Below are 115,343 nucleotides of genomic sequence, written 5' to 3'. Positions count from 1 at the left end.
TCCTCACCGCTTCGGTAGGTAGAGGTAGGCACGTAGCCCTCGGCATCGTTCACCGTGAAGCGGCACAGCGTGTCGCCCTTCTGCCCGAAGGTGCAGAGTCGCGAGCTGAAAGGTTCGGTCATCAGCCAGCCGCCAGCCGTGACGGCAAAGGCATTGCCCTGCGTCCTGCCGATGGGCAGCTTGCTGGGCAGGTGGTCGGGTGTCCACGGTTCGGCGGCTTCTGCAAGCACATCCCAGGGCAGGGTGGCGACTGCATATTCATAGCGGAGACGGTCGTCCGCTTCAGTCTCCTGACCGGCATAGAGTCCGCGAAGCTGGCGAGTGGAAGAGTCGTAGCCCACCTGGCTAAGACGCCGTTTGCTGCGTATGCCATATCCGATGCCGTCGCCCATCTTCATTTCGCTGATTTCCACTTCATTCTTGAAAAGCACCTTGCGCAGCTTCATGTCCTTGTCGAGCAGGCAGATACCTTCGTAGTCCGTCAGCAGCCAGCCGTCGTCCACGGGGTTCAACTCCGCACCGAGGCCGTATCCCTCGTAACCGGTAGGATGGAAGGTAAGGGTGCCAAGCTCATTGGGCTTCAACACACGTACATTCTTCAGGGCAGCAGGTACGTCGAGCACCTTGCCACCCGTACGGATCATGGTCGGCTGATACTTGATACCCGCGGGTGGGCAATAATCGGCAGCAAAGGTATCCAGAGTGGCAGCAGCCTGTTGGCGACGGGTTTCCTGTTCGGCAGCCTGTGTCTCCAGTTCCGCCACCGCCTCCTCCCGGCTCATACCCGGACGGCGTTGCCTGCACGAGATTCCTATAGCCAGCAGAAGTAAGGCCAGTAAAGGTAAAGAAAGTCTGTTCATCACGATATACAATGGATTTACAAAGAAAACAGGGCAATATCTGTGCCAAACCTTCAAACTGCTATTCACCAGCCGCTTATCATCGGATAGAGAGATAAAAAACGTCCGAATCCGTACACCAATCGCACGCTACCGTACGGCGTTTATTGAAAAAGAATACGTATCTTTGTACTCACCATGAAAAAAGGAAAGATACTCATCGTAGACGACAACGAAGATATTCTCTTCACACTGAAAATGCTGCTGCGCCCGCTGGCCGAACAGGTGACTACCCTCGACGACCCGCGCGAGATGCTGCCCCTGCTGTCACGCGTCAGGCACGACGTCATCCTGCTGGACATGAATTTCCGCCGCGACGCCGTCAGCGGGCGCGAAGGGTTTGCCTGGCTGGAGGAGATATTGAAACTCGACCCGCAGGCGGTGGTCATCTTCATCACCGCCTACAGCGACACAGAGAAGGCGGTACAGGCCATCAAGCAGGGAGCCACGGACTTCATCCCCAAGCCCTGGCAGAACGACAAACTGCTGGCTACCGTATCCGCCGCCCTGCAACTGAGTTTCAGCCGACACGAAGTAAAGGTGCTGAAAGAACAAAAGAAGACCCTTGAACAACGTGCCGAAGCGTTGGCCACGCCAGCCGAACCGACACACATCATCGGCGAGTCGGCCGCCATGCAGGCCCTGCTGCAAACCGTGCGCAAGTGTTCGGACACCGATGCCAATCTTCTACTCTTGGGCGAAAACGGCACGGGCAAGGACCTGCTGGCCCGCTACATCTACGAGCAGTCGCCCCGCCGCACGAGACCCTACATAGACATCGATCTGGGCAGCATCCCCGAATCACTGTTCGAAAGCGAACTGTTCGGCTACGAGAAAGGTGCCTTCACCGATGCCCGCCGCCCCAAGCCGGGACGTATGGAGGCAGCCACGGGCGGCACACTCTTCCTGAACGAGATAGGCAACCTCAGCCTGCCCATGCAGGCCAAACTGCTCTCCGTCATCGAGCAGCGGCGTGCCTCGCGTCTGGGCTCCACTGCCGCCTATCCCGTGGATGTACGGCTGATCTGTGCCACCAACACCGACCTCTATACCGCCATCGACCGCCGCGAGTTCCGTCAGGACCTGCTCTATCGTATCAATACCATCGAACTGCGTCTGCCTCCCCTGCGCGAACGGGGCGACGACCTCTTCTTGCTGGCCGACTTTTTCGTGCAACGCTATGCCCGCAAATATCACAAGGAGATAAAAGGTATCGGCCGCGAAGCACGCCGTCAGCTACAGCAATACCGCTGGCCGGGCAATGTGCGCGAGCTGGAACATGCCGTGGAACGGGCGGTCATCCTCACCTCGGGCCCGATGCTTGCCGCCCGCGACTTCCACCTGCAAAGCCGACTGACGCACGAACCGCTGGACGAGAAGGAACGCTACAACCTGGAGCGCATCGAACGCGAAAGCATCGACGAAGTGCTCCGCCTGTGCAACGGCAACATCACCCTGGCCGCCGAGATGTTGGGTATCACGCGGACGTCGCTGTATCGGAGAATTGAGAAGTATAAATTATAATGAATATGTCCTCTGTGGTGAACAAAAAATTCTGTCAGATGAAAACAACCTCTACCCTCTGGACCCGTATCCCCCTGCTGCTTACCGCCGCCCTACTGGCCTCGTGCCTCCTCACGGCCTGGATGGCGGTACACGGCTTCTATATCAACACGTGCCTGTCCGCCCTGCTGACGCTGGGCATTGCCTGGTCCGTCTGCCGGTATATAAAGCGTACATCACGCCTCATGGAGCAATTTATTCAGTCGGTGCGCTACTCTGAATTTCCCGAAGCCTTCGGCAGCAACCATACAGGTGGCCATCGCGGCCTGCCGCCTGAACTACTGGACAGCATGCAGGAGGCGCTGGAGCACTACCGTACCAACCTGCAACGCAAGGAAGGACGCCTGCTCTACTTCCAGGCCCTGGCCAACCACATCGACACCGCCGTACTGGTCTATACGCCACAAGGCAACATCGAATGGAAGAACGAGGCCGCTACCCGCCTGCTGGCTTCCGCCGTGGACGAACAGCAGGAAGACACCTGGGTACTGAAGGCTCCGAAGACCGTGGAAGACCTCCGCCTCTTCCATCCCGACCTGCCGCAGCTACTGCGTGATCTGCATCCCGGTTCACTCCACGTAATACAGGTACACCGGCAGGAAGAAGGCACGCAACTGGCCTTGTCAGGCCTGGAATTCATCCTGCAAGGACGAAAACTGATCATCGCCAGCCTGAAGAACATCCATTCGGCACTCGACACCCAGGAGACACTGGCTTGGCAGAAACTGATACGGGTGCTGACCCATGAAATCATGAATTCCGTCACCCCTATTGTCTCCTTAGCCGAATTGTTGGGCAAGCAAGTAGACGGACTGGAAGGTAATGAACAGGAGAAGGAAGACATGCGGCAGATGCTTGCCACCATTGCCCGACGAGGGAATGCGTTGACCCGCTTCGTAGGCAGTTACCGGGAGGTGTCGCACCTGCCCCCACCCCTGCTGCAACCTCTCGACGCTACAGCCCTGCTGGAAGATGTCGTCCGCTTCATGCAGACCGAAGACAACGACCTGCACCTTACACCGCCCCCTGCCCCGCTCCGACTATTGGCCGACAAAGGACAGGTGGAACAGGTGCTCATCAACCTGATCAAGAACGCTCGCGAGAACGAAGCCCGTTGTATCACCCTCTCTGCAGGTGTCACTCCCACCGGACGTATCTTCCTCCGCGTGACAGACGATGGCACCGGCATCGAGCCCGAAGTGCAGGAACGTATCTTCGTCCCCTTCTTCACCACCAAGCCCGGAGGTTCGGGTATTGGCCTCACGCTGGCCCGCCAGATTATGCACCAGCACGGCGGCACCATCGACGTGCGTTCCTGTCCCGGCGAGGGAAGTGTATTTACGTTGCTGTTTCCGTACAACCATTAATCGGAAGCCATTCTTTCACAGACTATATTATACAGAGAGAAGTTATCTTACCCTGTCATTAGTATTGTCCACGAGATATAAGATTGTGAATATTAATCTGATATCCCTATAATTCTGTAAACAACAAAGGCTTACTGTTAATACCTACAGCTTTGATGTCAAATTCAATACCATAACTTCAACATCTAGGAGTTTAGGAACTACCCCCTTTGGGAAACATTTCCTGATTCATAGACTAAATTACCAGCTACTTGGTTACATATGTTCAGAGATTTTCCGAATATTAGAGTTTATACAGAATAAGGGATAGAGCTATTGGCTATCAATACCCTAAAACCTTATTCTATATAACGTCTATTGTATATAAGTTATGCATACTATATTTGTTTATAAAAGTTTAGACATCTTTAATTTATTAAGTTTCAATGATATGCGCAACTTCCTATTCACCAATCTTTTATCAATTTAACTCCGTCAACACGTTAGCAATATAAATGTTATGAGAAAATTGCAATAGAAAACTATAAAATAAGTTCTAGAACAAAATTAATTGCTTTTCTATATCTATGCCTAAATTTAGCATAAGTACTTATGCAATTTTGTGGCATAAAACAAAATGATATGGAAAAAACATTGATACAGTTGATTAAGGCAGTAGCCTCAAAGCTTCATGAGAGTAAACTTAAACGATTGGGTGGTAAAGAAATGCTATTGTCTCTGAATTGTCTTAAAGAACTTTTAGGTTTAGACAATAAAGAAGAAGTAATTATTTTTACAGCTTTATTCGATCGTAGCTGCAGTGGAAGAAGTTGTGATATTGATGATATTGCATCATACTTTGATTGTACTCAGTTGGATATCATGGAGTATGTCCCGGTTATTAAATCATTATTGAAAAAAGGTTTTATAGTTCAGACAAATCTAAGTGAATGCCGTATAGCACGCCAGGATTATATGGTTACCAATTATGTTATAAATTGCATATTGGAGAATATCAAGCCGGAATGCCGTAAAGCACGAATGCTTGACAAAGAGTTTGACAGGTATGATTTCTGTAAGCTTGTAGATTCACAGATTCAGGATAGTGATGTGACTGCTGAAGCATTGTTTCAGTTTATTGAAACACTAGAGCAGGATAACCATGAAATGCAAATCGTTAAAGATTTGAAGAATACTATAACTGACATCCAGTCCCGTACCCTTTTCTATGAAGTATGTTTTGATTTTTTCAATCAAGATGGAGACGGACGTTCTTCATTAAACAGAACTCTTTCTGATATGTATGAAGTGTTTGGATTGCAATTTCGCGAACGTAAGCTTCTTGTTGAAGGTACCCATCCATTGATAAAAGCAGATTTGATTGAACTGTCAGGAGACAATAGTGATATCTTTCTTACAAACTGTGGTAAACACTTGTTCTTAGGAGATGATTATGGTGCATTTGGTCAACAGTATTCAGAACTCAATCCATATTCTTTTGCGCGTAAGGTTAAAGATTATATCTATAGTCGTGAACATGACATAGAAAAGAAACAGGCTCTTTCAAAATTAGCCATAAGGATAAAAAATATGGAGAACTATAATTCCAATCTTACATGTATCAGGAAGATAAAAGAACTGGTATCTGAAGAAGATTATCGTGCATTGTTTTATATGCTCTGTGATGCCTGTGCCAATAGCGATATAATTAATATAAGCCGTGAATTAGCCAGACTTTATCCTATTAAGGAAAGGAATGAGAATATAAAACTTTTCAAGGAAGAGAAACATAAATTACAGCGTCTTGATCTTGTGGAAATGGTTACCATGAGTAGTCTGTTCGGAGAATACACGGTTCTACAATTGACTGATAAAGGCAAGCTCCTTTATTTTGAAGATGATGCAGAACTTTTTATTGAAAAAGTTGACAGGAAAGATCTTATTTTATCTTCTGAGATAAAAGAAAAGAAACTCTTCTTCTCGGGTAGAGAAAGTGAACAACTCTCATTAGTTGGCGAAACCCTTTCAGAAGTCAATTATAAATCACTGGTTGACAGACTTGAATTAAAAGGATTACCTAAAGGAGTTTCCATACTGCTATATGGAAATCCTGGAACAGGAAAAACTGAATCTGTTATGCAATGGGCACGGGAGACCGGTCGTGACATTATTCATGTAGATATAAGTGCTTCCAAAAGTGTGTGGTATGGCGAAAGTGAAAAAATAGTAAAAGACATATTCAACCGATACAGAAGATTATGTAAACGCTCCAAGCTGAAGCCAATATTACTTTTCAATGAAGCCGATGCTATTTTTTCAAAACGTCGTGACATATCCTCGGGTAACAGCGTGGATCAGACAGAAAATACCATCCAGAACATCCTTCTTGAAGAAATGGAAAAACTTGAAGGGATCCTTATAGCCACTACTAATCTTTCTGATAATCTTGATAAAGCCTTTGAAAGAAGATTCCTTTTTAAGATACATTTCAGTAAACCGTCCGTAGAAGTGAAGTGCAATATCTGGCTCAATAAAATGCCGACTCTGAATTATAATGATGCGATACAGTTAGCTTCGCTTTATGATTTCAGTGGTGGTGAGATCGATAATGTTGTACGTAAATATACTATGATGGAGATTATTAATGGTAAAACACCTTCTTTTGATACTATTCAAAAGCTTTGTAAAGAAGAAATAATAAATCTGCCTTATAACAGAATCGGTTTTACCCAATATTAAAATAATTCAGTCTATATTTGTGAATTTCAGATAGAATACATGTCTTTTAAAAAGATAAAACAAAAATCATGGCAGCAAATAAATTTGGACGGTATGTATGGCTTGTGGACTTAATCAGATGTCATCCATATATAACATTTAAAGAAATAAGTGACAAATGGGAAGACTGTGGATTGGGTGATGGCAAACCATTACCATGGAAAACATTCATGAATCATAAAGATACTGTACAGACAATCTTTGATATAATCATATCATGCGATGCCAAACGTGGATATGGATACTATATAGAAGATGCTGATTTATTAGAAGGGAATTCCTTTCGTTCATGGCTGATAGATTCGTATGCTACACTGAACCAGCTTCAGGCAGACAGAAAGTTGGAGAAACGCATCTCATTCGAAAAGATTCCTTCAGGGAATAAATATTTACAAACCATACTTCAGGCTATGCATCAGAACTCTGTAGTGGAGATAACCCATCAAGGCTTTGGCAGGTCTCATGCAAGCACGTTTCAAGTAGAACCATATCATCTTAAGGTCTATAATCGCCGTTGGTATCTTATAGGATGGTCTGTATATTCAGAGGAAATAAGGACATACGCACTTGACAGGATTCTCAATGTCAAAGTTACGGATATAACATTTAAACTTCCGGAGTCATTTGATATAAATGAATATTTTGAAGGATGCGTAGGCATTATAGCTGACGGAGATATTGATATTGAGCGTGTGGTAATTAAGGCATACGGATGGGCAAGAAAATACCTAGCTACTTTACCTATACATGATTCTCAGCATGAAATTGCATCTGATGATGAATCTACTACATTCGAAATGACAGTCCGGCCTACATACGATTTCCTTCAAACATTGCTCCAACAGACAGACCATATAGAAGTTATCGAGCCACAATGGGTAAAGGATGAAATATGCAGGTTTGCAGAGAATATATTGTCTTACTATAAAAAAACAAATAATGACTGATAAATCAGATATAAATTTCATAGCAATAGACTTTGAAACGGCTACCTCCAAACGTGCCTCAATATGTGAGGTGGGAATCTGTGTAATAAGACACGGAGAAATAGCAGAGACCCGTTCATGGTTGGTACGCCCGGAAGACAACCGTTATCAATATTGGAACATAAAAGTACACGGTATCCGACCGCATGATACAGAAGATGCTCCTGATTTCCGTCAAGTATGGGAAGAAATAGAACGGACTTATCTGGATGAGTTCGATACTTTTGTAGCTCATAACGTACCTTTCGACAGAAGCTGTTTGCATCATTCTGCAGAACTCTACCGAATTCATCTGCCTGAACTGAAATGGATATGCTCTTTGCAGATGGCCCGAAGGATTTATTCCTTTGGATGTAATTCGCTGGATTATCTTTGTGAACAGTTGGGAATAGAGCAAGGTACACACCACCGTGCCGGTGATGATGCGGAAATGTGTGCGAGGCTGTATTTGAGAGAAATAAATGATAAGAATTAATATATTTAGTATGGAAAAGACAATTCAAACCTTACTTGGTAAAATAGGAGAATTACAGAAAAAACAAATATTCAGACAAACTGAGGTAAGTAAAAGAGGAGAAAATTTTAATGTATTCAATGTACTTGGCCTTTGGAGTGAAGAAGTGCGTTTACATTCAGCCATGCTTGCCGAATTGCTAAATCCGGAAGGAAGCCATGGATGTGGCGATGCTTTCCTTGCTGCATTTTTAAGGGTAGTTTTGTATAATGACGAAAAGATACATGACCTTAGCAAAGCTATCATTACAACAGAATATAATATAGGATGTATCAGTGAAGATGGCATGAGTGGAGGACGTATTGATATACTTATTGAAATGCCTAATGAATCAAGGCTTCCTACTCTTATAATTGAGAATAAAATTTATGCTGGAGATCAAGCAAATCAATTACGCAGATACTATAACTGGGGACTTGGGCACTTTTATTCTCCTGATAAATTCAAAATATTATATTTAACCCTTGACGGCAGCAATCCATCGTCAGACTCTATAGGGAAAGGTAAGGATTTCAATTATGAAACAATATCGTATGCGAATAATATAAGAATGTGGTTAAAGAAATGTGCATCAATAGCATACGATAAACCCAAAGTAAGAGAAACTATCATTCAGTACAATCATCTTTTAGACCAAATAACAACATCTAATATGGAAGATAAAAATTTACTTGTAGAAGAAATCGCTTCTAACAATGATTATTTAAAAAATGCAGTTTTACTTTGTTCACTTCAGAATGAAATAATTAAAAAAGCCATTATGGGACCCATCAGACAGGCTTTGGAGAACATTCAGAAAATCGCACAAGATAGAATTAGTCCTTTGACTGTAGAATTTGAATATAGTAGCTTTAATGAAAATGGAGGCAAACTTGATTGGGGATTTAATTATATCATAAAAGAAGCAGATAAAATAGTTCAATTAGCATATGTTTTTGAAGCAGGATTGAAAACTATATACTATGGTATACCTAACCAGGGAACTAGTCATGATTTCCTTGTAAAGCAACCGGTTTTTAGAAATAAAAATGAGATTTGGGTTTTAGGATGGGAATTGATGCCTGACAAATACCAGAACTGGAATGGGGGCAATTTATATAACATATTAGAGGAACTAACAAGTGGTGCATTTGAATCTTCTGAGTTTTATAAAACTATAATAAACAGTATAGAAAAGACATCTGAACTATTTAAGATATAATCCGACTGAATATAAATGCAATATCTTGACTTATCATATAAGGACGATTTTGTAGTAGTATGTGGCGACATTCATGGCGAGTTTGAAACGCTCGCCTTCAATGTCGCGCGAAAAGGAATAGAGAATGCAATTGTCATTGTAGCCGGGGATTGCGGATTCGGATTCAATAAATTGGCATACTATGATAATCTGTATAAACAAAAACTGCATAGGAAGTTGGAAAAGCAAAATGTTCTTTTGCTCATGGTACGTGGCAATCATGACGCCCCTTTGTTCTTTGATAAAGAGCTGATTGACTATCCGTATATGAAAACCTTGCTAGATTATACCATCGTACACACAAAAGGTCACAATATCCTGTGCGTGGGCGGTGCCGTTTCCATTGACAGGCAGTTCAGACTTTCTCAGATGGACTATAATCAGATTCTCGGTAAAAAACGGTTGCCTTTGTATTGGAAAAATGAGTCTTTCAAGTATGATGAGGAACAGTTGCGGATTCTTGATATAGAAAATATAAAGATTGACACGGTAATCACACATTCAGCTCCAGATTTCTGTCCTCCGTTTGTCAAGAGGGATATGGAGCATTTTTGTGCTAATGATGATAGCCTTGCTTCCGACCTGGATAAGGAGAGGAAAGATTTACCCGGTTGTATGAATGGCTCATAGAAAACGGGCATCCTCTTTCCAACTGGTTTTACGGGCATTTCCATGCTTCCGCCAAGAGTTTGGATAAAACTACCGGAACAAGATTCTGTCTGCTTAATATCCAGGAACTGGCAATGTTGAAATAATCACAAAGGATGAAGTTTGGGTAAATCGGCCGGTAAATCGGCTTCATCCTTTTGATTATCATTTTGGGACAGATTGAATAATCTTTTGTTTATATCCATAGATTCCTACTAGTAATCGATAAATAACTGCATACCCTCTCTGATACGTTCACGTTTTTCTTTCAATGTCATATTCTACTGCATATATATTCTTGGTCCCTAAATATTTTTAGCAAACTGCACAGCATACATGGTTCCGCTTTCAGGTGAGGATTGTGCTACAATTACTTTTTGTGAAAGACCAATCTGTAATCTGCACCGTTCTACCAATCTTGTAGGATTTGCTTTAATGCCAAACGGATATTCTGTGATAATTGCTCCTCTATTGTTTACCATTTCTTCTTGTAGGATCTTATTATTGCATTTAGGATGAGTGATATTCAAACCGGAAGCTACAACTACTATTGTCTTACCACCTGCCTGTAAACAACCTTTATGGGCTGCAGTATCACAACCCAATGCCAGTCCACTTACAATAACCATCATTTCCAAGTATATCCAGTAAACATTTAGGATATAGTTCACAGTGAAATGGAATAGTTGTTATTCCTTCTTTATTTTGTTGCTCTAATATAAGTTTGCATCTTTCCCTAGTATAATCTTGCATTTGAAGGCAAAGCAAATCTTCAACTGAAAATCGCAAACCTCTTTTACTGGTATTGCTATTTATGTTCATATCCATACAATTACACTGATGCAAAATAACATTACCAATTATGCTATATTGGGGAATAATAAATAAAAAAAATATTTATGCTTTAATTGGGCATACCGCTTTTAATAGATTTGCAATAAATAAAAGATATATTTATGAATTTCAAAAATTTACTTGAACAATACAGTTTTGAGGATATATTCCCAAATTTCATGAAGTTGTGGAAAATAAATGTTCCAGAATGAACTGTTAGATAATGATGGGGGGAAGAAAATATATTATGGCATCCAATCATTAAACGTGAAACCTTCAGATTATTATATACTGTTGGTTTGCCGATGGGAAAGATGTAGTCCTATGATTGATATGAACTGTTCGGTTTATTCAAAAACAGACTGTCAACTTGTTTGCCCTATGGCAGAATATCCTTCATGGGAAGGAATTATAGGTATGGAAATAGTCATTGATGAAGATGTTTCTATAACATCCAAAGAACTTACAGCGGGGTTGTTATGGGAAATCACATATTATGGCGGTACTGAAGAAATGTCAAATGAGAATCGGAAGCAGATATTTAATAGAAATTGAGATTAATGTAGATAATATTATTTTTTTTGTTACTATTCCTCAAATTGGCATATTGGTACCTATATATTTGTCTGTATAAAAATAATGAATAAGATATATAACTTTTAAACTTTATGTATTATGTCAAAAGTATTTAGAGTAATTCCAAAGAGAGTAAAGAAAACAAATGGAACAGTTTTGACTCCGGAAATGGAAGTAACCGTTACTACACAACAGCACACTACCGATCCGTTCTATAACGGTGCCAAGGAAATTAAGGAAACATACATGCGCCTGTATGGATTTGATTATCAGAAAGCATGTTGCAGTAAAAACGATTTTGAATTTAAGAAATTGGATTAGTTCAGATGAAGATTTCCCTGACATCATTGTTTAAAAAGAATAAAGTAAATTCTGCAAGTCAGATATTACATGAAATTTCTTTCAATAAAAATTTCATGAAAACGGCTCTTTTAGTTATTTCATTAAAGAATAAGGTTATAGATGAAGCGCTTAAAGGCCCTATATCTGATGCTTTGAAAAGGGTTGGGAAAAAGGTCGAAAAACAGTATCCTTTTTTACATGTAGATTTTCATGGTTTTTCATACTTTGAAAATTCATATCAGATAAGGCATTTCCGTTATCGGATAAGTAATAAGAAAAGGGTTCTATGGCTTACATACGAATTTAATAATAAAGGTGACTTTGCAATTTATTATGATTTTCTCGAAGAATTTTATGACATTCACCCATGTACAGGTAAAGAATGGATTTGGGGGACAGATTGGCTACCAAAGAAATATAGAGACTGGAATGAAGGAACCCCTTGTCAAATTATGGAAGAACTATCAAATAATAATGTTGATGATTCGTGTTTCTGTAATCTGATTTTTGATAATCTCATGATGGCAGCAGTTGGATTTATAAACACGGAGGACAGGGTGTTTGAAATAATTCCGAAACGGATTAAAAGGACAAGTGATGCAGTGTTGACTCCTGAAATGAAAGTAATCGTTACTACAAATATTCATACATCCGATCCGTTCTATAATGGTGCTGAGGAAATAAAGGAAGCATATATGCGTTTGTATGGATTTGATTATAAAAAAGCATGTTGCAGTATGGATGACTTTGAATTTAAAAAATTGGATTAGAATTTATGGAGAAAGTAAATGAAGTATTTTGGGAAAAGGAACTGACTTCAACTTCTGCATCCAAATAGGCCGATTTTACGCAGTGGACAATCCTGGTAATGAAGCAAACTTAAGCCAAATATTTAATTCCGAGTTCTGTAATATTAATGGTTAAAATAGCACACAAATGAAGAAGATAGCTGATTGGTATCAACAAATTATGATTAATGTAATGAAACGTTTGACTACAAAAGACATATTAATAATATTAGTCATCACAATAGTCCTTTTAATTATTGCAAAACTTACCGGCGAAATGTCATCGGAAAGATGGTTGAAAATTTAATCGGTATAATCATGAAAATAGTAGGGAAACTAAATGTCACCTATCTGATTTATAAAAGTGAAAATAAATGAATACAGGCTATTCTAGTTTCAGATTCTAATTTGTTGTATACTTGTAAGACTATGAAAAGATTTTATAAGCACAATATTGGGTGTAAGTATAGATAACCCTACTATTTTCTGCCTTAACATGCACTATCCTCCGAGATACTTGACTTGATTTGTTACTTGACAAGATGTTAGGATAATAGACTAGGGCTGATTGAAAACCTTAACTATTTCTAGTTTAACGGTAATGCCGATTTACGGAAAGTAATTTTCCGTCTGTGGGAGATAAGTGAAGAGGTGCCACTTGACTCTAGTAAGGTTATGCTTTCAGCCGGTACTACTGACAAACAAGTAAAACGCAGGTTGCCAAGGTCTTTTAAAGAAAAAGAGACTGTTCAAGCAGAAAAAGTTCTTTTTAAATGGTTTTATGTAATCAACAATGATATAATTACAACATTTTTAGTAGTAAATCAGTAGATAATGAGATTTTTACGCAGTATATTAGCGCATCCGGATATTTCTGGATTTTCAGTATTTCAACGTGCTGTTGTTTATGTATTAGCATTTCTGACGTTTCTGTTACTGCCTGTTTATTATATTTTAAAGAATAGAAAACATTAAAGAAATATGTATATGGAGGATAATGATTGGGAATAGCCATTTGATTTTCGATTAAACAAAACGTTCGTTTCGATAATTGGTATTGATGGTGGAGCTGGCAGAATAGTAAACCAAATGCAGGCTTATGGGTTACCCGATACAGAATTAAGTGTGTTTGGTATGAACAGTAAAGAGATGGAGAAGCTATCATTACCACATAAATACCTGATAGGAGCTGACGGACCAGGCAGTGGGAAGAATAGAGACATTGCAGAATATGAGTACCAGAAAATATTGCCATGTCTGGAGAAAATTCTTATCGGTAAAATCCTATCTTGTTTTATTGTATGTCTTGGAGGATGTACAGGAAATAGCTGTATAAAAACTTTCCTACAGAAAGCTGTTGATATGAAAATAAAGATAAAATTACTAGTTGTCACATTACCTCACCTATCCGAGGGAATGGAGAAGAGAGAAAAAGCTTTACGGATTATTGATAAAACAAAAAAATTAACTGATGGGATTTTTGTTGTGGACAATGATGTTTTACCTTGCAACAATATTTCAAATTTACATGGTGAAGCTGACAGAAAAGTGATTAGTATTATAACGTGAGTTCGACATAAAATCAAAAGATAGCAAGTTGTCCGTCATTGACAAAATTTACGTCAATGGCGGGCTTCTTTTCGAAAAAACAGTATGCCGCGATAGCCGACAAGGAGTTGGCTATAAAGTTATTGAATGAACGATGCCTTGAGTATTCAATCTGTGCTATGTTCTTCGGCACTATAAAATATTTTGTGTAAATGGAAATACGGGATTCAGAAATGAGTCTCGTATTTTTTATTTTATACATTTGCAAAATGAAGAAGATAATGAAAGAAAAGAATCAAGTAGTGCTTGGTGAGGTATTAAGTAAAGAGTATATTAGTCAGTTTAAGGCAGAAACCGATGTAAGCAAGTGTCTGAAACAATTATATGCCTAGGTATTAGAGAAAATGCTTGAAAGTGAAATGGAAAGATAACCAAGATGATCTAACTATTTTCTTATAGTTCCCATTGAAAACCAGAACGGGAAAGTCAGAAAGTGCACGAAATCGACACTGTCCAAAATTCTGTGTAAATGGAAACAGGATTCAGCTGTAAGTTTGTCCTTATATCTGGATTCTGTTTTCAAAAATAAGCATAAATTGATTCATAATCAAACCCCAGTTATGAATAGGCTGTGTCCTTTTCTTCTCAATCTCCATAAGTGAAAGATATACGGTCTTTTTTACAGCATCATCCGAAGGGAATGAAAGCTTTGATTTTGTGTACTTTCTGATTTTTCCGTTCAGGTTTTCAATGAGATTTGTAGTATAGATTATTTTTCTGATTTCCTGCGGAAACTGGAAGAAAAGAGTCAAATCATCCCAGTTGTTTCTCCATGAAAGTATAGCATAAGGATACTTTCCTCCCCATTTCTTTTCCAGATTGTCAAGTTCTGTGGCTGCAACCTCTTTGTTGGGTGCATTATAGATATTCTTCATATCCGCCGTAAACTCTTTCTTGTCCTTATGAACGACATATTTACAGGAGTTTCTGATCTGATGCACCACACAGATTTGGGTGGATGACTGAGGGAATACAGTACGGATGGTATCCGTAAATCCATTCAGGTTGTCGGTACAGGTAATCAGTATATCCTGCACCCCACGGGCCTTTAAATCGGTCAGGACACCCATCCAGAAAGAAGAACTTTCCGATTAGCCAACCCACATGCCAAGGACTTCCTTCAGGCCGTTCTGTTTCAGTCCGACACAAAGGTAAACGGTCTTGTTTATGATCTTGCCGTTATCCCGTACCTTGAAGACGATACCGTCCATCCATGCTATCAGATAAACAGGATCCAAAGGATGGCTCTGCCACTCCTGGGCAGCCTGGTTTACCTTGTTTGTAATGATAGAAATAGCCGACGTAGAGAGCTCTATTTCATAAATCTCACGCATCTCTTCTTCTATATCAGAAACACTCATTCCTTTGGCATATAGGGAGATAACAAGCTTTTCTATCGAAAGTCCACGACTTTCATGTTTGGGCACGGCTATTGGATCAAATTGGCCGTTACGATCACGGGGTATAGAGATGACAGCTTCTCCATGTTCGGTCTGGATTTTCTTTGGATAACTGCCATTTCTGGAGTTACCTGTGTTATTTCCTGCCACAGAATTCTTTTCATACCCCAAATGGGCATCCATTTCGCCTTCAAGCATCTTTTCCAATACTTGGGCATGCAACTGCTTCAGGAACTTGCTTACATCGGCTTCTGTCTTGAACTGGCTAAGGAATTCTTTGCTTAATACTTCATCGGGCACTACTTGGTTCTTTTCTTTCATAATCTTCTTCATTTTGCAAATGTATAAAATAAAAAATACGAGACTCATTTCTGAATCCCGTATTTCCATTTACACAAAATATTTTATAGTGCCTGTAAGTTTGTTCTTTTGGACAGTATCAAAAATTGATACTGTAATAACTCATTCAGCTCCAGATTTTTGTTCTTCACTTACAAAAGGAATACTCCGAATCCCTGCATCGGCATCTGTACACCATTATTCAATGTTACATAATCCATCGTTTATTTTCATTTATCAATTTGACTTTCAGTAAACGGATCGGCACGATGCCCCATCAGATCAATTTGGGCATATTCCTTATCGAATTCCTCCATTTCCCAAGCCGACAGACGAATGATTCCTGCACCAAGAAAGTCATCCAAATGATCGGGATGGGTCGTGCCTGGTATCGGAACAATCCATGCCTTGCGCGAAAGCATCCATACAAGTGCAAACTGGGCAGGCGTCAACCCTTTTCGTTGCGCCCATTTACGGACAAGTTCCACAAGTGGCATATTATGTTTCAAAGCCTCGGGAGTAAACCGTGGTAAATTCCAACGTCGGTCACCCTGTTTGAAACGACTGTTTTCATCAATCACACCAGTAAGAAATGCACGTCCCAACGGACAATAGGGAACAAAACCGATGCCTAATTCTTCGAGCGTCGGAAATATCTTCGTTTCCGGTTCGCGCCACCAAATAGCATATTCACTCTGTACAGCCGAAACAGGACAGATTGCATGAGCACGACGGATAGAAGAAGCACTCGCTTCTGATAGTCCCCAATGCAGAACTTTTCCTTCTTGTATCAAAGCTTTTACCACATCTGCAACTTCTTCCATCGGCACATCCGGATCGACACGATGCTGATACAAGAGATCGATATGGTCAGTACGCAAACGTTTTAACGATCCTTCCACTGCACGGCGGACATGATCGGGACGACTGTTCAGAGCAGTCGGCTGCTTTTCTTCAACACCGAATCCGAACTTTGTAGCTATTTTCACTTTCTCCCGAAATGGAGCAAGTGCCTCACCAACCCACTCTTCACTGGTATAAGGCCCATACACTTCTGCCGTATCGAAAAACGTGACCCCTTTGTCATATGCACGACGTATCAAGGCTATCATATCACGTTTTTCATACCTCCCGCCATAATAGCCGACCATTGGCAGGCAGCCAAGCCCAATAGCGGAAACATTCAAACTCCTCAACTTTCTATATTCTATACTGTTACCCAACGGATGCCCACCGTCTGAATGTCCGTTTATAGACTTTGACGAAGATTGTGCAAAGGCATTGGACAGTCCCATCCATTCTCCAGCAGCCAACAGAGCCGACATGGATGTCATTCTCAGAAAATCTCTTCTTTCCATAATTATACATCACTATTTATGACACAAAAATAGAAAGCACTTACAAGACCAAAGTGACGATAAGTGGGATGTTTGTATTCATTTTACTGATATAAATCAATTTATACTCCTCTTCTAACTGGAAATTCTTATCTTTGTAATTGAACATCAAATTTGTATAGACTTCATGAGCAAAATATTGAAAGTAAAAAATGTAAGTGATTACAGCTGCTATGTCGGAGCTACAGACTTTCATCCATGGGTCAACGTTATCGATTTTGCGGAAGTATCGCCTGTACGCCATTGTCTGAACAACTATGGAGTTTATGGCATATTCTTGCACGACGAATCAGAAATAGACTTGGCATACGGCCGCGGAAAATACGATTATCATAAAGGAACACTCATTTGTGTGGCCCCTGGTCAAATTGGAGGCAAAGAAGACAACGGAGAAGAGGTTTATCTGACAGGATGGGCATTACTATTTCATCCTGATCTGTTACACGGAACTCATTTGGAAAAGGAAATCAAAGAATATTCGTTTTTCGACTATCGCATCAACGAGGCTCTGCACATGACTGACGAAGAGCGAAATTTATTCATTTCGCTGATGCGGCAAACCCGTAAGGAAATCGAGCGCAAGCATGATGCCGTTCAAAATGCGATTATTGTGGAATACATAGGCCTGATGCTAAATTTCTGCCAACGGTTCTATAACCGTCAGTTTATGACCCGTGAACCGGAAAACTCTGATGTACTCATGAAATTTAATAACTTATTGCGGAATTATTTCGATGAGAACCAACAACTATCACTCGGTTTGCCCACTGTCCAGTATTTCGCAGACAAGCTTTGCATGTCGTCCAACTATTTCGGTGATCTCATAAAAAAGACAACCGGAGATACAGCAAGCAATTATATCCGTCAGTACATTGTTCAAGAAGCCAAGAACCAACTCGCCAGTGGAACAGGTGTTGCCCAAGTAGCATACAGCTTGGGATTTGAATATTCCCAGCACTTGAGCCGCATGTTCAAGAAGCAAACAGGAATGACACCGTCGGAATATTGCTTGAGTATCCAAAACAAAAAGTAAGCCTATGAAAACGAAGAAAAAAAACATCTTTCGCGTGCTCATCGCTTTGGCAGTAGTGATAGTTGTTGTTTATGCCTCCCTGCCCTACTACGCCCGTCAGGCGCTCATCCACTGGATGCCTGTCATTGATGATCTGGAAACCTTCCACCGTCACACGGTACACCACAATCCCGATGATGTATGGCACTGGCCCCTCGCTGCCGACTATAACCGCTATCAACTGACAGAGAATGATGCACACTATCTGGACAGCCTGCACACCGTGTCCTTTCTCGTCATCCATCGTGACAGCATCGTCTTCGAAAGTTATCGCGACGGATGGAACGACACGCTGACCTCGAACATCTACTCTGCCACGAAAACTATCGTAGGACTACTGGCAGGCATTGCACTTGATGAAGGAAAGATACACAGTTTGGACGATCCCGTATCACGCTACATACCGTCCTATACCCAAGGAATGCAGGCCGATGTCACCCTGCGCCACCTGCTCACCATGAGCGGCGGCATGGCGTGGGATGAGGCGTATGCTTCGCTCTTCTCCGTCACCACACACGGTTATTACGGTAACGACCTTTACGATCTGGTAACCGGTTTGGATGTAGTTGACCAGCCCGGCATACAATATTCCTACCGCAGCGGCGAAACGCAACTGCTGGCTTTCATCATCGAAGCCGCCACTGGGCAGACGCTAAGCGAATATGCTGAAGAGAAATTATGGAAACCCATGCAGGCCGAACGCGATGCCTACTGGCTGTTGGACAAAAAAGACGGTGACGAGAAGGCCTTCTGCTGCTTCCACACCACTGCACGCGACGTGGCCCGCTTTGCCCACCTTCTGCTTCACCGCGGCAACTGGCACGGACGCCAACTGATATCCGAAGCCTATATGGACGAACTGATGCGCCCTGCCTCGTACTTGAAAGACCAATGGGGTAAAGATACGCTCAGCTATTATGGTTTCCAGACGTGGATCATGGATTATCACGGTATGCGCTGCCCTTACCTGCGCGGCATGTTGGGACAGTACATCATCGCCATCCCCGAGATGAATGCCATCGTCGTACGTCTGGGACGCAAACGCTGTGATGTTTATAACCGCGAAATAACGACCGACATCACACGGTATATGAATATCGCAATGAAGATACTTAAAAATCAAGAGGCAATCTGACGAACCGGATTCTCGGTTTGCTCTATCTGCAACTCTCCGTAGCGGATAACTGTCCAGTTACCGTCTTCATCTTCAGCCAAAGCCGACATTGTCTCCACCCAGTCGCCCGAGTTGAGGTAATGGATGTCATTGTACCACGTATCGGCCGGATGATGGATATGACCACATATCACGCCGTCGCACTTGCGGGCACGGGCAAACTTCACCAATTCCTGTTCAAAGTCGGAAATATAGGAAACTGCTGTTTTTACCTTCTGCTTGATAGCCTGCGAGAGTGAATAGTAAGGCAAGCCGTGGCGCATACGGTAGTTGTTGTAGATTTTGTTGAGCCAAAGCAGGAAGGTGTAACCCCAATCGCCTAGCTGCGCCAACCACTTCATGTTCGTGGTCACTGTATCGAAAATGTCACCGTGGGTCACGTAGTAGCGCTTGCCGTGGGTCTCGTGAATAAAGTCCTTCACAATGCGAATATTGTAAAAGGTAAAGGGCACCAGACTGTCCAAAAAATCATCGTGATTGCCCCGCACGTAAATGACCTCCGTACCCTGTTTCTCCATCATCTTCATGAGAACCTTGAAGAAGTCTGTGTGACGGGCCTGCCACTTGCGGGTACCTCCCTTACGCAAAGCCCATCCGTCGATAATGTCTCCGTCTAATATCAGGCGACGGCAGTTCACCGATTTCAGGAAATTGGTCACTTCGGTTGTCTTGGAATGTGATGTCCCCAGATGGATGTCGGACAGCACAATGGTAGAATAGAATGTACGTAGACGCATCATTGTTCAGTGTGTTGTTTTTCTGTCACAAAGATGCACACTGTGTATGTCAAACGTATGTAGTTGAGGTTACAATCGTGTAAATAAACGGAAAACAAAAAAGAGGGTAATCCACGCTGGAACACCCTCTTCTCTCTATACTAGTTTACCGGATTACTTTATCGCAATCTGTCGGCAGCTTTCACTTTCACTTCATCACTAAAAATAGCACGGAAAGCCAGATAATTCAAAATAATGCAGACTGCAGGCAGACACAATGCCCATCCCAGCTGAAAGCTGTCAACACCTAATTTGCCCTTCAGCATGTACCAGAACACAGCTGCGACAATGTAATAACCGATCAGCAGCAAACTGTTGAATATGGTCATACGTACCTGCAACATACGATTACGGAACAGAAAAATAGTTCCCAATGCTACAATGGCACACAGCAACAAAATGCCGAACATACCCCATGTAGACTGAAAACTTCCGTCAGCCAAAGTCACTCCCAGCGGCTTGAATACCGATGCGTTCACTCCATCTGCTGCAATGAACGAACCTACCGGCTGACACATGGTGACAACCAGCAAGATGGTGACTACCAACAGATAAACAGATTGAATACGCTGTATCATTACTGCAGTTTTTCTTTTTCTTTTGCCGGATTGCGGTAGTATACCTTGCCTTCGATATATTCCTGAGTAGCAATCAACGTCGGTTTCGGCAGTTTCTCATAATAGCGTGAAATCTCTATCTGCTCACGATTTTCAAATACTTCTTCCAAGTTGTCATTATAGGATGCGAACTCGGCCAGTTTCTTGGACAAATCATTTTTGATTTCCACACTGATTTGATTGGAACGCTTTCCGATAATGGCCACTGTTTCATAAATGTTGCCGGTATCTTCACACAGTTCCATCAAGTCGCGTGTCACGGTAGTTACCGGAGCATTGGTTTTTCTGTAATCCATAATTTTTACCTTATATTATAAATTAAGTTTTTCGGTTATTCAGTTACTTCTTCTTCAGTGCTTCCTTCACCCAATTCTGCCTGAGACTTGCTAAAAATCCGTTCGGCTTCCTTCAGGTACTTGCTTTCAGGAAATTCATTTTTGAAGGCGTAATATTCGTCCACAGCCTCACGATAGCGCTCTTGCTTTCTTTCTTCCACGCTGTATACAGCCAGTTCGTATTTGGCTCTCAGAATCAGGATCGACAAGTCTTCACGCAAATTAGTATAAGGATAATCTTTCAGGGCATTTTGTGCCGTGATGACACATGACTGGTAGTTATTGCCCATATAATTGCCCAAGTTGTAATACAATTTGGCCGACAAGTATTCTTTCATAACCAGCTTGTCCTGCAACTCGAAAATCATTTGCTGGGCTTCCTGATGCTTGGCGCTTTGCGGATAGTATTCCATAAACATCTGAAGCTCGTCAATTGCTTTGTAAGTGCTCGACTGATCCAGACGGGGTTCCGGAGTATCCAGGAAGAGGGCCTTACCTGCATGGAAACGGGAGAGTTCGGTATATGTACCTCGCGGATAAACCTGATAATACTGAATAAAGGTTTGTGCGGCAGTCTGATAATCCTGCTCATTATAATAGCACATACCCAGCATATAAAGCGATTCTTCCGCCTTATCCGTTCCCTTCAGAATGGCAATCAACTCATTCAGCAAAGTGGCGGCACGGTTATATTGTCCTTTGGCAAAATAGGACTTGGCAGCTTCATATTTGTACTCATAATCCGTACTTTTCAGCAGTTTATTATACTCACCACACGATGTCAATCCCAGCGCTGCTGCCAGCAAAGCTACAATAAAGATATTCTTTTTCATTCGGTTATTCGCAAATATTGCGCAAAGATAGAGCTTCGCACTGAATAAAACAACGATACGAAGCTTAATTTTTCAAAAACATAAAGGCAGAAACGGCCAGCGGTAGGCAATCATCCCCGAGGGATGCTATCCCCCACCGCCAACCGTCAATCGCCAATGGATCAAAGTTTATACAAATCGTTTGCTGCCAGCAGCTCTACACGACGCTCTTTCAGCACACGCAGGCAGTTCTCCATGTCGCTGGGACGTATTACCACATTGGCATGATCTCCGTTGGCAAACGAATACATATATTCGATGAACACTCCTTCGTCCGACAGATACTGGAGCACTTTGGCCAATGCTCCCGGAATGTTAGGACAAGAAATACCTACCACGTCATTCACATTTACGGCAAAATGGTTTTCCTTCAACAGCTGATAAGCTTTCTCCGGCTCAGAAACCACTCCTCTCAGAATACCGAAATCGGCCGTTTCTGCGATACACAGGGCGGAGAGGTTGATACCACCTTCAGCCAATACCCGGGTCACCTCCGTAAGGCGTCCCGACTTATTCTCCAAAAAAATTGATAATTGTTTTGCAATCATAGCGATATAATTTATCTTTCAAATTTTCTCTTGTCTACTACACGTTTTGCCTTACCCGTACTACGCTCGATACTGCGCGGTTCCACCAGCTTCACGTCTACACTCAAGCCCAATACACTTTGCAGACGGGCTGTCAGACGCTTCTTCATATCCATCATCTTCTTGATTTCGTCCGAATAGAATTCCGGTCTTACCTCCACTTGCAGCTCCATCGTATCCGTATTATTTACACGGTCTACAATCAGCTGATAATGCGGTTCGAATTCCGGCATCTCCAGCATGACAGACTCGATCTGTGTCGGGAATACGTTCACACCACGGATAATCAGCATGTCGTCGCTGCGTCCCAGGATGCGGTCCATGCGCACCAGTGTACGTCCGCAAGCACATTTTTCATAATGCAGAGCCGTCAGGTCTTTCGTCCGGTAGCGCAACAGAGGCATTCCTTCCTTTGTCAGATGCGTAAACACCAGTTCGCCCGTTTCACCGGGTGCCACAGGTTCCAGTGTTTTCGGATCTACGATTTCCGGGAAATAATGGTCTTCATTCAGGTGCGTACCGTGCTGGCATTCACATTCATAGCCTACGCCCGGACCAGCCACTTCGCTCAGCCCATAGATGTCATAAGCCTTGATACCCAGCTTGGCTTCGATATCATGACGCATCTGTTCCGTCCACGGCTCCGCACCGAAAGCTCCTGCTCTCAGCTTAAACTCTTCACGGGGCAATCCCGAATCACGGATGGCATCCGCCAGATACAGTGCATACGACGGTGTACAACACAGCATCGTAGCGCCAAAATCATGCATCAGCGTAATCTGTTTTTCCGTATTTCCACTGGACATCGGTATCACAGATGCCCCGATATTCTCGGCACCGGCATGAGCGCCCAGCCCGCCCGTAAAAAGTCCATATCCATAAGATATCTGGAAGACGTCCGAACAGTCTGCGCCATAAGCCGTAAAAGCTCGCGACAGACATTCGGCCCACACCGACAAATCTTTGCGCGTGTAGCCCACCACCGTCGGTTTACCTGTAGTGCCCGACGAGGCGTGGATGCGTACAATCTGACTCATAGGCACGGCACAAAGTCCGAAAGGATAATTATCCCTCAGATCATATTTCGTGGTGAAGGGCAGCTTCACGATGTCGTCTATACTGTTGATGTCGTCGGGAGTGATGTCCAGTTCCTGCATTTTCTTGCGGTAGAAAGGCGTGTCGTGGTACACCCGCTCTACCGTTTTCTTCAGCCGAATCCCCTGCAATCTCCGCATGCTCTCCCGATCCATGCATTCGATGCTTTCATTCCAAATTTTGTTGTTTTTCATAATGTCTTTCACGTTGTTTAGTGCATTTCCCGCAAAATAAATAAAATGTTTCCTATTCCACAAGTTTTCTGTCAAAAAGAAAAAGGGCACCCCTCTGTTTTCATGGATCATCCGAACTGCATAGCCCCAAACGGGATGTCTGTGTTCATCAAGCTGACAGTTAGACTCATCAAATTAAGGTCTGGACACGTAATTGTCCATGTTAGAAAAGCAATAGTAGAAAACAAAAAAATCAGAGACTTACATCACGTAAACCTCTGATTATCAATATGAGCGGCAAGCGGGACTCGAACCCGTGACCCTCAGCTTGGGAAGCTGATGCTCTACCAACTGAGCTACTGCCGCCTGTCGAAGTATTTTTGTCTTTACAAACAGAACTTTTCGCAAAGCGGGGACAAAGATAAATACTTTTTTGAGAAATACAACTATGAAATCAGCAAAATCTTGTATTTTTGTTTCCCGTTAGAAAAATAAAACCTATGAAACGGATTATATTAATCACAGGAGGAGCACGTTCCGGCAAAAGCAGCTATGCGGAAAAAAGAGCCTTAACCCTCTCTCCCAACCCGGTTTACATGGCGACAGCACGCATCTGGGACGAAGAGTTCAGACAACGTGTCCTGCGCCATCAGGAACGAAGAGGCCCTGAATGGACCAACATCGAAGAGGAAAAGGTACTGAGCCAACACCAACTGGACGGACGGGTAGTCCTGATAGACTGTGTGACCTTATGGTGTACCAACTTCTTTTTCGACCTGAATGCAGACGTAGACCAAACGTTGAAAGCCGTCCGCGAGGAATTCGACCGCTTTACACACCAGGATGCCATCTTTCTGTTTGTCACCAACGAAATAGGCTGTGGAGCAACCTCCGAAAACGAAATACAACGCAAGTTTACTGATCTTCAGGGGTGGGTGAACCAGTATATCGCCTCACAGGCCGACGAAGTCATCCTTATGGTGGCAGGCATACCCATGAAAGTAAAATAACAAAAACAGAGATAAAAGCATGAAAACATTTCATATTGAAAAACCGGACGAAAACCTGCGTCCATCCATTATAGACAAGATTAACAACCTGACCAAACCGAAAGGCTCGCTGGGAAGGCTGGAAGAAATAGCCCTGCAAATTTCCCTGATTCAACAAACCTTGACTCCGGCACTGCACAAGCCGCAGAACATCATCTTTGCCGCCGACCACGGAATTGTAGACGAAGGTGTAAGTCTGTCACCGAAAGAAGTGACCTGGCAACAACTGAGCAATTTCCTCCATGGAGGAGCCGGCGTCAACTTCCTCTGCCGCCAACATGGTTTCGAACTGAAAATCGTAGACGCCGGCGTGGACTATGACCTGCCCTACGAGAAAGGCATCATCGACATGAAAGTACGCCGTGGTACCCGCAACTATCTGTACGAAGCTGCCATGACGCAGGAAGAGATGGAACTCTGCATCGAACGCGGTGCCGAAGTGGTACGCCGATGCCACGAAGAAGGAAGCAACGTGCTGAGCTTCGGAGAAATGGGAATAGGAAACACTTCGTCCTCGTCACTGTGGATGACCTATTTCACGGGAATTCCCCTGGAGCAGTGTGTAGGTGCTGGTAGCGGACTGAACCAGCAAGGCATCCGCCATAAATACGAAGTACTGAAAAGAAGCATGGAAAACTACAACGGAGACGGATCGGCCACCGACATCATCCGCTACTTCGGTGGACTGGAAATGGTGATGGCTGTAGGAGCCATGCTCCAGGCTGCCGAACTGAAAATGCTGATACTGGTAGACGGATTTATCATGACCAACTGCATGCTGGCTGCCATGCAGCTCTGTCCGGCTGTGAAAGATTATGCCATCTTCGGACATTGCGGCGACGAAAGCGGACATAAACTGATACTGGAGTACATGCAAGCCAAACCGCTGATAAACCTAGGATTGAGGCTTGGAGAGGGAACCGGTGCCATTTGTGCCTATCCCTTGGTCGACTCAGCCGTACGAATGATTAACGAGATGGATAACTTTGCGCATGCTTCCATTACCAAATACTTTTAAGCGATGAATTTTCTGGCTGCTCTTATATTCTTTACGAGGCTTCCCTTCTGGAAAATCAGGGAAGTACCCGCCGAATGCTTCAAGCATGTAGTACCTTACTGGCCGCTTGTGGGCTGGCTGACGGGGGGCATCATGGCCGGAGTACTTTGGCTCGCCGCTCAAGTACTTCCCTTGCCTGTGGCCTGGCTGCTGGCCATTCTGTCGCGCTTGCTCGTGACGGGATGCCTGCACGAGGACGGACTGGCCGACTTCTTCGACGGCTTCGGCGGAGGAACAACCCGCGAACGCATCCTGGCCATCATGAAGGATTCGCACATCGGGACGTATGGTATCGTGGGTCTGATCTTCTACTTCCTGCTGTTCTGGCAGCTTCCAAGCCGGTTGCCGCTTTCCGTACTGTGCGCACTGGCACTTTGCTGCGACTGCTGGAGCAAGTTCTGTGCCTCGCAAATCATCAACTACCTGCCCTATGCCCGTCCCGAAGCTGAAAGCAAGGCCAAAGTCGTGTATAGCGGCATGAACCGGGGCGAGCTGATTACAGCCTTCGTCAGCGGCATCCTGCCTCTGCTGTTCCTGCTGCCGCTACGCTTGTGGCCGGCTACCGTCGTCCCCATGTTCGTCTGCCTGCTGCTCTGCCGCTTCTTAAAGAAAAAGCTTCAAGGCTACACGGGCGACTGCTGCGGAGCAATGTTTCTGTTATGTGAAATCTCATTTTATCTTTGCGCTGTCATCTTATGGAAATTACTTTAATACGACATACCTCGGTAGACGTACCGCCGGGAGTCTGCTACGGACAGACAGACGTCCCCCTGAAAGACAGTTTCGAACAGGAAGCTGCCATCACCCTGTCTCGCCTGAAGGCTTCCTTACCCGAAGAAGAAAACTTCGATCACGCGTTCACCAGTCCGTTGACCCGTTGCGTACGACTGGCCGATTATTGCGGTTACCCCAACGCCGAACGAGACAAACGGCTCATAGAAATCAACTTCGGAGCCTGGGAAATGAAGCCATTCGACCGAAACGACGATCCCCGCCTTCAGGAATGGTATGCCGACTACCTGAACGTAGCGGCTACAGGAGGCGAATCTTTCGCCATGCAATACGAACGTGTCAGCCGCTTCCTGGATGAGCTGAAGCAGAAACCCTACCGGCGTGTAGCCATCTTTGCCCACGGAGGTGTACTGATCTGTGCACAGATTTACGCAGGCCTCATCACCGCAGAAGAAGCTTTCAGCTCTCTGACGCCCTACGGCGGACTCATCCAAATCACGCTGTAAACCGGAAGTTTTATTGGAGCAATAACTGGATACAGAAAGAAGCAAGTACGAGCAGAATCATCAACCCTTCCGCACGACGGTTGATGCGGATAGCCGTATGCATGTCTTCCGTTGTCAGCGGACGCTCGTTGTTGCCGATGTAAGGTTTCCACACCTCCTCGCCAAAGTAGTTATGAGGACCTCCGAAACGACAGTTCAGGATACCGGCCAAGGCAGATTCCGGATAACCGGAATTGGGACTGGCATGCTGGCTACCGTAACGAGCCACAAACCCCAGCAACGAAAGACGACCGGACACCACAACCATCAAGAAGGCAGTCAGACGGGCAGGAATGAAATTGGCCACATCGTCCAGACGGGCAGCAAAACAGCCGAAACGGCGATAACGTTCGTTGCGATAACCTATCATCGAGTCCAGCGTGTTCACCATTTTATAGGCAAGCATGCCCGGCACGCCCAGTAGCAAATACCAGAATAAGGGGGCCACCACCCCGTCGCTCAAGTTCTCGGCAAGAGTCTCCAAAGCTGCCGTACGCACTTCCTGCGCAGACAGTTCGGACGTGTCGCGTCCCACAATACGTGCCACCTGACGCCGGCCTTCCTCCAGCGAACGGTCTACGGCAAGAAACACCATACGCACTTCGCGCACCAACGTAGTACCTGCCAAGCAATAAAAAATCAGCAGGACTTGTAGTACCATCAGCAACCCTGCCGAAAACAGGGCCGCCTGCTGCAACAGCCATGCTGTCAGCCAATAGACACCCGCTACCAACAAGCAGCTGACCAGCATCCCTTTCAGGAAACGGCCGTTCCCGTGGTTCAACCGATGTTCGAAAAACGCAATCGCTTTCCCAAATGCCACTACCGGATGGGGCATCCACTGAGGATCGCCCAGCCAGCGGTCCAGCAACCATGCCGCCAGCAGCGGCAATGCCATGTAAAAAGCCAGACTAAAGGCTATCAATGTCTGTTCCAATTGAAAATACTGTTTATTCGTTTATCCATCTTATTCCTGAAACCATTCTGCAATGGCATCTACCAGCCGGTCATTTTCTTCGGGTGTCTGGGTGGCAATACGGAAGAAACGCTCGTCCAAGCCTTCGAAATTCGAAGCGTCGCGTATCAGAATGCCATACTTCTCTGCCAAATACTCCTTCAAGGCCGACGCCTTGCCAAAACGCAGGCACACCAACATGAAATGCGTCTGCGTCTCCCATACATCCATCCCTCCCAACGCTTCCAATCGGGCACGCAACCGTTGTGTCTCGTCCAGATAGACCGTCATGTCCAATGAATGGGGCACTCCCTTTTCGGTCAGGAAAAGTCCGGCTTCAATAGCCACGGCATTAACCGACCACGGCATCCGGTTGTTGCGGATACGGCTCAACAGCCCTGCGTTTCCGGTGATATACCCCAACCGCAAACTAGGTACGGCATAGCGTTTAGTCATGGAATGCAACAACAACACATTGGGGAAAGCTACTGCCTCAGCCGCCGAGAACAATGGCTGCAACGTAAAGTATTCATAAGACTGGTCGATAACAAAACACACCTGTGGATTACAGCGTATCAACTCCTCCATCCACGCCTTGTCCGTCACACTACCCGTCGGGTTATTAGGATTACACAACCAAAGCATACGGATGTCCTCGGGCAACCGATAACGTTCGCGTTCCGCAGGCAGGCTGTAGAGCGAAACCGTGGGATGACCATGTATCAGACAAGCATCGGCATATTCCCGAAAAGTAGGCTGCAAAATGGCTGAACGGGTACCCCGAAAAGTCTGAGCCATCAGATAGATGGCTTCGGTAGCCCCATTAGTCACGCATACCTCGTCGGGCTCCAGCTTCAGCTTACGTGCCAGAGCAGCTTCCAGCGTATAGGGCTGAGGTTCGGGATAGGAAGAAAGAGGGCTCAATTCACCGTCTTTCCCCTGTATGAACCTGCATAAATGGTTCTTCAGTTCTGTCAAATCCGTCCGGCTATATACATTCGAACTGAAATTGACCGTTATCGGCCGGGTATATTTATAAGAATCGTCTCCGTGTCCGTCAATCATGTTGTTTTAGTATTTGATAGACAAGCGGCAGATTGACATGTGCACGCACATGGTCGGCCAGCTTGTCGTATTGTTGTTCCTTGAATGCCTGATAATCGAAAGTACTGCGTTCTTTCACCTTGCCGGCAAAAGGCTCGAGCAAGTAGTCGATGAAAGCCGCATTGTCCAGTATGCCATGGATATAAGTCCCCATACAGGTCCGGTCCACCAAGCATCCTTCCTCTTGCCCGTCTTCCAGACGGTTCAGTGGCGTATATGCAGCTCCGTCTACGGGAACAGTAGTTCCCATGTGTATCTCGTAACCACTCAGGTTGCAGTCTCCCGCCGTAACTTCATTGTTCAGGGCAAATCGCACTTGTCGGGTCACTTTCGCACCTGTCATGCGGGTTGTTGTCGGAAGAAGTCCCAAACCAGGCAAACGGTCGATGTCTCCTTCCACATGGTCGGGATCGAGCACCTCCTGCCCCATCATCTGATAACCTCCACAAATACCCATCACCGTCACTCCGTCACGATGGGCACGAATAATAGCCTGTGCCACTCCATTGCGACGCAACTCATACAGATCGTCCAGCGTGCTTTTGGAACCGGGCAACAGAATGATATCCGCCTTGGCTATTTCTTCCGTATTATTGGTGTAAAAGAGGTGGACACGAGGATCGCGCTCCAGCACGTTGAAGTCTGTAAAATTACTGAGATGACGCAACATCACCACGGCAATATTCACCTTACCCTTCGTAGCCTGCATGGATTTGGTAGCAAGGGCCACGCTATCCTCTTCTTCTATATAGATATCTTTATAATAAGGTACCACTCCCAACACCGGAACGCCGCATAGTTCTTCAAGCATTTTCACGCCCGACTCGAACAAACGCAGATCGCCTCGGAATTTATTGATAAGGATTCCCTTAATGCAAGCTCGTTCGTGCGGTCTGAGCAACATAAGTGAACCGTAAACACTGGCAAACACTCCGCCCCGGTCAATGTCGCCCACCAGCACGACTTTCGCTCCGGCATGCAAAGCCATGGGCAAATTCACCAGGTCGCTGTCGCGCAGATTGATTTCAGAAATACTTCCGGCTCCTTCCAGTACAATAGGATTGTAACGTGCCGCCAGACGGTCATAGGCAGCACACACTTCCTTGCGCAACTCCTCACGCCCCTCCTTACGGAAATAATCGTAAGCCGAACGGTTGCCTACCGGACGTCCGTTCAGTACCACCTGCGACGTATGGTCGCTCTGAGGCTTCAGCAGCAGGGGATTCATATCCGTGTGACAGGGAATGCCGGCAGCCTCTGCCTGTACCGCCTGTGCACGGCCTATCTCAAGACCTTCGGGAGTGGCATACGAATTGAGCGCCATGTTCTGCGCCTTGAAGGGAGCGGGCTGATAGCCGTCTTGCCTGAAGATACGGCAGAAAGCAGCAGCCAGAATACTCTTGCCCACATCGCTTCCGGTACCTACCAGCATAAGGGGTTCCAATAATTCCATAGATTTCATTTTTTGCGAACGCAAAGATAGTACAAAGTGGGCAAAAAAAAAAGGCTATCTTCCCAGACAGCCAATCTTTTGTTAACCTTAAATCTAATACTATGAAAAACACATTGCAAAGGTAGCGCATCTTCCCAAACTTCCAAAATATACAGAGAAAAAATGCCTTTTTATAACATGCTTTAAAAGCCTTATTCTCTTATTAACAAAAAAAAGACTATTACAAAGAAAAAAATCCTCTTTTTCTCTCTTTTCACCATCCTATGATACGACTTGGACGGCAGGAATTTGCGAAACTTAAATAAAGTATGTATCTTCACCCCCGAAAATCCTAAAAACACACATGTCATGATTTACTCTATACTCGACACCGACCTTTACAAGTTTACTACGTCATACGCCTACATCAAGCTGTTTCCCTATGCATCGGGCACATTCTCTTTCACCGACCGCGACCAGACTGTTTGTTCCGACCATTTCCTGGCCGAACTGAAAGAAGCCATCGACCAAATGCGACGGATTGCCCTGACCGGTGACGAACTGGAGTACATGACACACACCTGCCGATTCCTGCCCCGTGTCTACTGGGAATGGCTCTCTTCTTTCCGCTTCCAACCCGAAAAGGTAAATGTCTGGCTGGACGAGGAACGCCATCTCCACATGGAAGTGACGGACTATATGTATAAGGTGACACTCTACGAAGTTCCACTTCTGGCGCTGGTGTCCGAAGTGAGAAACCGGGTCATGGGACATGTTCCCGATCTGGACAAGGTAGTTTCCCGACTGGTGGACAAGGTATCTCTGTCCAACCGCAACCATCTTTCCTTCTCCGAGTTTGGTACACGCCGCCGCTTCTCGTTCGAAGTACACGACACGGTCATCGGCTACCTCAAACAGCACGCCCTGTATTGCACGGGAACCTCCAACTGTTATTTCGCCATGAAATATAACATGAAGCCGATGGGAACTCATCCCCACGAATGGTTCATGTTCCACGGTGCTCAGTTTGGCTACAAGCATGCCAACTATATGGCATTGGAAAACTGGGTAAACGTCTACGACGGCGACCTGGGTACCGCCCTCTCGGACACCTATACGTCCGATGCTTTCCTGAGCAACCTCAGCCGCAAGCAGGCCAAGTTATTCGATGGCGTCCGCTGCGATTCGGGCGACGAATTCGAATTTACCGAAAAACTCATTGCCCGCTACAAGGAATTCGGCATAGACCCGACAACCAAAACCATCATCTTCAGCAATGCGCTCAACTTTCCCAAGGCGCTCGACATCCAACAGTTCTGCCAGGGACGCATCCGCTGCGCGTTCGGCATCGGTACCAATCTGACCAACGACACCGGCTTCACCCCGTCCAACATTGTGATGAAACTGACCCGCTGCCGAATGAACAACAACCAGGAATGGCACGAATGCGTCAAACTCTCCGACGACGAGGGCAAACACTTGGGCAGCAGCATGGAAGTGAAAGCCTGCCTTTACGAGCTGCAGTTAGGCTAATCGGTCTGTTTTCCTGAAGTCTTTTTCCGTTTATAGGCAAATTCCTGCCACTTTTCCTCCGGCCAGTTCTGGCGTTGCATCTCCATGCGTGCCATGACAAAAAACAGGTCGGACAACCGGTTGACGAAACACAGGATAGCCTCATCCAACGGGCTCTGCCGATGTAATGTCCACAAACGCCGCTCTGCCCTGCGTGCCACCGTGCGTGCAAAGTGGAGCTGGGCCGAAACGGGTGTACCTCCCGGAAGCAGGAAATAACCGTGGTCGGCCAACTGTTCCGTCAAGCGGTCCATCTCTTGTTCGCAACGAAGGGTCAGCTCGGCCGCATGCAGCTCGTTCGGGTTTACCTTGTCCGATGGCGTGGCTACATGGCTCATCACGACCATCAGTTCTCGCTGTATCGCATGCAACAACTGCTGCCACTCATCCTCGGCAGACAGCATGGAACGCACGATGCCTATTACGGCATTCAGTTCGTCCAGACAACCGTTGGCCTCGATGCGGATGTCGTCTTTCGGCACCCGCTCTCCTCCATGAATACCGGTCATTCCCTTGTCACCGGTCTTTGTATAAATCCGTTTCATTCTTCGTTCTTAAATAACTTGTTCAAATCAATTTCTCCCCAATACAAATGGGTATAACTGGCCAACAGGTTCTTGTAGCGGAACACCGGCGTGTTCACCTTCTCCCCGCGGGCATTGTACACCTGCGCCACCGTCGGAAGCAACCATTCACCCGATCGTTGCACATATTGGGTATAGTGGAATTCGTGCCCGTACAACGTTTGTCCATTATAATCGAAACGCCGGTAACCCAGGCTCAGCCTGCGGTCTTCCTTCCGGTTCGAAATGGAAAATGGCAGCACACCCGCCATCGGCAGGAAATCGGGCTGTCCGTCCTGACAGATTCCCTGCGACAGGTAAATCATACCCCCACACTCGGCCAACGCTTTTCCTCCACCTTCAATGTAACGACGTATGGAATCCAGTGTAACGTCTGCCGTTCTCAAAGCTTCTGCATGTTTTTCGGGATAACCACCCGGCAGGTAAAGCAAATCGGTACCGTCAGGTAGCGGAGCTGACTCTTCCGGATTGAAAAAGAAAACTTCCCCGTAGCGATTCAGCAAGTCCAGATGTTCCGTATACAGGAAAGAAAAAGACTCGCTGTTGCGTGCCACCGCAATACGTCTGTTTCCCAACCTTTCATTTTCCGTCCGGTTCTCAGGCAAAGACAGGGAGGTGATTTCCAGCAAACGATCGATACGTATATGGGCTTCCAACAATTCCAGCAAGCGACGACAGGCTTCTTCCGTTTCCTGTTCGCTGAAGTCCAGACCCAAGTAACGTGAACCCTGCTCCAACAAACCGTCTTTCGGCAGGTACCCCAGACACTCCACCTGAAGGTCTTCACAAACCTCCTGCAACATTCCGAAATGGCGCGCCGACCCTACCCGATTGAAAATGACACCTGCAAAACGGATATCGGGACGGAAATGCAAAAAGCCCTGCAACAGAGGTGCCAGGGAATAGGCTGCCGACCGCGCGTCGACCACCAATACCACCGGCAAACGCAACAGCCGGGCCACTTCTGCCGACGAGCCACGATCGCGTTCATAACCGTCGAACATCCCCATCATACCTTCCACCACACATGCATCCGCGCCGACAGCATAGCGGGCATAAAGCTTTCGTACATGCTCCTCCGAAGCCATGAACAAATCCAAATTGACAGACGGACGTCCGCAGGCACGTTCATGAAACTTTGTATCGATATAGTCCGACCCGCATTTGTAGGGCTGCACGTTCAGCCCTCTTGCCTTCAGCAGAGCCATCAGCCCACGGCTCACCGTCGTCTTTCCACTGCCCGATGTGGGTGCGGCAATCAGAAATTGAGGAATGTTTTTTGTCATTTTTCCTGTATTTATTTGGGCAAAGATAACCATATCTGAACAGAAAACCTTATCTTAGCTGCCAAAATGACTAAATCTATGATTACAGAAGAACTGAAAAAGCTATATACAGCCTATACCGGCCACGAACCGGATAGTATCGAAGAAATGCCCGCATCGGGATCCAACCGTCGTTATTTCCGCCTGAAAGGCGCTCCCAGCCTCATCGGAGTAAGCGGCGAAAGTGTGGAAGAAAACCGCGCCTTCCTCTATATGGCCGAACATTTCCGCCGTCAGGGATTGCCTGTTCCGCAAGTGTTCATCAAGTCGGACGACGACATTTATTACCTTCAGGAAGACCTGGGCGATACGCTGCTCTTCAACGCCATTGAAAAAGGACGCAAGACCAGCGTCTTTGGTGAGGACGAGAAGCAACTGCTACGCAAGACGCTCCGCCTCCTGCCCGCCGTCCAGTTTGCCGGTGCCGAAGGCATGGATTTCTCCTACTGCTATCCGCAGGCTGAGTTCAATCGCCGTAGCATCCTATGGGACCTGAACTACTTCAAATATTGTTTCCTGAAAGCCACCGGTCTTGACTTCCAGGAAGACCGCCTTGAGGACGATTTCCAGAAAATGGCCGACGTCCTGCTCCGCAGCAGTTCCGCCACTTTCATGTACCGCGACTTCCAGAGCCGCAACGTCATGATCAAGGATGGTGAACCGTGGCTCATCGACTTTCAGGGCGGACGCAAGGGTCCTGTCTACTACGACGTGGCTTCCTTCTTGTGGCAGGCAAAAGCCAACTATCCCGACAGCCTCCGCCAGGAACTGCTCCGCGAGTACATCGACGCCCTGCGCAAATACCAGCCTGTGGACGAAGCCTACTTCATGGCCCAGCTTCGCCACTTCGTGCTGTTCCGCACCATGCAGGTACTGGGTGCCTACGGTTTCCGCGGCTACTTCGAGAAGAAACCCCACTTCATCCAGAGTGTACCCTTTGCCATCGAGAACCTTCGCCAGCTGCTCCGTGAGCCCTATCCCGAATATCCTTATCTCTGCCAGGTGCTGACCGAACTGACCGAACTGAAGCAATTCACCGACGACCTGCAAAAGCGCCGTCTTGTGGTCAAAGTCACCAGCTTTGCCTACAAGAAAGGCATTCCCGAAGATCCGTCGGGCAACGGCGGAGGTTTTGTCTTCGACTGCCGTGCCGTAAACAACCCCGGCAAGTACGAACGCTACAAACCCTTCACGGGACTGGACGAACCTGTCATCCGCTTCCTCGAAGACGATGGTGAAATCACGACCTTCCTGGAGCACGTCTACGGTCTGGTCGACGCTTCTGTCAAACGCTACATGGAACGCGGTTTCACCAACCTTTCTGTCTGCTTCGGCTGCACGGGCGGCCAGCACCGTTCCGTCTACTCGGCCCAGCATCTGGCCGAGCACCTGAACCAGAAGTTTGGCGTTCAGGTCAACCTGATGCACCGCGAACAGAACATCGAACAAACCTTCAAAGCCCGCAACTGACATGAAAGCCATGATATTTGCCGCCGGACTGGGTACCCGCCTCCGTCCGCTTACCGATCACATGCCTAAAGCCCTGGTACCTGTAGCCGGTGTGCCTATGCTCCAGCGTGTAATACTGCGCCTGAAAGAAGCCGATTTCCACGACATCGTCATCAATATCCACCACTTTGGCGAACAGATTCTCGATTTTCTGAAAGCAAACGACAACTTTGGCGTCCGCATCCACATCAGTGACGAACGAGGCGAACTGCTCGATACGGGTGGAGGCATCCTGAAAGCCCGTCCCCTACTGGACGACGGCGAACCGTTCCTCATCCACAACGCCGATATCCTGACTCATATCGACCTGGCCGCCTTCTACCGGCACCACGTGGAAAGCGGAGCCGATGCCACCTTGCTGACCAACCACCGACAGACCGCCCGCTACCTCCTGGCTGACACAGACAATCGCCTGTGCGGATGGGTCAACAAGTCGACAAGAGAAACCCTTCCTGCGGGTACCGTCTACACCGAAGGCCGTTACAACGAACTCGCCTTCGGCTGTGTGCATGTCCTTTCGCCCTCCATTTTCAATTATATGGGCAGCGACAGGTGGAATGGAAAATTTTCCATTATTCCTTTCTACATCGACATCTGCCGCCAGGCCCGTATCCAGTGCTACCCCATCGATACCGAAGGCTGGTTCGACGTAGGCAAGCCCGAAACGCTAGCGCAGGCCGATGCCTATTACCGGAAGGTGAAATAAATTTTTTCACTACCTTTGCATTCATAACCAAAACCTGACACCATTGAACAAATTTCAGCTTACATCCGACTACAAGCCCACGGGCGACCAGCCCGAAGCTATCCGCCAGCTCACCGACGGCATCCTGCAGGGACTGCCCGCCCAGACTTTGCTTGGCGTTACGGGCTCCGGAAAGACATTTACCATCGCCAACGTCATTGCCAACATCAATAAGCCTACACTCATCCTGAGCCACAACAAAACCCTGGCGGCTCAGCTCTACAGTGAGTTCAAGGGATTCTTTCCTCACAATGCCGTCGAGTATTATGTCTCTTACTACGATTACTACCAACCCGAAGCCTATCTTCCCTCTTCAGATACCTATATCGAGAAAGACCTGGCCATCAACGACGAAATCGACAAGCTCCGTCTGGCTGCCACTTCTGCCCTGCTCAGCGGACGAAAGGACGTGATTGTCGTCTCCTCCGTATCCTGCATCTACGGCATGGGCAATCCGGCCGATTTCTACAACAACAGCATCGACGTTGTCCGGGGCAAGATGTTCAGCCGCAACGTCTTCCTGCGCCGCCTGGTAGACAGCCTCTATCAACGTAACGACCTCGATCTCAACCGTGGCAATTTCCGTGTCAAAGGCGATACGGTGGACATCTTCCTGGCCTACAGCGACAACCTCCTGCGTGTCGTCTTCTGGGGCGACGAAGTAGACAGTATCGAGGAAGTAGATCCCGTCAGTGGTGTCACCCTCGGCACTTTCGACAGTTATAAGATCTATCCGGCCAACCTCTTCATGACCACCAAGGAGAACACGCTTCGTGCCATCCACGAAATCGAAGACGACCTCCATAAGCAGGTCGAGTTCTTCGAAAAAGAGGGCCGTATGCTGGAGGCCAAACGCATCTACGAACGGGTCACCTACGACATGGAAATGCTGCGCGAACTGGGCCATTGTTCCGGCATCGAAAACTATTCACGCTACTTCGATGGCCGTGCCGAAGGTACCCGTCCTTACTGCCTGCTCGACTTTTTCCCCGAGGACTATCTCATCGTCATCGACGAAAGCCACGTCAGTGTACCCCAGATACGGGCCATGTATGGAGGAGACCGTGCCCGTAAGGAGAACCTGGTCGAATATGGTTTCCGTCTGCCTGCCGCCCGTGACAACCGCCCCCTCACCTTCGACGAGTTCGAAGCCCTCGCCCGTCAGGTCATCTATGTCAGTGCCACTCCCGCCGACTACGAGTTGGTACGCTCCGAAGGTATCGTGGTCGAACAGGTCATCCGCCCCACCGGACTGCTCGATCCCGTCATCGAAGTACGTCCCACCCACAACCAGATCGACGACCTCATGGAAGAAATCCAGCTCCGCATCGAACAGAGCGAGCGTACCCTTGTCACTACCCTCACCAAGCGCATGGCCGAAGAACTGACCGAATACCTCCTCAACCACGACATCCGCTGCAACTACATCCACAGTGATGTCGACACCCTCGAACGTGTCAAGATCATGTCCGACCTTCGCGAAGGCGTCTACGATGTCCTCATCGGCGTCAATCTCCTTCGTGAGGGACTCGACCTACCCGAAGTGTCACTGGTAGCCATCCTCGATGCCGACAAGGAAGGTTTCCTCCGCTCCCACCGTTCGCTTACGCAGACTGCCGGCCGTGCAGCCCGCAACGTCAACGGGCGTGTCATCATGTATGCCGACCACATCACCGACAGCATGCGGCAGACCATCGAAGAAACTGAACGCCGCCGCGAAAAGCAACTTCGTTACAACCGGGAACACGGCATCACGCCCCAGCAGATTCGGAAGGCCCACAACCTCAACCCGCTGGCAGCCTCTGCTTCTCCTACCCCCGAACCGGCCGAACGTTCCGCCGCTCCTCGTCCCTACGTCGAGCCCGAACCGTCCCGCCTCGTTGCGGCCGATCCGGTCACCCTCCACATGTCGCCCGAGCAGCTCCAGAAGAGCATCGAACGCACACGTCGCCTCATGCAGGAAGCCGCCAAGAATCTCGATTTCCTTCAGGCCGCACAGTATCGCGACGAATTGCTCAAGATGGAAGACATCCTGAAAAAAGAAGTATGACAAGCGTAAAAGAAAATTCTAAACTATTTTCATTTAAATGAGCCTTATAACATATATTTTCTTTACATTTGTACGCAAATAAAATGAATCATTCCATCAGACAAGAAATGAACGCTTATCCGGATACAGAAAACACCATGATAACCCCACCTCCCGCTCCCCAGAAACAGTGGCTGGTAGCTTACGTCAAGTCCTGCATGGAAAAGAAGACCGCCGAACGCCTGACCGCCATGGGCATCGAACACTACCTTCCTGTGCAGACAGTAGAACGCCGCTGGAGCGACCGCATCAAGCGAATGGAAAAACTGGTTCTTCCGCTAATGATTTTTGTACACGTCACGCCCAAGGAACGTCCAGTTCCCCTTACCCTGTCAGCGGTCAGCCGCTACATGGTCCTGCGTGGCCAGCATACACCGGCCGTCATCCCCGATCAGCAAATGGAACGCTTCCGCTTCATGCTCGACTACAGTCCCGAGGCCGTCTGCTTCAGCGCCTCCTCCCTCTCTCCGGGCGATCCGATCCGGGTTATCAAAGGCCCCCTCACCGGTCTGGAGGGCGAGCTGGTCAACCTGAACGGCAAACATCAGGTCGTCATCCGTATCGACCTTCTGGGATGTGCCCATGTGGAAATTCCGGTAGGCTATGTAGAAAGAATAGCAGATTGACTATAAACAATCTCCCCCTTTCCAGCGTTTATTCCGACAATTCTTCGTATCTTTGCGACCGCAAAGACCTGTCTGGCAAAAAAGAAATGAAGTGTCATACAAGCGGAAAGGTGTTTTACGCAACAAGAATCCATATCAAAAACGAAGCATAAAGATTGATAATTTTACTAAACTAAAAATTGATGAAACATTTCAGCAAATCCATTTTATTCGCTATTGCATGTATGCTGATTTCTCTGTCCGTTCATGCTCAAATGAGTGACGAACAGGTGGTAAAGTATGTCAAAGAAGCCTATGCCTCCGGAAAAGGAGAGCAGGAAATAGGAAGTGAGCTGTTGTCCCGTGGAGTCACCCGCGCTCAAATGGAACGTATCAAACAGCGTTACGAAGCAAGCAAAGGAAGTACTGAACAAATGGTCACAGGCGATGCCAATATGGAACGACGTACCCGTTCATCTCTTCCCAGCTCGTTCGATGATCCCAACGCCGGCTTTATGAACGGTTTTTCTGTCCTCTTGGAAGATTCCGTTGCACCTAAAGACACGGTTCCTCCCACGATGACGATTTTCGGGCATAACGTATTCAGCAACCGCGCACTCACCTTCGAGCCGAACGAAAACATGGCTACACCTGCCAACTATCGCCTCGGCCCCGGTGACGAAGTAATCATCGACGTTTGGGGAGCCAACGAAACTACCATCCGTCAGGAAATCACACCCGAAGGTAATATCATGGTCAGCCAGATCGGTCCCATCTATCTTAGCGGCATGACCATCGAGGATGCCAGCCGTAAGATACGCCAGATGCTTTCTTCCAAATACGCTGGTATCTCGGGCGATGAATCACAGATCAGTGTCACGCTTGGCCAAATTCGCAGCATTCAGGTCAACGTCATGGGTGAAGTTGCCGTCCCCGGTACCTACCGTCTCTCGTCTTTCTCCACTGTGTTCCATGCACTCTACCGTGCAGGAGGTATCTCCGAAATCGGCTCACTGCGCAACATCAGTCTGATACGTGGCGGCAAGAAGATCGACGAAATCGATGTCTACAACTATATTCTTCAGGGAAAGACCTCCGATGATACCCGCCTGCAGGAAGGCGACGTCATCATTGTTCCTCCTTATGACATGTTGGTTGACATCCGTGGCAACGTGAAACGTCCCATGTTCTACGAAATGAAAAAGGACGAAAGCCTGGCTGCCCTTCTCAACTATGCCGGAGGATTTGCCGGTGATGCTTATAGCAAGGAAGTACGTCTCATCCGCCGCACAGGTAGTGAAAAGCAAATCTACAGCATCACTGAAAAACAATATGCTTCCTGGCATCTCGCTGACGGCGACTCCGTCACCGTTGGTGCTATTCTCGACCGCTATGCCAATCGCGTCGAAATCCGTGGCGCCGTCTATCGTCCCGGCATGTACGAACTGGGTGGTGGTCTTACGACTGTCAAAGAACTCATCAAGCGTGCTGAAGGACTTACAGGCGACGCCTTTACCGGTCGTGCCATCCTGACCCGCGAACGCGAAGATCTTACGCACGAAGTACTGGCTGTCGACCTGGCCGGACTCCTCAACGGTACCACTCCCGACATACCTTTGCGTCGTGAAGACGTACTGGTTATTCCCAGTATCCACGAACTGCAAGCTCAGGGAGCGTTTACCATCAATGGCGAGGTAACCCGCCCAGGTGTTTATCCGTATGCCGAAAATACGACACTCGAGGATCTCATCGTACAGGCAGGCGGCCTACTAGACGGTGCTTCTACAGTCCGTGTTGACATATCCCGTCGCCTCAAAGACCCTAAAAGTCTTGAAGCAACGACTCGATTAAGTGAAACTTTCACCTTTTCGCTGAAAGACGGTTTCGTAGTTGACGGTACCCCCGGCTTTGTCCTTTACCCTTATGATATGGTAGAAGTTCGCCGTAGTCCCGGCTATCAGGAACAACGACGTGTTAACATTGGTGGTGAAGTAGTCTTCGCCGGCGGTTACACTCTTCAGCAGAAGAACGAACGCCTCTCCGACCTCGTTAAGCGCGCCGGTGGTCTTACCCCCTCTGCTTATGTACGCGGTGGCCGTCTCATCCGTCAGATGAACGAAGAAGAAATAGCCCAGCGCGACGCCGCCATTGCCATGGCCCGCATGAGCGCAGGTAGCGACTCTGTTTCGCTCGCCAAACTTAATGTTTCCGACACCTATGTAGTAGGTATCGAACTTGACAAGGCACTGGCCCATCCTGGCAGCAACTATGACATCGTGTTGCGCGAAGGCGACCGTCTCTACATTCCTGGTCAGATCAGCACCGTTAAGATCAGCGGTGAAGTACAGTTCCCCAATACCGTGGCCTACATTGCCGGCAAAGGAGTATCTCATTACATCGATCAAGCCGGTGGCTACAGTCGCCTTGCCAAGAAGACACGTGCTTACATTGTCTATATGAACGGTACTGTCAGCCGTGTCAAACGCCTGCGCAATGCCAAGATCGAACCTGGATGCCAGATCATCGTTCCCAGCAAGAAAGAACGCCGTCCGATAAGCCTTGCCGAAGTGCTCTCTATCGGTACATCTGCCGCTTCTCTGGGTACAATGGCTGCTACGCTCTACAACATATTTAAATAATGGAAAATGGAGAATTAAAATATCCATTCTCAATTCTCAATTAAAGAAATATGGAACAAGATAACAAACAACTCCCTGTTGAGGAGCAGGAAATCGACCTCCTCGAACTGGCCCGTAAAGTGTGGGCAGACCGCAAGCTTGTCCTGAAGTGGTGCGGCATAGCTGCTGTAGTCGGACTGGTCGTAGCTTTTAGCATTCCCAAGGAGTACACGACCAACGTCACCATCGCCCCCGAAAGTACCAGTGGCAGCCGCTCAATGGGTGGCCTGTCCGCTCTGGCAGGCATGGCAGGCATCAACTTGAATGCAGGAAGCAGCGCCGATGCACTTTCACCCGACCTTTATCCGGACATCGTCTCTTCAGTCGCCTTTACAACCGAACTGTTCGACGTACCCGTACGCGATGCCGACGGCGAACTCCAGACCACTGTCTACGATTATCTTCAGGAACATCAACGTTCTCCCTGGTGGAGCGCTGTGATATCCCTGCCGTTCAAGTGCATCGGTTGGACCGTCTCCCTCTTCTCCGGTGACGAAGAAGAGGCTGACAGCACGGCGACCGTCAATCCCTTCCAGCTCACCAAAAAGGAAAACGAGATTGTCAAAGCTCTCAACGACCGCATTGCCGTAAGTGTGGACAAGAAATCGCTCACTGTATCCATTGCCGTCACCATGCAGGATCCGCTCATTTCTGCCACGCTCACCGATACAGTCATGCAGAAGCTGCAGGATTACATCACTGACTACCGTACCAACAAGGCCCGTCACGACCTCGACTTCACACAGAAGCTCTACGACGAAGCCCAGCAGAAATATTACGATGCCCAACAGCGCTATGCCGACTATGTAGACAAGAACCAGAACATCCTGCTCCGCAGCGTTCAGACCCGTCAGGAACGCCTGCAGAACGAGATGAACCTGGCCTACAACCTCTACAACCAGACTGCCCAGCAGCTCCAGCTCGCCAAAGCCAAGGTACAGGAGAACACGCCGGTCTACACCGTAGTCCAGGCCGCTACCGTTCCCCTCCGTGCCTCCAAGCCTTCCAAAGCCATGATCCTCATCGGCTTCGTATTCCTGGCCGGTGTCGGTTCCGTAGGCTGGATTCTTTTCGGCAGAGACCTGCTCCGACAGTTCAAAGGTACCAAGGAATAAGCCTGATATCCAATATCTTCTATAAACATTACGCGGATTTGTACAGGAAAAAAGATACTGTACAGATCCGCGTAATGCATATAGGGGTACAGTTCTAATCGATCAGAACAAACGGTGCCCAGTAATAGGGAGAACGGTACGGATAGATCGGATCCTTACTGCAATCCACTACTACCCGCCTGAGTGTTTTCCGCTGCAACACCACCTTTTTGGTAATCTTATAATTGCGCAATGCCTCCCGCGCCTGACGGAATGCGACATACAGATCTTGTTTTTTCACTTTCCAGTTTTCATAAAGTGCCTTCATGAACAGTGCCGTTGCCTTGTCGTCTACCGACCACAACGTCGCAATGACCGTCTTCACTCCGGCCCGTTTCAATCCGCGTACCAGTCCTGCCGGACCTTCATCCGACACCACTCCTTGTGCCGTCTGACAAGCCGACAATACCACCAGTTCCGTATCGGTAAGGTCCATGTCACACAATTCTCTCGCCGACAACAAACCATCCTCTGCCCGCTCCATTTTTCCTGCCACGTTAGCCCCTGTCAACGCGATCCCACTTGCCAGCAACGACTGATCTTCCTGTATGCTGTCGCGCATAAAATAAAGCGGCTCGTCCAAAGACACCTTCAGACTATACCCATGCGTGGCCAGATGCGCAATACGGCTTTCTCCTAATCGATGCTTCAACCATGCTTCGTCCGCTGTTACGATGCTTTCCGTCTTCAGTATAGCAGAAATGCTGTCAGCCTCCATTCCTGCTCCTTTCAGATAAGCGAAGTTCATAGGCCGACCGTAGTTTCGTATCACGTAGTCATACGCAATCCTGTTAGATACGGATACCGTATCCGGCTCCGGCAGACATTCATTATATGCCAGTCCTCCTATAACCAGAACACCTTCCGCACCGTTTTTCTTTCCCGACCCTACTTGCCGGGACACAATCTGCGCCGTCGAAGACAGTCTGCGCATCTCCAATCCCTTCAAATCCTCAAATGACAGGTATTCGATGCCCAACATCTGAAACAACCCGTCGGGAGCAAAATAAAGGGTTTGAGTCCCTGCAGGCAAAAGCTTCACAATCGGCTGCCAGATTTTTTGGGCCAACACCGTATCTTCATAAATCTGATCCACATAACGGGCTCCGGTACAAACCGCCTTGTCCAGTGTCACTTTCCCTACCCGATGGCCGTGCAAATCCTTGCGGGTTCCAAGCGCTACATGCTGCACCCGATCCCGGCTGGCCACCAATGCAATATACATCGTGTCTGCCGACAACAGATCTTTATAGCAGGCAAACTCCACCGCTACTTCTTTCGGCCGCAAAGCCTTTCGTACCTGGCGGGAGTCTATCCTGCAAAACTCATCCAACGACTTTCTGTCCGCAACCGCTTTCCTGTCCAGCAAAGCAATGTGCCTTCGCAACAACGCCACGTCATACAAGAATTCCGGACAAGCCTCTCCCAAGGAAAAAATTTCCGATAGCAGCGGTTTCTCCTTTTTCCAGAAGTCCAGCCGGTTCTGTTCGGTCATTCCGACAAAATTCCGCTTCACATAGTCCAGTTCCGCTTTATAGAACGAGCGAAACAAACGTAACGCTTCCTCCCGTTCTCCCTTCTTTAGCAAAATCTCCGCTTTCTTCCGTAGCGAGATGATATAGTCCGGATGTCCGGTACCGATAGACGGTTGTCCGCCCTGCCACGCCAGTACCGAATCAATGTGGCACAAAGCCTCTTCATAAAGCCTTAGCTCCGCTTCAACAACTGCCAGATTGGCCAATGTCAGGTAATAACGTTCTCCCTGCAGTGCAAGCGACGCCTTTTTCAAGTCCTCGTAAGCCCCCCGGTAGTCATGCATTTCCCACTTGATAAATCCTTTGTTCTGCAGCAGCGTAGCCTGTGTTTCCTTCCCGCACCTATCCTCCGGCACCTGTTCCAACAGTCGGATGCCCTGTTCCCAGTCGCCCATATAAGCATAGGCCACAGCCAGATTGGCAAGCCGCTTCCCCTCCTGCTGTTCCTCCGCAAATTCCATACCGGACAGCAGATCCACCACTTCTTCATAACGTCCGGTCTGCAAAAGCACCCCAGTCTTATTAAACAGGATTCTATTTTTCAGCTCCGGTGTATCCGCCAATGCTTCCGCCTGTCCATAGTCAGCCAAAGCCTGCCTGTAATCAGCCAGTTGCTTATAACAGCCCGCACGGCTGTTCAGACAGTCCATCCGTGCCGTCGGATCAGGTGTAGCAGCTATCACACGCGAATAGAGTGCCACAGCTTCCTTGTACAAGCCATTAGCCCGTGCCTCGTCCGCCTGCCTGAAATCCGCAATCCAGCTTTGTGCCTGAAGCTGCACCGAACACAACAATCCTATCCACCACCATTTACACATAGAAACCCTTCTCAATTTACTGCAACTACAAAGGAAGCTTTCCGATCTGCCCTGTTTTCAATCCGGAACAGAAAGACACCTTCTTCTTCTCCCATATTCCATTCTACCCAGGCTACCCTACCGTCCGGTTCCGCTTTTCCTGCATATTCTTTTCCGGTAGCTGTTTCCACCACCGTCAGTGTCAGTCCGGCTCCCTGGGCCGAAAGCAACATCAGCTGGCACTGCCCGCTCCCCATTGCCTTGAACTCCAGTGTTCCGTGAGCCGGCACCGCCTTGTTCATCACCAGCAAATCAGCATCCCCCACACCATCCACTTCTCTCATCAGGCTGATTTCGTCCAGCGGCACAAAATCAAAGTTATGGCGCAGCAACGAGTCGGCAAATTCTGCATCAAAGTACACTTCCGGCATTTTGTCCGCCTCTTTCACCCCTGTATCTGCAGCCACCACATCCTGCCAGGTACTCACCTTGACCCGTCCGAACCATTCCTTGGCTTCATACAGATCATATTTATCCTTTTCCTCCATGGCCTCCAGCATTTTCAGGCAACCGTTCCGATAGTCCGCCATCGGTCCGGACATTCCGGCCTGCTGCGCCCCTGCCGAGATGGATAATCCAACCAGCAGACATACGATCCATCTTTTTTTCATGTTTATCATTGTTAGCTATCTTTATACATCAATTCGCGTCCAGCAAGACGAACGGCGCCCAGTAGAAAGGCTGCGGATATACCTTCCGCACTTCGTCTGTCGCCTTCCGCAAAGCCTCCCGTTTCGAAAGGCCTTCCAACCAGTAGCGGTAGAACGCCGACATCAGCAACGAGGTAGAATGATCGTTGACACTCCACAGACTCACCAGCAGCGACCGGACACCAGCTTGTTTGAACCCACGCGGCAAACCGAACACACCCTCATACGAATAGTTCCCCAGTGCCGTCTCACAGGCCGAAAGCACCACCAGCTGCGTATGTTGCAGGTTCAGTCTGGAAACCTCGTCAGCAGTCAGAATCCCATCATTTTCTCCGGTATCCGTTCCCTTTCCACACCAGGCTGCTTCCGCATTGGCCAGCGCCACTCCGGCCCGGTACATCGCATAATCCGGTTCCCGGTTCTGGAAGAAAGGAATATCCAGTGCCTGCTTGCGGTTTGCCACGAAAAATCCGTGTGTAGCCAGGTGGATTACCGCCGGGCCGGTTGCTGCAAGTTCCTTCAATGCCTGTTCGCTAGCCTCCATTCCTTTCTTTACGGTGATGTCTTCCATGTTCCAGTTGTTCCGTCCCAATTCGGCCGTTATGTCTTCCACCTCCCGGTTCGTAAAGGGCAGATACTTGAAGTGATCCTTGCTCACTCCCCGCTCCTCAAAATCATCGATACCGAAATCGTCCACTGTTCCCCTCACCTGTTCTGCATTCGTCGTCCCTGCCAGCAACCGCTGTTTCTCCGAATAGAAGATATTTCCCATCAACAGTGCACTCTGCGGCCGTTCATCGCTTTGGGGTCTCAGCAGCATGGCAGTCGTCGTCAGCGGACATAAATCATACTTGTCGATCAAGTATCCCCCGTCCGGTGTGGCAAAAGCAGCAAACGACAGGTTGTTCAGGATTCCCGGCGTAGCATAGTACACCGTTCTGACTCCCTTCAGATACGGCTCCAACGGCGCCCACAGCAAGGCATACAAGTCCAATGCCCGTTCGTTATACAACTTGACAGCCATCCGTGCCGACGTCTTGGCATCCAATGCCTGCAACCCCTTCATCAGCTCTTCGTTTTTCCCCAACCGTACAGGAATCGGTTTCCGGCTGTTCTTCTTCAGGACAAGTGCCATAATGTATTCCCGCGAAAAGACAAATTCAATGGCCGCCTCGTCGTTCTTCAGTTTCTCCCTGATCTGGTGCCAGCTGGCCTCCGTTGCATATCGCCTGCGATAAGGCTCGGACCGTTCGATGAGCTGACGCTCCAATGCATCTATCTCGTAATTCAGCTGTCCCATACTCCGCATCTGTTCATTGAATGCAAGTCCCAAGACTCCGTAGTCCACCTTGAAATTCTTCCGTTCCAGCTGCAGCCGGTTCATCTGCTCTACCAGCCGGATCAGTGCCGTGTCCTTCGAAGCCAGGATGGCCATACGCGTTTGCCGTTGCGAACGCAGCTGCATCCCCGTCCTGTACAGCACGGCGTCATATACTTCCGCTGCCAACTCTTCCGGCATCTGCTCCAACAGACAGGTCAACCACATGGCCGGATCCCGATAAGTATCCATAAAATTGTTCTGTTCGCTCTCTGTCATCAGCTGGAAATTCCCGTCCATCATCTCCTTCACGTTGGCATAAAAAGCCCGAGCCGGTACCACCATTTCTTTCCATTTCCGTTCTTCCACATACGTGTTACAGAGTCTCACAATTCCTTTCAATTTATCATTCACAGTTACTCTGGGCGAAGAATTCAACTGTTCATACGCCTTTTCATAGAAAGGAACTGCCTCCTGTTTCTTGTCCATTCCCCAATACAAGTCCCCTAAGTCAAACCAGGCATCCCAATCATCCGTTTCCTGTTGCTCCACCAGTTCCCGGTATGCCAATAGGCAACGGTCTCTCTCCGCTTCGTTGTATTCCATATGCTGATAATACAAAATCTGAGATCTCACCAGATTTCTGTAAGTAACGTTCTTACTGAAATTCTTATCCTGTTCCCTAAAAATCTGTTCCAATTGCCCGAATATCTCCTTCACATTGGGAAACATCCCTTTCAGGTACTTCATTTGTTTTTCATACACAGCTCTATCATTTTCATGCAAAGCATCCACGTCCATATTCTTTGTCCATACCATGGACTGCGTTGCTATATCAAGAAATTCAATCAACAATGGAGTGACATAATTCATCATGAACAAAGGATCCTGTCCATTCTGTGCATATAGCATCTGAGATACCTGCAAAAGAGGCATCAGGAACTCGTTTCTCTGTACCATGTCGTAAGCATTTTCTCCCTTTACCAAATAATAGCACCCCCACAAATAATCCAACAGAGGAAGCGATCCTGGCACATCTTTATTCCGAAACATTTTTTCCATCTGCTCCACCATCAACTGCTTGGCCTCGACCATTTCGTTCAAACCACTATACATCAGTTGAATTTTCAAGGTGAACATTCCCAGATACTGCATGTCATATATATTATCCCCATTCCGTTCCAAACACAAGTCGATGCCTTCATCCAGTATAGTGACCGCTTCCTGATACCGTCCCCTTTCGATCAGGTACTGCGCAGCCGTCTGATAATTCTCCATCCAGACATCTGGTTCTTCTTTTCCCCGGACCAGTAATTTCTTTCCCTCCTCAAAGAGGCGGTCACAGTCCCTGCTATCTTTGTTCATCAACTCTCGGATATAGGCCAGTCTCAACAGGAAATTGGCCCGTTGGGCACAAGGATCCTCCTCCGTAGCGTTCTCCACCAGCAGCGCATACTGTTCTTCTGCTAGCCTGTAATCCCGGATGCCAAACAGAAATTCCGCATAATTTGCCATAGCCACTTGATAATCCGCCCCCTGTTTTCTCATCCGTTCAATCAACTGCGGATAGGCAGCCCGCACCTGTTCTTCTTTCTCTACCTCATTCTGACATACGATCAACTGGAACAGTTCTTCATTCAAGCTGACAGGTGATTCTTTTCCAAAACAAGCTCGCGCAGCTTCACAGACATAAGCCTGTATCTCTTGAGTAAGATTCATGTCCCCTATCACCGTATAGCTTTCCCAGACAATCAACCTCCCAAAAATCATCGACAACAGACTGCCGTCATAATATTCCCTATACAAGGCATAGGCTTCTTCCAACCGGGCTTTCGCCTTTTCCGGCTGCCGATCCCTAACCGAAGAATACAATCCATACAGCATATAAGCTCTTTTCAAGGGCTGGCCGGCATAGACTCGTTCCACCGTCTGGTCCCATTCATCCAGCAGTCGGTCCGCTCCGAACGGATAATCATACACCGCAATCAGAACAACATTTGTCAGCATATTGAGATAATACGAATTATCCTCTCCCAGATACCGCTTGAATCCCTCAACCATCTGCGAACAGAAAATGGCATCGTGGTTCTTCATGCCACTCTTCCACCGGGCCATCCACCAATCTAACCGCGCCAACAGGCTCTCAGACGATTCCGAAGAATAATAAGTATCCGCATACAGTTTGGCTGTCCGACACGCCTCCTCCAACTCCTCATTCAACAACTGACTGTTTATCTCAAAATTCAATTGACACCTGCGTATCATGACGAGCTCCGGATGCCCCTCCGAATAAAGCTGCCTGTACAGCAAGACAGCCTTTTCAAAATAGAAGCCCACATTACTTATCGTTCCGTTCGCCAAAGACTTGTAGGGAGTATTCTCTATACCTCCCACACGTTCTTGTGCCAGCTTCAGTTCGTCCACCTGCGACATGGACGATTTCACCTGAGCCAACGTAAAATAAAGAAATGCCCGCGTATGGTCCACCGTCTTGTCATCTGCCGGATACAGGGCCAGCGCTTCCTGTTCTGTACGCAACACGTCCTCGTAATCACGCGGATCGTCCACCAGATTATTACGCATCCTATTGGTAAACTGGGACAATTTCACGATGCAGAGCAAAGCCTTCGTCTCACGGTCCGGCTTCTGCTTCACGGCCTGTTGCAACACCCCGATCAATTCGTCCGTCGGTTTCACTACGTCTTCCATATTCACCAGCTGGCTGAGATACAAATACCTGCACCAGCCGGTCACGACGTGTTCCCGCCCCAGCTGCTCTTCCGCCGCATCAGCCACCCCCTTCAACGTACCCAGTAAGATAGCATACTTTTCGTCTACCTGTCCGCTCTCCAGCCAGTCCAGGTAAGCTCCCAGTTGTGGTACCCACTTCTCTGCCACCCGCAACAAAGCCTTGGCTTCCGGTTCTCGCAGGCCGTCCAGCACGGCAAAAGCCGCTTCTTTCAGCAGCGCTTCCTTACTCAGTTCTTCCCCTTTCGGATAGTGCTCGCTCATCCACTTCCGATGGGTTTCTATCCAGTCATAGGCCGATTGTGCCTGCACCGCCTGCCCCAGTACAAGCAGGACGGCTACCATAATCCATTGCAAGGCGGTTCTTTTCATAGCTTATCTTTTTTCCGATCCGTTATTCCGGTGCCAGTCCCAGCTTGTCAATCACGTCCTTGGTGATAATTCCGGCCGGTGCCTGCAGGGTAGTGATTACCCACGACTGTGCCAGCTCGTCCCAGCGTTGGTTGGAAATCGTCTGCCAGCCGTTTTCCCAGATACTTTCCTTCTCCATCAGTTTCTTGCGGCGTTTCCGATCCTTCTTCCAGTTTTCCCGATACTGTTCGGTCACGTCGCATGTCTCCTTCAGTTCGATTTCCAGTTTGTATTCGCCGGTTCCCCAGATATTCTTATAATTGTCGTCTTTGTCGCGATACCCCATGTACGAACGTGGCACGATAAAACTCTCTCCCACAATCTTGTAGACCGGTTCATCATTCCGATTCCGCACATACCTCAGGAAGCCCTTCTCATCCAGCTCCTCCGGATCTACCGGCACATTCAGCACAAATGCGCCCAGTTCCTGGTTCTTCTGCAGTTGTACGATTTCATTCATCCACGATGATATCAGCTTGATATTCATCGACAAGGTAAAGTTGTCGCGTTCGGCAAAGGAATATGGCAGATCCAGATACGTGTTGGGCAGGTTCGAATGAGTCGGACTCACGATCAGCGTATCCAGCACCAGTTCAAATTTCGAATGCTTTACAATCCGGTCAATCTTACTCCGATCGATATGGCACGACAGGTAGAAGACCGTATCGTTGTCCTCCAGCCTCAGGCAACCGATACCGTCAAAGCGCATGCCTTTCGGGTCCATCGCCCCTTCGAACGAAGCTTCCTTATAGAAATCATTGATTTCAGACACCGTGCTGATCTTTGTTTTGTATATATTTTCGGCTTTCACCGTTTCTTCCCACTCTTCCTTCAGCCGTGCGTTCCGGGTCAGCAGACTGCCGATGGCATTTACGCCCAGGTCGATAAAAGATGTCACATATCCCGAAGCGATTCCTTTCAACGATTCTTTACTTGCATTGAACAAATCTCCCAGATACCCTCTGTCCTTTCTGTTCACCAATTCACTATGCCTGGCTATTTCTTCCCCCAGGTCATTGCTTGTATAAATAAATGTCTTGAACTCTACCTGCTGTGCACTTCCCTGTAAGCACGCGCATAAACTGAATAAAAGAAACAATGCGTATTTCATAATGGATTAATTATAAGATTTCAATACAAAGACTTCTCTATAACCGGCTTCTCCCTCTCCAATAAGCCTCTTACACATTCGAAAATGTCATCTGCAAATATAATCTAATTTTACAGAAATAAAATCATAAAATCAACTTTTTCTCACAAAAACTTACCACACAACACCATACTAAGAATCCTTCCGAAACCATATCAAATAAACATTCATCTAAAAACAAAAAAGGGATGCGGTTCTCCGAACCACATCCCAATACAATAAGAAAACATAGCCTTAAAACAGCTATTCCTGGAGGACTATCCGATCAAATCACTCCACGCACTATCTCCTTCGGCTTCAAAATCTTTAGCCTTTTCAAATTCTTCCTTAATTTTATCAGTAGATGCACTGGTCGGCTGAGAATTCTCCAAAGAAAGATCTTCTATCGCCATCGGATCCACTGAAGCGTCCTTCGGTTTCCCTTCATCTGTAAAATGTTCACTATAAGCATCCATTAACTTATCCTGCTGTTTGAGCACTTTTTTCCATTTCACAGCCTGGTCAATATCTCCAGCACTTGCCAAAGCTCCTACACCGGCCCCGATAGCAGCACCTTTTCCTCCTTTTGCCAAGCCACCGATAAGAGCTCCACCGCCTACCTTAACCAATATCGCGGCAACCGCATCATTTACAGCCTTTTTTTGTGCTTTGATCGTTTCAGGTGTTCTTCGATTACCGAATTGATCTCTCAAAGCCACCTCATATTGCACAGTTCCATCTTCATTTCTTAACGTATCTCCTGATACCGGATCAAGCAAATATACCATCTCTGCATGGTATACGGGAAGTTTATCCCATTTCACCTTCACGGAAGCCGTATCTGCTTGAGCAGCCTCATTGGATGAATCTGTATCTGTAACAGAAGAAACGGTTTCTGTCACTTTATCAGTAGCCTTCTTTAATTTATTCAGGAAACTTTGTGCTGAAACTTGATTTCCTACAAACAGCAATGCAATAAGCATTACGACCTTACCCATAAATGTTTTGTTCATTGAATTAGTTTTTTAATAATAGGTTAAACAAATATTTAATCTTTAGTGTACATCATTACACGAAATTGTCTCATCTGATAATCATTTTTCGAGTCACGAGTTATTTTACTCATATTGACATATTCGATTTTACCAGTTTCTTTTGAATGAAAGAAAAAGCCTCGTGGCAACGCTTTACGGTCCAAATCCACCACAATAGTACCTTGTGCGTCCGTTTCACCAATCCGTCTGTAGAATGCAGAACCTTCTGTCAACTTCTTAAATCGTCTTTCAGACTGATATTCCTTCTTTTCCGGATGCCTTAAGCCGTTATTAACCCATACTTCCACTCCTTTCATTTCATCGCCCTGATGAAAACCAGTAGCGCCTCTCACCCATTGTGCCACCGTAAATTTGATAACCAATGGAATGTTTTCAATCATTTTTTCCAGTTTATCAATAATCTTGGTATAAAACTCACACGGATTATAATTATTCAGGATCTGTATGAATTCAAGTGCAGATGAAGCATATTCTTTCACTTCATCTTGTGTAGCATGTCCCTGTTTTTTTAGTTCTGCCATACGGTTCAATGCGTAACTTGTATACTTATTATAAATCAAGCAAGAGTCACAGTCTGCGATATTACTTCGAACCAATGACTTGTCAGCAGGTGCATCTTTTGCATTCAACGCACTCACAAAAGCCGTTTTGGCAGCCTTATAGTCGCGGTTATTCCACTGACGTACACCTTCTGCCAGCATTGCATCATATTCCGTTACATGAACAATTTCTTTCTTTATTAGTACGATGACTCCATAACGTCGCTTACTTCTTGGCCCGATTCCTGTGATATCAATGCTTACACGATTAGTACCCTGTGCAAAAACTTCTATCGTATTCATTTCTTTCACAAGAGCTTCCAACGCCGGTATCTCTTCTCTATCCAGCTTATCGTACATTTGCTCCTCTTCTTCTGAAACTTTGGCTGAGGGATCAAGCATCTTATTATAAAGCTCATCGCGCTTTTTCACCGCTTCTTCCAATTTTGTTTCCGCTTCTTTCAGATTAGCCACAGGAATCTTTATGGTAGTCACAAAAACGCTATTATCATTCTCCTTCCGTTTCGTTTCTTTTTCAGCATGCAAAGCCTCCGAGAAAGCCACTTGCAAGTCTTGCAAAGGAGTTTCTATTTCTATTTCGGCCAGTTTCTCATCCAGAATCACATCCTGGCTCCTGGTCTGGTCCTCAACGCGGATAGGTTTTTCTACTTCCTCAATCAGATACGCTTTATAGTAATTAGGCTGAAGACTGGCCATAATCGTTGTGCGGTTTATGTCTCCACGCTTACTGATTTCCAGTTTGGGTTGACTTGTCTCCGCAGAAGGATCTATCAGAATCTCATATTCATACAATCCTTCTTCATTCACTCCGTTTCGTTTGATAATAGGATTTTTCACATTAGTAAGTGTAATGACCAGATCGCCTCGTTTGGAATAGACCAGAATTCCCCCCATATCAAGCAACTGAGCTTCCCTATTTTCCTTCTCCAACGGCTTGTAAGAGATGTATTGAGATTGCGCCAACGCCATTTCACAAAGTGCGACTGACAGCAATAACAGACAGACGATTTTCTTCATACTCATAGTGCTGTTTACGTGGTTACAAATCAAATGCTCCTAATGTAGAAATATCATCATCGGGTTTTTGCTCCTTTCCTCCGACCCATTGAGGTTGCCATGTACGGATATGAATGATAGGATCTCCCCCATCTTTAGGAAACTCCCACAAGAGGAACAAGTATCCTTCATCACTATAGGTACTCGATCGCCATTCCTGACGCAAGCGTACCCCATATTTCGTCGGATCAACTTTCGAACGTGTGATACCTCCGCATCCACCCGTTTCTCCATTTTCACCTATCTGGCTGAATTTCACGTCAATCCATTTGTTCCGGGCAAATGCCAATTTCAAGTTACGTATATATTGCTCTTTGTTCTGCTTCGTATATTCAACCTTCGCTACTGCAGGCTGCATTTCGCTGGCTCTGCTCATTGTCACCTTTCCGGTAATAATCAAAGCGTCGTCGCTGAACATCTGTTCAATCGTCGCTATATCCTTTTTGTTATAGGCTGTACGGAAACGCTCTACATATTGCAGAATAATCATCCGCGTTTCTTTTTCAACGACCGACCCACACCGTTCCATGCTTTCCGCCATGTGTGCATCAAGTGCAAAGCGGAAATCGGTCAGCCTTCCGTATTTATCAAATTCAACGACTGCCTCCTGATAAGTTCCGAAACCGAAGTTCTCATCTTCCGGCGTTATAATCAAGGGGATATGGCTGACCATCATTGTTCCATCCTTGAACACCCAGCACCGCTCTACGACTTCGCTATCATCGCAATAAAAAGGAGTCACAGCCCACAAGTTTATAAGAGATTTCAAAGAAAAATCATCCATCGGCAAATGCTTGGTAACCAATATCTCCTTCGCCTTTTGAGCCCGGTTGATCTCGCTCAGGACAATCGACAGATTCTTTTCCGCAGTCTTTAAGGCGGCCGGAGCCGGCATCATTTCGTCCACGGTAAGAGTCACTGTTACAGAAGCCCAGCACATCACCACATTAAGCCATCCCAATAACAATATACAAACGATTCTATTTTTCATTGTTTTATTCAATTTGTCATTTTAAAACCAATAGCGCCACATCCTTTATAATTCTTTTCACTGTCAGCCTGCTTTGTCTGCACATTGACACGATCAGTGCCCGCTGATAAGACGGCAACAATTTTTCCTTCCCGGTTATATATGGCCAGGTAATAATCCTGCGGATTGTCCAACGAAGCATAACGACCATATTTGCTGATCTTTCCTGCTTCTTTCAGATTCGTTATCTTGGCTGCCAGATCAGCATATTCCGTACACGAAGCGATGTCCATGACAACATCGGGAAATGTCGATGCAGACGGTGTAGCCGAAGCGACCTCCTGCTTGGGTAGCTCCGACTGGCTTTCAGCACTCCCTTCCTTCAACAAATCAAGCTTCTGCACATACATAAACGAACGGAACATGTTTCCTCGGGGTATCACAATGGTAGTCCACTTTTCCTTATGGGCATCCGACGCCCCATTCTTGCCAAGCTTTTTTTGATTAGCCGACCATTCATTGATATTCGTATACAGCGCTTCTTCCGCCAGTTCTTTAGCATCTTCAACAGAACCAGCTGTAACATCCGCATAAATATACTGACTGTCTTTTTTAATGCTGTTAATCTGTTTTTTTACGCTTTCTGTATCATCAGCCTGAATTCCTATACAAAACAATAATAACGGTATGAATAATAATCTCTTTTTCATTTTACTTTTCTTTCATCTTTTGCATAAAAAAATCTTCTGTCACATTTTGCAACGGAATATAGACATACGATGTCCCGGTGATTGAATTCTGCCTCCCGGACAATATGCCAGTAGGAAAATTAACGGCCAAAACGTGATTATATCCTAATTCATTGTTCAGTGCAAAAATCGTAGCTGTAACGTTGTCTGCGGTATGTGTTTTTATACCCACATACAGCACACAACCATCCAGCCGGCAATATTCCACAAACTGTTGCAGCGTAATGCTCAGCGACGTCTTCCGATATCCGTAACGGTCTATTGTCAAAGCCATTGCTATATCACGCGTAAAGCAGCCTGTCAACAAGATGTTTTTGATACTCTCGATCGGATGTTCCGCATCCGTTATCAAGGCCCATTTGCCTTCTTTCTTTTGAAGATAAAGATCACTCTTTATTTCATCGCTTAAATAACTTCCCGGATTTGCAACGGAAAGTCCATCATCGGATAAAGACACGTCTTCTTCTGCCCAGTCACAATCAAAAGCAGAAGGGACCACCCGTTTAAGGTCCCGTTCAAAAATTGTTTCCAGTTCCACAGCATTCGCTCCCAGAATCAGCTGGCAATCTGCCGGGACAAACAATTCCAACGTATCCTTATCAAGAACCCACTGAATGGTATATGCACGTCGTCCGACATGCTTGATACTGAAACCCGTCCGGTCCGTTACCTTATGCCGCATAGCAATATTTCCACGGATACATTCTACCTTATCCAGAAATATCCGTTCCGCAGGCTTCTTCCCGTCGAGTTCCAAATCGAGCTCCAGGAAATAGCGCTCGATGAAATCAAAAAAAGGCATCATCGGATCATGAGTCCCATCCGTTCTGCCATTAAAAAGCTTATATCCAATATGAGATACATCCCCGAAACTGTTGGTTTTCAATTTTACGGGTTTGTTCTTATACCTGCCCAAACTGTCAATCGTCAAATGTTTCTCCAAATTGTCAGGCACATTAAGTTTCACCATACCGGCAATTGTCTTCAACCGTTCGGTACGGAAAGAAGTTTTGGCATTTACCTGTATCGTAAATGCCAAAACGATCCCATAAAGGATTATCCTCTTCATCATCAGGGTTTGATTGCAGTTTTATTGCCATCGTGAGACCAATAACCGATATTTCCGCTCACACGTCCGTCACGGAAATCAGCTTCGAATTCATCACCCGGATTGGCCACAAAATCTTTGGAGCTGACAATCTTATGTTTTTGTGTATACTTGATGACTCCATGTCCATGAGGAACTCCGTTCTTCAGTTCACCGGTATAAATGCCATAACCCAAGTCTACAGTTCCCCGTCCTGTAATCGGTTTCGGAGGATCCACTTTCACAGGTTCCTTTTTTTCTACCTCAGGCGTATCTATCGGCTGTGGATTTGCCACGTTTGTCGTATCTACTCCCTTCGGAGTCTCCGTTGGAGGAGTTGTAACTTCGGGAGTCTTTGAACCACACAATTTGATTCCCACAATGACACCTGCCGCAACCACCACCACTGCAACGATAATCATTATCAGTTTATTTTTACTACGTGCCGGAGGAGGACACTCACGCAAAGCCTTTCCGCATTCACTACATACAAAATCCTTACGAGCTGAAATCGTTTGAACTTCTTTCGATTTACATTTAGAACAATTTTCATTCAGACACATACCATATCTGAAACGTACATGTTCCGAATTACCAGATCTTACCATATTACTATATTATTTATTACTTTATTATATTTCACTAGCTTACTTTTTTACATCAGGGGAGGAGGCACCGAGCCATTGGTAGGAGGCAGAGGTGGCATCGAAGGTGCTACCGGAGGCGCAAACAATGCCTGAAGAACCGGAACCGTTCCTGCAGGAGCCCAAGCCGGCAGTCCTTCCATCCATACCATGGTTTGCGGTGTCAGCTGACCTCCAGCCACCATCTGTCTGCACATATCCATATTGTACGGACCGTATTGTTGGCCACCCACAGCTATAAATAAAGAGATAGCCGGTGTAACAGGAGGAGGAACAGGTGCTCCGCCAAACGTAGGCGGCTGAGGAGTCTGAGGCGGCATCATTGTCGGCTGGGTGAAGGCACCGGGTTGCTGTACCCCCGCCATACCGGCCATTCCTGCCATGCCAGCCTGCTGGGCTTGCTGAGCTTGTTGGGCCTGCTGAGCCTCCAAAGCAGCTTTTGCAGCTATTTCTTCAGCATTGTCTACAGCAAACAGAGAAGGGAACTGGCTTCCATCGCCCTCGCTATGCAGCAAGATCGCGTTGCTAGCATCCGTTGCCACATTTCCGGTATGCAAGAATTGCTCATAGCGTTTTTTATAGGGTTCCATCCACTCAATGGCACGTACCGGGAAGCAATAAGCCACCGTAATAATAGACAACTCATCCTTACGCGGACTCTTTCGGTTAACCGTGATGGTTGTACGTGCAGTACTTTGATTGAACGAGTTCTTGAAAGCAGCCTCCAGCTTATCCGCAAATTTCTTCAGATTCTCATTATCATCGGGCGAAGGGATCGACACCAATATCGCTTTTTTATTGATGCTGGCAGGATTGGTAGGACTCAGATTCCCTTCGTTGTTACGCAGATGCAACTGTACCTGATCGTTGTTAAGCCTCAGATACACTCCACTCTGACTTACAATCTTCGAAGCGAAGAACTTGATGTCATCATCCGTCTTCAGTTTCTGCTGCAATTGTGTCAGGATATTCAGGCCCAGCACCTTCCTGTCGCTATTCGCTTTTTCATCGTGTTTAGTCTTCACGATCTGGGTCAATTTAACATCGAAAGCATCCTTGATGTCATCGATGCTGATTTCATTGGCCAGATTTCCAAAGTTGATAAATTCAGTCTTTGGAAGAATCGAATCACGCAATTGTCTGGCGATATTAGGCATATCCAGTTTATCCGTCCTGAGGTCCGTTTCAAATTCGCTCATCGTATCGTCCTCACTAACCTCGATGATGGCTCCCTTCATGTCTTCCAGCCCCTTGTTCACTTTCCGTTGGGCTGTAACCAGTCGTTCAGTTTCCTCTATGGCATCATTGATCTTTTGACCGAACGCCGAGATATCCGCATCCATCTTACCCAGCTCCACAGCGAGTTTCGCGGCCAGTTTCTTGGCGAATTCCCAGGCCAGAAGCATTGTTTTCGAAGTATAGTAATCAGTCAGGATATTCTGATGGTCGGCATACAGGCGTGCTCCCTTACCTACCATACGCTGCAGAATACCCAACTGGCTCCAGTCTTCTACCGTAGCTATACGGTCCTGATCGCAAATTTCATAGTTGTTTTTCTCATCATTGGCCTTCTTGTCCAGATCTGTCCGGATCTCTCCCACACATTCCAACAGCAACTTAGAAACCTTTTGCAGCTCGACGATAGACACATCACCGATTTTCCATTTCTCAAACAGTTCCGCTTCTATCTTATGGCGAATTTCTCTGGCCATCTCAGGGATCGCCCGTTCTTTTCCCTTGAAGAAAGCTTCGACACCTTCTTCACGGAAATGTTGCAAATAAAATTCGCCCATGATATTGTCCAGCTCGTTCAACGGACAATCGGCTTTCTTCGCCTCTTCCGCATAGCCGATGGCTTTGTCATGCCAATATTCATTGAAACGGGGATAATCCGTATCCGATTCCAGGATCTTCACATCCAATGTCAGATGCGCATCGTCCAGCATCCAATTGGAAAGATTGTCCTTGTTCAAATATTCCTTCCGATAGTCCTTGTTCTTTTCTTCATTGACAAATCCCTGGTTTTCACGCCAGTTATTGTATTTGAACTGATACAGAATACTTTCTCCTACCGTATAGGTAATATGTTTCAGGATACGAAGCTCAGGATACATCACGCGTTTGATACCAAACGAATTTATTTTTTTGGTTCGTGCCACAGGAATCCGTCCGTTGCTTCCGGGATTGGCCGCTTCGTCATATTCCAAAGCAAAATCATCCATGTTCTCAAAATTATAAGCTCGGATGATATCATCGTTGATCTGGTCTTCATCATTCACGAAGAATATGCGGGCAAAAATATAATCGCTTACGATCTTTGGCAATTCCGTCAGCGAATTAATCGTTAAACCGTTCTCGTTGACATTGCTGTAAATCGTCAAACCGTCTGCCACACCTTTTACACGGTCGTTATACAATGCCAGCTCACCCACGCCTGTAACATCCTGCGGGTTCCAGCGTCCGGCCTGCAAAGCGTTCAGCTCGTTCATGGCCGCATATCCGTTCTGGTAATAACGTCCCTGATCCATATCGCTCTTGGGCAGGTTCATCTCAGGAATCATGGCATAAACGGCTATTTTAGCATTCGGGAATGTTTTTCTGGACTGAGTAATGACATCCACAATCGAACCCGATCCTGTTCCGCCACAGAGTCCGGCAAAGATATGAATATTGGTACGGCTCGAATCGCCCGACACCCGTTCACAACGTGCATACGCATCCCTCAGGCTATTTACATAACCGATTGCATTAGCTGCAAACAACAGACGACCGGCACGACGTTTCTGCCCGGCAGCCTGCCCCAAAGAGCCTATTGCCGATCGGACCGCATCCACATTGTTTACAATTCCTCTTACAGAAGGATAATTACTTATATGGTTCAGAATATGTTCAACATCGACAGCCTTGATATTCAGGAATTCATTGTTCGTAAACGAAGCGTCCTGCCCCATGACTCTGAAGTCCGGGCGGGCCTTCCCGTCCTTAGGCATCATTTCGTCTGTAGAGTCTACATACAGAATCGCTACTGGCAACTTTTCACGTTCCTCCTGGGTAGGAAATTCTTCAAACATACGCATCTTAAAGGCACGAAGAATCTTGCCGCCCGTACCTCCCAAACCAACCAGAATGTGGTTGCTGTTGCAATAATTTGTCTTTGTCATATCTTATTGATTTTATTTAATATGCTTTACTTATCTTCTTGTCATACGTCTTCTGCTGGGATGTCCTACAGAAGTCCGATTGCCGGAGGAAGCTCCCACCCGTCTGGCGTTCCGATGGCTGTCGTTACGGATCGAAATAGTCTTTATTACAATAACGGCACCTACCACCACAAACAAGAGCGACCAACAGATGCGTCGGAAAATAAACCAATTCATATAGCTCCGCAACTCGTCACTCATGGCTTCAGCAATCGTATCCGAAGTATGACCCTGGAAATCTGCCATATTCACATAATATCCCACTAAAGGCCATTCCTCACTTATATGATCAAGAATCACCTGACTGTCTTCCGTCGAAAAAGCCTGTGTACTAGGTATATCCTGCACCAACTTATTTACATAAAATTCAACATCATCACAATATGACTTAATCGTGATGGCACCACAAAGCAAAATTGATTGAAAAGAAAGAAAGAAAAAAAGGATAATGCCTACAGCAATACTGGCAATGGAAAAAGTCGAATTGCGCCACCATAAGCGAATCAACACATACATCAATATAATACCAATGATGGTCAAGACCACACCCACCAGCATACTCCCCAGTGAATGATAAAAGATGTTCATTAATGCTCCCATATATAGCAACCTATTTTATTTGTCTACGAAATCACAAAATCAATTTCACTATAAATTAGCATTTCTGATAGTCGTTCAGTCGTTGTTATTTTTAATACTAATTTTAAGGCTGACGCAAATGTAGCGATTTATTTTAAACGACAAAAGATTTCTTGACGAAAATAAATAATCCCTCGTTAGTTCTATACTTCCTCTCTACCAACATGTTTCATCTATTTTGTCATTCCTACCCTGAATCAGCAAAAAGGAAGGTGTGCCGAACCCGGAAAGACATTCTCCAAGTTTGACACACCTTCCTTAAAAACCGTAAATCACTATTCCGAACGGCTAACGAGCCTTCCCCCCTCACCTCATCCCTCCCACCTCAAAATAAAGGCACTACTTCCCAGCGTCCAGCCCACCTTCATAGCAGATGCCGATGCTGTGACGGTTGTGGTTGCGGCAGTGCATCCTCATCACGACATACACGACGCTACACCAAACACACCGGCCAAGGCTGTCGCCACGGTCACAATAATCTTGAGCACAAGGCTCCACACGTTTTTCTTTTTCGTTGTTGTTTCGCTCACTTTGGTAATGGATAATTAAGAATAGATTATTAAAATTGAGAATGGATAATTGAGAATTGAAAACTGACAATGACCTGCGGACAGGCTAATTATCCATTTTCAATTCTCCATTCTCCATGATTACAACGGACTTCCTCCTTCCTCGTCCTCGTTGTCACTGCCTCCCGGCGTCGTACCGCCTGTTCCGGCCGTCTCGCCGTCTACTACATACTCGGACAGCTCGCGAAGCGTACCCTCCAGGTTGAGCTTCGCGTTGCTCAGCTCGCCCGTGGCACGTGCCCGCAGCTTCAGTCCCTTCACGTTTTCGCTCACCTTGAACTCGGCGGCACTCGGAGCCCCGTGGTCGCTGACGATGCCCACCGAGAAGATGGCCAGGTCGTCCAGCTTCACGTTCTTGCTGTCCAGAATCAGCTCCTTGATACAACTCACCATATCCGCCAATACTCCCTTGATCACACCGGGCGAAAACGGCGTGTTGTGTTTCGACATGTGCTTGGACAAGGCGTCGATGTCCAGCGTTTCCTCGATCACGGGGCGTGCATACCACAACCCATTCAGCGGACTGTTCTCTCCAGTCACTTGATACTTTTTGTAACGAATCATTTTGTTAATTGTTAATTGATAATTGATAATTGGAAATTTGTTACCACAAAGATACACCCCCTCCTTCCACCCGTTTCCCCTTCTCTCCACCTCCCTACGCTTTTGTACCGTTATTTTCGTTTAAACCTTTGGAAATCTGATAGAAAAGGTGTAAATTTGACGTATGGAAACCTTCAAGATAAAGACATACGGGCGCACCGAACTGGCCCTACTCTACTCCCCCGAACTCTCCGCCCAGGGAGCCTGGCGGAAACTGTTGCGATGGATCAACCATCATCCCACCCTGGGCGCACGCCTGGCCGCCACCGGTCTCACGTCCCATTCCCGCGTCTTCACCCCCGCCCAGGTCCGCCTCATTGTAGAAGCGCTGGGAGAGCCTTGAGACAATTGAAAATGGAGAATTGATAATGGAGAATGGGAAATAGGGAAAAAGTACACTTCTATTTTCATTTTTAAAACAAAAATCTCTACATTTGTCCCAAGAGAAAAAAGGAGGGACCATGTTGAGAATCAAAACACAGTGGATCTGTTGCGCACTGTTGCTCTTCCTGTTGCTGGTAAACAATACGGAAGCGAAAGCCCAGTCGGCCGATGAACTCATCAACGAATATCGGGCCTGGATGGCGGAACACTATCCCCGTCCGGAAGGTATGGACACGGAAACACTGTTCAGAACAACCCTCTGGGCCATCTACGACGGACAGCGCGAACCGGAAGTCAAAACCCTGCTGCGGACAGCCGCCCAAAAGGTCCCCGAGCTACAGGCTTATGCCGACTGGCTGGACAGCGGAAAAAGCGATCCGTGTTCCGAAGCAGGCACCCGGGCTCTCCAGGCACTCACCCGGGCATCCGGCGAACAGTTGGGCAGCCGCCACCTGACCACCGCATGGTGCCGCCTCCTCCTTTCCATCCAGCTGAGCACGACGCAGGACGTCACCGCCCAGGTAGACCAGCTGATCAAAGACCTGCAACAACCCACCACCACCGAGACCGACCGCGAAAGGCTGTCCCTCCTCTGTGCGGCCAGGCTGACCCAGTTCACCAACCGTCTGTGGGACCGGTTCGTCGAAGATCCCGAAACCTATCCCGAGCTGCTCAAGACGGAGCAGGAAGTCCTCACCCTCTACCCCGTCCAATCGGAAACCGCCGACCACACCCGGGCCTTCCTCTACTACCTGCTGGCAGAAGCCAAGTCCACCCTGAGCCATCAGGTGGAAGCCAACTGGGCACAAAATCAGTTCGGCTGGCAGGACAGTACCGGATATTTCAAACTGAATAATGGAATCGTAAGCAATGCCGACTTCTATTACTACCAGGCCTACCAGCTGTATCGCGTCCTGTACCCCGAAGGACATCCCGAAGTCATCCATCTGCTGCGCTCCTACAACATTTTCATATTCAACAGTTCAACCGTAGATCAATCGATATTGCAAGTTGTCCAGCTTCTGGACGACTACATGCAAGCCTATTATCCCGAAGGCTCCGTAGAACGTATGCTGATCCGCACAGACCTATGGACATGCAGGCTGCTGATGGGGGAACCCAATCCCGATGCCACCAACTGTCCCGCACTACTGAAAAAACTGGAGCAATGCTGGGGCACAGACAATTATTATTATGTCAACCTCCTGACATTTATGGCAGCCTTCGCTGGAGCCAGCGGCCTTGCCGAAGCCGAAAATATACTGGACAATCTCGATGCCCTGCTGGACCGTCGCTACACAGCCCAACCACTGAAGAAAGCCTACCTGCTGAACTCAGTCTATTCATCCCTGAAAGACCGTTTCCCAGAACGGGCCACCGAACGGATGACACAAGCCTATACGCTCTACCGCACCCATCACGACAGCAGCATGCTATCCATCGCGCTGGGAAGACAGCTCGTTGAGAATAGCAAAACCGGATCTTCAAACAACCAACTGGCTGTAGAAATGCAAGGTTACGTATGCACCGACACCAAAGCCCGTTTCGGAGTTTCCTCTCCCATCACCTTTGGCTCGGAGCAAGACCTGGCCATACTCACGGCAAATATTGACATAGAAAAAGCGGATGCACTGTTTTCCGATCTCATTGCCCGGATGCAAGCAGCAGGAGTAGACTGTACAGCGACCCGTAACGCCTACCTCGACTGCCTCTTCTCCGTAGGAAAATATCCGCAGGCCATCGAAGTATGTCGTCTGTTGATAGAAGATACAACTCATGGCACACAGAACCAAAAATGCAATCAGTTGCTGATGTACACCTACCTGTTGGGAAAAACCGGAGGCAGCGAGACGGAAAGAGCCGACAGCTATGCAAAGGCCACCCAAATGTTCACAGCCATCGAAGACTCCTTGAATTTCAGCACCTATAGCTTTGAACTGGCAGCCTATTACCTGATAGAGAAGGGACGCTACCAGGAAGCCGTAGACATGCTCGACCGTGGCATCGCCCTGAACCAATGGCAAACCTGGGGCAACGTGGCAGACCCACAATACCTGTCCATGGCAGCTCTGAAAAACGAAATCCTCTACGACAACCTGAATCAGATGGTCGAAGCCAAAAGACTCATCAACCAACAGCTACAAGACTACACCCCCGATCGTATCACCTACTACACACCAAATATCCTGAGCTTCCTGATACGATGCTACAACCTGATATTTACCGAAAGCAGCAATGACTTCGCTCAACTCGCCCCTCTTATGTCGTCCATTATGCAAATCACAGCAAAATTGTGTGCCCAAAGCGGAAACGACCCACAATTCTTGATGCTCTACGTGACAGAGATAACCACTATGTGTGTTGACTTTATAATTGACACGAAAAAGATGGATAATCAATTCAACAGAGAACTTATGACGGACGAACAAAAAAAGTTTTGGCAACAATATACAGATTTACTGTCCACCTATCAGGAGCCAATAAAAAACATGATGATATTACTTGAAGAAGAATTTGAAAAGTTCGGCTTCACTCCCCAGACAAGAAACAAATATGCCACCCTCATCTACTACCTGGCACATTATTATCAAACCCTGGAGTCCAATCCTCAAAAAGCACTCCACTACATGAAACGGTATGTGGAACTGCGAAAGGAAAAGCCTCTGGATGCTTTTTACGCCTGGATTGCCCTGGGCGACATGTATGGTAAACAACAGCAGCATGCCCAGGCACTAAAAGCCTTTTTGGAAGCCGAGAAGCAGCTGGACCTGCTGGAACAGATTGCTCCCAACGACCACACCGCCCTGGAAAGCCGCCTGTGCGGCCTCTATTGCCAGCAGGGGCAGTTCGCAAAGGCGCTCCCCCACGCACGCCGCTATTATGCCTCCATCCGCCGGATCATGGACGGCAATTTCCAGCTGATGACCGAAAACGAGCAGAACAACTTCATGGAAACCTACATGGATCCGGCATTCTGGCTCACCACCCTGCTCGAGGCGATGCCCGACACCCTGGCAGCCGAAGCCTACGACGCTGTGCTCTACCGCACCGGCATGCAGCTGCGCTCCCAGCGGCAGACCCTTCAGGCCATACGCCAGTCAGGCGACAGCGTCCTCGTGGCAGCACTGGACAGCCTCGACCGCCTGCGCATCCATCAACGTAGTATTCGAATGAACCCCTACGAAAACCTGCAGGACACCCAAGCCGCAACCGAACAGAGCCGCCTGGCCTACGCCGCCAACGTACTGGAACAGCAGATCATCGAGGCCTCCGAACCCTACCGGAAACGCTACGCCCTGCATGTCAGCTGGGACGAAATACGGCAGAAGCTGGCCCCCGACGAAGCCGCCATCGAGTTCGTGTACGCCGGCAAGCACGTCATGGCACTGGTCGTCAGACCGGACAGCCCGTCTCCCCGCCCGGTTCGACTGGTGGAGAGCGACACCCTGGTGACCCGCCTCAAGGCGCTGGACGCCAACACCTCGGCCCGACTGGCCGTCAAGCTCTACAACGAACAGGCCGTCGACCTCTACGGCATGCTGTGGGCACCTCTGGAGCCCTGCCTCCAGGGCGTCAGGACGGTCTATTTCACCACGCCGGGCATCCTGAACAACCTCTCGTTCGCCGCCTTCGCCACGCCCGACGGCAGCTACCTGACGGACAAGTACCGCCTGCGCCAGCTCACCACCACGGCCGCCCTGCTGAAGCCGCGTGAAGTCGGACAGACACCCCGCTCGGCCCTGCTCATGGGCGACATCTACTACTCGCCCCGCCAGCAGCTACTGGCCGACAGCGGACGTGCGGACGAAGCCCGGGGAGCGGACGACGACCTCGCCCTCGACGACTTCGACAACCGGGGCGTCAGCCGCGAACACTTCAAGTACCTGCCTTTCACGGGCGACGAACTGGCCAACATCGAACGCAAACTGACGGAACACCGCCTCTCCTCCGCCGACCTCACCGTCCGCAAAGGCGCATCGGCCACCGAAGCCGCCTTCAAGGAGCTGGCCGCCCGCAAGCCCGAAGTCATCCACCTGGCCACCCACGGATTTTTCGTGGCCGACGACCGCGACGCCTCCCGCATCCCTTACTACCGCCAGCGGATGCAGAACATGACCAACTCCATGCGTCGTGCGGGCATCGCACTGGCAGGCGCCGAAGCCACCTGGTGTGGAGCGGAAGGCCACGACGAGAACGACGGCATCCTGACGGCCGACGAAGTGGCCCGTTTCGACCTGCACGGGACGCGCCTCGTGGTGCTCTCCGCCTGCGAGACGGCCCTGGGCAACTATAGCTTCGAAGGCGTCTACGGCTTGCCGCGCGGCTTCAAGCAGGCCGGTGTCGAGTCGCTGCTCGTCAGCCTGTGGAGCGTCAACGACCGCTCCACCTCCCTGCTCATGTCCGAGTTCTACCGCTACTGGCTGGAAGGAAAACCCGTGCGCGAGGCGCTGGAGCAGGCCGTCCGGGAAGTGAGAAAACAGTATCCGCAGCCCTATTACTGGGCGCCGTTCGTGCTGCTGGACTAGCGTCCCAGTCCTCCACTCTATTCCTCCAGACCTCCGCTTCAGCCGTCCAAACCTCAACATTTTTTAAGCTCAACGCTCACGTTTACCCCTTGGACGCCTTGTCGAGCGAAATGGCCTCTAGAGCCGTTTATAGACTTTTCCTTCGTGTTTCAGCACGCCTCGTTCCGTCATTCTTTTCAAAATCCTTCGCACGCTCGATTCCGGCAGTTCCTGCCGCTGCGCCTCCTCCATCAGCTCCCTGTAGGTGAACGTCCCGGGCAGCTTCTCCAGCACCGGCAGCAGGCGGGCGAAGGGCTGCAACGGACGCACCCGCCTCTCGTAGGCAGGGATGGACGAGCTCAACAGCAAAGCATGTTCCAGCAACACCGCCGCGATGGCCAGCGACGCGTCCAGGTCCTCGTCCGAACAGTAGCGCGTCGACATCGCCCACAGCTCGTCCTCCCCCTTGCGCAGGGCCGTCAGCACCGCCGCGATGCGTGCCGCTATCAGCCCCATGCGCATCACCGACGACGCCATGCGTTCGCCCCCTTCGGCCACCACCTCCTGCAACTTGCGGCTGAAGAAAGTCGAGTGGCGGCGCCACTGCTCCCGCGTCAGCTCCACGTCCGTACGCCGCCCCTTCATCATCTCGTGCATCTTCAGCACCCGCTTGCCCAGCTCGCGGAAGTGCGTCCGCAGGTTCTGTACCTGCCCCTCCGCACTGGCGTCGCGCCACACGTATTGCGGCTGCACCTGGTAGGCCGCCAGTCGGCTGAAGAGTCCGTCCTCCGTGTTGTGCACCAGTGACAGGAATTGCATCGGCGTCCCCGTCATACACAGCGCCAGCATCGGATAGGGCACGAACACCGGCTTGCCGTCTACCTTGAACGACGAGCTGATGGGTTCGTGGTGGAAGCAGGCGCGCAGCACGTCGTCCTGCTTGCCGTAGTCCTGCCCGATGGCGGCCGACAGCGCGTCTATTTCCGACGTATGCAGCACGCCGGACACCTCGCGGTTGGCCCACAACTGGCGGTAGAGCATGGACTTCGACGTGTTGGGCGATATCTGGAAATAGATGCGTTCCGGCTCCTTGGGCTTCGGTTCCGGCTTCTCGCCCTTGCGTCCCTTGCGCATGCGCTCGCTGAAGTCCTCGTTCCACTGTTGCAGCCGGGCCTCGTAGGCCGCCTGTTCCTCCTCGCCGCGGGCCAGGTAGTAGTCGTGCAGCGGGTGCGACAGGTAGGACACCTGCGTCACGATGCCTTTTCCCGTAGCTGCCGGTGCCACGACGGCAAAATACAGGTGCGGACGCATGTCGTGGCGGTCGTAGTGGAAGTGCACGTCCGGCAGGCAGGCGCTCAGGTGGGTCAGCATCGCCATCAGCACCATGTCCCGCTCCCGCCGGTCCATGGCCACCGTCAGCCCCTCCTTCAGCAGCTGCGGCAGGCCGTCGAAGATGGCGTCGTCGAAGTAGGGCAACGCCCCTCTCAGCCTTTCATTATTTTCTGACAAATCCAGTTCCGCGTCCCGTTCGTCCGCTTCGACAGGGGGTCCATAGTGGCGGTTGTGAGCGTTGAGCTTATTTTTTTCGGACACATTTTCCTCCGATTTCCTGCTCAGATAGCTGTATCCGTCCGATAAGCATTTCCGAATTTCTGACTCCGAAAGTGTCGTACTTCCCAATTTCCCCGTAACCAGCTTTTTCAGCTCTTCCAGCTCCTGTGGCGAAAGGTTTTTACATCTTGCCGTCCGTCCCAGCTTCAGCAGCAGCTCGTGTCGGTGTCCCTTCTCGAAGCCGTTCTGTTGCAGGAAGTAGTCCAGCATCCCCTGCAGCATGCCGCTTCCCTCGCCCTGCGGTTCGCCCCCTTCGGTGTCCGCCTCCTGCTGCATCCGGCGCTTCGCTTCCAGCCTGTCCTCGTCCGTCTCCAGTCCGCGCCAGGCCATCATCCGTGCCCCGTAGTTCACGTACAGCTCCTCGTCGTGCGCCGCGCTGCACAGGCGTCCCACGTTGCGGCACGCCTCGTCCACCTGGCATCCCGTCCGCTGTTCCATCCATCGCCCCACGACGCGATACGCCCTGAGGTACTCCTCCGTGCTCGTCACGTCCACGCGGATCACCGCCTTCACCCCTTCGCCGGACACCGACGTCCAGGCCAGCATCACGCAGTCCGTCATCCGCAGCCTTTCGAGCAGTTGTGTGCGTGCCGCTCCCACGTGGTCCCAGTCGAACATCATCAGCCCCGTCAGCCGCTTCAGGTCCTTCTCCTGCCTGCCCCCTTCGAACACACCGGCCAGTGTAGCGGCAGGCAGCGCCCGTTTCACCCGTGCCGCCTCCCCTTCGCTTCCTTTGGCCGTCAGCCGTCGGTATTCCTCCGTCAGTCGTTTCACCTCCCCGTTCGTGCGTATCCAGTCCACGAAGCGGGCCACTGTCATCTCCATCGGTTCCTTGTCATACAAATTGCGGAACCCCGAAATCATTGTTGTCTCCATAGTTTAATTGATAATTGAAAATTGATAATTAATAATTCTTCATTCCTCATTCTTCATTCTTCATTTTATTCTTCATTGTTCATTAATCATTGACAAATTTCATTCTTCTTTTTCAATCCTGCAAATCAGAAAATACGGGCATAAAATCCATTCAGACGCACTACACAGGCACCATTCCGCACATTTATCCCAACATCCCCGTTTAAAATAAATTTTCATTTTCACATATTAGCCGGACAAACTTTTAAATCCTGTACTTATGAAAAAGATTTTTCGTGTCGAAGTATGGATCGACGATAAGCACTTCCATACCCTGCAAGGCGAAGTAAGTCATGTCCGCAACCGCCGCCTGGCCCTGACGCAGATTTTCCGCAACATCCTGCGCCAGCTCTACACCCATGGCCATCTTCCGGCCACGCACGAAGAGTTCCGTACCCTACGCACCTTGCGTACCCTCGTCAATCGTCTGGAGAGCCATTTCCAGGCAGAAGACTGACCACGAACAGCAATAGCGGTTAGTAACCATCCCTGTATGGAATACTAACCGCTAAAAAAATTCTCAATTCTCCATTTTCAATTATCAATTCTCAATTAATGAAGCCCCTTGGAAGTAAAAATAAAAAAAATGTTTTTTATTTTGTACTTCGCTCGGTTTGCACTATCTTTGTCCCCGCAGAAACTGAACTTGACGTCCGTCTCTCCGATCATCTACCTGTGAGAGGCGACCGCGTAGCGTACCCGGACGTTCCGTCCTCCCTTCCGCAAACAAGCATCAGCTTCTACTCTACTCCACCCGCAACACACTGACAAACAACCTGTATCCGAGCTTTTCGCAAGTCCGGACCATTCGTGTTGCGCCAGGAGTCCCCAGCCGCAGGCGGGCCGCCTGTGTTCCGACACAGCCACATATTTCACTCTAAGATCCCGTCGGTATGCAGCCAGGGATATTTGTAAAAAAATCACAGGCATATAAACAAACGCACAGAAGAGTTGGCAATCACTTTTTAGCATTTTATCTGTATCATCTGTGGTGCACAATATAATTATTCACCATTAAACTCCGTGCTCACTTGTAATGCCTTCCTGTCATGCTGAATATAATGCATATTGTCGAAGTAGGCTACATTAATCATTGATCATTACCAATACTTTAATCGGGAAACACTCCAAAAGAACTTTCCCTATGGAGAACGTTAAAAGTGGATACTTACAAAAAAACACTAAGAGACACATTGGAAGTGGAAATAAACAACCTAATATGATTTTAATTATTTTTTTATTTATAATATCTCTACTCCTTTATATTCAATACAAGAAAGAAGGTCGATGGATTAATATTGTTTCAATTTTAGCTGGCCCATATTTATTATTAGTTGCACTAAACAATATTTTTATTCACCGATTGGGATTCTTTTTAATTTCAGATAAAGTCCTTTTAATGCTATTGTGTGGCATAATATGCTTTTACATTGGTACAATTTTTGTGAATAACAAAAAACAAGGTCAAGTTATTGAAGAAGATAATCTAAAGAAACTAAAAGCCTATCATATTAAAGCTATGACTATTACCCTTTATATTATAGCATTGATAGGATTAATAAAAGTAAAATCACTAATTACTTCAGGCGCTTTTTCTGCAATTAATATTGATGATGCAGAAGGAATTATGGGAAATGGTATAGTAGGACATTTGCTTAATTTATCTTATTCAATATGTCCAATAGTATTTCTTTACTGGACATATTACCCCAAAAAAATATTATATTTATTACCTATCATACTTTTAATAATAATAACTTTTTCCACACTAATAAAATATAATATAATTGGATTTTTTGTAATCTTATTTATGTTTACAATGATATACAGAAAATCGCTATTAAGAAAAGCATTATTTACACTAGTTATTTTTGTAACTGTTATTTTTATATCTAACTATGCTTTCACGTTTGCAATGAAAGAAGTAGAGGTAGAATCCGCTTTTTATTATAATCACTTGTGGAAATACTGTTCAGGATCTATAATCTATGATAACTATATCTTTTCTCTTGGTATAAGACCTGAAACAAATTTAGCTTATAAAATACTCACATTTATATTCGCACTTCCGAATATGTTCCTTGGCAAATTATATGATGTAACTTATTTCCAACATGAAGCACAACAGCATCTACCCGTTCACAATGAAGGAGAAACTAGCAATGTTGTTGATGCCATTGGATATATATTCCCATCAAATGGAAATGCCTTGGAAGTTATATGCTTTTGCATTGTACTAATAATAATAGGTTTTATATCAGCTTTAATCTACAAAAAAGGAATTACACAATCAAATAAATTACATACATATTTAGCAATATATCTTACATATTTTGTATTCTTTTCCTTTTTTGGAACATTCTATATTGTATCGGGACCATGGGAAATTTTAGTATATTCTTTATTAATTCCTTCACTATTTTATAAAAAAACTAGAATATGCAAATAGGCATTATTACTTTTCATGCATCTTACAATTTTGGATCTGTATGGCAAGCTTTTGCACTTCAAGAAACGTTGAAGTGTTTGGGATATGATAATGAAATCATAAATTATCGAATGCTCTCCCAAAAAGATAAATACTCTCTTTTTCCTTTAACAGGAGGCTGGAAAACTATAGTAAGAAACATACTACAGCTAAGATACATAAATAACAAAAGAAGGTCCAATCAAAAATATGAAGATTTTATTACTACTTGGTTAAATCTTTCAAAGGAGGTAAATGTCGTACGCGATTTGAAAAATTTCTCAAACAAATACGATGAATATTTAACAGGAAGTGATCAAGTATGGGGATATGATGTTCCGGAATTTGTTTCTTCAAAAGAAGATTCTCGAAGTCCTTATTTTTTAAACTTTACTGACAAGTATAAAATTTCTTATGCAAGTTCAACAGGAGTTTCCAGTTTGGAAGAATTAATAAAACAGAAAGATAATCTATTAAGCTTTTCACATATTTCAGTTCGTGAGCAGCATGGAAAAGAACTAATTGAACAAATCATTAATAAACATGTCGAAGTTGTATTAGACCCTACTTATTTAATTTCTCATTCCAGTTGGATTAATCTTGCTAACCAATTCGATACTTATTTACCAACAGGAAAATACATTTTAATTTACAGTTTACAAGGCATGAAGAAACGTAAAAGATGGATTGAACTAATAAATAAGATATTATCCCAATATCCCAATTTCCAATTTGTTACAATTTCACCATTTGCTCCAATCACGGGTAAACAAATCTATAATGCTGCATTTTCTGGACCAAAAGAAATTTTATCTATTTTTGCTAACGCTAGTTATATTTTTACAGATACTTTTCATGGCATGTCTTTTTCTATCCATTTTAGGAAATCTTTTTCTTTATTAGAAACTACGCAAGCTGATTATCGAAAAAAGAATATACTGACCAAATTTCATCTTGAAGAACGGGAAACAAATAACATTGAAAAAAGTATTCTCCTATTTAAAACTCCTATTTCATATACAGAAAAAGAAATAATAATTCAAGATGCAATTAATGCATCACTTGATTATTTAAAATCTGCCATTGAAGATGGTAAGAGAAAAAAAATCCAAGAGTAATTTAATATTACATGTCTAAAGAAATATTTAAAATTTGCACAATAAATAATTGTACAGGCTGCGGAGCTTGTGAGCAAATATGTCCTCATGGTTGCATTAGTATGGTAGAGAATTCAGAGGGCTTCAAATACCCTCAAATTGACTTTGATACATGCCTCTATTGCAAACGATGCGTAAATGCCTGCCCAGAAAATGTTCCTGTTCCAAAACATGATGCCAGCTTCTATATGGCATGGCATCGATCCGAAGAAGTTTTATTACAGAGTTCTTCTGGAGGGATTTTTACAGCATTAGCAAATTATGTCTTCCAAAAAGAAGGTATTGTTTACGGAGTTATTCAAAATGCTTCTAAGGTATATACATATCACATTGGTATAGAAAATCAATCTGAATTAGATCAATTAAGAAGAAGCAAATACTATCAAAGTGACATAAAGCATACTTACATTGAAGTAAAAAAATGGTTACTTCAAGGGAGATGGGTATTATTTACTGGAACTGCTTGCCAAATAGCAGGCTTATATAAAGTTCTAGCTAAGACTCCCAAAGACACATTAATTACAATGGATGTATTATGTCATGGCGTAACCAGTCGTAATGTTATTAAATACTTTATAAAAGATAGAATGAAACAGTATGGAAAATCAATAAAAGATTTTGGTTTCCGTATCAAAAAAACAAATTCAGGTTGGCCACAAAGCTCAAGATCTTGGTTTGAATTAGAGAATGGTAAGCTAATTATAAGTAACTACGATGAAGACATGTTTTTTCCAGGATTTAACAAGAATTTGTTTTTACGCGAATCCTGTTATCATTGTAAATATTGTGGACGCCTGCGTATCAGCGATTTCACCGCTGCTGATTTTTGGGGAATAGATCAGAATAGTATATCTAAAAATCAGCTATATAGTGGAGTTTCATTATTGGCAGTTAACACACAACAAGGAAAAGACATTATGCGACAACTGTCTTCGGACTTAGATGTTAAACCTATAGATATAAATAATTTTATTTACAAAACAAGCCATGCGCTAACACGACCATGCAATCGTCCCCATGAACGTGATATTATATTTAACCTCTTGCAAGAGAAAGGATACGATAATACACTTCACACTTTAATTCCCAAACATTTTTTCCAAGTAAAAAGGAAGAAAATAATAACTAAACTAATAGGCATAAAAGGATACAACCTATTGAAAGTATTGTTACGCAAATAAATCTATGGGAAAGTACAATAAACTAGGTGTTAATATCATAACCTTTCTAATAGGAAATATGGGGAGTAGATTAATCCAATTTCTATTCATTCCCCTATATACTTATTGGCTAACCACCTATGAATATGGTATTATAGACACAGTAATGATTACTGTATATCTATGTACTCCTTTTGCTTCTTTGAGTATTCACGATGCATTATTACGTTACATGTTAGACAAGGATAGTAATCGGAGTAAAATCTATACAATTTCTTGTATAATAGGTACTATAGGCTCTCTTCTATTTTTATCCAGCATATTGGTATTCAAACATATAGAAATATTAAAGCCATATTGGATATATTTCTATGTATACATGGTAATATCTGTATTCTTCAATATACAATTGGCCTATATTAGAGGATTGGAACAGAATAAACTTTATTCAGCATTAGGTATTATTTCAACATTACTTCAAGCAATTGGAATTGTCTTATTTGTCGGATATTTCCATTATAGCATTAAAGGATACTTACTTGCAATGATTATCTCATATGGTTTAACACTGTTTTTATCCATCTTCATAACAAGAAGTTGGCGATATTTTTCGATTACAGAAATAAATAAAACCGATATTAAAAATATGCTTGCATATAGTATTCCTCTAGTACCTAACGCAATCATGTGGTGGATTATCAATTCATCAGATAAATATTTGATATTATATTATTTGTCTGCTGAAGAAAACGGGTTATTTGCTATTTCTACTAAGATACCAATGATTATCAATATCGTTTACCAAATCTTTTTAATGGCTTGGCAGATTTCAGTAATTGAAGAACATAATAAGGAAGGAAAAGAGCATTTTTATCATAAAATATATACACTAATTATTTCAGGCCTATTTTTATCTGCATCTTTTATCATGATTTTTATCAAACCAGCTGTTAATACATTTTTATCGACAGCATATAATGAAGTTTGGTACTATATTCCTATCCTCTTAATTAGTACAATATTTGCTTGTTTGGCTGGTTTTTATGGATCATTTTATGTTGCTTTCAAGAGAACAAAAGGTGTTTTAAAAACATCTATTGTATGCGCTGTTATTAATGTTATATTCAATTTGCTAAGTATAAGATATTGTGGTTTATGGGGCGTATCGTTAGCTAGTTTCCTCAGTTTTTTTATTTTATACATCTATCGTATATATGATACAAGAAAAATGGTATCCATTCCATCTGAAAAAAAATTAGTATTTTCTAATCTAATCATTGTGTTTATTCAAATTCTTACCATATATCTCGTAAACAACTATCTGTCTATTATTTTGTTGTCGATTCTATTTGTTGCTGCAATCATTATAAATCGCAATATAATTAAAGAGACTACTATAATGGTAAAACAACTTATTCATAAAAATAATCATGAGAAAAGTACAATATAATGTCGTTGAACGCGATACTAGAAATGCCTCAGGTAAAGCAAAAAAAGATGTATGCAAAATTCTATCAAATAGCAATTATCAATATTTATATCGTCCCTCCAATAATAGATATTTGCGTATTATACAACAAATAATAGCTATCAGTAAACTTAAAAAAGAGGAATATTTATTTGTACAATATCCCGCCAACCTTGATATTTGTTATAAATACCTAAAATCAAAGACATGTTTGAAATTCGTCATCATTCATGATTTAGAATCTCTTCGTGGAACAAAAAATATACAAAAAGAGATATCTATATTAAATGAATTCAATGCAGTAATTAGTCATAATGCTCAAATGAGCCATTATCTTAAATTAAATGGGCTTACTACAGAAATTTTTGATTTAGAAATTTTTGATTATCTAATGACTAATCCTTTTCAAGTAATATCAACTCATAATAAAAAGGAAGTGACATTTGCTGGAAATCTAGCAAAATCTACTTTTTTGCAAGAAATAGGTCGTTTAGCCAACCTTAAATTCCTGATATACGGTGCACCTATAACAGATTTGGATAAAATTACAAAAAATGAGAATGTCGAATATGCAGGAGTTTATACATCTGAAAAGTTAATAGAAAACCTACACGGTGGATGGGGATTGGTATGGGACGGAGATTCTATAGACACTTGTAATGGTATCAGTGGTGAATACATGAGATATAATTGTCCTCATAAAGTATCTATGTATATAGTTGCAGAACGCCCTATAATTATTTGGCGTCAAGCAGCAATAGCCAATTATATAATAGAAAACAACTTAGGTATAGCAGTAGATACTCTATATGATATTGACAAAGTCATAGATTCTATTAATGAAGATATGTATCAAGATATCCTTTGTGCAGTACGTATAGAAAAAGAAAAGTTAATTCACGGTTACCATCTTAATACTTTATTAAAACAAATTGAGAATAAATATTTATGAAAAAAGATTTTTTGGTTGTTGGTGCGGGATTATATGGAGCAGTTTTTGCTCGTGAAGCTACAGATCATGGGAAAACAGTCTTAGTTATAGATAAGCGCTCACACATTGGTGGAAATGTCTATACAGAAAAAATTGAAGATATTCATGTGCATAAATATGGCGCACATATATTTCATACCAATAATCAAATAGTATGGAATTACATTAACCGCTTTGCATCTTTCAACAACTTTGTTAATAGTCCAATTGCAAATTACAATGGTGATATATATTCATTGCCTTTTAATATGTATACATTTAATAAAATGTGGGGAGTTACAACACCACAAGAGGCAATGAGAATAATAGAACAACAAAGAAAAGAAGCCAACATCATCGTACCACAAAATCTGGAAGAACAGGCAATCTCACTTGTAGGTATTGATATATATGAGAGACTTATAAAAGGGTATACTGAAAAACAATGGGGAAGGCCGTGTTCAAAATTACCAGCATTTATTATTAAAAGACTTCCTGTTAGATTTACATATGACAACAACTATTTTAATGCCCTTTATCAAGGTATCCCTATAGGAGGATACACCCAATTAGTTAAAAATATATTAAATGGTATTGAAGTATTAACAGATAGTGATTATTTAAAAAATAAAACAGAATGGGATAGAAAGGCTGATAAAATAGTATATACAGGATCTATTGACACTTTTTATAATTATTCTTTAGGAGAACTTCAATATCGTTCCGTTCGCTTTGAAGAAGAAATTCTCAACATCTCTAATTTTCAAGGAAATGCTGCAGTAAATTATACCGACACAAAAACGCCTTGGACAAGAATTATTGAACATAAATGGTTTGAATTTGGGAAAAACAATCTTGGTGAAGACATTCCACATACAATTATTAGTCGTGAATATAGCACAGAATGGCATTTGGGCAATGAACCATATTATCCAATAAATGATGATTATAATATAAAATTATATAATCGATATAAAGCTTTAGCCGATAAAGAAAAGCATGTAATATTTGGTGGTCGACTTGGCGAATATAAATATTATGACATGGATCAAGTCATTTATTCAGCCTTAGAGAAAAGTAAACAATTGCTAAATTTATAACCACACAAATGATAAATCACTATAAGTACAAAAAATAGACCTCCTCTCCAACAATTATAAAGGTGGTTTCTGCAGCTGTGATGCTCTGAAGGAATTTGAGTAACCGATAGATAAAGGCTCTGTAGACGAACCAATATAATATGTAAGCGTCCAATTTTGACGTCTTGCCCTGAAGTACAAAAAAAACTCGACCTTCACTGCTGTAATCAAAAACTCAGTAAACATGTATAGCAGCAGTGATTTTGAGCATTTGTTCATCCGTTACAAAGCGGAGACGATACCGCAAAAGGCGAGTCCGTCCAGGACTTCTGTTTGAAAAACAAAGTACCCTACAATCTGTTTCACAAATGGAACAAGGATACCCGACATCACATTGTCCCAGTACAGGTAGAAGGACAACAAGTGGAGCAAGAATCGGAAAAGGATCTTTCAGCTTCCACCCCATCCATGGGAGGTGCCTTGTCATCCCCTACGGTGAGATTCATGATAGATATCCATATGACGGGTGGAATGCACATACAGCAACGGAACTTAAGCTACGAGGGTTTGAAGAACCTGGTAGAGAAGCTGGAGGTGCTATGTTAAACATTACAGGAATGAACAGGTTTTATTACCTGCGAAACTTCCATGATATGCGCTGCAAATATGGCAAAGGGGAGATGATATGAATTCCATGGAAAAATCAATGTTGCTTGACGAACTTTTTGCCTTACGCAAGGCTGACAAGGAACGTGAAGCAAAGCTTCTGGAAAAGCTTGACCGTATGACCGAGCAGCTGCTGGCTCTGAATGAAAATTCCCAGCGATTACTGAGACAAAATGATGAGCTGAAACGTATGCTGTCGGATCGTGATGCCTTGATAGAAAAGCTCCGGAAGGAGAATGCCGCCTTGAAGGAACAGAAGAAGCTTTCAGACAAGAACCGCTTCGACGGCAAGACCCAGAAACTTTCGTCCAAGAACCGTGGTTCCGATTCCCGCGAAGCTGACAAGGAAGATTTTGACGGCAGTTCCACTCCCAACCTTCCTTCGGAGGAGAGGGGAACGGACATTCCGTCATCTGCTGGTAGTAAACAGGAACGGCCATACCGCCAGGGAATTTCTTACAAACGTATGAAGGCAGATAAGTCCGTGTGCCATGATTTCGATTTCTGCCGTTTGCCGAAAGAAGCTGTTATTATCAAGACATTCCACAAGTATTCCTACGAGCAAGTGAGCTATATTCTGGAGCACAGGTATCAGGTTGTCCGTTACAAGCTGCCGGACGGTAGAATCTGCGAAGGCTACCTTTCCAAAGATGGAGGCCCCGATTACATGGATGTAGTTCCGGGGACCCACGCATCCGCTGATTTCCTGGCCCATCTGGCCTTCAACCATTTTGTGCTGAATGTACCTTATTACCGTGAGATGTACCGTCTGAATGACCATGGCATGTTCCTGAGCCGCATGACCCTGACCAACTGGCTTGAGAAAGGTGCAGGGTTTACCAAGAGACTGGTTGAAACGCTCAAGAATATGGCCATGGAGAAAGATGCCATCGTGAACTGCGACGAGACCTGGTGCAAGGTGAAGGTACAGGACCGTTATCGCAAAAGATATATCTGGTGTCTGGTCAACCGTGAAGAGAAGATTGTCATCTACTGTTATGAGGAAGGTTCCCGCAGCCGTGATGCCCTGAAGAACATTTTGGGCGACCGGCAGATCAAGGCGCTGCAGTCGGACGGCTACAATGTGTACATGTATCTGGAAGACAGGCTGTACGACACGGAACACCTCTGCTGCTTGGCCCATGCGCGCGCCAAGTTCGTGTATGCCTACGAGCAGGGCGGTGACCTGAATGCGAAACAGATGCTGGAATACATCGGCTGGTTGTATGGGCAGGAAGACAGTTATCGCCAGTCCGGTCTAACAGCTGAAGAGATAACCCGACAGCGGAATTCCCTGCGGACAAAGGAAGTCATCGGTCGCATGCGCAGTTTTCTGAATGTGCTGACTTCGGAGGGTCATCCTCCCCGTGGAGATCTGATGGAAAAGGCGGTCAATTACCTGAAGAACTTCTGGAATCAGATATTCGCTTACTTGAAAGACGGCCGCTACAGTATCGACAATACCATTGCGGAGCGTTTCATCCGTCCCTTGGCGGGTGAGCGGAAGAACTCGTTGTTCTTTGGCAGTAACCGCATGGCGAATGTGTCGGCCGCCTATCATACGTTGATATCTACTTGCCGGGCCAACGGTATCTCCGCCCTGGCTTATTTGAAGAATCTTTTCCGTGAGGTGGTCAAAGGGCGCAGGGATTATGAGAACTTGCTACCGATAACCATTGGAATCAACACTAACAAACTTTAAAAATCAAGTCCGGTTTTTGAAAACTTTAAGAGGAAAGCTTCCTAAAGGGGCTTTCCCTATGGGATACGTCAAAATTGGACGCTTACATCAAAATTAAGCGCATACAACTTTTTCATACCATTATGTTAAGTAAATTGTTAGTTCTAAAAAATGTAGTTGCTGGATATTTGTATAAATGGCTTGTTGATAGTCATCTTTTTAGTATTCCATCATTGCCAACTAAAAAGAAAGCAGAAGGGCGTTATATAGTTTCTTTAACTTCTTATGGACGTAGAGTTAAAACATCAGTCGTTTATTATTCCATTGTTTCTATTTTGCGACAATCTATGCCTCCTGATCATATTGTCCTATGCTTAGATAAAACTCTCTGGAATGATGGAAATTTACCACCAAAATTAAAAAAGTTAAAACATAAAGGCTTAGAAGTACTGTATTGTGAGGATATGCGTTCTTATACAAAGCTTATTCCTAGTTTAAAAAAATATCCTAATGATTATATAATCACAGTAGATGATGATATAATTTATACAAGAGACACGATAGAGCGTCTAACACATGCTAGTAACAAAACTCCTGATGCAATTTGTTGTTTAAATGCTAGTAAACCAATTATCAAAAATGGTTATGCAGCTATGTATGAAAATTGGATGCAATACAAAAAAAACACTATTGGATATAATCTAATTTTCCCTTGTGGAGTCGGTGGAGTGTTATATCCACCTCATTCTTTAGATTTACTTGCTATGGATGATAAAATGTTTAAAAAATTGTGTCCTTATGCAGATGATGTTTGGTTTTGGTATTGTGGAATGTTAAAACAAACTTTAAAACATGTAGTATATAAACATAAATCTGATTATTCGTTTGATGCATTATATCAATATTTCCATCGAGGCACAGCATTAACACATTCAAACAGATATGAGCATCAAAATGATAATCAAATCCGAACTGTATTTGATTATTTTGGAGTTAGGCTGGATAAAGATGGTTATTTAGTTAAAAATACTGCATTGAAATAATGATTTTGATTTCACATAAAATTTGAGGTATTTATATTATTGCTTAGTCTGGTTAACTCCACAAGATACTTATTAAGAAGATTAAGACTATACAAACTGGTCAAGGTGTATATTATAAATATTTCTTATCTGTTAACCGATGACGAAGTATAATTTGTCACTTATTCTCGTATTACACCCAAATACGACATAATTTATTTATTTATGTATAGTTATAAAATTGCCGTAGCCGGTACCGGTTACGTAGGACTTTCTATTGCCACATTGCTGGCTCAGCATCATCATGTAGTGGCAGTGGACGTTGTTCCTGAAAAGGTGGAGAAAATCAATAACCGTATCAGTCCGATACAGGATGAGTACATAGAAAAGTATTTGGCGGAGAAACCGCTTAGTTTGACAGCTACTTTGGATGGACGTTCTGCTTATAAAAATGCGGATTTTGTCGTAATCGCTGCTCCGACAAATTATGACCCGGTAAAGAACTACTTTGATACCAGTCATGTAGAAGAGGTGATTGATCTCGTGCTGGAGGTAAATCCTGATGCGGTGATGGTGATAAAGAGTACCATCCCTGTAGGGTATTGCCGTAGTCTGTATGTGAAGTATGCGGAAAAATTCAGGAATACGCCAGCTTTACAAGGGAAGAAATTTAATCTGCTTTTTTCGCCGGAGTTTCTGCGTGAAAGCAAGGCATTGTATGACAATCTTTATCCCAGTCGTATCATTGTAGGTTATCCTAAGCAGATAGAGGGTAGAGATGAAGAGAATGCGGCTATTAAAGCCATTGCGGGGGAGCATCTGGAAGAAAAGGCAAAACAATTTGCTGCCTTGTTGCAGGAAGGTGCTATTAAAGAGAATGTAGATACTTTGTTCATGGGACTGAAGGAGGCAGAGGCTGTGAAACTTTTTGCCAATACTTATCTTGCCCTGCGTGTATCTTATTTCAACGAACTGGATACGTATGCAGAGGTAAAGGGATTGGATACACAGGCTATTATTGATGGTATCTGTCTGGATCCTCGTATCGGTACACATTATAACAATCCGTCTTTTGGTTATGGCGGATATTGTTTGCCGAAAGATACGAAACAGTTGTTGGCCAATTATGCAGATGTACCCGAAAACTTGATTCATGCCATTGTGGAATCGAATCGTACCCGTAAGGACTTCATTGCAGATCAAGTGTTGAAGAAAGCTGGCTACTACGATTACTATAATCGAGGAGATTTTAATCCCTCTCAGGAAAAACAATGCGTGGTTGGGGTATTTCGTCTGACCATGAAATCTAATAGCGATAATTTCCGCCAGAGTTCCATTCAAGGTGTGATGAAGCGTATCAAAGCAAAAGGAGCGACAGTGATTATCTATGAACCCACATTGGAGGACGGAAGTACTTTCTTCGGATCTAGAGTCGTTAATGATTTGGATGAATTCAAACGGCAATCAAATGCTATTATTGCTAATAGATATGATGGTTGTTTGGATGATGTACAGGAGAAGGTTTATACAAGAGATATTTTTAGAAGAGATTAAAATTTGCTTTTAAGACTATACTAAATACAAACAATGAAGGATTTTGGATTAGTATCAATTATTACACCGACATGGAATTGTGCTCGATTTATTGAAAAAACTATTCAATCTGTCCAAGCGCAAACTTATCAAAATTGGGAAATGATAATTGTAGATGATTGCTCTACTGATGATACTTATGAAGTGGTAAAACCATACATAGATAAAGATAATCGTATTAAGTATAGATGCAATGAAAAAAATAGTGGAGCAGCTATTACAAGAAATAATGCGTTGAAAATAGCTCATGGTAGGTGGATTGCTTTTTTAGATAGTGATGATTTATGGAAATCTGATAAATTAGAAAAACAGCTTTCTTTTATGCACAATCATTCCTTGTGTTTTTCCTATACGAATTATGTTGAGATAGATGAAAATTCCAAAGAATTAGGTGTAAAAGTAACTGGGCCTCAAAAGATTAATTATTTTGGTATGTATGCTTATTGTTGGCCTGGTTGTTTGACTGTTATTTATGATTCCTCTGTAGTCGGTCTAATCCAAATTGAGGATATAAAGAAGAATAATGATTATGCAATGTGGCTGAAAGTTATTCGTAAAGCTAGGTCATGCCATTTATTAAATGAAACTTTAGCTTTCTATCGAAAACGTGTAGGTTCTATAAGTAATCATAGCTATATGTCATTAATTATATGGCATTATAATTTATTTAGAGAAGCTGAGCATAGATCTATAATAACATCCATATTTTGTGTATTCATTAATTTATGCGCAGGCGTACTGAAGAAAATATTATTCGTCAAGAATTATAACACACTTTAAAAAGAGTGCATCAGCTGTTACATTGCAAACCAAATATAAATATGTTATTAAAATTCCTATTTGACCGCATTGTTTCCTTTGCTGGTTTATTAATTCTATGGCCACTATTGTTAATTGTTGCCATATTGATTAAAATAAAGATGCCAGGTGGCCCAGCTTTCTTTGTTCAAAAGCGTGTAGGACGCAATGGAAAGCTATTTACAATGTATAAATTTCGGTCAATGACCGTTCATCATTCCGGTAGTTCTATATCGGTGAAAGGTGAAAGCCGTATTACTCCTTTCGGAGCAAAACTAAGGAAATATAAACTGGATGAATTGCCCGAGCTTTGGAATGTACTTATCGGCGATATGAGTTTTGTAGGTCCACGTCCAGATGTTCCCGGTTATGCGGATGCCTTAACCGGAGATGACAGGGAGGTCTTAAAACTTCGTCCTGGAATAACAGGACCTGCATCATTGAAATATCGGAATGAAGAAGAACTCCTGGCACAACAGGCTGATCCAATTCAATACAATGATGAAGTTATTTTCCCAGATAAGGTACGAATAAACCGTTATTATTTACATCACTATTCGTTTATCAAAGATATTCAAATGATAATCTGTACTGTCTTTGGAAAACGAATGATGTACAATGGAGAATTGATATAAAAACTATATAAGTTATGGATCAAAAACGTATTTACCTTTGCCTGGCTCACATGAGCGGCAACGAAATGAAGTATATCCAGGAGGCTTTCGACACGAACTGGGTGGTGCCTCTGGGACCGAACGTAAACGGCTTTGAAGCGGACTTGAAGGCGTTTGCCGGAGAGAACAAGGAAGTAGTAGCATTATCAGCCGGTACGGCAGCAGTACACCTGGCCCTTTTGGCTTGCGGCGTAAAGCCAGGAGACGAGGTGTTGGTACAGACGTTTACGTTCTGTGCTTCATCGCACCCAGTGACGTACCTGGGTGCTACGCCGGTATTTGTGGATTCGGAACCGGACACGTGGAACATGGATCCGCAACTGCTGGAAACCGCCATCAAAGACCGCATGGAGAAGACGGGACGGAAACCGAAGGCTATCGTGCCGGTCTATCTCTACGGCATGCCTGCGAAGATTGATGAAATCATGGCGGTGGCGGAGAAATATGACATCCCCGTCATCGAAGATGCTGCGGAAGGACTGGGAAGCCGCTACGACGGAAGGGTATGCGGTACGTTCGGACGATACGGAGTATTGTCGTTCAACGGGAACAAGATGATCACGACCTCGGGAGGCGGAGCACTGATTTGCCCGGACGAGGCAGCCAAGCAGAAAATCATGTTCTACGCCACGCAAGCTCGCGAGTCGTATCCGTACTACCAGCATGAAGAGATCGGGTACAACTACCGCATGAGCAACATCTGTGCGGGTATCGGACGCGGACAGATGACGGTACTGAACGAACACATCGCCCATCACCAGCACATCGCCAAGCTATACAAGGAACTGCTGGCTGACGTGAAGGGCATCACACTGCACGAAAATCCGTCACCCCGCTACGACAGCAACTACTGGCTGAACACAATTCTGCTGGACGAGGACTTGAAGGTGAAAGGAGAAGAACGGGCGTATGCGGCAGCCATACAGGGAGCCGTAGGAGGCGCAGCAGGCGTGACACACGAGGCAAAGACACTACATACGGACTGCGAACCGAACCGCAACGTGGAAGCCATGCGCATGGCACTGGACGAAGCAGGCATTGAAAGCCGCCCGCTATGGAAGCCGATGCACAAACAACCGGTGTACCGGAACAATCCGTGCTACGTGAACGGAGTGAGCGAAGCGCTGTTCAAGCGGGGACTGTGCTTGCCCAGCGGGCCGTGCGTGACGGACGAAGACGTGCGCTACATTGTAGAGCAGATGAAGGCTTGCCTGCAATAAAAAGGAAAAAAGAACTAAACTAAGAAACTATAACATGAAAAAATTTGTCAGAAGGTATTTATCGGTCAATGTATTGCCCATCTGGATGATACTGGCCATGGACGTGGTGATGATAGGACTCTCCCTCCTACTGGCATACGCGCTGCGATATGACTTCAGCAGCCGGGTGCTGGACTCAGCCACGATGTGGAGAACCATGGGGCTAACGATGGTGGTGAGCCTGGTGTTCTTCAAGATGTTCCGCACGTATTCGAGCGTACTAAGACTGTCGTCGTTTGTGGATATCGCACGAATCTTTGTGGCCTTGTTCGTGTCGTACACGGCAATGGCTCTGGCATGTATGGTGGCTCCGCTGGTAACAGATATCAGACTGGCTCCGGTGAACGTGATACTGATGGCGTTCATCATCAACTTTGCCCTGATGGCCAGCTCGAGGGTGATCGTGAAAATGATGTTTGAAACAATAAAGGCGGGAGGCTCGTCGCAGACGAACATCTTCATCTACGGCGCCAAGGAAGCCGGTGTGAACATAGCGAAATCGCTGAGGGTGTCGATGAGAGAACGATACCGGCTGAGAGGATTCATCGCTGACGAACCGGACCTGTATGACAAGTTGATCATGGGGGTACGGGTATTCCCGAACGACGAAAACCTGTTTGACATCCTGGCACAGAAGGGAGTGAAGACGATTATCGTTTCGCCCGCCAAACGGAACGAACTGAAAAAGGAGGAGAACCTGGACCGCTTCCTGAAACATAACATCAAGCTGCTGACAGCCCCTCCCCTGAGCGAATGGAACCAACGGGGACTGGAAAGCGGGGACATCAAGGAAATACAGATAGAGGACCTGCTGCAAAGGGACCCGATACAGATAGACATACGGAAGGTGGCTTCGCACCTGGAAGGGAAACGGGTGATGATAACGGGAGCGGCAGGATCGATAGGCAGCGAAATCATGCGACAGGTGGCTACGTTCAACCCGTACAAGCTGATACTGGTGGACCAGGCAGAAACGCCGCTGCACGACATCCGGCTGGAACTGATGGACAAATGGCGTAACCTGGACGCGGAAACCATCGTGGCGGACATCGCCAACCAGACACGTATGGAGGCTATCTTCGAGGAATTCAGACCGCAATACATCTTCCACGCAGCGGCGTACAAGCACGTGCCGATGATGGAGGACAACGTATCGGAATCTATCCAGACAAACGTGGCAGGAACGCGCATTCTGGCGGATCTGGCAGTGAAATATAAGGCGGAGAAGTTTGTGATGATCTCGACGGACAAGGCGGTGAACCCGACGAACGTAATGGGATGTTCGAAACGTATCTGCGAAATCTACGTGCAGAGTCTGGCGAAGAAACTGCAGAAGGAAGGGGGACACGTGACACAGTTTATCACGACACGCTTCGGAAACGTACTGGGATCGAACGGATCGGTAATTCCACGATTCAAGGAGCAGATCAGACGCGGAGGGCCGGTAACAGTGACGCATCCGGACATCATCCGCTACTTCATGACCATCCCCGAAGCCTGCCGACTGGTACTGGAAGCGGGAAGCATGGGCAATGGCGGAGAAATCTACATCTTCGACATGGGCAAACCGGTGAAGATTGTGGACCTGGCCAAACGCATGATCAGCCTTTCGGGACGTACGGACGTGAAGATTGAGTTCACGGGCCTGCGCCACGGAGAGAAGCTGTACGAAGAACTGCTGAACGTGAAGGAGCTGACGAAGCCTACCTATCACGAGAAAATCATGATAGCGACGGTGAGAGAATATGACTACGACGAGGTGAAAGACCGCATACAGCACCTGATAGACGTGAGCTACTCGTACGACCAGATGAAAATCGTAGCGGCCATGAAAGACCTGGTACCGGAATTTATCAGCAAGAATTCTTGCTTCGAGGCACTGGACAAGAAAGAAGAATAAAATTCAAGTTATGAAAACAGGGAACTCCCGGCAGACTGTAAAAGGTTTGTTGGGAGTTTCTATTTTCGGGAGAAGCCGAAAAGGTCATGAAGGGTAAAACGCAGAAAAGCAAGATTTCACTTTTATATTTCTCCCATTCTTCGTATATTTGTTCTCAGAATAACCAGTCGGAGAAAATTATGGAGAAAGTGACAACAATAGCATCGTATATTTATCAGCGATACCAACAGGACTACGGCAAACGCATGGATGAGATGAAGTTGCACAAACTTCTGTATTTTGTCCAGCGGGAAGCGATTATACAAACGGATGAACCGATGTTCAAGGAACAGTTTGAGGCGTGGAAATATGGACCTGTAATGGTAGAGATAAGACGTATGTATAAAGATGGTTGCCTTACAGAGAAATTACCCCAAACATACATTGAAAAATACAAAAGCGTCTTTGACATGGTATTCTCTACTTATGCACAAAAGGATTCATGGAGTCTGAGCAGCATCACGCATGGAGAATACAGCTGGGGACAGGCGCGAAAAGGTATCCACGAAGACGAGAACTGCGACAAACTGATTGACACTGATGATATCAGAAAGGATGCGGAAAGAGTAAAAATCCGTAGGTTCCTCTACAAAAAGCTCAATTGTCCAACTGTATAACGGATATGAAAATAACCGAGCAACAAAAAGAAGCCATCTTCTCGCTCACGTGTGAACGCTTGTCCACTAACGAGGATAATTTACGTTGCGTAGTAGATTTTTCCAATCGTAATGAAAATCTGGTACGCACACTTCAAAACGAAGCATTCGAAGAAGATGAGAAAGGGAATATTGCATATTATGTAATCAAGCATCCAAACGGGAATATACTCTTCTACTTTTCACTAAAATGCGGTTCGCTTTATGAAAGTATCAGAGGAATGGACTCGCTGCAAAAAGCTCGCGAACTTTACAATTCAGTGATCGAACTAAAAGATGATCCAGAGCTAAGCGACAGTGACAAAATTCTGTTCGACTCAATCATTGAACGGATCAGGACAGGCAAAGGATTGATAAAAAACGAACTAGCACAAATATCCTACACGAAGAAAAACCAAATCATAAAAGAACTGGAACATCAGTCTGAAGATGACTTGAAAAGAGTAGGTAAAACATTTGCAGGAGTAGAAATCGTACACTTCTGTGCCAACGAAAATCATCGAAATGATTGGAGTAGCCTCAAGACTGATCAAAAAATGGGAGTCGTAATATTTTGGAGTTTTATTGTACCCAAAATACAAGAAGTGATAAAACACATCGGATGTGAATATATATACCTTTTTGCCGCGGATACGACTCCTGACGAAAATCTAGTCAACTACTACAAAGCTTTTCTGGGATTCGAGAATACGAATGATTATGGAACTACTATATCATTATATGACTATGGATGCAAATTCATGTATCAAAAGACTGAATTCCTAACGAAAAAACAAATGGATTTCTTCGATAATTTCAACCGTGACGAAGATGCTGTGTAAAACAAGCTCTATCAGAAAAACCTCACAGTCAACTTAAAAACGGTTTTCCTTATGTATTTACTTTAAATCGTAATTTGGCATGAATCTGAAAAAAATGATTGCCGTATGTGCGGCACTGGCAGTGACGGTGGTGACGGCATCGGCACGAGACAAGAAACAACCAACGGGAATGGAAGACAGACAGATGTGGGTGAACACACTGGTGAAAATAGCGGATCCGGTACTGAGCAACCTAGCGAACAATACGCTGCGGGAAAACATGCCGCAGGAGTCGCTGGACACGAAGAGGGTACACCGATTTTCGCACCTGGAAGCGGTGGGACGCACGCTGTGTGGCATAGCGCCCTGGCTGGAGCTGGGAGCGGACGAGACGGAAGAAGGTAAGCTGCGCGGCAAATACATAGAAATGACACGAAAGGGACTGGCCAACGCGGTGGATCCGGATTCGCCTGACTACTTGGACTTCGGCACGCCTTCGCAACCGCTGGTGGACGCGGCGTTTCTGGCACAGGGACTGCTGCGCGCACCGAAACAGCTATGGGGAGGCCTGGACGAGAAAACACGCGAACGCATGATCACGGAGCTGAAACGCTCGCGCGGCATCAAGGCTTTTGAGAACAACTGGCTGCTGTTTGCCTCGATGGTGGAGGCGGCCCTGCTGGAGTTTACCGGCGAATGTGACCTGGACCGGCTGACGTATGGCGTATTCCGCTTCCGCGACAACTGGTATAAGGGGGACGGGGTATATGGAGACGGACCCAGCTATCATGCGGACTATTACAACAGCTTCGTGATTCATCCGATGCTGACGGATGTGCTGAAGGTGATGAAGAAGCATGGGCTGGCGGGATCGGACTTTCTGTCCAAACAGCTGAAACGCCAAGCACGCTATGCGGAACAGCTGGAACGCATGATCTCACCAGAAGGGGCGTATCCGGCAGTGGGACGCTCTATCACGTACCGCGTGGGGGCTTTTCATGCGCTGGCACACGCGGCACTGCTACACGAGCTTCCGAAGACGGTGGCTCCGGCTCAGGTGCGCTGCGGACTGACGGCTGTCATCGCCCGACAGTTTGCCGCTCCACGGACGTTCGACGAGAAGGGATGGCTGCGCATCGGCTTTGCAGGAAGCCAGATCAACATGTCGGAAACGTATATCAACACGGGAAGCGTGTATCTCTGTACGTTCGTCTTCCTGGCTCTGGGACTGCCGGCAACGGATCCGTTCTGGACGGAGCCTTTCACTCCCTGGACGGGCCTGAAGGCATGGAACGGCGAGGACGTGATGGCAGACCATGCGATCGGTGACTGACAGAGGTTCGGCAAAAATGTGTATCTTTGTATTCAAGAAGGAAAAACAACAATGAAAGATATGAAAGACTATAGAATAGCCGTGGCCGGAACAGGCTACGTGGGACTGTCGATCGCAACGCTGCTGGCACAGCATCACCAGGTGAAGGCGGTGGACGTGATTCCGGAAAAGGTGGAGAAGATAAACAAACGGATCAGCCCGATACAGGACGAGTATATCGAAAAGTATCTGGCGGAAAAGGAACTGAACCTGACGGCTACGCTGGACGGACGTGAGGCTTACCGGGACGCGGACTTCGTGGTGATAGCGGCTCCGACGAACTATGACCCGGTGAAGAACTACTTCGACACAAGCCACGTGGAAGAGGTGATAGACCTGGTGCTGGAGGTGAACCCGGACGCGACAATGGTGATCAAGAGTACGATTCCGGTGGGATACTGCCGAAGCCTGTACGTAAAATATGCACGGGTGTTCAAGAACTCCCCTGCCCTACAGGGAAAGACGTTCAACCTGCTGTTCTCGCCGGAATTCCTCAGGGAGAGCAAGGCGCTGTATGACAACCTGTATCCGAGCCGGATCATCGTGGGCTATCCGAAGCTGATCGAGGGACTGGACGAGGAGAACGAGGCCATCCGCACCATTGCCGGCAAGAACCTGGAGGAAAAGGCACGGGAGTTTGCGGCCCTGCTGCAGGAAGGTGCCATCAAGGAGAACGTGGACACGCTGTTCATGGGCCTGAAGGAGGCGGAGGCGGTGAAGCTGTTCGCCAACACGTACCTGGCCCTGCGCGTGAGCTACTTCAACGAGCTGGACACGTATGCGGAGGTGAAGGGACTGGACACGAAGGCCATCATCGACGGCATCTGCCTGGATCCACGCATCGGGACGCACTACAACAACCCGAGCTTCGGCTACGGGGGGTACTGCCTGCCGAAAGACACGAAGCAACTGCTGGCCAACTATCGGGACGTGCCGGAGAACCTGATACACGCCATCGTGGAGAGCAACCGGACGAGAAAGGACTTCATCGCGGACCAGGTGCTGCACAAGGCGGGGTATTACGACTACTACAACCGGGGGGACTATAACCCGGCGGAGGAACGGACGTGTACGATCGGGGTGTACCGACTGACCATGAAATCGAACAGCGACAACTTCCGGCAAAGCTCGATCCAGGGAGTGATGAAGCGCATCAAGGCGAAGGGAGCGACGGTGATCATCTACGAACCGACGCTGGAGAACGGGACGACGTTCTTCGGATCGGTGGTGGTGAACGATCTGGAAGCCTTCAAACGGCAATCGAACGCCATCATTGCGAACCGATACGACGCATGTCTGGACGACGTGAGAGGAAAGGTGTATACGAGGGACCTGTTTAATAGGGACTGAGTATATGGAGCTACTGGTCTACAAAGCATCGGCAGGGTCGGGAAAGACGTTTACACTGGCCGTAGAATATATCAAGCACCTGATTGAGAACCCCAGGGCGTACCGGCAGATTCTGGCGGTGACCTTCACGAACAAGGCTACGGCGGAGATGAAGGAACGCATCGTGCAGCAGCTGTACGGCATCTGGAAGGGAGACCGGGACTCGGAAGCGTACCTGAACCGCATCCGGGAGGACCTGAAGGAAGACATGGACACGGAGGAGCTGAGGAAAAGGGCCGGCATGGCCCTGCAGTACATGCTGCATGACTACAGCCGCTTCAGGGTGGAAACGATCGACTCGTTCTTCCAGTCGGTAATGAGAAACCTGGCAAGGGAACTGGAACTGACTCCCAACCTGAACATCGAACTGAACAACACGGAGGTGCTGGACGAAGCGGTAGACAGCCTGATAGAGAAACTGACGCCGGACGCTCCGGTCATGGGTTGGCTGCTGGACTACATCAACGAACGCATCGCGGACGACAAGCGATGGAACGTATCGGACGAAATAAAGAGCTTCGGACGGAACATCTTCGACGAAAGCTACCTGGAGAAAGGCGGACTGCTGAGAGAATGCCTGAAGGAGCCGCAGCTGATGAAGCTGTACAAGGAGGCGCTGAAGGAGCTGGAAACGGAAGCGCTGGAGCAGATGAAGGCCTTCAACGACCAGTTTGAAGGAGAGTTGGAGGGATACGGGCTGGCTCCGGAGGACCTGAAGAACGGCTCGAGAGGCATCGGGAGCTACTTCCGCAAACTGAGAGACGGACGACTGAGCGACAAGGACGTGGTGAACACAACGCTACAGGGATGTCTGGCCAACGCGGACAACTGGAGCACGAAGTCGTCGAAGCAACGGAAAGAAATCACGGCACTGGCGGAACGCAGCCTGATGCCGCTGCTGCAGGAAGCGGAACGCATGAGGCCGCAACGGTGCCGGACGGTGAACAGCTGCCGCCTAACACGCCAGCACCTGAACAAACTGCAACTGCTGAACCACATAGACGAGGAGGTGAAGACGCTGAACAGGGAGCAGAACCGCTTCCTGCTGTCGGACACGAACGCCCTGCTGCACCGGCTGGTGAGGGAGGGAGACTCGTCGTTCGTCTTCGAAAAGATAGGAGCCAGCATCCGGAACGTGATGATCGACGAATTCCAGGACACGAGCCGGATGCAATGGGACAACTTCCGCCTGCTGTTGCTGGAAGGACTGGCCCAGGGGGAAGACAGCCTCATCGTGGGCGACGTGAAACAGTCGATCTACCGCTGGCGAAACGGTGATTGGAGAATCCTGAACGGACTGAAGAAAAGCCTGGGACACTTCCCCATCCGACTGGAGACACTGAAGGTGAACCGACGAAGCGAGGCAAACGTGACGGACTTCAACAACCGGGTATTCAGAGAGGTGGTGGACTACCTGAACAGCCTGCACCTGGCTGAACTGAAAACGGAATGCAGGGAGCTGAAGGAAGCGTACGAGGACGTGGAACAGGAGTCGGCCAAGGAGAAGGCACGGGGATACGTGCGGGTGGAATTCCTGGAACCGGACGAGGAAAGGGACTACACGGAAGCTACCTTGCAGGCGCTGGGCGAAGCGGTGGAGGAACTGCTGGCCGAAGGTGTGAAACTGAACGACATGGCTATCCTGGTGCGCAAGAACAAGAATATCGCACCGATTGCAGACTACTTCGACCGGGAGCTGAAGGTGCCGATCGTATCGGACGAGGCATTCCGGCTGGACGCCTCGCAAGCGGTGTGCATGCTGGTGGACGCCCTGCGCTATCTGTCGGACGCGACGGACGGGGTAGCACTGGCTTCGCTGGTGATGAACTACCGCACGGGGGTGAAGGAACAGGAAGGAAATACGGACAATCTGCTGGCCGGAGACATGGAAAAGCTGCTGCCAGAAGGACTGACCACACGGCGGGAGGAACTAAGGCTGATGCCCCTGTACGAACTGCTGGAGGAGCTGTTCGGCCTGCTGGAAGTGAAACGGCTGGAGAAGCAGGACGCTTATCTCTTTGCCTTCTTCGACGCGGTGACGGACTACCTGCAGAACCACTCGTCGGACCTGGACGGATTTCTGCACTACTGGGACGAGAAACTGTGCATGAAGACCATCCCGAGCGGAGAGCTGGAAGGCATCCGCATCTTGTCTATCCACAAGTCGAAAGGACTGGAATTCCACACGGTGCTGATCCCCTTCTGCGACTGGAAAACGGAAAACGAAACGAACAACCAGCTGGTGTGGTGCTCGCCGAAAGAGAAGCCCTACAACGGACTGGGACTGGTACCGGTGAATTATTCGCCCCTGATGGCAGAATCGGTGTATCGGGAAGATTACCTGGAAGAGCGGCTGCAGCTGTGGGTGGACAACCTGAACCTGCTATACGTGGCTTTTACGCGTGCGGGAAAGAACCTGCTGGTGTGGAGCCGGAAGGGACAACGGGGAACCATGGCGGAACTGCTGGGCTATGCCCTACCCCGCCTGGCCGAAGGAGGACACGGCACATGGGACGAAGAGGACGGACGGTATGAACGGGGAGCCTTGTGTAACTCGGAAGAAAAAGAAGAAAAACAGACAGGCAACCGGCTGGCACAAAAAGCTACGAAAAGGCCGGTAGCCATGGAAAGCCTGAAACACGAAATAGAGTTCAGGCAGTCCAACCGTTCGGCAGACTTCATAGCGGGCGTGGACGAAGAGGAGTCGGAACAGCGCTTCATCAACCGCGGACGACTGCTGCACACGCTGTTCTCGGCTATACGGACGGAAGCGGACATCGAGGATGCCATCAGCAGGCTGGTGTTCGAAGGCGTAATAGGACGGCAGGAAACGGAAGACGAAATCAGGGAACTGACGAAACAGGCTTTCGAACTGCCACAGGTGAAGGAATGGTACGACGGGACATGGAGGCTGTTCAACGAATGTGACATCATCTGGAAGGAGAACGGGGAACTGAGGACCCGACGTCCGGACCGCGTGATGATGAAAGACGGACGGATGGTGGTGGTGGACTTCAAATTCGGAAAGCCCAGCAAGAAATACAACCGTCAGGTGAAAGACTACATGCAGCTGCTGACGCGCATGGGATATGACCCGAAACAGATGGAAGGATATCTGTGGTATGTGACGGAAGGAAGGACGGAGAAGGTGTGAGGTATTAATTCTCAATTTTCCATTTTCAATTATCAATTCATATTATGGAAACATTTCTGCAACTGGTTGCACAGGACCTATATAAGAAAACAGGAAACGACTTGAGCCGGACGGTGGTCGTCTTCCCAAACAAAAGAGCAAGCCTGTTCTTCAACGAACAGCTGGCCGCACAAAGCGACCGTCCGCTGTGGTCGCCAACCTACGTGAGCATCAGCGACCTGTTCCGCCAACTGTCACCCTGGAAAGCGGGAGATCCCATCCGGCTGGTGTGTGAACTCTACCGGGTGTTCCGCGAAGAAACGAAAAGCGAAGAGACATTGGACGACTTCTACTTCTGGGGAGAGCTGCTGATCAGTGACTTTGACGATGTAGATAAGAACCTGGTGGACGCAGACCGGCTCTTCGGCAACCTGCAGGATCTGAAGAACATCATGGACATCCCCGACTACCTGAGTCAGGAACAGGAGGAGGCAATACAGGAATTCTTCCGAAACTTCTCCATCGAGAAGCGGACGGAACTGAAGGAAAAATTCATCAGCTTGTGGGACAAGCTGGGAGACATCTACCGGCACTACCGCAAACGGCTGGCGGAGCTGGGCATTGCCTACGAGGGCATGATGTACCGCCAGGTGATGGAGGAACTGAACACGCAACGGCTGGACTACGACCGCTATGTGTTCGTAGGCTTCAACGTACTGAACCGGGTGGAACAGGCGTTCTTCCTGCGCCTGCAAGAGGCTGGAAAGGCCTGGTTCTACTGGGACTACGACGTGTTCTACACCCGACGTCCGTCCGAAGCCAATCCGCCCTACAAGCACGAAGCCGGCGAGTTTATCCTGCGCAACCTGAAACTGTTTCCGAACCAGCTGCCGGAAAGCTGTCTGGACGTAATGAGCCGGCCCAAGCAGATACGTTTCCTCTCGGCACCTACGGAAAACGCACAGGCACGCTTCTTGCCCCAATGGATGAAGGGACTGGAACTGCCGGAGGGAGCACAACAGAAGGAGAATGCCGTGGTGCTGTGCAACGAGGCTATGCTTGTGCCCGTGCTTCACACCCTGCCCGAAGAGGTGAAGGACGTGAACATCACCATGGGTTTCCCCCTAGCACAGACACCGGTGTACAGCTACATCAACGCCCTGACAGAACTCCAGACCGACGGTTACCGGGCAGACAGCGGACGCTACGTCTACGAAGCGGTGATGGCGGTACTGAAGCATCCGTACGTCAGACAGTTGTCGGCCGAAGCTGAAAAGCTGGAACGGAGACTGACAAAAGACAACCGCTTCTATCCCCTGCCCTCGGAACTGAAGGCAGACGCGTTCCTGGAACAGGTGTTCACTCCGCAGAACGGACAGAAAGCCCTCTGTACCTGGCTGACGGAACGGATCAAAGACGTATCGGTCCTGTATCGGAACGAGCCGGAAGAGGAAGGAAAAGACATCTTCGGACAACTGTACCGGGAATCACTCTTCAAAAGCTATACCCTCGTGAACCGCCTGCTGAATCTGCTGGAGACGGGTGAGCTGGAAGGAGTGCGGACAGGTACCCTGAAACGGCTGATGAACCGCCTGCTGACGGCAGCCAACATTCCCTTCCACGGCGAACCGGCCATCGGCATGCAGGTAATGGGCGTACTGGAAACGAGAAACCTGGACTTTAAAAACCTGATTGTGCTGTCGCTCAACGAAGGACAACTGCCCAAGGCGGGAGGCGAATCGTCGTTCATCCCCTACAACCTGCGCAAGGCATTTGGCATGACAACCATCGAACACAAGAATGCCGTGTATGCCTATTACTTCTACCGCCTGATGCAACGGGCGGAGAACGTGACGCTGATGTACAACACATCGACCGACGGACTGAACCGGGGAGAGATGTCGCGCTTCATGCTGCAGTTTCTGGTGGAATGGCCGCATGAAATCCGACGGGAGTATCTGGAAGCAGGGCAATCGCCCCAGGCAGAACGGACGATCCGTGTGGAAAAGACCGAAGAAATGGTGGAACGGATGTGTCAACGATACAACGTGGAAAAGCATCCGAAAGCTTTCTTCTCGCCCTCGGCACTGAATACGTACCTGGACTGCCGGCTGCGCTTCTACTACCGTTATGTAGCAGGGCTGAAACTGCCCGAAGAGGTAACGGCGGAGATAGACTCGGCCCTGTTCGGCACCATTTTCCACCGTTCGGCAGAACTGGTGTACACCGAACTGACAGAACACGGAAAGGAAATCCGCAAAGAAGACCTGGAACGGCTGCTAAAGAATGAAGTGAAACTACAGGGATACGTGGACCGGGCATTCAAGGAAGAATTCTTCCACGTACCGGAAGAGGAACAACCGGAATACAACGGTACGCAACTGATACACGCACGGGTGATTGCCTCGTACCTGCGGCAGTTGCTGCGCAACGACCTGAACTATGCCCCCTTCAGCATGGAAGGCATGGAACAGGAGGTGAAAGAGGTAATGGAAATAGACACACCAGCCGGAAAACTGAAGATACAGATCGGTGGAACCATCGACCGCATGGACAGCAAGGATGACACCCTGCGCATCGTGGACTACAAGACGGGAGGAGCGCCCAAGACACCGGAAAACATAACCCAACTGTTCACTCCGGCAGAGGGAAGACCCAACTACATTTTCCAGACATTCCTGTATGCAGCCATCCTTTGCCGCAAACAGGCGAAGAAAGTGGCTCCTGCCCTGCTCTACATCCACCGGGCTGCGCAGGACACTTACTCACCGGTCATCGAAATGGGAGCGGCACGCCAACCGAAACAGCCCGTGAACAACTTCAGCTTCTACGAAGATGAATTCCGCGAAAGGCTTCAGCAACTACTGGAAGAAATATTCAGCCTGCATACGCCATTCGATCAGACAGAACAGACACGGCAGTGTGAATACTGTGACTTCAGGCGTCTGTGCAGGCGATAAAGAACGTCAATCTTCCGAGAAATTGTAGTCGGCCATGCTGGCCTGTTCCTCGGTTTCGATCTTACCGGGAATGCTGAAATCCTTGTCGGCAAAGAGAGCTGCAAGACCGGAAATCTGCTTCAGGCGGAGCACTTCGTCGCGGTCCATACCGATGTTCTTCATAATCCATTCGTCCGTCATGCCAATACGGTCGAGCTCGGCCACAATATCGGACATCAGTTCGATGTTGTGGGTACCACGGGCACGATTGTGGCGGATGGTGGAAGCCATTCGGTTGGACATATCCTTGTCGATAACTACCACGGGAAGCAAGCCCTTCTCGCGCTCATAAATGCGCTTGGACGTCTTCAGTACCTGATAGCGGTGGAAACCGTCCACAATGATGTAAACGTCCCGTTCGGAGTCATAATAGCACACACAGGGCATGGTAAATCCGTCTTCCCAAATAGAAAGTTCGAGCAGCTTCATCTCAGGTGGAGCCACGACGTTGGGATTGTAATTGTTGGCCTCCACTTTCTCCACCGGAACGGCCTCGACGGCATAGACAGGACTCATATATTCGTCACTCATAGCATCATATTTTTAAATTCTTCCATTATTTTGTCTCTCTTGTAAGCATCTTCCTTGTTGATGGAAAAGCCCATGTATTTGCAGATATGATCATTCTTGAGTATGCAGATACATACCCGCTTGTAGGTAGGAATCTCACGGAACTCACGGATGTTGATATCGTCCAGATACTCCATGCGAACCGGCTTTTTCCGAGTCTTGTAATTGGACTTTCCTCCCACCTCGATGGGGATATTCAGATCGCGGAGTTTCTGGATAGTTTCATCGCTCAGGCAACCTCCTTTCTTCCTCCAGAACTCGATGCTGACCGTCAGCTTGTTCAGGTAATTGCGGCGGGTAGGCTCGGGAAGCGTGGAAAGCAGGAACTGCATGTACGACTTCCAGGTATGTCCTTTGGGAAGATTGACCTTATGACCTGTACCCATGGCCCGTGTGTTGCCGTAGATGCCAGCGAATTGCACACCGTTCACGCGACAGATCATCTTGCCCCATGTATTGGGATCGATGACCTGATAGAGCCTGAGGCTTTCCTGCGCTTCACCCAGGAAAGGACTGGCCACACGCTGGCGTTCGATGTTGATTCCGGCCTTATAATAAAGGTCGTAAAGCTTGTTGTAGTCGAAACCAAATTTTCCGTTAGCTACCCAGATATCGGTCGTCTTCCAGTCGAAAATGGGATAGGCATTGAAGATATCGATGCCGATCTTGGAAGTCCAGCGATAGGTGTGGTACATCTGATACTTGCGGGCCAGGTGAATGCAACGCCAACGGCTGAAACTTTCCTGTGTGCGAATGCCGATCATGTAACAGGAACGCGTAGCCTTTTTCCGTTCATGAAGCCATTGGGCAAAGTGCATCTGAAACTCGTAGTCCCACATGTTCTCATCATAGAAATCGAAATCTTCCTTGTTATAGCAGCCGGGAGGCTTCTGACGCACCCACAAATCTTTCATCTCATCGTCCCAGGGACGCCAGAAAGCCTGATACATAGACGTACAGGTGGAAACCTTGACAGGGACACAGATGCGGTAAACATCCAGAATGTCCTTGTTGGCCTCCAGCATGCGATTCACATAATCGATGGTTACCGAATACTGAATCTCGTAGTCGATATGGAATACACAGAGCTTTCGCTTCAGATTGTTCCGACGAATATAGTCGATACAAAGGTTGAGCAAGACACCACTGTCCTTTCCACCCGAAAACGACACACAGACGTTGTCAAAATCCTCAAAGACAATCTTCAAGCGTTCTTGTGCCAATTCATATACGTTTTTTCCACATGTACTACTTCCCATACTCCCTCCGTGTTATCCGTTCTTTACCATTTTCACATAGCGCTTCCACACATTCACTTCCTCGAATCCCAATCGACAAAAGACATCTCGATCCTCCAGAAAGCTGATGGCCGTCAACGTGCACTTCTCTTCTGCCGCAACAGCCATGATCCTTTGCAACAAAGCTTCCAACACCGTTTCGTCACGTCCCTTGATATAGTAATTGTTCATAATCCAACCGCTCTTCCGACGCTCTACCGGAATAAAGCCGACCACTTCTTCCCCATTCACAGCGACAAACCAACGGTAAGCCTGAGTGGTGCGGAAAGGGAAATTATAGTTTTGCTTCAAGACAGCAGGATCCATTACCAAAGGACCGACACATGGATACAGTGCTGCATCCAGTCCTTCAAATTCCAATATCTTATCCATAAAAAGCTTTTGATATACTCCTAAACGAGAAAATGCTTATCTACGAGGCTAAGGTAGGATTTTTTCATCCATTTCCCAAAAAATCATATAAAAATAAGCCAATCGAATGTTTTCACTACAAATTTTAACTTTCAGCGGTCTTCAGCCTTTCGAACAGGAAATGGCTGGTTTCGCACAGGGAAAACAGTGCAATCCGCTGCCGAAAACACTGTTTTCTTTTTGTGCTTCTCTACGTTTGAACTATCTTTGCCCACCAATCATTTTATTAAAAAAAGACATCCAATGATATGAACGACCTGTTCCCCCACCTGATAGCCACCTCGCTTGGACTGACAGACAAGCAGGTGCGCCAAACCCTCGCCCTGCTGGACGACGGAGCCACCATCCCCTTCATCAGCCGCTACCGCAAGGAAGCTACCGGCGGACTGGACGAGGTGCAGATAGAAAGCATCCGCGACCGCTACGAGAAACTGAAAGAAACGGAACGCCGAAAGGAAACCATCCTGACAACCATCGAAGCGCAAGGTAAGCTGACCGACGCATTGAAGCAACGTATCGAAAGCACCTGGGACAACACCGAGCTGGAGGACCTCTACCTGCCCTACAAACCCAAACGAAAAACTCGTGCCGAAATGGCCCGACAGAAAGGCCTCACGCCACTGGCCACCCTACTGATGCTACAAAAGGACCCAGCTCCCGACCGACAGGCAAAGAGTTACGTCAAGGGCGACGTGAAGAGCGTAGAAGAAGCCCTGAAAGGAGCCTGCGACATCATAGCCGAACAGGTGAGCGAAGACGAACGCTCGCGACAGACCGTCCGCACAACCTTCGACCGTCGTGCCGTCATCACCGCCCGCGTGGTGAAGGGGAAAGAAGCCGAAGCAGCCAACTACCGCGACTACTTCGACGTGGCCGACCCATTGAAGCGTTGCAGTTCCCACCGCCTGCTGGCCATGCGCCGTGCCGAGGCGGAAGGCGTACTCAAAGTGAGCATCGCCCCCGACGAGGACGACACCTGCCTGGAGCGCCTCGAACGTCAGTACGTACGGGGCAACAATGCTTGCAGCCGCTACGTGGCCGAAGCCGTACAGGATGCCTACAAACGCCTGCTGAAGCCTTCTATCGAAACCGAATTTGCCGCCAGCAGCAAGGAACGGGCCGACGACGAAGCCATCCGCGTCTTTGCCGCCAACCTGCGCCAGTTGCTCCTGGCCTCCCCGCTGGGACAAAAGCGTGTCATGGGTATCGATCCCGGTTTCCGTACAGGTTGCAAAGTGGTATGTCTCGATGCTCAGGGCAACCTGCTTCACAACGAGAACATTTACCCTCACCCACCCGTCAGCAAGCCTAAAGAAGCGGCACAGAAGATACAGAAAATGGTGGAAGCTTACCGCATCGAAGCCATGGCCATCGGCAACGGTACGGCCAGCCGTGAGACGGAAGACTTCCTGAAGCACTTGCGTTTCGACCGCGATATGCAGATATTCGTTGTCAGCGAACAGGGTGCTTCCATCTATTCGGCCTCCAAGCTGGCCCGTGAAGAATTTCCCGACTACGACGTCACCGTTCGCGGTGCGGTCTCCATCGCCCGCCGCCTCATGGATCCACTGGCCGAACTGGTAAAGATAGACCCGAAGTCCATCGGCGTGGGCCAGTATCAGCACGATGTAGACCAGACTAAACTAAAGAAATCGCTTGACCAGACAGTAGAAAGTTGTGTGAATCTGGTGGGGGTTAATCTGAATACAGCCAGCAGCCACCTGCTGACCTACATATCGGGCCTCGGACCACAGCTGGCGCAAAACATCGTCAGCTATCGTGCCGAGCATGGGCCCTTTGCTTCGCGCCGCGACCTGCTGAAGGTGCCCCGCATGGGCACCAAAGCTTTCGAACAGTGTGCCGGCTTCCTGCGCATTCCCGATGCCAAGAACCCGCTGGACAACACGGCCGTCCATCCTGAAAGCTACGGCATCGTGGAACAGATGGCCAAAGACCTGGGCTGCACCGTCAGCGAACTAATAGCCGACAAACAGCTGCGCCTACGCATCCAGCCCGAACGCTACCTGACGGACACTGTCGGCATGCCTACCCTCAAAGATATCCTTCAGGAACTGGACAAGCCCGGACGCGACCCACGAGGCCCTATCAAGGTGTTCGAATTCGATCCGAACGTCCGTACGCTGGACGATCTGCGTGAAGGCATGGAGCTGCCCGGCATCGTGGGCAACATCACCAACTTCGGTGCCTTCGTAGACATCGGCATCAAGGAAAACGGCCTGATACACCTCTCCCAGCTGGCCGACCGCTACATCAGTGATCCCAACGAAGTAGTGTCCATCCATCAGCACGTCAGGGTACGCGTACTGGGCATTGACACCGAACGTAAGCGCATTCAACTGACCCTGCGCGGCGTATCGCAGGAAGGACTCTAAGCCTCCTTCCTGCCGCGCCGTTCATAATAACCGACGATGGCCAGTGTACCGACAACAAGCAGAACGGTGCAAAGCAGCGAGCCTTCGAAACCGAAGCTGCCTCCTGTCAGCAGGTCACTGCCCGTCAAACGGAGGGTCAGCAAAGTTTCACCGCTGTCCATTCCGCTAACCTCATAACCCAGCACAGGGCCTTGCAGCCAGTTCCAGAACCAGTGCAGCACGACAGGAAAACACAAGTTACGTGTATACAGGAAGGATGCTCCCAGCAGACAACCTGCCAGCAGGATGTTGACAAACGGCAAGAGTGCAAAATTGGGATTGAACAAATGCATGGCTGAGAAAAGAGCCGACGACAAGAACAGCGCCACAAAACGATTCATGCCTGCCGAAAGCATTCGTCCCAGCACAAAGCCACGCAGCATCACCTCCTCCGTGACGGCTACCAGCAGGAAGAACAGCAACGTTCCCAGCAAGTCACGAGGTATCCACTGTACACTCGCTATTTCAACAGTCCCCATGAGGAGCGATGTACCAAACCCAACGGCATACAGCAACACCGCTACCCCCAATCCAGCCAGCAAGTCTTTTCCCCGTCCTCTCAAAGACATTCCCAGCAGCGATAAAGGTAGTTTGCGCCAACGTAGCACTAATATTGCCGCACTCAGATAACCGACCAGCATCAGCAACCTTTCCAGGAAGAAAGAAGGCAAACTGCCTTCCTGCATCTCCATCCCCAATGCTTTCTGTATCAGGAAAAGAGGAACGCACAAAAACATCGTTATCAACGTCCCTATCACATAAAACAGCAGAATATCCACTACTAATCGGCCGATGTTCTTCCACAACATTTTATTTTTCATTTCCATATCTTTACTAATATTGCTTGAAGGCACACTAATATACCCGCAAAAATACTAATAAAAGAAAAAAGAATATCCATTATCGACAAATCTTCTGCAAGATTTACATCCTCGCCTATATCCCAAGCAATCAGTTCTGTCTATTTTTCTACAATGATAAAATATGATTTATGCTTCCATTTTTTTCGTTCCAACCTTCACTCTATAAATACAAAGGTCAGGACTAGCACCATAGAGTTAAGGATTATACAAAACTAATAAGAACATAATTTAAGCAACCTCTCAAGTACTGTTTTTCAGTGTTTTGAGATTTATCTCAAAAAAAAAGCAAAAACAAGGTTAGGTTTTTCTTTTCAGTTCGTCTTTATAAAGAATACTCATTTTAGTCAATCAACGAGTATGTATACATTTTTATGATACGCAAGCTAATCATAATTATTACGATGGGCGGAACTTTATTCTTTTGTTCAGTACACTTCGTAGACACACAAGTACTCCCCAAATGGATAGTGTTTGCAGTGGGTGGAATGATATGGTCGGTAGTTTCCTGTGCTCATCATCTGGTTCCATTTGATCGATGCGCTCTTCTTCCTCACAAATGTATACATTACGCGATTGTTGGTTTAATTATAATAGAAATTTGCTGGGGAATATGCCAATTACCTGCTCTAATTCAACACGGTATTCCGCTAAAAGGCTCTTTAGACAATCCGGCAGGTTTTGCCGCCAGTCTTTGCGTGGGCTTTCCGTTCTGTCTATGGATGTTGAATAAAGGAAGAGATAGACGCATAATTGGACAAGTAGTCGCATGGGCTGTCATTGCAAGTGTATTACTATCGGCTTCGCGTGCGGGTATACTAAGTTTGTTATTTGTTTATGCCATTTGGAAACGTAGAAATCTTCGTCCCACACGAACCATTCAGCGAATAGGACTTATCAGCATTTTCCTCTGTTCTGTTATAGCTCTTTATCTCGTCAAAAAAGATTCAGCAGACGGACGTATGCTTATCTGGCGTTGTTCTTTGGAAATGATGCTTGACAAGCCCTTGTTCGGTTGGGGCATGAATGGATTCGAAGCACATTATATGGATTATCAGGCTGCTTATTTTAAACGCCATCCAGATAGTAGTTATGTTCAATTGGCTGATACCGTACAATATCCATATAATGAATACCTACAGATAGGCATTTCTTTCGGTATAGTGGGGTTATTGATTGTCATTGCATGGCTGATACGTTTGTTTCGTGTAGCTAAAAAGAACTATTCCTCTGAAAAAGAGTGCGGCATGCTTGTTTGGATATCCGTTTGCGTATTGGGTTTCTTCTCCTATCCATTAATGTATCCGTTTGTTTGGACAGTATTGTTGTATGCAACTTTTTTATTATTAAAAGATACCATAAAGTTTCCATCAACTTTACGTAATGTGGGTGTGGCATGCCTATTGCCTCTAAGCTTTTGGATTGGGAGTCTGATAATACGGCGTGTGAAAGCCGAATTGGCTTGGACTGAAGCAGTGACAGCCTCCGCTGCCAAACAAACCGACCGTGCACTTGAACATTATCAACATGCATATATCGGACTGAAGCATGACCAATACTTTCTTTACAACTACGCGTTTGAGTTAAATCAAATTGGTTTATATGACTCTGGAATTAAAATTGCTAACCAATGCAGGGAACTATGGGCCGATTATGATCTGGAACTTTTGCTGGCCGAAATGAATGAGCAGAGAGGCGAAGACACACAAGCCGAGCTACATTATCGCCAAGCTTCCCTGATGTGTCCCAACCGATTTATCCCATTGTATTGTTTGGTACAAATACTAAATCGAAACGAACGGCAAAATGAAGCAATCTCCTTGGCCCGACAAATTGTAGACAAGCCGGTGAAAATACCTTCTTTTCAAGTGGAATGGATAAAGAAAACAATGAAAGAATATGTGAATAAAAGTGATAATTAACCCGATTGTTGAACCTTGATAATATATATTATGGAACCACCACCAACGGATTCTGTCTAGGTAGGAATTCTGTAATCTCATTAGCCTCGACTTAATTTAACAGCTACAGAGATAGAAGAATAAACTATTAGTGAAACTTGAATAACCAACTTTTAAACTATAACATTATGAAATCTTTCAAGACATTATTACCGATTTGCATCGTTTTATTACCACTAGCATGTTCTGATTTAGATACGAACATGTTTCAAGAACAAGTATCAATTGAAGAGTCCGATATACCCCAATCAGAAGAAATTGATTTGTTACAAGCACAACAAATAGCTAGGACTCACCTGGTATTAGATAAAAATTTATATGTTCTTAAAATGAATTTTGAAGAAGCTGCTAATTATGGAATATCAAGGGAAATATTTACACGTTTGCTACATGAAGTTGAGGAAGTCAATGATTTTATTAACGATTTACGTACTAAAGGAGAGCATGTTATCTTACAAAACCCACAAGAAGTTAAAAATAATTCAAAGCGGCCCATTAAAACACGAAGTGAAAGTAATACAGACATATTAGCTAGCGGATCACTTGAAGTTAGAAATATCCAAACAGAAATTGGAATATCTGCACCTGCAGGTTCTAAAAAAATTGTATTTAAAGGCTCCAGCCGATGTTTTTTAACCGCTATTCAAATTGATTGTAATGGCAGTACTAACACTATAACGAGTGGTCCGTGGATTGGAAGTTGTTCTTTTCAGATTCCTATATCACCTACTTTATTGAAAGTAAGGACATTTACGCTATGCAGCGATGGTGGTAGTGTTCAATATTTTATCTATAATCATAATTAATATTTACAATCATGAAAAAAATCATTCTACTTATCTCTGTAATTTTATTGGGGTTTATTGCTTGTACAAAGCATTCGAATTCTGAAAAAGGTAGCAAACTTGACGAAAAAACGCAAGTAGATATTTTACATGCAGGCTTATTTTTTGTGGATGACAACTCATTATCTCCCGAACAAAAAGAATTAAAAGTCAAAATAGAGGACATTGCCCTCCACTATATTGAAGTGGATACCATAGCACATCATTTGCAACTGACTATCACCGAGAAAGAATTTAAGCAAAAAGGCATGGACGAAAGTCTTTATCAAGAATGTTTGGCCAATATAGCCGCTATCAATGCTTATGCGGATTCTACTGGAATGGGGAAACAAATGATGGAGTCTTGGCTTAATTCAAAGGCTAATCATTTGGAATCTCAAAGGAAAGAACAAAACTAATAGGAACATGATTTAAAATCAGCTAATTATGAAAAATTTAATCTTTATTATTTTTTCAGTAATTCTCTTCTTTGGAGCTTGCAACAACAGTGTCAAAAAAGACAAGTCTGACGTAACCGAAGTCAAAAAGGAACCAACTACTTGGCAAGAACAATTAGATTATGCCAAGCAACAAAGTGATTTAATGACTCGAAACGGGATTGATGGATTAAAGTTGGTGGGGTATAGTTATCGTGGAAAAGTGGAGACGCAAGAACAGCGAGAAGAATTCCTAAAACTTTTATTTGCCGATGATACAGATGTAGTATATCACTTGAACGACAACAAAGGATCGTATGATATCGTACCTTTGAAAGTAATGCGTGAAAAATTATCTCTTTCGGGAACAGAGGAACCTTTTGAAAAAATAAAAGAATGGCTAAAGCGTGCAAGCGAAAATGAAAACTTAGAACTTGTGAATGTGGAATGGTCATTTCACGGACGCTCTGTGCATTCCGTAGCAATTATTTCACCACAGAATAACACTATTCTTTTCGATCATATTGGCGGCGCAGCTATCATACCTGGCTCAAAAAAGGAGCCGAAAGTAGAGTCAACTGTCCGGAATCTGACAAAAGAAGAGTATGATGCAGAAAAACATACCAAGTAAAGATAAAGAATAGAAGCTATGAGAAAACGAGTAGCCTTGTTCACCTTCTGGATGTTGTTTTCGTTTGGAGTAGTTTACATCAGCCTCCCCTCTCTTCCTCCAGATGCCGCTGGAAATCGCATCCAGCTTTGGTCGGTATTATTACATTACCGATGGAGCGATCCAGATCGGCAAAAGTATGAGGCGGCACGTTTTCTTATTGACAACATGCATTATCATTATTCGTACGGCAAATTAAATTATGTACCTAGAGAAGTCGAAGCGTGGCGACAGAAGACAGATAGCATCTGTCAGTCCCTTTTAGCGAATGAATCCTCAAATGAAAAAAGACTTTCTCAAATCAAAACATATAGAGAACATCAGAAGAACCAAATACTTCCTAAAATAGAAATATGCGTCGACAGTTTTCCTGACATTCAGGAATTGGATAGCAAATTCCTGATTGCACATATTGATCATGCTTTTGAAGTGTGGCATCATTCTAAATTTGCCGGACAGCTTAGTTTTAATGAATTTAAGGAATATATCCTTCCCTATCGCTCGGTAGGCGGATATGGATTTCTAAATAACGGAAAAGAATTAGATTCACTGTTTGGCAAATTCCTGAATGCGGATTCTTGCGACACTCCGCAGAAAATGATTCATCACTACAACCAAGCCATCAATACACTCAGAGATTTGAACGGGAAACAGGAAGACAGGCAAGATTATGGCATATACGGTTTATATTCACGCGGTCTTCACGACTGTGTGGATATTGCAAACTATGCATGCAATATTCTAAGATCGTGTGGCTTACCACTTTCAGTAGAATATAATATGTGCTACCGTTACTTTGGAGGACGACATTACCATTGCTCTCTTTACAAAAGTCCAAAAGATACAGGATATGCCTTCAGCCCGGAAAGTGATGTGCCCTATAAAGATTCTTATAATGCTGAAGAAGTCTATAATATCTATCGAATGACGTATGCCGCACAAAAGAAATCGCCTTATTTCTTAAAATCAGAAAATGAGCATATTCCACAAGAACTTGCCGACCCCTGTATTATTGATGTGACCCCTCATTATCGGAAAACAGTTACATTATCGCTTCCTTTCCATGAAATGATTCCAAATAGACTGGCATATCTAGCAGTGTTTCACAAAGGGCCGGGCGGACTATTGGCTGTAACATGGGGAAATATAAATGTAAAATCGAAAGCTGTTCTGTTTGAATATGCTATTCCAGGCATGTTTTACTTTCCAATTTACTATGAAAATAATCGCATGAAGGCTTTTGGAAGACCTTTTTATGTAGAAGAAATAAACGGAGTTGGAGTTCCTCATTACTTAGCTGAAAAGAATGACTCTAGTGGGAAATGGAGTAATCTGGTCCTAACTCGCAAATGCACTTACAAACCTCAAATGAACGAAATAGCCAAACAACTGGTAGGCGGTCAATTTCAGGCTGCCAACCGAGAGGATTTCAGTGATGCAGTAATACAAGGAGAAATTGAAGAAATACCCGAACCTTTCTTTCAGGAAAAGACCTTAACTAATATTGGAAATTATCGGTACTATCGTTTTAAGGCTCCTGCTTCTTATCCCCATGCTAACATTTCCATGTTAGAATGGATTACTGATAAATCATACGGATATAAAAACGTATTTCCTCCCAATCGCATACACATTCTTTCACCTAATGATAGTATATTGTCCCTTAAAGACTCCTGTTACGTCAAACTTTTGGAGGAAACCGGTTGGGAGAAAATGAGGCATAAGACTGAATACGATGGAGATATGCAAACAGCTCCACATTCTTGTGAAACTATTACTTTGCGCTTGAAAAATAGACAAAAGGCAACCCTAGTCCGTTTTGCTCCATTGAATGCAGATAACGGGATACATGCAGAAGATTTGTATACTTTATATTATTGGACAGATGAAGGTTGGAAGCGATTTGGATGCCAATATGCTCGTTATGAATATGTAGAATTTAAAGATGTTCCGAAAGGAAAATTATATTGGCTTAGCAATATGATAAGAGGAACGGAAGAATTACCTTTTACTATATCGTATGGGAAACAAACGTTCATCTACTGAATCTACACATCATCATACAACACGTTAACATAAGTTTTTTTAGAATTAACAGAACAGATAGATGACATAGGCTAAATCTTCCGTATCTTTGAAAGCAAAATCCTAAAACTGAAAGAAGATGAAACTAAGAAACATATTGCTTGTTGCAGCTAGCCTCTGCATCACCTGGGGAGGAGCTTACGCCCAAAAAAAGAAAACTTTCTATGTACCCAAAGCCGGTACACTGGTGGAACTGCTGACCGAAAATGAAGCCAACCAGATCACCCACCTCACCCTGCAGGGCAAACTCAACGCCATCGACTTCCGCCATCTGCGCGACGAATTCACCAACCTCAAAGTGCTGGACATATCGAATGCCACCATAAGCATGTACACAGGAAAGAACGGCACCTACCCTGACCGCATCTACGTCTACCCGGGTAACTGCATCCCGGCCTATGCCTTCTGCAAAAAAATGAGTGACGGAAGTTTTCAGGGAAAACAAACGCTGGAGCGCGTCATTCTGTCGGACAAGACGAAGAACATAGAAGACGCCGCTTTCAAGGGGTGCACCAACCTGAAGATTTGTCAGGTCAGAAAGAAAAAGGCTCCCAACTTGTTGCCCGAAGCATTAGCCGACAGCATCACAGCCATATTTGTTCCGCTGGGAAGTACGGATTCCTATCGCAACAAGGAAAGATGGGAAAATTTCTCTTTCATCGAAGGAGAACCTACAATCGTTTCCGTAGAGATTGGCCCCATGAGCAGTCTGGCCAGCGAACTCATGCGCAAAGGCATTCAACCACGTGACGTCAATTTCCTGACTATCGAAGGCAAAATGGACGAAGCTGACTTCAAGTTGCTCCGCGACTATATGCCCAATCTGGTTTCTGTCAATATGGAAAACTGCACTTCGACCGCTATCCCCGAGTATACGTTTACACAAAAGAAATACATGCTGGACGTTACTCTGCCCAAAGGCTTGCAAACCATCGGCCAACGTGCGTTCAGCGGCTGTACCCGCCTGTCCGGTTCACTGATATTACCGGCCGGAGTAACGGCCATCGAATATGGTGCCTTCATCGGATGTGACAACCTGAGACACGTAGTGGCAACCGGCAATAAAATTACAACCCTCGGTGACAAACTTTTCGGGGAAAGTGAAAACAAAATAGTCTACCAGACCAAACATTAAAGGAAATAAAAAACAAGGGATCCTTCCCCTGCCCCCTATACAAAGAGGCACGGACCATACAGAAACCATACGGATTATTTTTCCGTAGAAGTCTGTCGGTCCGTGCCCCTCTTTTATTATCTCAGTCTGTCAAGTATCAGTTCTGATACATGCGTGCTCTCAGTTCTTTAATGTGATCCGAAGTGATGTATTCGTCATACTCCATCATCTTATCGATGATACCGTTCGGAGTCAGCTCGATGATACGGTTGGCCACCGTCTGGATGAACTCATGGTCGTGCGACGCAAACAGGACATTTCCTTTGTAAATCTTCAGGTTGTTGTTGAAGGCCTGGATAGACTCAAGGTCGAGGTGGTTGGTCGGCGTATCCAAGATCAGACAGTTGGCATTGCGCAACTGCATACGGGCAATCATACAACGCATTTTCTCGCCTCCCGACAGCACACTGGCTTTCTTCAATACCTCCTCGCCCGAGAAAAGCATACGTCCCAGGAAGCTCTTCATATAGACCTCATTTCCTTCGCCAAACTGGCTGAGCCAGTCGACCAGGTTCAGGTCTGTGTTGAAAAACGACGTGTTGTCCAACGGCAGATAGGCCGTCGTGATGGTCACACCCCAGTTATAGTGTCCGGCATCGGGCTTCATATTGCCGTTGATAATCTCGAACAAAGCCGTCATGGCACGCGGGTCGTGCGACAGGAATACAATCTTGTCGCCTTTCTCCACATTGAAATTCACATCGCGGAAAAGCACTGTACCGTCTTCCAAAGACTTGGTCAGGCCCGAAACCTCCAAGATCTGATTGCCCGGTTCGCGTTCCGGCGTAAAGATGATGCCAGGATATTTGCGCGACGAAGGCTTGATTTCCTCCACATTCAGTTTCTCGAGCATCTTCTTGCGGCTCGTCGTCTGCTTGCTCTTAGCCACGTTGGCACTGAAGCGGCGGATAAACTCTTCCAGCTCTTTGCGCTTCTCCTCGGCTTTGGCCTTCTGGTTCTGTTGCTGACGCAAGGCTAGCTGGCTCGATTCGTACCAGAAGCTGTAGTTACCGGCAAACAGATTGATTTTTCCATAATCGATATCAATGGTATGCGTGCAGACAGAGTCGAGGAAGTGACGGTCGTGGCTCACAACGAGCACCGTATGTTCGAAGTTCGAGAGGTATTCTTCCAGCCAGGTCACCGTCTCCATATCCAAGTCGTTGGTCGGCTCGTCCAGCAACAGGTTATCGGGATTTCCATACAAAGCCTGTGCCAGCATGACACGCACCTTCTCCTTGTTGTTCAGTTCGCTCATCAGCACATAGTGCTTGTCTTCCTTAATGCCCAGGCCGCTCAGCAAGGAAGCCGCGTCGCTCTCGGCATTCCAACCGTCCAGCTCGGCAAACTTCTCTTCCAGTTCGGACACCTTCATGCCGTCCTCGTCCGTAAAATCTTCTTTGGCATAGAGGGCTTCACGTTGCTTCATGATATCCCACAACACCGTGTGGCCCATCATCACCGTGTCCATCACCGTATAAGCATCCCACTTGAAGTGGTCCTGGCTAAGTACAGACAGGCGTTCGCCCGGTCCCAAAGTTATCGCCCCCGTTGTAGGCTCCAACTCTCCGGAAATCGTCTTGAGAAAAGTAGACTTGCCGGCGCCGTTGGCACCGATGACACCATAACAATTGCCGCTGGTAAACTTCAGGTTGACGTCGTTGAACAACACCCTTTTACCAAACTGTACCGAAACATTAGAAACTGTAATCATGAATTATCTTTATCTTGTTATTACTAATACCTTAAAAACGGAGGTGCAAAGATACACAATTGTCTTCTTTCCACACTGCCAATGTGACATAAAAATCGTAACTTTGCGGCGTTTTCTGAAAAAGTAGACATTTTGGCAAAGTTTTTGCTGGAAAGAAAAGTAACAAGACGCGCCGGATACGTCCGACCGTCCATCCGCAGTAATAACAAAAAAGAAAAATAGATATGGATCCGAAAAAAGAAACCATGAACGAAGAAGAGCTGAAAGCTCACACTGCCCATACGGGACAACAAGACCAGGGCGAAACAGAAAAAACGGCAGCCGAGACACAGGAACAGGCCGGGACTGAAAAAACAGAGCAAGTAGACGAGCTGACCAAGACACAGGAAGAGCTGGCCAATATGAAGGACAAGTACCTGCGCCTTTCAGCCGAATTCGACAATTACCGCAAACGCACCATGAAGGAGAAAGCAGAACTGATCCTGAACGGAGGCGAAAAAAGCATCAGCAGCATCCTGCCCATCGTGGACGATTTCGAACGCGCACTGAAGAACATGGAAACAGCCGAAGACGTAGCCGCCGTCAGAGAAGGTGTCGAACTGATCTACAACAAGTTCATGACCGTTCTCGGACAGAATGGAGTGAAAGTCATCGAGACCAAGGAACAGCCCCTCAACACCGACTTCCACGAAGCCATCGCCGTCATCCCCGCTCCGGCAGAAGAACTGAAAGGCAAAATCCTGGACTGTGTCCAGACTGGATATACATTAAACGACAAGGTAATCCGTCATGCCAAAGTGGTAGTCGGAGAATAAGGAGACAAGTTGAATTATGGAAAAAAGAGATTACTACGAGGTACTGGGAGTAGACAAGAACGCATCGGCCGACGAGATAAAGAAAGCCTACCGCAAGAAAGCCATCCAATATCACCCCGACAAGAACCCGGGCGACAAGGAAGCGGAAGAGAAATTCAAGGAAGCAGCGGAAGCCTATGACGTGTTGAGCAATCCCGACAAACGCGCCCGCTACGACCAGTTCGGCTTTGCAGGCATGAGCGGTGCGGCAGGCAACGGAGGCCCCTTCGGCGGATTCAGTGGTGGCATGTCCATGGACGATATCTTCTCCATGTTCGGCGACATCTTCGGCGGACACGGAGGAGGCTTTGGCGGTTTCGGTGGTTTTGGCGGAGGAGGTGGCGCCCAGCAGCGTCGTTTCCGTGGTTCCGACCTCCGCGTCAAGGTGAAGCTCAACCTGAAAGAAATATCTACTGGTGTAGAAAAGAAATTCAAACTGAAAAAGTACGTCACCTGTACCCACTGCCACGGCACCGGTGCCGAAGGCAATGGAGGAAGCGAAACCTGTCCTACCTGTAAAGGTTCCGGCTCCGTCATTCGCAACCAGCAGACCATTCTGGGCACCATGCAGACACGTACCACCTGCCCTACCTGCGGCGGCGAAGGTAAAGTCATCAAGAATAAATGTAAAGAGTGTGCGGGCGAAGGTATCGTCTATGGCGAAGAAGTAGTAACGGTCAAGATACCGGCCGGTGTAGCCGAAGGCATGCAACTCTCCATGAACGGCAAAGGAAACGCAGGCAAGCACAACGGCGTGCCGGGCGATCTGCTGGTCCTCATCGAAGAAGAGCCGGACAAGGAACTGATCCGCGAGGAGAACGACCTCATCTACAACCTCCTGTTGAGCTTCCCTACCGCCGCCTTGGGAGGAGCCGTAGAAATCCCCACCATCGACGGCAAGGTGAAAGTAAAGATCGAACCGGGTACCCAGCCCGGCAAGGTTCTCCGCCTGCGCAACAAGGGACTTCCCAGCGTCAACGGCTATGGTACCGGCGACCTGCTTGTCAACGTCAGTGTCTATGTTCCCGAAACCCTGAGCAAGGACGAAAAGAAAGCGCTGGAAGAAATGGAAACCTCGGACAACTTCAAGCCCAACGCTTCCATCAAGGAGAAAATCTTCCGAAAGTTCAAGAGCCTGTTCGACTGAACCTGGCTAGCATATCATAAACATTCAGCCCATCTCTCCCCACGGAAAGATGGGCTGAACAGTTTCCTCCCCCTCCCCACTCCTTCTTCCAAAGTCAACTTTATGTTCACAAAGGTCAGGACTGGAAGGGTGGAGCTGAGGTTCTCCCCTTATTTCCCAAGGATAGGATTAACATACAATTCGTCGATGCAGACTCTATGAGAAGCTTCAAAAGCTATTTTTATATACCGCCCGTTCTCCATTATCTCATCAAACAAAATCCCATCAATCCAGATGTCATACTTTGCATTCGGCCAACACGGAACATTCTTCATTGCGACCAAATGATATCGTAT

Annotated in this window: 91 protein-coding genes, 1 tRNA gene and 4 pseudogenes (1 of these 96 running past the window's edge); 57 read left to right on the top strand and 39 right to left on the bottom strand. The window is 46.6% G+C overall.

Going from position 1 to position 115,343, the window contains the following annotated elements; translation table 11 throughout:
* Positions 1 to 860, bottom strand: the 5' portion of a protein-coding gene (locus HF894_RS02370; RefSeq protein WP_218417842.1) for a DUF4933 domain-containing protein. Its footprint begins 535 nt before the window's first position; the window shows 860 of its 1,395 coding nt (coding positions 1-860); the start codon lies at positions 858 to 860; its stop codon lies off the left edge, out of view.
* Positions 861 to 1,037: 177 nt separating this feature from the next.
* Here HF894_RS02370 and HF894_RS02365 point away from each other — a divergent pair, with 177 nt between their 5' ends.
* Positions 1,038 to 2,423: a sigma-54-dependent transcriptional regulator gene (locus HF894_RS02365; RefSeq protein ID WP_204970955.1), complete on the top strand. Its 1,386-nt coding sequence runs from the start codon at positions 1,038 to 1,040 to the stop codon at positions 2,421 to 2,423.
* Positions 2,424 to 2,461: 38 nt separating this feature from the next.
* On the top strand, positions 2,462 to 3,829 hold the full coding sequence (locus HF894_RS02360; RefSeq protein ID WP_204970954.1) for a sensor histidine kinase: 1,368 nt from the start codon (positions 2,462 to 2,464) through the stop codon (positions 3,827 to 3,829).
* A gap of 109 nt (positions 3,830 to 3,938) precedes the next feature.
* Here the strand turns inward: HF894_RS02360 and HF894_RS15340 are convergent.
* Positions 3,939 to 4,113 (bottom strand): annotated as a pseudogene (locus HF894_RS15340) (IS982 family transposase); the annotation flags it as partial.
* A 337-nt stretch (positions 4,114 to 4,450) separates the two neighbouring features.
* Here HF894_RS15340 and HF894_RS02355 point away from each other — a divergent pair.
* From HF894_RS02355 to HF894_RS02335, 5 genes are all read left to right on the top strand, one after another.
* Entirely contained in the window at positions 4,451 to 6,547 is a 2,097-nt protein-coding gene (locus HF894_RS02355; protein ID WP_204970953.1) for an ATP-binding protein, read from the top strand.
* A 68-nt stretch (positions 6,548 to 6,615) separates the two neighbouring features.
* Positions 6,616 to 7,533, top strand: coding sequence for a helix-turn-helix transcriptional regulator (locus tag HF894_RS02350; RefSeq protein ID WP_204970952.1), 918 nt, complete (start codon positions 6,616 to 6,618; stop codon positions 7,531 to 7,533).
* Positions 7,526 to 8,047, top strand: coding sequence for a 3'-5' exonuclease (locus HF894_RS02345; protein ID WP_204970951.1), 522 nt, complete (start codon positions 7,526 to 7,528; stop codon positions 8,045 to 8,047). The genes HF894_RS02350 and HF894_RS02345 overlap by 8 nt, the downstream gene beginning before the upstream one ends.
* A gap of 10 nt (positions 8,048 to 8,057) precedes the next feature.
* Positions 8,058 to 9,287, top strand: coding sequence for a PDDEXK-like family protein (locus HF894_RS02340; protein WP_204970950.1), 1,230 nt, complete (start codon positions 8,058 to 8,060; stop codon positions 9,285 to 9,287).
* Positions 9,288 to 9,302: 15 nt separating this feature from the next.
* Entirely contained in the window at positions 9,303 to 9,956 is a 654-nt protein-coding gene (locus HF894_RS02335; RefSeq protein WP_246593105.1) for a metallophosphoesterase, read from the top strand.
* 323 nt (positions 9,957 to 10,279) lie between these two features.
* Here the strand turns inward: HF894_RS02335 and HF894_RS15095 are convergent, their stop codons facing one another.
* Positions 10,280 to 10,606: a DNA-processing protein DprA gene (locus HF894_RS15095; RefSeq protein ID WP_246593104.1), complete on the bottom strand. Its 327-nt coding sequence runs from the start codon at positions 10,604 to 10,606 to the stop codon at positions 10,280 to 10,282.
* A gap of 526 nt (positions 10,607 to 11,132) precedes the next feature.
* On the opposite strand from HF894_RS15095, the gene HF894_RS02325 reads away from it, so the two are divergent.
* The 5 genes from HF894_RS02325 to HF894_RS02305 all read left to right on the top strand — a co-directional run bounded on the left by HF894_RS02325 (position 11,133) and on the right by HF894_RS02305 (position 14,083).
* Positions 11,133 to 11,363, top strand: coding sequence for a DUF6557 family protein (locus HF894_RS02325; protein ID WP_204970211.1), 231 nt, complete (start codon positions 11,133 to 11,135; stop codon positions 11,361 to 11,363).
* A 120-nt stretch (positions 11,364 to 11,483) separates the two neighbouring features.
* Positions 11,484 to 11,705, top strand: coding sequence for a DUF6140 family protein (locus HF894_RS02320; RefSeq protein ID WP_204970210.1), 222 nt, complete (start codon positions 11,484 to 11,486; stop codon positions 11,703 to 11,705).
* A gap of 5 nt (positions 11,706 to 11,710) precedes the next feature.
* Positions 11,711 to 12,496, top strand: coding sequence for a hypothetical protein (locus HF894_RS15090; RefSeq protein WP_246593103.1), 786 nt, complete (start codon positions 11,711 to 11,713; stop codon positions 12,494 to 12,496).
* Between the two features lie 166 nt (positions 12,497 to 12,662).
* The gene (locus HF894_RS02310; RefSeq protein WP_204970209.1) at positions 12,663 to 12,821 is read left to right on the top strand and encodes a hypothetical protein; all 159 of its coding nucleotides are present in this window, start codon (positions 12,663 to 12,665) and stop codon (positions 12,819 to 12,821) included.
* Positions 12,822 to 13,648: 827 nt separating this feature from the next.
* On the top strand, positions 13,649 to 14,083 hold the full coding sequence (locus tag HF894_RS02305) for an FtsZ/tubulin family protein (protein WP_204970949.1): 435 nt from the start codon (positions 13,649 to 13,651) through the stop codon (positions 14,081 to 14,083).
* A gap of 13 nt (positions 14,084 to 14,096) precedes the next feature.
* Here HF894_RS02305 and HF894_RS15085 read toward each other — a convergent pair.
* From HF894_RS15085 to HF894_RS02295, 3 genes and pseudogenes are all read right to left on the bottom strand, one after another.
* Positions 14,097 to 14,249, bottom strand: a pseudogene (locus tag HF894_RS15085) (IS982 family transposase); the annotation flags it as partial.
* Positions 14,250 to 14,622: 373 nt separating this feature from the next.
* Positions 14,623 to 15,843, bottom strand: a pseudogene (locus HF894_RS02300) (IS256 family transposase).
* A gap of 248 nt (positions 15,844 to 16,091) precedes the next feature.
* Positions 16,092 to 17,012, bottom strand: a complete 921-nt coding sequence (locus tag HF894_RS02295; protein ID WP_394369813.1) for an aldo/keto reductase — start codon at positions 17,010 to 17,012, stop codon at positions 16,092 to 16,094.
* Positions 17,013 to 17,385: 373 nt separating this feature from the next.
* On the opposite strand from HF894_RS02295, the gene HF894_RS02290 reads away from it, so the two are divergent.
* Complete coding sequence (locus HF894_RS02290) at positions 17,386 to 18,291, top strand: helix-turn-helix domain-containing protein (protein ID WP_204970947.1); 906 nt, start codon at positions 17,386 to 17,388, stop codon at positions 18,289 to 18,291.
* 4 nt (positions 18,292 to 18,295) lie between these two features.
* A complete protein-coding gene (locus HF894_RS02285; RefSeq protein WP_204970946.1) occupies positions 18,296 to 19,465 on the top strand; it encodes a serine hydrolase domain-containing protein in 1,170 nt (389 codons plus the stop codon).
* On the opposite strand, the gene HF894_RS02280 is transcribed toward HF894_RS02285, so the two are convergent.
* The 7 genes from HF894_RS02280 to HF894_RS02250 all read right to left on the bottom strand — a co-directional run bounded on the left by HF894_RS02280 (position 19,450) and on the right by HF894_RS02250 (position 24,325).
* Entirely contained in the window at positions 19,450 to 20,241 is a 792-nt protein-coding gene (locus tag HF894_RS02280) for a UDP-2,3-diacylglucosamine diphosphatase (protein WP_204971120.1), read from the bottom strand. The genes HF894_RS02285 and HF894_RS02280 overlap by 16 nt on opposite strands.
* A gap of 158 nt (positions 20,242 to 20,399) precedes the next feature.
* Positions 20,400 to 20,858: a DUF4293 domain-containing protein gene (locus tag HF894_RS02275; RefSeq protein ID WP_204970945.1), complete on the bottom strand. Its 459-nt coding sequence runs from the start codon at positions 20,856 to 20,858 to the stop codon at positions 20,400 to 20,402.
* Positions 20,858 to 21,193 carry a DNA-directed RNA polymerase subunit omega gene (locus HF894_RS02270; protein WP_021847261.1) on the bottom strand — a complete coding sequence of 112 codons (336 nt, stop codon included), beginning with the start codon at positions 21,191 to 21,193 and terminating at the stop codon, positions 20,858 to 20,860. The genes HF894_RS02275 and HF894_RS02270 overlap by 1 nt, the downstream gene beginning before the upstream one ends.
* A gap of 35 nt (positions 21,194 to 21,228) precedes the next feature.
* A complete protein-coding gene (locus tag HF894_RS02265; RefSeq protein ID WP_021847260.1) occupies positions 21,229 to 22,065 on the bottom strand; it encodes an outer membrane protein assembly factor BamD in 837 nt (278 codons plus the stop codon).
* A 161-nt stretch (positions 22,066 to 22,226) separates the two neighbouring features.
* A complete protein-coding gene (locus tag HF894_RS02260; RefSeq protein WP_075317084.1) occupies positions 22,227 to 22,652 on the bottom strand; it encodes an amino acid-binding protein in 426 nt (141 codons plus the stop codon).
* A gap of 11 nt (positions 22,653 to 22,663) precedes the next feature.
* Positions 22,664 to 23,980, bottom strand: a complete 1,317-nt coding sequence (locus HF894_RS02255; RefSeq protein ID WP_204970944.1) for a phenylacetate--CoA ligase family protein — start codon at positions 23,978 to 23,980, stop codon at positions 22,664 to 22,666.
* 272 nt (positions 23,981 to 24,252) lie between these two features.
* A tRNA-Gly gene (locus HF894_RS02250) sits at positions 24,253 to 24,325 on the bottom strand.
* Between the two features lie 134 nt (positions 24,326 to 24,459).
* Between HF894_RS02250 and cobU the strand changes: the two genes are divergently transcribed.
* Genes cobU through cobC form a run of 4 tightly spaced genes read left to right on the top strand, consistent with a single transcriptional unit; the run spans position 24,460 to position 27,303 of the window.
* Positions 24,460 to 24,969 (top strand): bifunctional adenosylcobinamide kinase/adenosylcobinamide-phosphate guanylyltransferase, encoded by a 510-nt coding sequence (gene cobU, locus HF894_RS02245; protein WP_204970943.1) that lies wholly within the window; start codon positions 24,460 to 24,462, stop codon positions 24,967 to 24,969.
* A gap of 19 nt (positions 24,970 to 24,988) precedes the next feature.
* The gene (gene cobT / locus HF894_RS02240; protein WP_204970942.1) at positions 24,989 to 26,026 is read left to right on the top strand and encodes a nicotinate-nucleotide--dimethylbenzimidazole phosphoribosyltransferase; all 1,038 of its coding nucleotides are present in this window, start codon (positions 24,989 to 24,991) and stop codon (positions 26,024 to 26,026) included.
* A 3-nt stretch (positions 26,027 to 26,029) separates the two neighbouring features.
* Positions 26,030 to 26,776, top strand: a complete 747-nt coding sequence (cobS, locus tag HF894_RS02235; RefSeq protein ID WP_204970941.1) for an adenosylcobinamide-GDP ribazoletransferase — start codon at positions 26,030 to 26,032, stop codon at positions 26,774 to 26,776.
* Positions 26,761 to 27,303, top strand: a complete 543-nt coding sequence (gene cobC, locus HF894_RS02230; protein WP_204970940.1) for an alpha-ribazole phosphatase — start codon at positions 26,761 to 26,763, stop codon at positions 27,301 to 27,303. Before cobS ends, cobC begins: the two co-directional genes overlap by 16 nt.
* A gap of 10 nt (positions 27,304 to 27,313) precedes the next feature.
* Here cobC and cbiB read toward each other — a convergent pair whose 3' ends face one another.
* The 3 genes from cbiB to HF894_RS02215 all read right to left on the bottom strand — a co-directional run bounded on the left by cbiB (position 27,314) and on the right by HF894_RS02215 (position 30,854).
* Positions 27,314 to 28,240 (bottom strand): adenosylcobinamide-phosphate synthase CbiB, encoded by a 927-nt coding sequence (cbiB, locus tag HF894_RS02225; RefSeq protein WP_204971119.1) that lies wholly within the window; start codon positions 28,238 to 28,240, stop codon positions 27,314 to 27,316.
* Between the two features lie 69 nt (positions 28,241 to 28,309).
* A complete protein-coding gene (locus HF894_RS02220; protein WP_204970939.1) occupies positions 28,310 to 29,362 on the bottom strand; it encodes a threonine-phosphate decarboxylase in 1,053 nt (350 codons plus the stop codon).
* Entirely contained in the window at positions 29,355 to 30,854 is a 1,500-nt protein-coding gene (locus HF894_RS02215) for a cobyric acid synthase (RefSeq protein ID WP_204970938.1), read from the bottom strand. Before HF894_RS02215 ends, HF894_RS02220 begins: the two co-directional genes overlap by 8 nt.
* 348 nt (positions 30,855 to 31,202) lie before the next feature.
* Here HF894_RS02215 and pncB point away from each other — a divergent pair, with 348 nt between their 5' ends.
* Entirely contained in the window at positions 31,203 to 32,366 is a 1,164-nt protein-coding gene (pncB, locus tag HF894_RS02210) for a nicotinate phosphoribosyltransferase (RefSeq protein ID WP_021847251.1), read from the top strand.
* On the opposite strand, the gene HF894_RS02205 is transcribed toward pncB, so the two are convergent.
* Positions 32,363 to 32,950 (bottom strand): cob(I)yrinic acid a,c-diamide adenosyltransferase, encoded by a 588-nt coding sequence (locus HF894_RS02205; protein ID WP_204970937.1) that lies wholly within the window; start codon positions 32,948 to 32,950, stop codon positions 32,363 to 32,365. The two genes, pncB and HF894_RS02205, sit on opposite strands and share 4 nt — an antisense overlap.
* Positions 32,947 to 34,275: a cobyrinate a,c-diamide synthase gene (locus HF894_RS02200; protein WP_204970936.1), complete on the bottom strand. Its 1,329-nt coding sequence runs from the start codon at positions 34,273 to 34,275 to the stop codon at positions 32,947 to 32,949. Before HF894_RS02200 ends, HF894_RS02205 begins: the two co-directional genes overlap by 4 nt.
* A 78-nt stretch (positions 34,276 to 34,353) precedes the next feature.
* Here HF894_RS02200 and HF894_RS02195 point away from each other — a divergent pair, with 78 nt between their 5' ends.
* From HF894_RS02195 to HF894_RS02170, 6 genes are all read left to right on the top strand, one after another.
* Positions 34,354 to 35,784: a RapZ C-terminal domain-containing protein gene (locus HF894_RS02195; RefSeq protein WP_021847248.1), complete on the top strand. Its 1,431-nt coding sequence runs from the start codon at positions 34,354 to 34,356 to the stop codon at positions 35,782 to 35,784.
* 1 nt (position 35,785) lies between these two features.
* The gene (locus tag HF894_RS02190) at positions 35,786 to 36,529 is read left to right on the top strand and encodes a nucleotidyltransferase family protein (RefSeq protein WP_204970935.1); all 744 of its coding nucleotides are present in this window, start codon (positions 35,786 to 35,788) and stop codon (positions 36,527 to 36,529) included.
* A gap of 43 nt (positions 36,530 to 36,572) precedes the next feature.
* Entirely contained in the window at positions 36,573 to 38,618 is a 2,046-nt protein-coding gene (gene uvrB / locus HF894_RS02185) for an excinuclease ABC subunit UvrB (RefSeq protein ID WP_204970934.1), read from the top strand.
* 137 nt (positions 38,619 to 38,755) lie between these two features.
* On the top strand, positions 38,756 to 39,283 hold the full coding sequence (locus HF894_RS02180) for a UpxY family transcription antiterminator (RefSeq protein WP_204971118.1): 528 nt from the start codon (positions 38,756 to 38,758) through the stop codon (positions 39,281 to 39,283).
* Positions 39,284 to 39,465: 182 nt separating this feature from the next.
* Entirely contained in the window at positions 39,466 to 41,901 is a 2,436-nt protein-coding gene (locus HF894_RS02175; RefSeq protein WP_436627454.1) for an SLBB domain-containing protein, read from the top strand.
* A gap of 50 nt (positions 41,902 to 41,951) precedes the next feature.
* Positions 41,952 to 43,055, top strand: a complete 1,104-nt coding sequence (locus HF894_RS02170; RefSeq protein WP_204970932.1) for a Wzz/FepE/Etk N-terminal domain-containing protein — start codon at positions 41,952 to 41,954, stop codon at positions 43,053 to 43,055.
* Between the two features lie 94 nt (positions 43,056 to 43,149).
* On the opposite strand, the gene HF894_RS02165 is transcribed toward HF894_RS02170, so the two are convergent.
* The 14 genes from HF894_RS02165 to HF894_RS02100 form a co-directional block, all read right to left on the bottom strand.
* The gene (locus tag HF894_RS02165; RefSeq protein ID WP_204970931.1) at positions 43,150 to 45,447 is read right to left on the bottom strand and encodes a CHAT domain-containing protein; all 2,298 of its coding nucleotides are present in this window, start codon (positions 45,445 to 45,447) and stop codon (positions 43,150 to 43,152) included.
* A gap of 11 nt (positions 45,448 to 45,458) precedes the next feature.
* A complete protein-coding gene (locus HF894_RS02160; protein ID WP_204970930.1) occupies positions 45,459 to 46,097 on the bottom strand; it encodes a hypothetical protein in 639 nt (212 codons plus the stop codon).
* A 28-nt stretch (positions 46,098 to 46,125) separates the two neighbouring features.
* Positions 46,126 to 50,574: a CHAT domain-containing protein gene (locus tag HF894_RS02155; RefSeq protein ID WP_204970929.1), complete on the bottom strand. Its 4,449-nt coding sequence runs from the start codon at positions 50,572 to 50,574 to the stop codon at positions 46,126 to 46,128.
* Positions 50,575 to 50,596: 22 nt separating this feature from the next.
* Positions 50,597 to 51,724: a hypothetical protein gene (locus tag HF894_RS02150; protein WP_204970928.1), complete on the bottom strand. Its 1,128-nt coding sequence runs from the start codon at positions 51,722 to 51,724 to the stop codon at positions 50,597 to 50,599.
* Between the two features lie 296 nt (positions 51,725 to 52,020).
* The gene (locus HF894_RS02145; protein ID WP_021847238.1) at positions 52,021 to 52,755 is read right to left on the bottom strand and encodes a hypothetical protein; all 735 of its coding nucleotides are present in this window, start codon (positions 52,753 to 52,755) and stop codon (positions 52,021 to 52,023) included.
* A 35-nt stretch (positions 52,756 to 52,790) separates the two neighbouring features.
* Positions 52,791 to 54,374, bottom strand: a complete 1,584-nt coding sequence (locus HF894_RS02140; RefSeq protein WP_021847237.1) for a hypothetical protein — start codon at positions 54,372 to 54,374, stop codon at positions 52,791 to 52,793.
* A gap of 22 nt (positions 54,375 to 54,396) precedes the next feature.
* A complete protein-coding gene (locus tag HF894_RS02135) occupies positions 54,397 to 55,404 on the bottom strand; it encodes a hypothetical protein (RefSeq protein ID WP_021847236.1) in 1,008 nt (335 codons plus the stop codon).
* Between the two features lie 8 nt (positions 55,405 to 55,412).
* Positions 55,413 to 56,093, bottom strand: coding sequence for a hypothetical protein (locus HF894_RS02130; RefSeq protein ID WP_021847235.1), 681 nt, complete (start codon positions 56,091 to 56,093; stop codon positions 55,413 to 55,415).
* A 1-nt stretch (position 56,094) separates the two neighbouring features.
* Complete coding sequence (locus HF894_RS02125; RefSeq protein ID WP_204970927.1) at positions 56,095 to 57,204, bottom strand: hypothetical protein; 1,110 nt, start codon at positions 57,202 to 57,204, stop codon at positions 56,095 to 56,097.
* Positions 57,204 to 57,641, bottom strand: coding sequence for an MORN repeat-containing protein (locus HF894_RS02120; protein ID WP_204970926.1), 438 nt, complete (start codon positions 57,639 to 57,641; stop codon positions 57,204 to 57,206). Before HF894_RS02120 ends, HF894_RS02125 begins: the two co-directional genes overlap by 1 nt.
* Before the next feature lie 233 nt (positions 57,642 to 57,874).
* Positions 57,875 to 61,024, bottom strand: coding sequence for a tubulin-like doman-containing protein (locus HF894_RS02115; protein WP_021847232.1), 3,150 nt, complete (start codon positions 61,022 to 61,024; stop codon positions 57,875 to 57,877).
* 30 nt (positions 61,025 to 61,054) lie between these two features.
* Positions 61,055 to 61,663: a hypothetical protein gene (locus tag HF894_RS02110; RefSeq protein ID WP_204970925.1), complete on the bottom strand. Its 609-nt coding sequence runs from the start codon at positions 61,661 to 61,663 to the stop codon at positions 61,055 to 61,057.
* Positions 61,664 to 62,118: 455 nt separating this feature from the next.
* On the bottom strand, positions 62,119 to 62,232 hold the full coding sequence (locus HF894_RS02105) for a smalltalk protein (protein ID WP_159436202.1): 114 nt from the start codon (positions 62,230 to 62,232) through the stop codon (positions 62,119 to 62,121).
* A 120-nt stretch (positions 62,233 to 62,352) separates the two neighbouring features.
* Positions 62,353 to 62,835, bottom strand: a complete 483-nt coding sequence (locus tag HF894_RS02100) for an HU family DNA-binding protein (protein WP_204970924.1) — start codon at positions 62,833 to 62,835, stop codon at positions 62,353 to 62,355.
* A 163-nt stretch (positions 62,836 to 62,998) separates the two neighbouring features.
* On the opposite strand from HF894_RS02100, the gene HF894_RS02095 reads away from it, so the two are divergent.
* Positions 62,999 to 63,217: a DUF4248 domain-containing protein gene (locus tag HF894_RS02095; RefSeq protein WP_021847229.1), complete on the top strand. Its 219-nt coding sequence runs from the start codon at positions 62,999 to 63,001 to the stop codon at positions 63,215 to 63,217.
* Positions 63,218 to 63,335: 118 nt separating this feature from the next.
* Positions 63,336 to 67,784, top strand: coding sequence for a CHAT domain-containing protein (locus HF894_RS02090; RefSeq protein WP_204970923.1), 4,449 nt, complete (start codon positions 63,336 to 63,338; stop codon positions 67,782 to 67,784).
* A gap of 117 nt (positions 67,785 to 67,901) precedes the next feature.
* Here the strand turns inward: HF894_RS02090 and HF894_RS02085 are convergent, their stop codons facing one another.
* A complete protein-coding gene (locus HF894_RS02085) occupies positions 67,902 to 70,250 on the bottom strand; it encodes a DUF3987 domain-containing protein (protein WP_204970922.1) in 2,349 nt (782 codons plus the stop codon).
* A gap of 259 nt (positions 70,251 to 70,509) precedes the next feature.
* Here HF894_RS02085 and HF894_RS02080 point away from each other — a divergent pair, with 259 nt between their 5' ends.
* The 21 genes from HF894_RS02080 (at position 70,510) to HF894_RS01980 (ending at position 98,532) form a co-directional block, all read left to right on the top strand.
* A complete protein-coding gene (locus HF894_RS02080) occupies positions 70,510 to 70,746 on the top strand; it encodes a hypothetical protein (RefSeq protein WP_021847225.1) in 237 nt (78 codons plus the stop codon).
* A gap of 687 nt (positions 70,747 to 71,433) precedes the next feature.
* Complete coding sequence (locus tag HF894_RS02075; protein WP_204970921.1) at positions 71,434 to 72,738, top strand: oligosaccharide repeat unit polymerase; 1,305 nt, start codon at positions 71,434 to 71,436, stop codon at positions 72,736 to 72,738.
* Complete coding sequence (locus tag HF894_RS02070) at positions 72,729 to 73,874, top strand: polysaccharide pyruvyl transferase family protein (protein WP_204970920.1); 1,146 nt, start codon at positions 72,729 to 72,731, stop codon at positions 73,872 to 73,874. Before HF894_RS02075 ends, HF894_RS02070 begins: the two co-directional genes overlap by 10 nt.
* 11 nt (positions 73,875 to 73,885) lie before the next feature.
* On the top strand, positions 73,886 to 75,094 hold the full coding sequence (locus HF894_RS02065) for a Coenzyme F420 hydrogenase/dehydrogenase, beta subunit C-terminal domain (protein WP_204970919.1): 1,209 nt from the start codon (positions 73,886 to 73,888) through the stop codon (positions 75,092 to 75,094).
* Positions 75,095 to 75,098: 4 nt separating this feature from the next.
* Positions 75,099 to 76,523, top strand: a complete 1,425-nt coding sequence (locus HF894_RS02060) for a lipopolysaccharide biosynthesis protein (RefSeq protein WP_204970918.1) — start codon at positions 75,099 to 75,101, stop codon at positions 76,521 to 76,523.
* Positions 76,504 to 77,493 carry a hypothetical protein gene (locus tag HF894_RS02055; RefSeq protein ID WP_204970917.1) on the top strand — a complete coding sequence of 330 codons (990 nt, stop codon included), beginning with the start codon at positions 76,504 to 76,506 and terminating at the stop codon, positions 77,491 to 77,493. The genes HF894_RS02060 and HF894_RS02055 overlap by 20 nt, the downstream gene beginning before the upstream one ends.
* The gene (gene glf / locus HF894_RS02050; RefSeq protein WP_204970916.1) at positions 77,490 to 78,611 is read left to right on the top strand and encodes a UDP-galactopyranose mutase; all 1,122 of its coding nucleotides are present in this window, start codon (positions 77,490 to 77,492) and stop codon (positions 78,609 to 78,611) included. Before HF894_RS02055 ends, glf begins: the two co-directional genes overlap by 4 nt.
* Positions 78,612 to 78,923: 312 nt before the next feature.
* On the top strand, positions 78,924 to 79,196 hold the full coding sequence (locus tag HF894_RS02045) for a hypothetical protein (RefSeq protein WP_246593102.1): 273 nt from the start codon (positions 78,924 to 78,926) through the stop codon (positions 79,194 to 79,196).
* A gap of 79 nt (positions 79,197 to 79,275) precedes the next feature.
* Positions 79,276 to 80,958, top strand: coding sequence for an IS66 family transposase (tnpC, locus tag HF894_RS02040; protein ID WP_204970915.1), 1,683 nt, complete (start codon positions 79,276 to 79,278; stop codon positions 80,956 to 80,958).
* Positions 80,959 to 81,080: 122 nt separating this feature from the next.
* Entirely contained in the window at positions 81,081 to 81,980 is a 900-nt protein-coding gene (locus HF894_RS02035; RefSeq protein WP_204970914.1) for a glycosyltransferase family 2 protein, read from the top strand.
* Between the two features lie 204 nt (positions 81,981 to 82,184).
* Positions 82,185 to 83,513, top strand: a complete 1,329-nt coding sequence (locus HF894_RS02030; protein WP_204970913.1) for a nucleotide sugar dehydrogenase — start codon at positions 82,185 to 82,187, stop codon at positions 83,511 to 83,513.
* A gap of 33 nt (positions 83,514 to 83,546) precedes the next feature.
* Positions 83,547 to 84,332 carry a glycosyltransferase family 2 protein gene (locus HF894_RS02025; protein ID WP_204970912.1) on the top strand — a complete coding sequence of 262 codons (786 nt, stop codon included), beginning with the start codon at positions 83,547 to 83,549 and terminating at the stop codon, positions 84,330 to 84,332.
* Between the two features lie 41 nt (positions 84,333 to 84,373).
* Positions 84,374 to 84,985, top strand: coding sequence for a sugar transferase (locus tag HF894_RS02020; RefSeq protein WP_204970911.1), 612 nt, complete (start codon positions 84,374 to 84,376; stop codon positions 84,983 to 84,985).
* A gap of 14 nt (positions 84,986 to 84,999) precedes the next feature.
* Positions 85,000 to 86,244, top strand: coding sequence for a DegT/DnrJ/EryC1/StrS family aminotransferase (locus HF894_RS02015; protein ID WP_204970910.1), 1,245 nt, complete (start codon positions 85,000 to 85,002; stop codon positions 86,242 to 86,244).
* A gap of 34 nt (positions 86,245 to 86,278) precedes the next feature.
* Complete coding sequence (locus HF894_RS02010; RefSeq protein ID WP_204970909.1) at positions 86,279 to 88,183, top strand: polysaccharide biosynthesis protein; 1,905 nt, start codon at positions 86,279 to 86,281, stop codon at positions 88,181 to 88,183.
* 179 nt (positions 88,184 to 88,362) lie between these two features.
* Positions 88,363 to 88,839: a Panacea domain-containing protein gene (locus HF894_RS02005; RefSeq protein ID WP_021846768.1), complete on the top strand. Its 477-nt coding sequence runs from the start codon at positions 88,363 to 88,365 to the stop codon at positions 88,837 to 88,839.
* A gap of 5 nt (positions 88,840 to 88,844) precedes the next feature.
* Positions 88,845 to 89,699, top strand: coding sequence for a hypothetical protein (locus HF894_RS02000; RefSeq protein WP_021846767.1), 855 nt, complete (start codon positions 88,845 to 88,847; stop codon positions 89,697 to 89,699).
* A gap of 94 nt (positions 89,700 to 89,793) precedes the next feature.
* Complete coding sequence (locus HF894_RS01995; protein ID WP_246593115.1) at positions 89,794 to 91,011, top strand: DUF2264 domain-containing protein; 1,218 nt, start codon at positions 89,794 to 89,796, stop codon at positions 91,009 to 91,011.
* 60 nt (positions 91,012 to 91,071) lie between these two features.
* Positions 91,072 to 92,400 (top strand): UDP binding domain-containing protein, encoded by a 1,329-nt coding sequence (locus tag HF894_RS01990; protein ID WP_021846765.1) that lies wholly within the window; start codon positions 91,072 to 91,074, stop codon positions 92,398 to 92,400.
* 4 nt (positions 92,401 to 92,404) lie between these two features.
* Positions 92,405 to 95,593, top strand: a complete 3,189-nt coding sequence (locus tag HF894_RS01985; protein ID WP_204970907.1) for a UvrD-helicase domain-containing protein — start codon at positions 92,405 to 92,407, stop codon at positions 95,591 to 95,593.
* Between the two features lie 44 nt (positions 95,594 to 95,637).
* Complete coding sequence (locus HF894_RS01980; protein WP_204970906.1) at positions 95,638 to 98,532, top strand: PD-(D/E)XK nuclease family protein; 2,895 nt, start codon at positions 95,638 to 95,640, stop codon at positions 98,530 to 98,532.
* Positions 98,533 to 98,538: 6 nt separating this feature from the next.
* Here the strand turns inward: HF894_RS01980 and HF894_RS01975 are convergent, their stop codons facing one another.
* From HF894_RS01975 to HF894_RS01965, 3 genes are read right to left on the bottom strand one after another with little or no spacing between them, the layout of a single operon-like run.
* Positions 98,539 to 99,102 (bottom strand): IbrB-like domain-containing protein, encoded by a 564-nt coding sequence (locus HF894_RS01975; RefSeq protein WP_204970905.1) that lies wholly within the window; start codon positions 99,100 to 99,102, stop codon positions 98,539 to 98,541.
* Positions 99,099 to 100,400, bottom strand: coding sequence for a DUF3440 domain-containing protein (locus tag HF894_RS01970; protein WP_204970904.1), 1,302 nt, complete (start codon positions 100,398 to 100,400; stop codon positions 99,099 to 99,101). Before HF894_RS01970 ends, HF894_RS01975 begins: the two co-directional genes overlap by 4 nt.
* A 12-nt stretch (positions 100,401 to 100,412) precedes the next feature.
* A complete protein-coding gene (locus HF894_RS01965; RefSeq protein ID WP_204970903.1) occupies positions 100,413 to 100,811 on the bottom strand; it encodes a GNAT family N-acetyltransferase in 399 nt (132 codons plus the stop codon).
* 287 nt (positions 100,812 to 101,098) lie between these two features.
* On the opposite strand from HF894_RS01965, the gene HF894_RS01960 reads away from it, so the two are divergent.
* Positions 101,099 to 103,243, top strand: a complete 2,145-nt coding sequence (locus HF894_RS01960; RefSeq protein WP_204970902.1) for a Tex family protein — start codon at positions 101,099 to 101,101, stop codon at positions 103,241 to 103,243.
* Here HF894_RS01960 and HF894_RS01955 read toward each other — a convergent pair.
* Entirely contained in the window at positions 103,240 to 104,109 is an 870-nt protein-coding gene (locus HF894_RS01955) for a CPBP family intramembrane glutamic endopeptidase (RefSeq protein WP_204970901.1), read from the bottom strand. The two genes, HF894_RS01960 and HF894_RS01955, sit on opposite strands and share 4 nt — an antisense overlap.
* A 437-nt stretch (positions 104,110 to 104,546) precedes the next feature.
* On the opposite strand from HF894_RS01955, the gene HF894_RS01950 reads away from it, so the two are divergent.
* The 6 genes from HF894_RS01950 (at position 104,547) to HF894_RS01925 (ending at position 111,254) form a co-directional block, all read left to right on the top strand.
* Positions 104,547 to 106,064, top strand: coding sequence for an O-antigen ligase family protein (locus HF894_RS01950; RefSeq protein ID WP_159436206.1), 1,518 nt, complete (start codon positions 104,547 to 104,549; stop codon positions 106,062 to 106,064).
* A gap of 167 nt (positions 106,065 to 106,231) precedes the next feature.
* The gene (locus HF894_RS01945) at positions 106,232 to 106,909 is read left to right on the top strand and encodes a hypothetical protein (RefSeq protein ID WP_204970899.1); all 678 of its coding nucleotides are present in this window, start codon (positions 106,232 to 106,234) and stop codon (positions 106,907 to 106,909) included.
* A gap of 11 nt (positions 106,910 to 106,920) precedes the next feature.
* On the top strand, positions 106,921 to 107,346 hold the full coding sequence (locus HF894_RS01940; protein WP_204970898.1) for a hypothetical protein: 426 nt from the start codon (positions 106,921 to 106,923) through the stop codon (positions 107,344 to 107,346).
* 28 nt (positions 107,347 to 107,374) lie between these two features.
* Entirely contained in the window at positions 107,375 to 107,995 is a 621-nt protein-coding gene (locus HF894_RS01935; protein WP_204970897.1) for a hypothetical protein, read from the top strand.
* 18 nt (positions 107,996 to 108,013) lie between these two features.
* Positions 108,014 to 110,080 carry a hypothetical protein gene (locus HF894_RS01930; RefSeq protein WP_204970896.1) on the top strand — a complete coding sequence of 689 codons (2,067 nt, stop codon included), beginning with the start codon at positions 108,014 to 108,016 and terminating at the stop codon, positions 110,078 to 110,080.
* A gap of 118 nt (positions 110,081 to 110,198) precedes the next feature.
* Positions 110,199 to 111,254 carry a leucine-rich repeat protein gene (locus HF894_RS01925; protein WP_204970895.1) on the top strand — a complete coding sequence of 352 codons (1,056 nt, stop codon included), beginning with the start codon at positions 110,199 to 110,201 and terminating at the stop codon, positions 111,252 to 111,254.
* Between the two features lie 136 nt (positions 111,255 to 111,390).
* On the opposite strand, the gene HF894_RS01920 is transcribed toward HF894_RS01925, so the two are convergent.
* Entirely contained in the window at positions 111,391 to 113,007 is a 1,617-nt protein-coding gene (locus tag HF894_RS01920; protein ID WP_075317142.1) for an ABC-F family ATP-binding cassette domain-containing protein, read from the bottom strand.
* A gap of 224 nt (positions 113,008 to 113,231) precedes the next feature.
* Here HF894_RS01920 and HF894_RS01915 point away from each other — a divergent pair, with 224 nt between their 5' ends.
* Both HF894_RS01915 and dnaJ read left to right on the top strand, forming a co-directional pair.
* On the top strand, positions 113,232 to 113,822 hold the full coding sequence (locus HF894_RS01915) for a nucleotide exchange factor GrpE (protein WP_204970894.1): 591 nt from the start codon (positions 113,232 to 113,234) through the stop codon (positions 113,820 to 113,822).
* Positions 113,823 to 113,835: 13 nt separating this feature from the next.
* Positions 113,836 to 115,008, top strand: a complete 1,173-nt coding sequence (gene dnaJ / locus HF894_RS01910; protein ID WP_200806339.1) for a molecular chaperone DnaJ — start codon at positions 113,836 to 113,838, stop codon at positions 115,006 to 115,008.
* Between the two features lie 149 nt (positions 115,009 to 115,157).
* Here the strand turns inward: dnaJ and HF894_RS01905 are convergent.
* Positions 115,158 to 115,343: pseudogene (locus tag HF894_RS01905) on the bottom strand (DUF4434 domain-containing protein); the annotation flags it as partial.

This window comes from Caecibacteroides pullorum, assembly GCF_019239235.1.
GTDB classification, from domain to species: Bacteria; Bacteroidota; Bacteroidia; order Bacteroidales; family Bacteroidaceae; genus Bacteroides; species Bacteroides pullorum.
This window is presented reverse-complemented; position numbering and strand designations above follow the sequence as displayed.

Excerpts from the sequence above, each read along its gene's own strand:
- HF894_RS01950 (WP_159436206.1), top strand. The coding sequence starts at position 104,547 with ATGGGCGGAACTTTATTCTTTTGTTCAGTACACTTCGTAGACACACAA.
- HF894_RS01995 (WP_246593115.1), top strand. The coding sequence starts at position 89,794 with ATGATTGCCGTATGTGCGGCACTGGCAGTGACGGTGGTGACGGCATCG.
- HF894_RS02335 (WP_246593105.1), top strand. The coding sequence starts at position 9,303 with ATGCAATATCTTGACTTATCATATAAGGACGATTTTGTAGTAGTATGT.
- HF894_RS02145 (WP_021847238.1), bottom strand. The coding sequence starts at position 52,755 with ATGAACAAAACATTTATGGGTAAGGTCGTAATGCTTATTGCATTGCTG.
- HF894_RS02260 (WP_075317084.1), bottom strand. The coding sequence starts at position 22,652 with ATGATTGCAAAACAATTATCAATTTTTTTGGAGAATAAGTCGGGACGC.
- HF894_RS01925 (WP_204970895.1), top strand. The coding sequence starts at position 110,199 with ATGAAACTAAGAAACATATTGCTTGTTGCAGCTAGCCTCTGCATCACC.
- HF894_RS02350 (WP_204970952.1), top strand. The coding sequence starts at position 6,616 with ATGGCAGCAAATAAATTTGGACGGTATGTATGGCTTGTGGACTTAATC.
- HF894_RS02125 (WP_204970927.1), bottom strand. The coding sequence starts at position 57,204 with ATGATGAAGAGGATAATCCTTTATGGGATCGTTTTGGCATTTACGATA.
- HF894_RS01985 (WP_204970907.1), top strand. The coding sequence starts at position 92,405 with ATGGAGCTACTGGTCTACAAAGCATCGGCAGGGTCGGGAAAGACGTTT.
- cobC (WP_204970940.1), top strand. The coding sequence starts at position 26,761 with ATGGAAATTACTTTAATACGACATACCTCGGTAGACGTACCGCCGGGA.
- cobU (WP_204970943.1), top strand. The coding sequence starts at position 24,460 with ATGAAACGGATTATATTAATCACAGGAGGAGCACGTTCCGGCAAAAGC.
- HF894_RS02305 (WP_204970949.1), top strand. The coding sequence starts at position 13,649 with ATGAACAGTAAAGAGATGGAGAAGCTATCATTACCACATAAATACCTG.
- HF894_RS02195 (WP_021847248.1), top strand. The coding sequence starts at position 34,354 with ATGATTACAGAAGAACTGAAAAAGCTATATACAGCCTATACCGGCCAC.
- HF894_RS02055 (WP_204970917.1), top strand. The coding sequence starts at position 76,504 with ATGAGAAAAGTACAATATAATGTCGTTGAACGCGATACTAGAAATGCC.
- HF894_RS02135 (WP_021847236.1), bottom strand. The coding sequence starts at position 55,404 with ATGAAAAATAGAATCGTTTGTATATTGTTATTGGGATGGCTTAATGTG.
- HF894_RS15090 (WP_246593103.1), top strand. The coding sequence starts at position 11,711 with ATGAAGATTTCCCTGACATCATTGTTTAAAAAGAATAAAGTAAATTCT.
- HF894_RS02025 (WP_204970912.1), top strand. The coding sequence starts at position 83,547 with ATGAAGGATTTTGGATTAGTATCAATTATTACACCGACATGGAATTGT.
- HF894_RS02190 (WP_204970935.1), top strand. The coding sequence starts at position 35,786 with ATGAAAGCCATGATATTTGCCGCCGGACTGGGTACCCGCCTCCGTCCG.
- HF894_RS02150 (WP_204970928.1), bottom strand. The coding sequence starts at position 51,724 with ATGAAATACGCATTGTTTCTTTTATTCAGTTTATGCGCGTGCTTACAG.
- HF894_RS02175 (WP_436627454.1), top strand. The coding sequence starts at position 39,466 with ATGAAACATTTCAGCAAATCCATTTTATTCGCTATTGCATGTATGCTG.
- HF894_RS01940 (WP_204970898.1), top strand. The coding sequence starts at position 106,921 with ATGAAAAAAATCATTCTACTTATCTCTGTAATTTTATTGGGGTTTATT.
- HF894_RS02155 (WP_204970929.1), bottom strand. The coding sequence starts at position 50,574 with ATGAAAAGAACCGCCTTGCAATGGATTATGGTAGCCGTCCTGCTTGTA.
- HF894_RS02320 (WP_204970210.1), top strand. The coding sequence starts at position 11,484 with ATGTCAAAAGTATTTAGAGTAATTCCAAAGAGAGTAAAGAAAACAAAT.
- HF894_RS02310 (WP_204970209.1), top strand. The coding sequence starts at position 12,663 with ATGAAGAAGATAGCTGATTGGTATCAACAAATTATGATTAATGTAATG.
- cobS (WP_204970941.1), top strand. The coding sequence starts at position 26,030 with ATGAATTTTCTGGCTGCTCTTATATTCTTTACGAGGCTTCCCTTCTGG.
- HF894_RS02065 (WP_204970919.1), top strand. The coding sequence starts at position 73,886 with ATGTCTAAAGAAATATTTAAAATTTGCACAATAAATAATTGTACAGGC.
- HF894_RS02355 (WP_204970953.1), top strand. The coding sequence starts at position 4,451 with ATGGAAAAAACATTGATACAGTTGATTAAGGCAGTAGCCTCAAAGCTT.
- cobT (WP_204970942.1), top strand. The coding sequence starts at position 24,989 with ATGAAAACATTTCATATTGAAAAACCGGACGAAAACCTGCGTCCATCC.
- HF894_RS01935 (WP_204970897.1), top strand. The coding sequence starts at position 107,375 with ATGAAAAATTTAATCTTTATTATTTTTTCAGTAATTCTCTTCTTTGGA.
- HF894_RS01980 (WP_204970906.1), top strand. The coding sequence starts at position 95,638 with ATGGAAACATTTCTGCAACTGGTTGCACAGGACCTATATAAGAAAACA.
- HF894_RS02090 (WP_204970923.1), top strand. The coding sequence starts at position 63,336 with ATGTTGAGAATCAAAACACAGTGGATCTGTTGCGCACTGTTGCTCTTC.
- HF894_RS01975 (WP_204970905.1), bottom strand. The coding sequence starts at position 99,102 with ATGAGTGACGAATATATGAGTCCTGTCTATGCCGTCGAGGCCGTTCCG.
- HF894_RS02140 (WP_021847237.1), bottom strand. The coding sequence starts at position 54,374 with ATGAAGAAAATCGTCTGTCTGTTATTGCTGTCAGTCGCACTTTGTGAA.
- HF894_RS01990 (WP_021846765.1), top strand. The coding sequence starts at position 91,072 with ATGAAAGACTATAGAATAGCCGTGGCCGGAACAGGCTACGTGGGACTG.
- HF894_RS02165 (WP_204970931.1), bottom strand. The coding sequence starts at position 45,447 with ATGTGTAAATGGTGGTGGATAGGATTGTTGTGTTCGGTGCAGCTTCAG.
- HF894_RS02180 (WP_204971118.1), top strand. The coding sequence starts at position 38,756 with ATGATAACCCCACCTCCCGCTCCCCAGAAACAGTGGCTGGTAGCTTAC.
- HF894_RS15095 (WP_246593104.1), bottom strand. The coding sequence starts at position 10,606 with ATGATGGTTATTGTAAGTGGACTGGCATTGGGTTGTGATACTGCAGCC.
- HF894_RS02070 (WP_204970920.1), top strand. The coding sequence starts at position 72,729 with ATGCAAATAGGCATTATTACTTTTCATGCATCTTACAATTTTGGATCT.
- HF894_RS02220 (WP_204970939.1), bottom strand. The coding sequence starts at position 29,362 with ATGATTGACGGACACGGAGACGATTCTTATAAATATACCCGGCCGATA.
- HF894_RS02200 (WP_204970936.1), bottom strand. The coding sequence starts at position 34,275 with ATGACAAAAAACATTCCTCAATTTCTGATTGCCGCACCCACATCGGGC.
- HF894_RS02095 (WP_021847229.1), top strand. The coding sequence starts at position 62,999 with ATGGAAACCTTCAAGATAAAGACATACGGGCGCACCGAACTGGCCCTA.
- HF894_RS02360 (WP_204970954.1), top strand. The coding sequence starts at position 2,462 with ATGAAAACAACCTCTACCCTCTGGACCCGTATCCCCCTGCTGCTTACC.
- HF894_RS02170 (WP_204970932.1), top strand. The coding sequence starts at position 41,952 with ATGGAACAAGATAACAAACAACTCCCTGTTGAGGAGCAGGAAATCGAC.
- HF894_RS01945 (WP_204970899.1), top strand. The coding sequence starts at position 106,232 with ATGAAATCTTTCAAGACATTATTACCGATTTGCATCGTTTTATTACCA.
- HF894_RS02110 (WP_204970925.1), bottom strand. The coding sequence starts at position 61,663 with ATGGGAGCATTAATGAACATCTTTTATCATTCACTGGGGAGTATGCTG.
- HF894_RS02010 (WP_204970909.1), top strand. The coding sequence starts at position 86,279 with ATGAAAAAATTTGTCAGAAGGTATTTATCGGTCAATGTATTGCCCATC.
- HF894_RS01915 (WP_204970894.1), top strand. The coding sequence starts at position 113,232 with ATGGATCCGAAAAAAGAAACCATGAACGAAGAAGAGCTGAAAGCTCAC.
- HF894_RS02215 (WP_204970938.1), bottom strand. The coding sequence starts at position 30,854 with ATGGAATTATTGGAACCCCTTATGCTGGTAGGTACCGGAAGCGATGTG.
- HF894_RS02205 (WP_204970937.1), bottom strand. The coding sequence starts at position 32,950 with ATGAAACGGATTTATACAAAGACCGGTGACAAGGGAATGACCGGTATT.
- cbiB (WP_204971119.1), bottom strand. The coding sequence starts at position 28,240 with ATGGCATTGCCGCTGCTGGCGGCATGGTTGCTGGACCGCTGGCTGGGC.
- HF894_RS02060 (WP_204970918.1), top strand. The coding sequence starts at position 75,099 with ATGGGAAAGTACAATAAACTAGGTGTTAATATCATAACCTTTCTAATA.
- HF894_RS01965 (WP_204970903.1), bottom strand. The coding sequence starts at position 100,811 with ATGGATAAGATATTGGAATTTGAAGGACTGGATGCAGCACTGTATCCA.
- HF894_RS02030 (WP_204970913.1), top strand. The coding sequence starts at position 82,185 with ATGTATAGTTATAAAATTGCCGTAGCCGGTACCGGTTACGTAGGACTT.
- glf (WP_204970916.1), top strand. The coding sequence starts at position 77,490 with ATGAAAAAAGATTTTTTGGTTGTTGGTGCGGGATTATATGGAGCAGTT.
- HF894_RS02120 (WP_204970926.1), bottom strand. The coding sequence starts at position 57,641 with ATGATTATCGTTGCAGTGGTGGTGGTTGCGGCAGGTGTCATTGTGGGA.
- HF894_RS02015 (WP_204970910.1), top strand. The coding sequence starts at position 85,000 with ATGGATCAAAAACGTATTTACCTTTGCCTGGCTCACATGAGCGGCAAC.
- HF894_RS02130 (WP_021847235.1), bottom strand. The coding sequence starts at position 56,093 with ATGAAAAAGAGATTATTATTCATACCGTTATTATTGTTTTGTATAGGA.
- tnpC (WP_204970915.1), top strand. The coding sequence starts at position 79,276 with ATGAATTCCATGGAAAAATCAATGTTGCTTGACGAACTTTTTGCCTTA.
- HF894_RS02340 (WP_204970950.1), top strand. The coding sequence starts at position 8,058 with ATGGAAAAGACAATTCAAACCTTACTTGGTAAAATAGGAGAATTACAG.
- HF894_RS02270 (WP_021847261.1), bottom strand. The coding sequence starts at position 21,193 with ATGGATTACAGAAAAACCAATGCTCCGGTAACTACCGTGACACGCGAC.
- HF894_RS02160 (WP_204970930.1), bottom strand. The coding sequence starts at position 46,097 with ATGAAAAAAAGATGGATCGTATGTCTGCTGGTTGGATTATCCATCTCG.
- HF894_RS02100 (WP_204970924.1), bottom strand. The coding sequence starts at position 62,835 with ATGATTCGTTACAAAAAGTATCAAGTGACTGGAGAGAACAGTCCGCTG.
- HF894_RS02280 (WP_204971120.1), bottom strand. The coding sequence starts at position 20,241 with ATGCGTCTACGTACATTCTATTCTACCATTGTGCTGTCCGACATCCAT.
- HF894_RS02000 (WP_021846767.1), top strand. The coding sequence starts at position 88,845 with ATGAAAATAACCGAGCAACAAAAAGAAGCCATCTTCTCGCTCACGTGT.
- HF894_RS02035 (WP_204970914.1), top strand. The coding sequence starts at position 81,081 with ATGTTAAGTAAATTGTTAGTTCTAAAAAATGTAGTTGCTGGATATTTG.
- pncB (WP_021847251.1), top strand. The coding sequence starts at position 31,203 with ATGATTTACTCTATACTCGACACCGACCTTTACAAGTTTACTACGTCA.
- HF894_RS02265 (WP_021847260.1), bottom strand. The coding sequence starts at position 22,065 with ATGAAAAAGAATATCTTTATTGTAGCTTTGCTGGCAGCAGCGCTGGGA.
- HF894_RS02275 (WP_204970945.1), bottom strand. The coding sequence starts at position 20,858 with ATGATACAGCGTATTCAATCTGTTTATCTGTTGGTAGTCACCATCTTG.
- HF894_RS02075 (WP_204970921.1), top strand. The coding sequence starts at position 71,434 with ATGGAGAACGTTAAAAGTGGATACTTACAAAAAAACACTAAGAGACAC.
- HF894_RS01970 (WP_204970904.1), bottom strand. The coding sequence starts at position 100,400 with ATGGGAAGTAGTACATGTGGAAAAAACGTATATGAATTGGCACAAGAA.
- HF894_RS01960 (WP_204970902.1), top strand. The coding sequence starts at position 101,099 with ATGAACGACCTGTTCCCCCACCTGATAGCCACCTCGCTTGGACTGACA.
- HF894_RS02290 (WP_204970947.1), top strand. The coding sequence starts at position 17,386 with ATGAGCAAAATATTGAAAGTAAAAAATGTAAGTGATTACAGCTGCTAT.
- HF894_RS02325 (WP_204970211.1), top strand. The coding sequence starts at position 11,133 with ATGATTGATATGAACTGTTCGGTTTATTCAAAAACAGACTGTCAACTT.
- HF894_RS02085 (WP_204970922.1), bottom strand. The coding sequence starts at position 70,250 with ATGGAGACAACAATGATTTCGGGGTTCCGCAATTTGTATGACAAGGAA.
- HF894_RS02285 (WP_204970946.1), top strand. The coding sequence starts at position 18,296 with ATGAAAACGAAGAAAAAAAACATCTTTCGCGTGCTCATCGCTTTGGCA.
- HF894_RS02020 (WP_204970911.1), top strand. The coding sequence starts at position 84,374 with ATGTTATTAAAATTCCTATTTGACCGCATTGTTTCCTTTGCTGGTTTA.
- HF894_RS02255 (WP_204970944.1), bottom strand. The coding sequence starts at position 23,980 with ATGAAAAACAACAAAATTTGGAATGAAAGCATCGAATGCATGGATCGG.
- HF894_RS02365 (WP_204970955.1), top strand. The coding sequence starts at position 1,038 with ATGAAAAAAGGAAAGATACTCATCGTAGACGACAACGAAGATATTCTC.
- HF894_RS02345 (WP_204970951.1), top strand. The coding sequence starts at position 7,526 with ATGACTGATAAATCAGATATAAATTTCATAGCAATAGACTTTGAAACG.
- HF894_RS01930 (WP_204970896.1), top strand. The coding sequence starts at position 108,014 with ATGAGAAAACGAGTAGCCTTGTTCACCTTCTGGATGTTGTTTTCGTTT.
- HF894_RS02115 (WP_021847232.1), bottom strand. The coding sequence starts at position 61,024 with ATGACAAAGACAAATTATTGCAACAGCAACCACATTCTGGTTGGTTTG.
- HF894_RS01920 (WP_075317142.1), bottom strand. The coding sequence starts at position 113,007 with ATGATTACAGTTTCTAATGTTTCGGTACAGTTTGGTAAAAGGGTGTTG.
- HF894_RS02295 (WP_394369813.1), bottom strand. The coding sequence starts at position 17,012 with ATGGTCGGCTATTATGGCGGGAGGTATGAAAAACGTGATATGATAGCC.
- HF894_RS02080 (WP_021847225.1), top strand. The coding sequence starts at position 70,510 with ATGAAAAAGATTTTTCGTGTCGAAGTATGGATCGACGATAAGCACTTC.
- HF894_RS02005 (WP_021846768.1), top strand. The coding sequence starts at position 88,363 with ATGGAGAAAGTGACAACAATAGCATCGTATATTTATCAGCGATACCAA.
- HF894_RS01955 (WP_204970901.1), bottom strand. The coding sequence starts at position 104,109 with ATGGAAATGAAAAATAAAATGTTGTGGAAGAACATCGGCCGATTAGTA.